This is a genomic window from Dysosmobacter segnis (genome assembly GCF_014297285.1).
GTDB lineage: Bacteria > Bacillota > Clostridia > Oscillospirales > Oscillospiraceae > Oscillibacter > Oscillibacter segnis.
The window spans coordinates 1-114,028 of record NZ_JACOQI010000003.1 but is presented as its reverse complement, the minus strand read 5'-3'; the positions used below and the strand labels follow the sequence as shown (position 1 = coordinate 114,028).

Here is a 114,028-nt window from a genome sequence, read left to right as displayed (position 1 = left end):
TGTCCCTCGGTGCTTTGCGGGACATGGAGGAGGAACCATCTATGTGGATCGCGGATCAATGGCAGGATTATGAGCTGCTGGACTGCGGCGGCGGTGAAAAGCTGGAACGCTGGGACAAGCAGTATCTGGTGCGTCCTGACCCACAGGCCATCTGGGAAACGCCCCGGCGTCTGCCGGAGTGGAAACGGGCCAACGCACGGTATCTCCGCAGTCAGACCGGCGGCGGACACTGGGAGAAAAAGGCTCTGCCGGAAAGCTGGCAGGTGCATTATAAGGATCTGACCTTCCAGATCAAGCCCATGAACTTCAAGCATACGGGCCTGTTCCCGGAGCAGGCGGTGAACTGGGATTTTGTCATGGACAAGATCCGCAAGGCCGACCGTCCTATTCGGGTGTTGAACCTGTTCGCCTATACCGGCGGCGCTACGGTGGCCTGTGCCAAGGCCGGCGCTGCCGTCTGCCATGTGGATGCGGCCAAGGGCATGGTGGCCTGGGCCAAGGACAACGCCCGGCTCTCCGGTCTCTCCGACGCGCCCATCCGTTGGATCGTGGATGACTGCGCCAAGTTCGTGGAGCGGGAGATCCGCCGGGGCAAGACCTATGACGCGATCATCATGGACCCGCCCAGCTACGGCCGGGGTCCCGGCGGCGAGGTCTGGAAGCTGGAGGAGAGCCTGTACCCCTTTGTGAAGCTCTGCGCCGGGGTTCTGTCGGACAAGCCGTTGTTCGTGCTCATCAACTCCTACACCACAGGTCTGGCCCCCAGTGTGCTGGGGTATCTGCTGCATTTGCTGGTGGCGGAGAAGTACGGCGGCACCGTCAGTTGGGACGAGCTGGGTCTGCCGGTGACGGCTACCGGCATGGCGCTGCCCTGCGGCGCCACCGGACGATGGTTTTCTGAGTAATAAACAGATAAACAAGGAGCGGCTATGTTAAAAACGAAGAATAAGCATCTGCGGTATGTGATCACATTTTTTGCGGTCTTGTGTTCTTCGCTGCTGCAGACGTTTGTGATCGAAAGCTTTGTCCATTCCGCCGGACTGCTTTCCGGCGGCTTTACGGGCGTTGCCATTTTGATCGACCGGGCGGCATCGCTTTACGGCGGGTCCATCTCCACTTCTCTCGCACTGGTGGCGCTGAATCTGCCGGTGGCGGTCCTCTGCTACCGCAGCATCAGCCCGAGATTCACGCTTTTTTCCCTTCTGCAAGTAGGCATGACCAGCTTATTCCTGAAATACTTCTCTCTGCCGCCGATTTTTGACGATATTCTGCTCAGCGCGGTGTTCGGCGGCTTCCTTATGGGCATCAGCATCGTGCTGGCCCTGAAGGGAAACGCCTCCACCGGCGGCACGGACTTTATCGCGCTGTATGTCTCCAATAAGACCGGAAAATCCATCTGGTCCTATGTTTTCGTGTTTAACGCCTGTATTTTGTGCATCTTTGGCTATCTGTTCGGCTGGCTGTACGCAGGCTACTCCATCCTGTTTCAGTTTATCTCCACAAAGACAGTGGAAACCTTCCACCACCGCTACGAGCGGCTGACGCTTCAGATCACCACCCAAAAGGCAGAGGAGATCATGGCGGCCTATGTGAGCGGGTGCCGGCACGGGATGTCCTGCGTGAAGGCGGTGGGCGGATACAGCCACAAGGATATGAGCGTCCTGCACACCGTGATCTCCAGCTATGAGGAGAGTGACATCGTGCACCTGATCTTGCAGGTGGACCCCCATGCGATCATCAACGTGCTCCGCACGGAAAACTTCTACGGCGGCTTTTACCGGGCCCCGTTGGATTGAATATCAAGTTAAATGAGGGAACCGATCCATGGATATGATCGAAACAAAGGCTCTGGAATTCGCCTATCCGGCGGAGGAAGGGGAGAAGCCGGTCCTGGCCCTGCGGGGCGTGGACACGGCCATTGAAAAGGGCAGCTTTGTGGTGGTGCTGGGGCATAACGGCTCCGGCAAATCCACCTTTGCCAAAAGCCTGAACGCCATTTTGCTGCCCTGCGGCGGCAAGGTGTATGTGGAGGGCATGGATACGCAGGACGAGGCGTGTCTGCTGGAGATCCGCCGCCGGGTGGGCATGGTGTTCCAGAATCCGGACAACCAGATCGTCGCCAACGTGGTGGAGGAGGATGTGGCCTTTGCCCCGGAGAATTTAGGCGTGGCCTCAGAGGAGATCCGCCGCCGGGTGGATGACGCCCTGGCCGCCGTGGATATGACCGCCTTTATGACCCATGCGCCCCATCTGCTGTCCGGCGGCCAGAAGCAGCGGGTCGCCATCGCCGGCGTCATCGCCATGGAGCCGGAGTGCATCGTACTGGACGAGGCCACCGCCATGCTGGACCCCATCGGGCGGCAGGAGGTGCTTTCCGCCGTTCATAAGCTGAACCGGGAGAAGGACATCACCGTGGTGCTCATCACCCACCACATGAACGAGGCGGAGGAGGCGGACCGGGTTATCGTCATGGATGACGGCCGCATCGCGCTGGACGGCACCCCCAAGGAGGTTTTTACCCAGGTGGAGCCGCTGCGGACCATGGGCCTGACGGTGCCGGACACGGTGGACCTGCTGGACCGTCTGCGGAAGGACGGGCTGGACGTACCCCTGGACGCTTTAACGGTGGACGAATGTGCGGCTGCCATTACCGCGGCTCTGGCGAAGAATTGACGGAGGACAGAAGGATTGGAACCGATTCTACAGGTAAAAGACCTGACACATACCTATGGCGCCGGAACGCCGTTCCAGCGCAGTGCCGTGGAGCACATGAGCTTTGATGTGAACGAGGGAGAATTCTTAGGGATCATCGGTCATACCGGCTCCGGCAAATCCACCCTGATCCAGCATCTGAACGGTCTGCTCCAGCCAACGGCAGGAGAGATCCTGCTGCGGGGGAAGAATATCTGGGCGGAGCCGAAAAAGATCCGGGAGGTTCGCTTCAAGGTGGGTCTGGTGTTCCAGTACCCGGAATATCAGCTGTTTGAGGAAACGGTGTATAAGGACATCGCCTTCGGCCCCGCTAATCAGGGAAAAACCGGGGACGAGTTGGATCACGCCGTCCGGGAGGCCGCCAAGTTAGTGGGTATCCGGGACGATCAGCTGGAAAAATCCCCCTTTGAGCTGTCCGGCGGACAAAAGCGCCGGGTGGCGCTGGCGGGCGTACTGGCCATGGAGCCGGAGGTGCTGGTGCTGGACGAGCCCACGGCGGGCCTTGACCCGGCGGGCCGGGAAAACCTCATGGCCAACATCCGGGACTACCACCGCAACAAAGGAAAAACCATTATTTTGGTGAGCCACAGCATGGACGAGATCGCCCGGAACGTGGATCGCATTCTGGTGCTGAAAAACGCCCATGTGCTGATGCAGGGAACACCCGCGGAGGTGTTCGCCCGGGGCGAGGAACTGCTCTCCGCCGGTCTGGACGTGCCGCAGATCACCCGGATCGCTATGGAATTGAAGCGTCGGGGCGTGGACATCGACCCGGCTGTTTATACGGTGGAGGCGCTGGAGCGTCAGCTCCTTGCCCTGCGGAAGGGGGGAGCGGGATGCTGAAGGACATTACCTTAGGCCAGTATTTCCCGGGAAATTCCATCGCCCATCGGCTGGACCCCCGGACGAAAATCTTGTTGGTGACGCTGTACATCATCGCGCTGTTCAGCGCCAAGGGCTGGATGGGCTACGCCGTTATGGCGGTAACGCTGGCCGCGTGCGTGAAGGTGTCCCATGTGGGCCTGCGGGCGCTGGTGCGTGGCCTGAAGCCGCTGGTGTTCATCATCGCGTTCACCGGCATCCTCAATATGTTCTTCACCCCGGACACCCACTACCTCTGGGAGTGGGGCATCCTCCGGGTCTCCGTGAAGGGCATTGAAAACGCGCTGTTCATGGTCATCCGCATCATGCTGCTGGTGATGGGGACGTTCCTGATGACCTACACCACCAGCCCCATCCGCCTGACGGACGGACTGGAATCCCTGCTGAACCCCCTGAAAAAGATCCATGTCCCCGTTCACGAGCTGGCCATGATGATGGCCATTGCCCTGCGGTTCATCCCCACGCTGATCGAGGAAACGGACAAGATCATGTCCGCGCAGAAGGCCCGTGGCGCGGATTTCGACAGCGGGAACATCTTCCAGAAGGCCAAGGCGCTGGTGCCCATTTTGGTGCCTCTGTTTATCAGCGCCTTCCGCCGGGCGGACGAACTGGCAACGGCGATGGAGTGCCGCTGCTACCACGGCGGCGAGGGCCGCACCAAGCTCCACGTTCTGAAATACCAGCGGCGGGACTACGTCGCGCTGGCGGGCGGCGCGGTCATTCTGGCGCTGGTGGTCGTCCTGCGGAGGCTGGGCGCCTAAAAACAGAAAAACTCTGTAAACACAAATGCTGTAAAGGAAAAATACTTTGCGTGAAAGGAGCGGTCTTATGAAGAAAAACTGGTTTCAGATCCTCTCTCTGGCACTGAATGTAGTGCTGCTGATTGCTCTGCTTATGACCCGGACGGAGCTGGCGGATACGCAGAACAACCTGAAAAACCAGCTGGACAGCGTTGCCTGTTGGCTGATGGATGTGCAGGATCAGATTACGGATCTGTCTGTCAGGCAGCGGGAGCAGACGGAGGATCTGTCGGATTTTTCCTTTGAACCCACCGGCCTGGACCCGGAAAGCCATACGCTGCAAGCCGACATGAGCATCACCCTCCGCCGCTGGACGGCGGACACGGAGGTGACGCTGCTGGTGACCCAGAGTGGCCGGATAACGGAGCAGCCTATGTCCGGGAGTGGCGGCGTGTTCACCACACCGGTGAGCCTGCCGGTGGAGGATACCGGCGAAGTGTCCTTCGCGGCGAATATCACCGCCGGCGGTCAGACCAGCCGGGAGGAGGTCACCAGTTACAGTGACCTTGCCATGCTGCTGCCCCTGACGAATGACGGCAGCGGTTATGGCGATCCCACTTATCGGGGAGGAAGCTTGCAGCTTCAATACGATCTGGGCGTCAGAAAGCAGTACGGTACGGAAGTGATCGCCCCTGTTTTTCAGGTGCTGAAAAACGGAGAGACCGTCCAGACCCTTCCGGTAAAGATTTCGGAGTCTACCGTCAGCAGCGATCCCGATGTGGTCTACTATACCCCGGCTTCGGAGAATGGCGGCATCGCGGTCTCCTGTCAGCCGAAGGACACGATTGAACTGCACCTGCTCTGCCGGGACAGCTTTGGACTTTCCTACGATTTCACCGCCTGCACCTATGAGATCGATCAGGATGGGACGATGGCGGAAGAGGTCTGGCCGGTCACAGATCACAACGTGCGCGTTTCCTGGGAAAAATAACACGGCTGATGCCGTTAAAGGAGCCAATATGCGTAATATCGCACTGAAACTGATGTATAATGGAACGGCCTACCACGGCTGGCAGGTGCAGAAAAACGCCGTCACCGTCTGCGAGACGCTGCAAAAGGCGTTGGAGAAGATCACCGGCACGCCGGTGCACCTCACCGGCTGCGGCCGCACGGACGCCGGCGTTCACGCGGAGCGGTACATCGCCAATTTCCGCACGGAGAGCCGCATCCCCCTGGAGCGGCTGCCCTTTGCCATCAACACCCACACGCCGGAGGACATTGCCGTCAGCGAGGCGCTGGAGGTGGCGGAGGATTTCAACGCCATCGGTTCCTGTCTGAAAAAGGAGTATACTTACCGCATTTACAATTCCCGGGTGAAGAATCCGTTTTATGTCAACCGGGCATATTTCTACCCCAAGCGTCTGGACGAGGAATTTCTGAACCGGGCGGCCCATCAGTTTGTGGGCACCCACGATTTCGCGGCGGTCCGCAGCGTGGGCACGGAGACAAAGACCACTGTCCGCACAATCTACTGGTGCGACGTGACCCGCAGCGGGGAACTGCTGGAACTGAAGGTCTGCGCCGACGGCTTCCTCTATAACATGGTGCGGGCCATCACCGGCACGGTGCTCTACGCCGCCGAAGGGAAGTTCCTGCCGGAGGATATTCCGGCCATTCTGGAAAGCCGGGACCGGACGCTGGCGGGACCCACGGTGCCGCCGGGGGGACTGTACCTGACAAGACTTTGGTATGAGGATGAACGGCTCAATGGCTGAAAATACGACAAAAGACATTTGGAATGACGATGACGGAGCCAAGGAACCGCCGAAAAAGCGGCGTATGCTGCGGAAGTTCCTGATTTTCCTGCTGGTGCTCATCGCGGTGCTGGGCCTCGTGCTTGTGGCGGCGTGGCGGGACGGCACCGGGTTCGACGCTCTCCGCCGGTATTTTGCCTACGGTACGGAGGCGGTGGGCGGGGAAAAGACCGTCTACCGCTACGATACAGACAATACCAACCGCTTCGCCCGGGTGGGGACCGGCTCACTGGTCATCCTGTCGGATACGTCCCTGCGGCTGCTGGGACCGGACGGCAGCGAGGTGTGGAGCGCCAACGTGAAGATGAACGCTCCGTCGCTTGGACAGGGGGGCGGTCTGGCCGTAGCCTATGACATCGGCGGCACGGCCCTCTATGTGCTGGACGAGGAAGGCCCCCGGTTGGAGCTGACCGCCGACGGGCCGCTGGTCTCCGCCAACCTCAACGGCTCCGGGATGCTGGCCGTAACCACCCAGATCAGCGGCACCAAGGGCCATGTGGACGTGTACGGTGCCGATATGCAGGTGCTGTTTGCTTTCAACGCCCACCGCCGCTTTGTGGCGGATGCCTGCGTGACGGAGGACGGCGGCTATTTGGCCGCCGTGACCATGGGGCAGGCGGACAGCGTGTTTATCAGCGATCTGGTGATCTACGATCTGACGCAGGAGGACCCCGTGGCGGACTACGCCGTGCCGGACGGGCTGGTGACGGCCATGACAGGCCGGGGGGATCGGATCCTCACCGTCACCGATACCTGTCTGGCGGTGGGAAATACCGCCGGAAAGCTTCTGGGCACCTATTCCTACAATGGTGAGTACCTCCGGGAATATGACCTCGGAGGCGAGGACTACACGGTGCTGCAACTGAACCGGTATCAGTCCGGCAGTGTGGGACGGCTGGTGACGGTGGATGACGATGGCGAGGAGATCGCCAGTTTGGATGTTGCGGAGGAAGTCCGGGACGTTTCCGCCTGCGGGCGGTATCTCTCCGTGCTGTACGCGGACCGTCTGGTGGTCTACAACCGTCAGTTACAGGCCTATGCCACCCTCCACGGCCCGGAGCACACCCGCGAGGTGCTGACCCGGGCGGATGGCTCCGTTCTGATGATCGGTGCGGATTCCGCAGAGCTGTTTCTGCCATAAAAGGCAGGATTTACAGCGATGTTTACAAATTGTTTTCACGGTGAAAGGTAGGCAAGTCCCATGACACCTGCTATAATATTAGACGTTCTGATCGCGGCACTTTTGATCGCCGCAGCTTTGCGTGGCTGCTGGCGGGGGCTGTTCCTGTCCCTATCTGGCATCCTTGTTCTGATCGTGGCCATGATCGGCGCGAATCTGGGGGCGAAGGCCCTGACCCAGCCGGTCTCCGATTGGGTGACGCCAAAAATCGAGGAGCGGATCGCCGGAACGGTGGAAAAGACCTTGGAAAAGAAGGGGCAGGAGAGCGGTCAAACGCTGGAAGAACTGCTGCCGGACAGTCTGAAGGGCCTTTTGGACCGGACGGGACTCTTAGATCCGCTGCGGGGGACGCTGGAGCGCCGCGCGGAGGACAGCGTTGCCGCCACAGCCAAGGCCATTGCGGCGGCTGTGGCCCGGGAGCTGGTAGAGACCTTTGCCTATGCCATTTTGTACATTCTGATCTTTGTGGCGCTGGTGATCCTGCTGCGGCTGGCGGCGCTGGCCATCAACCTGGTCCTGCGCCTGCCGGTGCTCTCCGGGGTCAACACGCTGGGCGGCGCTTTGCTGGGCTTGTTAGAGGGCATGATGGTGGTGTGGCTGCTGATCTGGCTGGCCCCCCGCCTTGGCATCGCCCTTCCCGCGGAGAACACCTATCTGCTTCACTTTTTCATGACGGTCGGACCAATGGGCCTGCTGTCATCCCTATCATAATTTCCCTATGGAGCGCCGCGCGCTCCGTGGGGTACGGAGGTAACTATGCAGCCAACACTTTGTTCCAGATGTAAAAAGAATATTGCCACGGTGTTCATCACCCGGATGGAGGGGGACAAGACCGTTAACGAGGGTCTGTGCCTGAAGTGCGCCAAGAGCCTGGGACTGCCGCAGGTGAACGAGATGATGCAGCGCATGGGCATCACAGATGAAGACCTGGATAATTTGAATAATGAAATGATGCAGGCGATGGACTCCATCGAGAATGTGGAGGATCTGCCCGGCGGAGAGGATGACGAGGAAGCCGGCAAGACCGCTACCTTCCCGTTTCTGAACCGCCTGTTCAACAACGGCGGCGAGCTTGCTCCCAAGGAGGACGTCCCCACAGAGGACGGCAGCCGCCGAGAGAAAAAAGAGGGGAAGCCCAACGGAAAACGTAAATTTTTGGAGGGCTATTGCATCTCCCTGAACCGCAAGGCCAAGGAGGGCAAGCTGGACCCGGTGATCGGCCGTGCAGAGGAGATCGAGCGGGTCATTCAGATCCTAAACCGCCGCCAGAAGAACAACCCCTGTCTCATCGGTGAGCCCGGCGTGGGCAAGACCGCCATCGCGGAGGGCCTTGCCCAGCGGATCGTTGCGGGGGATGTGCCCTTCAAGCTGCGGGATAAAGAGGTCTATCTCCTCGACCTGACGGCGCTGGTGGCCGGGACTCAGTTCCGGGGCCAGTTTGAGCAGCGGATGAAGGGCCTCATCGACGAGGTCAAAAAGCTGGGTAACATCATCCTGATGATCGACGAGATCCACAACATCGTGGGTGCGGGAGATGCCGAGGGCAGCATGAACGCTGCCAACATCCTGAAGCCCGCTCTTTCCCGGGGCGAGATCCAGGTCATCGGCGCCACCACCTTTAATGAATACCGCAAGTCCATCGAGAAGGACAGCGCCTTGGAGCGCCGGTTCCAGCCGGTGACGGTGAACGAGCCTTCCATCGAGGACTCCATCAAGATCCTCAAGGGTCTGGCCCCCAACTACGAGGCGTATCACGGCGTCAAGATCTCTGACGGTATCCTGCGTCAGGCGGTGCTGCTGAGCGAGCGGTACATCACGGACCGTTTTCTGCCGGATAAGGCCATCGACCTGATCGATGAGGCCTGCTCCGACCTGAACCTGAAGGACCCGGACATCTCCCGGCGGATGCAGCTTCAGCGGGAGATCGACGACTTTGAAAAAGAACGGGCCATGCTGGAGGAGCAGGGGGCGCAGGAGGGCGCGGAGCCGGATTACGAGCAGATCGCCACGCTGAAAAGCAAGATCCTCCAGCGTCAGACGGAGCTGAACACCCTGCTTTTGAAGGGTGATCCCCAGCTGACCATGGAGAACATCGCCCACGTTATCGAGCTGTGGACCAAGATCCCGGCCTCCAAGATCCGGGAGGAGGAATTCCAGCGGCTCAGCCAGCTGGAGGAGCGGCTCAAGAGCCACATCGTGGGACAGGACGAGGCTATCGCGGCGGTGTCCGCCGCCGTGCGGCGGAACCGGGTGGGTATCTCTCCCAAGCACAAGCCCGTCAGCTTTATTTTCGTCGGCTCCACCGGCGTGGGCAAGACGGAGTTGGTGAAGCAGCTGGCTGTGGACCTGTTCAACACCCCGGACGCGCTGATCCGTCTGGATATGTCGGAATTTATGGAAAAGCACTCCGTTTCCCGGATCGTCGGCTCCCCGCCGGGCTATGTGGGCTATGACGAGGCGGGCCAGCTGACGGAGAAGATCCGCCGGAAGCCCTACGCCGTCATTTTGTTCGACGAGATTGAAAAGGCCCATCCCGACGTGCTGAACGTGCTGCTGCAAATTCTGGATGACGGTGAGATCACCGATTCCCATGGCCGCCGGGTCAATTTTGAAAACACCATCATCGTCATGACCTCCAACGCCGGCAGCGGCAATCAGGACGGCGGCACCGTTGGCTTTGACCGCAGTCAGACCCAGCAGGACGCCGACAAGGCCATGAAGGCGCTGCAGCAGTTCCTGCGGCCGGAGTTTATCAACCGCGTGGACGCCGTTATCACCTTCAACCGCCTGTCCAAGGAGAACTTCAAGGAGATCGCCAAGATCATGCTGGGCGAGCTGGTCACCTCCTTGGGCGACAAGGGCATCACCTTTACCTATGATGACAGCCTGGTAGAGTTCCTGGTGGAAAAGTCCTTCTCCCGGACCTATGGCGCCCGGAACCTGCGGCGCACCATCCAGAAGGAGCTGGAGGACCCCATGGCCACCAAGATCATCGACAGCTACGAGCATCCGGTATCCCGGATCCACGCTGCCGCGGAGAACGAAGCTATCCGTCTGGACGCGCTGTAAGAAAGGGGAGAGGTACGGTGAAGCTGTTTCGGAAGAATATCGATCCCCGCTGCGCCTACTGCCAGCGCGGGCAGCAGATCAGCGAAACGGATGTCATGTGCGTGAAGCACGGCATCGTTCCGGTGGAGCACCATTGCAGAGGGTTTCATTATGATCCCTTGAAGCGGGTACCGCCCCGTCCGGCTTCTCTGGACACCGCCAAGCTGAAAGAGGAAGATTTTTCCCTGTGAATTTCAAACAGGCACCCGCAAGGGTGCCTGTTTTGGCAAAAGGAGGAGACTATGGAGATCAAACGTGTATGCGCCCTGTATTTCAGCGCCACCGGAAATACGGAAAAAACCGTTGCCACCTTTGCGGAGACGCTGGCGGAGCAGTTGGGCGTCCCATGGGAGCGGCTGCCGTTCACCAAGCCTGCGGAGCGGGAACGGGACTATGTGTTTGCCGACACGGATCTGGTGGTGGTGGGTACACCCACCTACGCGGGAAAGCTTCCTAACAAGATCCTGCCGGACCTCAAGGCCCGCCTTCATGGTAACGGCGCGCTGGCGGCGGCCATTGTGACCTTCGGAAATCGGTCCTATGACAACGCTTTGGCGGAGCTGTGTGCGGTTTTGGAGGGTGACGGGTTCTATACGGTGGCCGGGGGCGCTTTTGTGGGCCGTCACGCCTTTACGGACAAACTGGCGGAGGACCGGCCTGACTGGGATGACCGAAAGGAACTCAAAAAATTTGCGACTGCAATCGCTGACAAGGTAAAAAACTTGACAGAAAATCCCGCACCTGTCACCGTTCCCGGAGACCCGGATGCCCCGTATTACATCCCCAAGGGCACTGACGGCGAGCCTGCCAAGTTCCTGAAGGCCAAGCCCCGGACCGATCCGGCCAAGTGTACCAACTGCGGCGCCTGCGCCCGGCTGTGCCCCATGGGGGCCATTGACCCGGAGGACGTGTACAGCGTCCCTGGTACCTGCATCAAGTGTCAAGCCTGTGTGCGGAAATGCACGAAACATGCCAAGTACTTTGACGATCCGGCGTTTTTATCCCATGTAGCCATGCTGGAGCAGACCTTCACCGAGCCGAAAAAGAACGAGGTGTTCCTGTAAGGAAAGACCATTGGAATATAGCAAAACAGCGTCCCGTCACGGGACGCTGTTCCTTTTTTAGGGAAAACCGGACCGGTCAAGCCGCTGCTGCATAGCTTGGGAATGAAATCAAATGGGGAGGGGCGGCTATGGCACAGATCACCAATTTCTTCTTAGGGGCCAACAGCGGCAGCGGCTTTCAGAATTTATTTTCCGAGATCATGGACCCGGAAACGGCCTTTGACATCATGATCCTCAAGGGCGGGCCGGGGGTGGGGAAGAACACCTTCATGCGGGAGATCGGCAGGACCATGGAGCAGGCGGGAGCGGACGTGGAGTATCTCTGGTGCTCAGGGGACCCGGATTCTCTGGACGGCGTGGTGATCCCGGCACTGCGGTGCGCCGTCTGCGATGGGACATCGCCCCACGCCGTAGAGCCGAAGTACCCGGCGGCTGTGGATCGCTATGTGGATCTGGGGCGGTTTTATGACCTGCCCGCCGCCAAGGCACAGGCCGGGGAGGTGAAGCGCCATACCCATGACTATCAGGACGCCTATGGCCGGGCATACCGCTGTCTGAAGGCGGCCCGACAGGTGGAGTTGGATACGGTTGTCGAGGTCAGCCGCAGCTTTGACCGCCAGCGGGCAGCCCGGCGGTTCTCCGGGATCATAGCCAGGGAGCTGCGGGGCCGGGGGAGCGGCACGGGGAAGATCACCCGCCGCTTTTTGGGGAGCCTGACCTACCGGGGGCCGGTTTGGCGGTTTGACAGCGTGGAGGCCCTGTGCCCCAAGGTCTATGAGCTGGAAGACAGCTATGAGCAGGCGGGGTCACTGCTGGCGGCGCTGTGTGAGGAGGCCGTCCGCCGGGACTATGACGTGGCCGCCTGCCCGTCCCCGGAGGAACCGGGGCGGCTGGAACACCTGCTGATCCCGGAGCTGGGCGTGGCCTTCGTCACCTCCAAGCCAGGGATGGTGTATCCGGGAAAGCCCTACCGCCGGGTGCGGCTGGACGCCCTGAGCCACCCGGAGAACAAGGCCCGTCTGCGGTTCCGCGCCCGGATGACTGGGGTGCTCCGGGAGGAGGCGATCGCCGCACTGCAAGAGGCCAAGGCAGCCCACGATCTGCTGGAGGGCGTCTACAACCCCTATGTGGATTTTGAGGGCGTCCGGGCACAGGCGGCATTGGAGGCAGGCCGCTTACTGAGTTGGATGAAGTGAAAAAACCGTGCTGTTTTATAAACAGCACGGTTTTTTACTTAATATTGTTCGGTTTTCAGTTCAGGAAGTCCTTCAACTTTTTGCTGCGGGAGGGATGGCGCGTCGTCGGGGCATGCTGCGTATCACTCGTTTTCACCTGCGGTGAAAATTCGTTCGCTTCGCTGCCCCTCCTCTTCCCACGCAACCCGTTTCACTGGGCTTGCGCGGGAGCCCTAAAGCTGCGCCAACGGTATCGGCAGCCCAGCGGGACTGTTAGTTCAGGAAGTCCTTCAGCTTTTTGCTGCGGGAGGGATGGCGCAGCTTTCTCAGGGCCTTGGCCTCGATCTGGCGGATACGCTCGCGGGTCACGTTGAACTCCTTGCCGACTTCCTCCAGCGTCCGGGTGCGGCCGTCCTCAATGCCAAAGCGCAGCTTCAACACCTTTTCCTCACGGGGAGTCAGAGTGGACAGCACATCCATCAGCTGCTCCTTCAGCAGGGTAAAGGACGCGGCCTCGCTGGGCTCGCTGGCGCCCTCGTCGGGGATGAAGTCGCCCAAGTGGGAATCCTCCTCCTCACCGATGGGGGTCTCCAGAGACACAGGCTCCTGAGCGATCTTCAGGATCTCCCGGACCTTGTCCACAGGCATGCTCATCTCCTTGGCGATCTCGTTGGGGCTGGGATCGTGGCCCAGCTCCTGCAAGAGCTGACGGGAGACGCGGATGACCTTGTTGATGGTCTCCACCATGTGAACGGGGATCCGGATGGTACGGGCCTGATCCGCGATGGCGCGGGTGATGGCCTGCCGGATCCACCAGGTTGCGTAGGTGGAGAACTTGTAGCCCTTGGTATAATCGAACTTTTCAACGGCCTTGATGAGGCCCAGATTGCCCTCCTGAATCAGGTCCAGAAACAGCATACCGCGGCCCACATACCGCTTGGCAATGGACACCACCAGACGGAGGTTCGCCTCTGCCAGCTTCTGCTTGGCGCTTTCGCCCTTCTTAAAGGCCTTGCGGAGCTCAGCTTCTTCCTCCGGAGTGACGGCGGGTGTTTCACCGGCCTCACGCTGCTCCTGCAGCTCGTCCAGACGGGCCTTGGCCTCCGCGCCTGCGGCCATGGCCTGTGCCAGCACGATTTCTTCATCGGGGTTCAGCAGGGGGACCTTACCGATCTCCTTGAGGTACATACGGACAGGATCGTCGATGGAGAAGTTGCTGACCAAAGAGTTGGGGTCCACCAGCTCCTCTTCCTCCACGTCGGCGATCTCCTCGGCGGCAGGCTCATCGTCGGGCAGCTCGGGGAGGAGGTCCTCCTCCGTGCCGATGTCGATGTTCAGCGCTTCCAGAGAATCGTAAAGCTGATCCATCTGATCGCTTTCCAGATTCAGATCGTCCACGGCTTCCATCAGCTCGCCGGAGTCCAGCTTGCCTTTCTTCTTGCCGCGGGCCAGCAGCTCCCGCAGCTTTTCCTGCCCCATCAGCCAGCTGGCGGCGGGGAGGGCAGCGACCTGCTTATCGTCCAGACGGACGATGCCGGCCTTTTTGGCCTCTTCATCCGTCATGATATGGTCTGCTTCAGGACGGGCGGCCTTTGCGGCCTTACCGGAACGGCTGCTCTTTCCCGGCATCGGGATTTCATCCGGAATATCCATGCTGTCGGCAGCGGCCAGCAGAGCGTCGGCCTGCGCCTCCAGACTATCAGGGCTCAAATCACGTTTAGACATGTTGCTTTCCTCTCTTTTTGTTCTTGAATTTTTCCACAGCGGCCAGCAGAGGATCATCCTGTGCCGTTCGCTTATCCGCTTCGCTGTTGATCACATCTATGTAATCCGTCAGAGCCTGCTGCGCATGCTGCGTGGATACAGGCTCCTGACAGACGGCGGTGAGACAATCGATCTCCTCCCGGGAAAATTCCTCTCCCAGAGATGAGATCATGGGCCGGCTTCCGGCGGCATGAACCTCCCACAGCCGTTGGTAAGCCCGGCTCAATAGGGGGGAGGAGAACCGCTCCGGCGGGATGGGGATAGTGTCGGAAAACAGGGTGTCATCCGTCAGCAAAAGACGGAGAATGCCTTTTTCCGCTTCTGCGGAACGCATATTTTCAAAGCGCAGGGATCGCTCCTTGGGCTGCAAGGCCATTGCCGGATTCAGATCCTTCCGCAGCTCCGCCCGCTTTTCCCGGGCGATCCGGCGCTTGAAGGACCGTTGGACCTCCAGCTTCATGGCCTCCGCAGTGATCCCGGCGGCCTCGGCAGCCCGCCCGGTATATATCTCCCGCTCCACGGCACCGGGGAGGGAGGCCAGCAGCTCACTGACCTCTCCGCAGTAGGCGATGCGGGCTTCGTCATCCTTGAGATCGTATTTTCCGGCGATCTGAGCCATGCGGAATTCCACGCCGTTCTCGCTGCCGTTGAGCAGACGCTCAAAGGCGTCCGGTCCTTGAAGCTTGATGAAATCGTCGGCGTCCTGCTTGATGTATTCACCGTCCACCAGACGGCGGGGAAGCTGAAGCACCTTGACGCTGAACTCGGAGCCGTTCAGGATCTGCAAGGCCCGCTCCGTGGCAATCTTGCCGGCGTTATCGTTGTCATAGCAGAGGATCAATTCCTTGGTGAAACGGCTGAGAAGCCGGGTCTGCTCCACCGTCAGCGCCGTTCCCATGGAGGCCACGGCATTGTCGAAGCCCGCCTGATGCAGCGTGACGATGTCCAGGTTGCCCTCGCAGAGAATGATGTTGGGGCGCTTGGACTTCTTTGCCAGATTCAAACCGTACAGCACCCGGCGCTTGGAGTATACCGGCGTTTCTGAAGAGTTCATGTATTTTGGCTCGGACTTGTCCAGTACCCGGCTGCCAAAGGCCACCACATCGCCCCGGGTGTCGATCACCGGCAGCATGAGCCGGTTGCGGAATTTATCATAAAGGCCGCCATTTTTGTTCTGGACCACCAACCCGGCGTCCAGCAGTTCGGACTTGGTGTAGCCCTTTTTGGTCATGGCGGTGAGCAGTACGTCCCAGGCGTCCAGCGAGGCGCCCATGCCGAATTTGACCGCCGTGGATTTCCGGATCTGCCGTTTGTCCAGATACTCCTGAACGGCCCGGCCCTCCGGCTGCTGAAGAAGCTGGTAGTAAAATCTGGCGGCATCCCGGTTCAGATCCAGCAGACGCTGCCGCCTGCGTCCGGCTTCCCGGTCGCCTTCCTCCTCCGGGACCTCCATCCCGGCCCGCTTGGCCAGAAACCGGACAGCATCCGGGAAGGGGAGGTTTTCAATGTCCATGATGAAGTTGACAACGCCGCCGCCCTTTTTGCAGCCGAAGCAGTAATAGATCTGCTTGTCCGGCGAGACGGAGAAGGAGCCGGTCTTTTCACTGTGGAAGGGGCACAGGCCGAACAGGTTGCTGCCCTTGCGGGTCAGCTGTACGTAACTGCCTACCACGTCCACAATATCACTGCGGGCGGTCAGCTCGTCCATAAAGCTCTGGGGAAATGCCACGGCCGGTCCTCCTTTCACGAATTAAATAGTCACGTTAAGTTATACCCCGCAAAAGGCGAATTTCCTCTTTTTTTAAAATAAAAATTTAATTTTTTATCCGTGTGCCTTTACATGGGGAAAATCCGGCTGTAAAATAAAGAAAAATGGAAAAACAGACGAATATGGAGGGGAAATATGCCGATCCAGGTATGGCTGGCCAGAATGGAACGGCCGCTGACGGAACAGGAATACGGAGATATGATGGCCATTCTGCCGGACGCGCGGCGGGAGCGGCTGGAAAAATTGCCGAAGGAAAAGCACCAGGAGGTGCTGTGCGCCTATCTTCTGCTGCGGATGGCATTGTGGGAGCAGCGCGGCTGGCGGGATCTTCCCCGGATCGAGGTCGATGAACTGGGAAAACCCTTTTTCCCGGACTATCCGGATACCCATTTCAGCCTCAGCCACACGGCTGGGGCCGCAGCCGCCGTTTTAGCGGACACGCCGGTTGGGGTGGACATCGAGCGCGTCCGCCCCGTGAGCGTCCGGGCCATGGAGCGGATCGCCGGCGTTCGGACAGAGGCGGCCTTCTTTCGGAGCTGGGTCCGGCGGGAGGCCCGTGTCAAGCGCACCGGCAGCGGGATCGTGACCATGATGCGGACGGAAGCGCCGCTGAACCGGGGGGAGTTCTATTACGAGGTGGATGCCTTTCATGGCTACGCGGCGGGTGTTGCTGCCGGACAGCCGGAGCCGCCGCAGCCGGTGCACCGTCTGATGCTGGACCAGCTCCTTTGACAGCTTGACTTTTGATGTGTATTCGATATAATAAATAAGGTTAAATACAATCAAACGCGGGATCGTTTCAGACAGGAAAATGAGGAGGCAATCACGATGACATATCCCATCGAAGTGGCAGGCTTGAAGAGAGAACTGCCTATCTGCAAGGTAACGGATGACCTGTATATCGGCGCATTTATCTGCTTTGGTGACGCAGAGCTGACTGTGGCCTGCGCACGGGAGCTTTTGAAGCTGGTGCCCGCCGACAGCTATGATTATATCTTTACTGCTGAGGCCAAGAGCATCCCGCTGATCCATGAGATGGCCCGCCAGTCCGGCGCTGCCAAGTATTTTATCGCCCGCAAGGGAGCCAAGGCCTATATGCCGGACCCCATCCATGTGGAGGACCACTCCATCACCACCGCCGGTACGCAGAAGCTGTTTCTGGGGCGGGACGATGCGGACCTGATCCGGGGCAAGCGCATCCTGATCATGGATGACGTGATTTCCACCGGCGGCTCTCTGAAGGCTATGGAGGCCCTGGTGCAGGAGGCCGGCGGCGTTGTCACCGGCAAGGTTGCCGTACTGGCCGAGGGTGACGCGGCGGACCGCACGGACATCAAGTTCCTGAAAAAGCTGCCGCTGTTCAATGCGGACGGCACCGTGAAGGACTGATACAGATTGAAAAGAACCAGCATGGAGCGCTGCTCCATGCTGGTTCTTTGTGCGTCAACGGGTCAGGAACAGTCCCAAAACGGCGGAGAGCAGGATCACCTTGGGGATGCTGACCTTAAATTTCAGCAGCAGGACCGTGGCGGCCACGCCAATCAGAGCCGCACCGTAACTGATGCTGCCTGCGGCGTTCGTGTAGTTGGTCGCGGTCAATGAGCAGACCACCGCTATGATCAGGCCCAAACAGGCGGGGCGAATACCGTACATCACTTTCTTCATGAAATCGGATTCCCGGAATTTTTCAAACATGACGGCGGCAGCCGCGCAGATCAGCAGGGTGGGGGACAGGACCCCCAGACTGGCGGAGACAGCCCCGGCCAGTCCCGCCACACGGGTCCCGGCAAAGGTGGCGCAGTTCAGCCCCAGCGGGCCGGGCGTCATTTCCGCAATGGCAACAATGTCACTGACCTCGGAAAGGGTCATCCAGCCGTGGGACAGCATTTCACTGTTGATGAGGGGGACCATACTCAGTCCGCCGAAGCTGGTAAAGCCGATCTTGCAGAAGGACCAGAACAGTTCAAGGAGGATCATGAGCGGCCTCCCTTCCGGCAATGCCAGACGGACAGCAGCCAGCCTAAAAATCCGCTGATGAGTACGATGAGGATGCAGCTCAGTCCGCCGAACAGGTACAGGGCGAAGGCCAGCAGAAGAAAGACATACCCTGCCCGATCTGCCAACGCGGCCTTCCGCAGCTTCAAGGCCGCAGAAGCCACAACAGGCGCTACGGCGGCCCGGACGCCGGTCATGGCCCGGCTGACGTACAGGTTATCCTTTACCTGGGCATAGCACCAGGTCACGACCGTCAGAACAATGAGCGAGGGCAGGGAGATCCCCAGCAGACAGGCGAGGGCGCCGGGAAAGCCCGCCACATGGTAGCCGAACAGATAGGACACATTGCCGATCATCAGCCCCGGCAGGCTGCGGCCCACGCTGGTGATGTCCAGCAGGTCCTCGTCGGTGATCCAGCCTTTGCTCTGCACATATTCCTGCTGGATCTGGGCTACGATGGACCAGCCGCCGCCAAAGGTGTAAAAGCCAATTTTAAAAAAATACAAAAACAGTTCCAATGCCCGGCTGCATTGGGAAGGGGACCGCTGCGCCTCAGATTCCACGGGTATGCCTCCTCAATGGCTTTTCTTAAAGGTGAGATACCCCTCCAAGATCAGAGAGGCCGCCACAGCGTCCACTACCTTCTTCCGCTGTTTGGCGTTCTTGCCGCTGTTGAAGAGGATGTTGTGGGCGTCGATGGTGGTGCGGCGCTCATCCCAGAGAACCACCGGCAGGGCCGTGGCCTCCTCCAGCAGCACCTTCATGGCTTTTGCCTTCTCGGAGCGAGGCCCAAGAGTGCCGTCCATATTCACGGGATGGCCCAGCACCAGTTCCTCCGCGCCGTGTTCCTTGGCTAAAAGTGTTACCTGTTCCACCACGACCTCCTGCCGACGGCTGTTGATCACGGTGGTGAACCCGGCCAGCAGGCCGGTGGGGTCGGAAATGGCGATGCCGGTATGGGCGTCACCGTAGTCGATTGCCATAATGCGCATAGTGTAACTCCTTATGATAGGGGGATGAATTGTTCATCCACAGGATAGGACTGAGTGTCCGAATAGTGCCACCACTCGGCGGAATAGGGGCGGAAGCCCGCAGCCGTCATGGCGCTTTCCAACAGGCGGGCGTTTGCGGCGGCAGTATCTCCGACATCGCTGTAATCCCGGTCTGCCAGAGCGGTGAAATCGTCAAAGTCTGTGGGCATGTCCACGGGCTGACCGTCGGTGGTGACCAGCGTCACGTCAACGGTGTTTCCCCGACTGTGCGAGGAAAAGCCCTTTTCCGGGTTTGCCACATAAGCGGGGTCCGGACAGATCTCCCAGAGCCGGAACTGCGCGGAAGCAGGGCGGAAGGCGTCCCAGATCAGCAGGGAACAGCCGCTTTCCGCAACGGTTTCCTGCACCGCCGCCAGCTTCTGCACCGTACCGTACCGCAGGTAGGCGTCTGAAAAATCATAGATGGCCTGTCCGGTGAAGTTGTTGTCGGCGGCGTAGCGCAGGTCTGTGTATATATCAGGGATCCAGTCCGCCACACGGACAAAGTCCTCCGGTGCGGGGATCGACTCTGTTACCTCGGCAGGCTCGGAGCCCTCGTCCGGCTCCGCCTCGGCGCCGTCTCCTGACGCGGCGGGCGCGGGGAGCGGGTCGGCCGGCGCTTCCAGAGACGGTTCCGGCGTTGACGGCATGGGAGATTCCTGAAAAGCGCCGCAGCCAACAAGCCAGCATAGGAGGGACAAACTGAGGGGCAACCAATGCCGATGCACCTGCTTCACCGCCCTTTCACACATTTTTTATATGGTATCATACCGCCCCTGCGGATGCAAGCCGGAATCTTACAGAAATTATCGAACATCTGTTTTTCTTGTTGCGGTTTGGCGGCAAGTTTGCTATACTATTTTTAATTGAGAAGAAAAGAGGGACACTGTGCGGATCTTAGGCATCGACCCCGGCTACGCCACCATCGGCTTTGGGCTGATCGAAGGGGAGCGGGCACAATACAGAATGGTGACCTATGGGGCCATCACCACCCCGGCGGGGCTGCCTCTGTCCAAACGGCTCTACCAGATCGACCGGGACATGGAGGAGCTTATCGGCCAGCTGAAGCCGGATGTGATCTCCGTGGAGGAGCTGTTCTTCAACACGAATATCACCACCGGCATCGCCGTGGCCCATGGCCGTGGGGTGCTGCTGTGCGCCGCGGAGCGGTGCGGCATCCCGCTGTTTGAGTACACGCCGGGGCAGGTGAAGATGGCCGTCACCGGCTACGGCAAGGCGGAGAAGCGGCAGGTCATGGATATGACCAAGCGGCTGCTGAAATTGGCGAAAACACCCCGGCCCGATGACGCCGCCGATGCGCTGGCGCTGGCGTTATGCCACGCAAGGAGTTCTACTTCACGGCTCCCGCAGATCAAGCCGGAGAAGGAAACTGTATAAGGAGAAAACCGTATGTTTTACTATCTGGACGGCACCGTGGCGGAGATCCTGCCGGGGCTGGCCGTCATCGACTGCGGCGGCGTGGGATACGCCTGCATGACCACCAATAACACCCTCTCCCAGCTGAAAAAGGGGGAAAAGAAGAAGCTCTACACCTACCTGAACGTGGGAGAGAGCATCTTTGATCTCTACGGCTTTGCCACCCAGAACGAGCTGAACAGCTTCAAGCTGCTGCTGGGGGTGTCCGGTGTGGGACCCAAGGCGGCGCTGGCCATCCTTTCCGCCAACACGCCGGAGGGTCTGGCCATGGCCATCGTCACGGAGGACGCCAAGTCCCTGACGGCGGCCCAAGGCATCGGCAAAAAGATCGCCCAGCGGATCATTTTGGAATTGAAGGACAAAATGGCGAAGGAGACCGCCTCCGGACTGGACTTCTCCGGCGGAAAGGGCGCGGCGGTCCCCGCTGTGTTTACCAGCAAGGCCACCGAGGCTGCTGCGGCGCTGGCGGTGCTGGGCTATTCCACGCAAGAGGTGCAGATGGCCCTCAAGGGCGTGGATGTGGAGAATCTGCCGTTGGAGGAGATCATCCGCCAGAGCCTGAAAAAAATGGTGAAGTGATGGAAAATCTGCGCGGACTGCCGGCAGGCTTGACTGTGACGGCGGCCTGTATATTGGGCATGAATTTGACGGCATAGGGAAGTGACATTTTGAGCATCGACTTTGGAAATGATATTTACGAGGAGCCTATCGTGGCCAAGACCTTTCTGGCAGAGGACGCTCAGGAATCCTCTCTGCGGCCCAAGACCCTGGCGGAGTACATCGGTCAGGAAAAGGCCAAGGAGAATCTGAGCATCTTCATTCAGGCCGCCCGGAAGCGGCAGGAATCTTTGGACCATGTTCTGCTCCACGGCCCGCCGGGACTGGGCAAGACGACCCTGGCAGGCATCATCGCTCAGGAGATGGGGGTCAACATCCGTATCACCTCCGGCCCGGCCATTGAAAAGCCAGGCGATCTGGCGGCGCTGCTGACAAACCTCAACGAGGGAGACATCCTGTTTGTGGACGAGATCCACCGGCTGAACCGCTCCGTGGAGGAAATTCTGTATCCCGCGATGGAGGACTACGCTCTGGATATTATCGTAGGCAAGGGGCCGTCGGCCAACTCCATCCGGCTGGATCTGCCCCACTTCACCCTGATCGGCGCTACCACCCGGGCCGGACAGCTCTCGGCCCCCCTGCGGGACCGCTTTGGCGTGACGCTGCGGCTGGAGCTGTATACCCCGGAGGAACTGTCGAAGATCGTCACCCGCTCCGCCGGAATTTTGAACTGTGATATTGTACCGGAGGGCGCCTACGAGATCGCCCGCCGCAGCCGGGGGACGCCCCGGATCGCCAACCGGATGCTCCGCCGGGTGCGGGACTTCGCGGACGTGAAGGCCGACGGCGTCATCACCAAGCAGGTGGCGGACGAGGCCCTCTGCGCGCTGGAGATCGACTATCTGGGGCTGGACCCGGTGGACCGGCGGATGATGGCGGCCATCATCGAAAACTACAACGGCGGCCCCGTGGGGCTGGAGACTCTGGCGGCCACCATCGGAGAGGAGTCCGTGACTCTGGAGGACGTTTACGAGCCGTACCTCATGCAGTTGGGGTTCCTGACCCGCACTCCCCGGGGGCGGTGTGTGACGCAAAAGGCGTATCAGCACCTCCATAAGCCCATTCCCGGCGGCGCTGCAGAGGGTCCGCTGATGGATCAATTGACCTTTTAAAAGCGTCGTTGTGGGAAAGAAAACCTGAAGCAAACGATTTTCTCCATAATTTCACTAAAAATTTTCTGGTTTATTCACGAGAATTTTATATTTTGCTTGACATTTCAGCAACAAGATAGGTATAATACATTATGTGCAAAGTTCCAAATGAAAAATTGAATTTCCCGGAAGCATTGACCGATGAGGAGCTGTGCCGTCTGGTTGCCGAAGGCAATCGTCAGGCGGAGGAGATTTTAGCCGCCCGGTATATCCGGTTGGTTCGCACCTGTGCCCGCCCGTATTTTCTGGCAGGCGGTGACAGTGAGGACCTGACGCAGGAGGGAATGCTGGGGCTCATCAAGGCTGTGCGGGAATTCAATGGCAACAAGGATGCCTCATTCCGGACCTTTGCCGAGATTTGCATACGAAGCCGACTGTATTCCGCTCTGCGTTCCGCGGGACGGGAGAAGCATCAGGTGCTGAACCAGTCGGTCTCATTGGATACTCCCGACTTTGACAGCAATTCCTACACCTCTGGCACCAATCATCTGGCGCAGCGCGACCCTGAAGATGACCTTATTGACAGGGAACATACGGCAGCCCTCTTATCCGGTGTCCGGAAACAGTTGTCCGAATTTGAAGCGAAGATCCTGGGGTACTATTTAGACGGGCTTTCCTGCAGAGAAATCGCCCTGGAAGTGGGCAAAAGCGCGAAGTCCGTGGACAACGCTGTGCAGCGTATCCGGCGCAAGGTGGCACAGCAAATTCTTTCCGGCGAATTCAGCTCACGCTGAACGCAATATATTTTTCTTTTCAAAGAGAGGGTAAAATCATGTACGAAGACAAGACCTTAGTGTGCAAAGAGTGTGGCCAGGAGTTCGTGTTCACCGCCGGTGAGCAGGAGTTCTATGCTGAGCGCGGCTTCCAGAACGAGCCCCAGCGCTGCAAGGCCTGCCGTGACGCTCGCAAGAACGCTGCCCGCGGTCCCCGCGAGTACTTCACCGCTGTTTGCGCTGCCTGCGGCGGCGAGGCCAAGGTTCCCTTTGAGCCCAAGTCCGACCGTCCGGTCTATTGCAGCGAGTGCTTCGCCAAGATGCGTGAGCAGGGCTAATTGAACGAACGATTCGTTTTGTTTCTTGCTGAAAAACAGCGCCTGTCGAAAGACGGGCGCTGTTTTCGCTTCCATCTCTGATGAGACGGATCCAAAGTGTCACGATCCGGGTCCATATCTCTTCCGTGCCTGAAAATACAAGATTACATGGAACAGGGGGGAGCGGGGCACTGGTGACGGATGAAATTTAAAGAAAAAGCAGACTCTGCGCCGGATCTCACTTGCGGAATAACGAGATCTGCTTCTGATGATGCACGCGGAGTACGTATTGTCCATAAAAAACGCCCTGAAAATGGCTGAAATCGGCAAATATTATTTTTTTCAAAAAACCCCTTGACAAATTCTTGTTTTCCGGTATAATAATACCTGTTCGTGCGACACGAGCGAACGAATATAGCGGGTTTGTGTAAAGGTAGCACAGCAGACTCTGACTCTGTATGTGAGGGTTCGAATCCTTCACCCGCTGCCACAAAAGTCCTGAAACCACAAGGTTTCAGGACTTTTCTTTACTTTACGGAATTGATTTCTTCCGGATCGTTCTCTGCGTGTTTTGCGCAATTTTCCGCACTGACTGCTCGATCAAAAGTCTGGACACACCCGGACTGCTTGAATGGCGAGTTGCTGTGTTTTCTGCGTATGTGTGAACCGTTTGCCTGACGTTTTTTCAACGGTGATTCAGAGAAGATGGAAGGGCATCACGGATCTGTGCCACAGGTGTTCAGTTTTTCCTATATGGTTATTTGTCCGCGGCTGTGGTATAGTCAGAGTAGAGCAACATCGATCCCGAAAATGAGATCATTTTTATGAATTTTATGAAAGAGAGGACTGTGACCATGAATCGCGAATGCATTTTAGAGCAGGCCAAGCAGCATGACAGCTTTTATCTTTATGAGGAGGCCATCATCCGGAAGAATACGGAACAGCTGAAGACGGATTTCCCCGGTGTGACTTTCCTGTATTCCGTGAAATGCAACCCCTATCCGGAGGTCCTGCGCTGCGTACTGAATCAGGGCTTCGGCGTGGACGCCGCCAGCCTGGCTGAGTGCGTTATGGGCCAGAAGGCCGGTCTGGGCAAGGACATGGTGATTTTCTCCGCCCCCGGTAAGACCATGGCGGACATCCGGGGCGGCTTGGGCATCTCCACGCTGGTGGCTGACAGTGCCGCAGAGGTGGAGCGCATTCAGGAGGCTGCTGCGGAGCAGGGCATTGTGGCGGAGATCGGCCTGCGGGTCAACCCTGACTTCACCTATACCGCCGATACCGGTGTCGCTTCCAAGTTCGGCATTGACGAGCAGCTCATCTATGATTCTATGAAGTCTTGGAAGAAGCTGCCCAACATCCGCATCGTGGGCCTCCATGCCCATCTGAAGAGCCAGGAGCTCAGCGCTGAGACTCTGAAGGGCTATTATCGGAATATGTTCCGGCTGTCTGTTTCCATGCGGGAGGCTTTCGGTACCCTGAAGTTTGTGAACCTGGGTTCCGGCATGGGTATTCCCTTCTGCGAGACGGATAAGCCCTTTGATACGACGGCTCTGGGTGCTGAGACCCAGCGGCTCATGGCAGAGTTCCAGGAAAAGCTGCCGGAGACCCGCTTCTACATCGAGACCGGCCGTTACGCCGTTGGTACCGCCGGTACCTACGTCGCCAAGGTGGTGGACAAGAAGGTCACCCATGGCAAGAACTTCGTGCTGCTCAGCGCCACGCTGAACGGCTTTGCCCGTCCCTCCATGGTGGCCATGCTGGAGCACTTCATGGGCAATGGCCCCATCGCCGCATGGGAGCCGATCTACACCGGTGACCACTCCTTCCAGATGATCCCCCTGGTGGAGACTGCGGAGCGGGAGACCGTCACCGTGACGGGCAACCTCTGCACCGGCACGGATCTGGTCCTTTCCGATGCGGACATGCCCAAGATGGAAGTGGGCGACACCGTGGTGTTCCCCAACGCCGGCTCTTACGCCGCCGTTATCAGCCCCATGCAATTTGCCTCTCAGCCCAAGCCTGCCCAGCTGTTCCTGCGGGCTGACGGCACTGTGGTGAACACGGATTTCTAAGTCTGTAAGCTCGAAAGGGCACGGCCCTGTTAAATAGCGTGCAATTCAATGACCGGCGGAGCCAGCTATGCTGGCTCCGCCGAGTTTTTTATCAGTCAGTTCTTGAGGACTGCCGCCATGAGCCGCTCTGGAACATTTTCGGAACAAGACTTGCATTTTTCCGGGATTTGTGGTAGTGTAAGCACAGAATTTGAAAGATTTGCCCGGGCAAATCTTTTTTTCATGTGAGGAGAAATCATGGAAAATCACTTTGAGATCTGTATGACGGAGGACCAGCTTCGGGGCATCAGTTCCATCGGTCTGGCCCACATGGGGGATGCGGTGTTTGAACTGCTGGTGCGGGGATGGCTGTGTCAGCACGGCAAAGCCACCGGCAAAGGACTCCATCAGGCCACCATCCAGCTGGTACGGGCGGAGCATCAGGCCGCCTGCGCGGAAAAGATTCTCCCCATGCTGACGGAGGAGGAACTGGCTGTGTTCCGCCGGGGCCGCAACGCCCAGGTCCATTCGATACCCAGCCACGCCAGCCGTGCCCAGTACAGCACCGCCACGGCGCTGGAGGCCCTGTTCGGCTGGCTGTATCTGGGCGGACAGCGTCAGCGGGCCAGCGATCTCTTTGACGTGATGATGGAGGAATAAGAAATGCCCTTGGACGCAATTTCCCTCCGGGCCGTGGTGGAGGAGCTGCGGCCCCAGCTTTTGAATCTGCGCATCGATAAGGTGCAGCAGCCCGCCCGCGATCAGGTGATCCTACTGCTGCGGGGCAACAAGCGGCTTCTGCTGAACGCCGGGGCTAATGCCCCCCGTCTCCAGCTGACGGAGCTGCTGCGGGACAATCCGGCAGAGCCGCCCATGTTCTGTATGCTGCTGCGCAAGCATCTGGTGGGGGCACGGGTGGCAGAGATCACCCAGCCGGGTTTGGAACGGCTGGTGCGAATTGAACTGGACGTGACCGATGATTTCGGTCAGCCGGGCCACCGGACGCTGGTGCTGGAGGCCATGGGCCGCCGCTCCAACCTGATTCTGCTGGACGGCGAGAACCGGGTCATCGACTGTATGCGCCGGGTGGACGCAGAGATGTCCGCAGCCCGGCAGGTTTTGCCGGGGCTTTTTTACGAGCCTCCCGCCTCCACAGGACGGCTGCCCTTTTTAGAGGAAACAGAGGAGGGCCTTGCCGAAAAGCTGGCCCAAGTCAATCCGGAGATCCAGCTGGATCGCTTCCTGCTGGACGCCTATTTCGGAATTTCGCCCCTGATGGCCCGGGAACTCAGCTTCCGGGCCTGCGGGGAAACGGACGGGCGGCTCTGCAATCTGGACGAGGCCGGAAGAAGCCGTTTTCAGGACGCTTTCTTTGCGTTTGCAAATTGTGTAAAGGAAAACAGCTTTACGCCGATCGTTCTGAAACGGGAGGGGGTTCCCTTTGAATTTTCCGCCTTGCCGGTGCACCAATACGGCCTTGCGGCGGAAACGGAGACCTTTGAGAGCTTTTCCGCTCTGCTGGACAGCTTTTATGAAGCCAAGGAGCGGCAGGAGCGGGTGCGGCAGCGGGGAGCGGACCTGATCCGCACCGCCACCACCGCCCGGGGCCGGGTGCGGCGCAAACTGGCCTTGCAGGAGAAAGACTACGCTGCCACCCAGGAGCGGGACGCTCTGCGGCTGTCCGGGGACCTCATCACCGCCAATCTCTACCGCATGGAGCGTGGGGAGAGCAAGCTGGTCTGCCAGAATTACTACGATGAAGATCTGGCGGAGGTCACCATTCCGCTGGACCCGCTGCTGACGCCCCAGCAGAACGCCGCCAAGTATTATAAACGCTACACCAAGGCTAAGACAGCGGAGAAGTACCTCCGGGAGCAGATGGCTCTGGCTCGTCGAGACCTTGCTTATTTGGAGAGCGTTTTGCAGGAGATCCAGCAGGCGGAAACAGAGCAGGACTTTCTGGACATCCGGGGGGAAATGAGCGATGCCGGCTTCATCCGTAAGCAGGGGAAGAAGGTGCTCCAGCGGCCCTCCAAGCCACGGGAATTCAAAACCTCCGGCGGCTTCCGGGTACTGGTGGGGCGGAACAACCGCCAGAACGACAAACTGACCCTGAAGGACGCCGACTACCGGGATCTGTGGTTCCATGTGCAAAAGCTCCACGGCTCCCATGTGATCCTCTGTACCAACGGCGGGGAGCCGGGGGATCAGGATATTACAGAGGCCGCAAGTCTGGCAGCCTACTACTCCCAGGCCAAGGACAGCGCCAATGTGCCGGTGGACTGCACACAGGTGAAGTATGTCAAAAAACCGGCAGGCGCCCGCCCCGGCATGGTGATCTACACCACCTACCGCACCGTCAACGTCACCCCGGCAGAGGACTTGGTGAGGCGTCTGCAAAACGGAAAATAACAGGAAAAAAGAGCACCGTAAGGTGCTCTTTTTTGTTGAATGGCTCAGGCTGTGTGAGGCGCATGGCCGGTATTGTCCTCCGTGTCGCGGAACAGCAGTGTGACGCACCAGAGACCTGCCAGCCCGACCAGCGCGTAGACGATCCGGGAGAGGACGGCGGCCTGTCCGCCGAACAGGAATGCGACGGTGTCAAAGCCGAACAGCCCCACGCCGCCCCAGTTCAGCGCGCCGACGATCACAAGAATCAGCGCAATTTTGTCAACGATCATATTGTACCTCCTGTGTGACAAGTGAACTGTCCGTAGTGTTTTCGTAAAAGACGGATTTTATTCATACCTTGCAAGGCAGATGCGTCTGCATTATAATGAAAAACGAAATCAAAAACAGCGAGGGATACCTATGGATCAACGATTTGAACAGACCGCCTTTTACCCGGCGGATATCTTACTGCCGCAGACGGCTGACATGAAAAAATGGCCGGTGGTCGCCTGTGACCAGTTCACCTCCCAGCCGGACTACTGGCAGGCGGCGGAAGCAGCCGTAGGGGAGGCTCCGTCAGCCCTGCGGCTGGTGCTGCCGGAGGTCTATCTGAACGGCCCGGATGTGGACAAGCGAATTGAGACCATCAACGCTTCTATGGACCGCTACTTGGCGGATGGCCTGTTCCGGACGCTTCCGGACAGCCTGATCTATCTGGAGCGCACGCAGTCTGACGGCCGGGTGCGGCATGGTTTGATCGGCTGTGTTGATCTGGAGCAATATGACTTCACCCCCGGCTCCGGGGCGCTGATCCGGGCCACGGAGGGGACGGTGCTGGAGCGCATCCCGCCCCGGGTACGGGTGCGGGAGCACGCGGCTCTGGAGCTGCCCCATGCGATGCTGCTGATCGACGATCCGCGGAGAAGCGTGATCGAACCGCTGACAGTGGAGACCGGCGTCATGGAAGCCCTCTATGACACGGACCTCATGCTGGGCGGCGGCCATGTGAAGGGCTGGCGGCTGACTGATAGTCAGATGAGCCGGGTGGCCAACACCCTGAGCGCCTTGAAAAGTCCGGAGGCCATGGCGGATAAGTACAGCATGGCGGACGCGGCCCCGCTGCTGTTCGCCGTGGGAGACGGCAATCATTCTCTGGCCACCGCCAAAGCCTGCTACGAAAATCTGAAAAAGGTGACGCCGCCGGAGCGGTGGGCGTCCTTGCCCGCCCGGTACGCCTTGGTGGAGGTGGTGAATCTTCACGATGACGCGTTGACCTTTGAACCCATCCACCGGGTACTGTTCCATGTGGACGGCCGGGATCTGTGGGACGCCTTTCAGGCGTTCTATCCCGGCGCGCATACTGGCGGGGGAGAGGGGCATACGGCAGAGGTCTGCGGTCAGGGAATGGACGGCCTGTGGACGGTTCCGCACCCCAAAGCGCAGTTGACGGTGGGAACGCTGCAAGCCTTTCTGGACGCATATTGCAGGGACCATCCGGAGGTGCAGGTGGATTACATCCACGGGGATGACGTGGCCCGAAAGCTGGGCAGTCGGCCGGGGAATCTGGGATTCCTGCTGCCGCTCATGGGGAAGGAGCAGCTGTTCCCCACCGTGATGGCCGACGGCGTGCTGCCCCGCAAGACCTTCTCCATGGGAGAGGCGCGGGATAAGCGCTACTATCTGGAAGCCAGGAGGATTCGATGAAGATACAGGAACAGGCCCCGGCGAAAATCAATCTGGCCCTGAACATTTTAGGCCGCCGGACGGACGGCTACCACGAGCTGCGGATGGTGATGCAGTCCGTTTCCCTTTGCGACACAGTAACGGTGGAGGAGACTGGCATCGGCTTCGCGCTGCTGGCGGACGGCTTCACGGTCCCGGCGGGGAAGTCCTCCTTGGAGCAGCAGGCGGCGGAAGCCTTTTTTGCCGCCGTCGGACGGCCCATGCCGCCCCTGACCGTGCATCTGGAAAAAACCACCCCGGCCTACGCAGGCTTGGGGGGCGGCAGCGCGGATGTGGCGGCGCTGCTGCGGTGCCTGCGCCGGCAGTATGCGCCTGAAATGCCCGTGGAGCAGCTGCGGGCCATCGGACTGACGGTGGGCAGTGATATGCCCTTCTGCGTTTCCGGCGGCACGGCTCTGGCGGAGGGCCGGGGGGAACGGCTGACGGCGCTGCCTGCCCTGCCGGATTGTTGGATCGTTCTGTGCAAGCCGGAATTCGGCATCCCCACGCCTGCGCTGTTCACGTTGGCGGATGCCGGGACACCGAAAAACCGCCCGGATATCGACGGCATGATCCGCGCACTGTCTGCGGGGGATCTGGACGGCGTGGCGGCACGGCTGTGCAACGTGTTCGAGGAATTTCTGCCAGAGGAATACCATGAGGTGTTCCACATCAAAAACCGGCTTTTGGAGCTGGGGGCGCTGAACGCCGCCATGAGCGGCTCCGGGCCGACGGTGTTCGGCATTTTCCGGGAGAAAACGGCGGCGAAGGCAGCGGAGACCGCCTTGAAGCAGCGCTATCCGCAGACCTATTTGGCAAAACCTGTTGGCGAGTTGGTATAAAACATAAAATTTCCGTCCAGAATCCAGATACATGAGAATCGTATCCGGAAAGGACGGAAATTTTTTATGAAACAGCGGTTACATCCCATCGAGCTTACGTTGATGATCGTGGCGGCGCTGGCGCTGACCTCCGGGGCGGTGGCCCTTCACACCCAGAGCCAGTTAGCGGAGAAGGTGGTGCGGCTTCACGTACTGGCCAACTCCGATTCCGAGGAGGATCAGGCGCTGAAGCTGAAGGTGCGGGACGCCGTGCTGGAACAGGCCACAGAGACCCTCCGGGGAGCGGACAGTCAGGCGGAGGCCAGCCGCCGCTTGACGGATATCCTCCCGGAGTTGGAGGAAACGGCCCGTGCCGTCATCACGGCCAACGGCTATGATTACGGCGTCCGGGCGGAGCTGGCGGAAACGTCCTTTCCCACAAAGGAATATGACGGCTTTGCCCTGCCCGCCGGGGAATATCTGGCTCTGCGGGTCCTGATCGGAGAGGCGGCGGGGCAGAACTGGTGGTGCGTGGTGTTTCCGCCCCTGTGTACGGCGGCGGCCAGCGATGTTCCCACCGTCGCGCTGGATGCGGGACTGACGGATCAGGAGGTGGCCCTCATCACGGAGGCGGACGAGGGCTATATCCTGAAATTCAAATCAGTGGAGCTGTGGCAGACCTTAAAAGCAAAGCTGACCAAATGACAACAGCCCGTGCGGATCAATTCCGCACGGGCTGTTACAGGTTTTACAGAACTTTATTCAGGAAGGTGACGAGCCGGGGGCTTTCCGGATGGGAGAACAGCTCGTGGGAGGGCTTATCCTCGCCGATGACGCCGCCGTCCAGGAAAATGGTACGGCTGCTGACCTCCCGGGCGAAGCGCATCTCGTGAGTCACCACGATCATGGTCATGCCGCTCTCTGCCAGATCCTTCATCACGTCCAGCACCTCACCGATCATCTCCGGGTCCAGAGCACTGGTAGGCTCGTCGAACAGCATGACCTCCGGGTCCATCATCAGGGACCGCACAATGGCGATCCGCTGCTTCTGGCCGCCGGAAAGCTGGCTGGGATAGGCGTCGGCCCGGTCGGCCAGACCCACCTTTGCCAAAAGCTCCAAGGCCTTCTCCTGTGCGTCGGACTGGGACATCCCCTTAATGCGCACCGGGGCAGCGGTGAGGTTGTGCATCACGTCCATGTTGCTGAACAGGTTGAACTGCTGGAACACCATGCCCATCCGCTGACGGCAGTGGTCGATGGCCTTGCCCTTGATGGTGCAGATATCCGTGCCGTCAAAGAGGATCTGGCCGGAGGTAGGCTGCTCCAGCAGATTCAGGCAGCGGAGGAAGGTGGACTTGCCGCCGCCGCTGGGACCGATGATGGAGACCACCTCATTTTCGTGGAAGGTGGTACTGATCCCCTTGAGGACCTCCAGCTTGTGGAATTTTTTTTGCAGGTCCACAACTTTCAGAATTTCACGCTTATTTTCCATGGGACAGCTTCCTTTCCGCCAGAGACACCGCCCGGCCGCTGACGAAGGTCAGCACGAAGTAGCACAGCGCCGCCACAGCCAGACATTCCAGATTCTTGTAGGTCACGGCGATCACGTCATTGGTGCGGAACATCAGGTCGGCAATGCCAATCACGGAGACAATGGAGGATTCCTTGATGACGGTGACGAACTCGTTGCCCAGCGCCGGGAGAATATTGCGGATGGCCTGGGGGAGGACCACCAGCCGCATGGCCTCACCGCTGCTGAAGCCAACGCTCCGGGCGGCCTCCATCTGTCCGCCGTCCACAGCCTGAATACCGGAACGGATGATCTCCGCTACATAGGCGCAGCTATTCATGCTCATAGCCACGATACCGGCGGCGAACCGGGAGAAGTTGGGAATCCAGGGAATGTTAGGAATGGTAATGCCGATCATAGGCAGACCGTAGAAGATAAACATGAGCTGCACCATCAGCGGCGTTCCGCGGACAAACTCGATGTACGCCACTGCGATCCACCGCAGGGGAGGGATGCGGCACATCCGCAGAGAGGCCATCAGGGTGCCCAGTATCGCGCCAAACAGAACGGAGAAGGCGGCGATGATGAGCGTGTTGACGATGCCTTCGGTGAAAAAGCTGTTGTAGCGTTCTATCAGCTTTGCCATGGTTTCCAAAAAGGCCATGGGAGAATTCCTCCTTGTTTGTGTGCCGGTATCCGGCAAATATCAGGCGGGCACGCGAGGAACCAGAGTTGGTTCCCCGCGCGTCCGTGCTTGGTTCTAATCAGAATCGGTATTTATTTTACAGACCCATGCTGGCAGCCAGCTCCACAGCCTCGTCATAAGCCTTCAGGTAGCTGCCGTCGTTGACCACCTGATTGATGACGGTGTTGACTTCTGCCAGCAGATCCTCGCTGCCCTTGGCGGCCACAACGGCCTTGCCGAAGGAGGCTTCCTCAGAAGTGAAGGCGAAGTTGGAGACTTCCAGACCGCCGTTGCTGGTGGCAATCAAAGATTCGCCCACAGCCTGATCCACCACCAGGCCGGCGATGTTGCCGTTCTGGACTTCCAGCGCCAGAGCGGGATACTTTTCCAGCTCGAACAGTTCGCTGTCAGGCAGAGCGGTCTGGATCAGCTGAGACTGGATGGTGCCCTTCTGCGCGCCGACCTTCTGGCCTGCCAGAGATTCCTTGGTGGAATACAGATCTGCGTTGCCTGCCTTTACAATGAGAAGCTGAGCGCTTTTCTCATACAGGTCGCTGAAGTCGATCTCCTCGGCTCTCTCAGGGGTCTTGGTGAAGGCGGCGATGCCCAGATCCACCTGACCGGACTTCACGGCGGGGATGATGCCGTCAAAGGACATATCCACCACTTCCAGCTCCACGCCCAGGTGATCGGCGATCTGCTGGGCCAGCCACATATCGCAGCCTGCGAAGTTAGCATTCAGATCCTTGAACTCGTAGGGAGCGTACTGGGCTTCCGTACCGACTACCAGCTTGCCGCTGGTCTTGACCTTTTCCAGCAGACTTGCCGCTACGGCCGGTTCTGCCGGGGTTTCCTCAGCCGGGGTGCTGTCCGCCGGAGCGGAATCTTCAGTTTTGCTGCCGCAGCCGGTCAGCAGAGACAGCATCATCATGGCGCCCAGCGCCAGAGACATGAGCTTTTTCCATGTATTCTTTTTCATATGATCCTCCAAATCCTGAGTGATTATTGAATCAACTCTGTTTATACGTATGATTATACACAATATTCAGTTAAAATCAATAGGCAAACTGTATATAATCGAAAACTTGCTGAATGAATATTTATAAATATTCACAACATGCGAATAAATTACCGTCAGAAGGACAGGCCCTCCATCCGGTCAAAGGCTTCCTTCAGGCGGTCCAGCCCCACCGTACACGCAATGCGGAAATGTCCGGCGCCGGTGCTGCCGAACAGCGTGCCGGGTGTGACCAGAACGTGTGCCCGTTCCAGAAGCGCCTGACAGAAGTCCTCGGCGCTGAGGCCGGTTTTCTCAATGCCGGGGAAGAGGTAGAAGGTGCCCTTGGGCCGTACCAGACTGAGGTAGGGGATCTGCTCCATCCGGTCCGCCGCGTAGAAAATGCGGTCCCGGTAGGCCAGAACGTATTTCTCACGAATGGTCTGCCGGATCGCCAGCGCCTGTATGGCGGCCCGCTGGGAGATGGAGGGGGCCGTATAGATCAGGGAGTTGTTGATGTTGCTCATGACCTCCAGTATCTCCGGCTCCGCGATGGCTACGCCCACCCGCCAGCCGGTCATGAGAAAATTCTTGGAAAAGCTGTTCAGGGTGATGACCCGGTGAGCGAGCCCCGGGATCGTGCGGAGGGGGATGAAGTCCCCCTCATAGAGGTAGGTGGTATAGATCTCATCCGCCGCGATCAGCAGGTCATGCTCCTCCGCCACCCGGCCCAGCAGCTCCAGCGTGGAGCGGTCATAGCCCATGCCGGTGGGGTTGCAGGGATTGTTGAACACAATGAGCTTGGTGCGGGGGGTAATGGCCGCCCGGAGACGGGCTTCGTCAATGGCCCATCCCTCGCTTGCATAGGTGGGGACCTCTACGCACACTCCTCCGGCCAGCTCCGCCTGGGTGCGGTAGAGGGAGAAGTAGGGGGAAAAGACGATGACCTCGTCACCGGGGTCCAGAACGGACAGCATCACCAGCGCCATTCCCATGCTGCTGGAAGCGGTGACCAGAACGTGATCCGGAGAGAGGGGCTGCTTGAAATCCGTCTGCCATGCATCACAGACGGAGCGGATCAGCTCCGGATCACCCTTCGGATCTCCATAGTGGGTGTACCCGGCCTTGGCTTCCCGGAAGGCGGTGTCGATGATGGCGTCATCGGTGATAAAGTCCGTGTCGCCGATGCTGAGATCAATGATATCCGAATACCGGGCCAGCGCGTCGGTGTCCAGACTCAGTCCGGCGTCGGAATTCTGAAATCGCTTGGCGATATATGATTTTACAGGTCTCATAGCGTTTCTCCTTTCACCCGGGGGATCACGGTGGACCCGTTGGGAATGATATAGGTGGATTTTCCGTCCAGTTCCGCGGCTTTCAGTAAGGCATCCATATCGGAAAAGGCGTGGATCCCCATGGGTGCAACGGTCTGGGGATCAATGGAGGAATACATGAAAATGCGGTACCGCTGGGCCTGCTCACAGTTCAGGAAGAAGATGTAGCCTGCCACGGTGAAGGCCTCCCGCAGACGCTGCTCAATGGTGCCGTCCTGTAAATTCTTGCTCCAGTCGAAGTACTCGGCGGGGCCGCCGCCCTCCGGCGCTTCGATCATCAGAACCAGCGTACCGCCGGGCTTCAACGCGGATTCCACATTGTCAATGGTCTTGGTGCCCTGATAGAGGGAGATGTCCTTGGGAAAGCCGCCGCAGCTGGTGACCACGGCGTCTGCCCGGCAGGGAATATCCACCCGGTAAATGTCATCCACGGCAGTACAGGCCCGCTCCCAGGAGGTCAGGTAGTGGCCGGAGAAGATATACGAGAGCTTCATGTCGGCGTTCATCACCAGATTCACCATGAAGAGGTTGTTCACCAGTGACGCCGCCTCGCACATATCCTCGTGCAGCGGGTTTCCCGCCAACACGCCGTTTCCGATGGCGGGGTTGGTGCGGAGCTTGGTGCTGTCCAGAGAATAGGCGTGGTTGTGGCGAATGGTCTCCAAGCCGCTGATGCCGGGGAGGATGCTCTTCCGTCCGCCGCCGAAGCCGGCCATCACATGATGGGTGGCGGCGCCTAAGCAGACCACCAGATCCGCTTCCGCGGCGGTGCGGTCGATCCACACTGGTGTCTCATGGGGCGTAGTGCCCAGATAGGCAAGATCCTTGGCCTCGCAGTCATGATTCTTCACACGGACCCGGTTATAGACCCCGTCGGTGACCAGTGTCCGCAGTTCCTGCTCATCGCCGCCGATGTGAGTGCCGTTGGCCACCACGATGGTCAGATGCTCCGGTTGTACGCCGCATTCGTCGATGAGATAGTCAACGAGATGGGGAATCACCAGATCCTGCCGCATCCAGAATCGGGTCATGTCACTGATCACCAGCGCCACCCGATCTCCGGGGCGGACCCGCTGGCGCAGAGGCGCGCTGTCGATGGGCTGCTCCAGCGAGGCGAACAGGGCAGAACGGATGTCGCTGATGGGCGGCGTCTCTGTTCCATGCAGTTCCGCCAGAATATCCGCTTCGTTCAGGGAAAGGGACACAGACCCATGTCCATATTTAAAGTTGTAGGTTTTCATAAGCAGCCTCCTATGAAGACACATGAATAATAATTCATTATACACGTCAAAATTGAATGTTCAATAAGAAATCTGCCGCCGCTTCACCAAAATTCGGCGTTGTTCAGCGGAGGGCTTTTGTGTTTTTTTGACAAGGGAGGGCAAAGATAAAAACCGCCCGCCCGGAAATCCAGACGGGCGGCTGGATCAGCGGCGCAGATAAGCGTCAATATCAAAGGGCTGCAATGCAGTAGTGGATTTCAGATATAAGGGATGGTGGGGATGGCCGGATTTCAGAAGCGGCCCGGCGGTGAACCATTGAGCGTTTGCGGCCTGACCGTCAGCGGCGAAATCCCGCATACAGTCCATGAGGTAATCCCGCTTTTCGATGATGTTCCCCCAGGCGGCCCAGATAGCAGGGGTCTCCGAAAGGGAGAGCAGATAGCGGAAGGCTTTTCGGTTTTCCTCGTGGAGAGCGCTGTTGCACACCCGCTCCATATCGTCCGGCCGGGTGGCACGCTGGGCGTAGACATTGAACATGAGAAAGCTGTCATAGCCGTTGTTCAGGGCGATGCGCTGGGCGGACTGCAGGGTGGGGTCCAGCGCGTCCGGCGCGGCGGTGGAGGGGTTGATCCCCACGCAGATCAGAGACTTTTGGCCCCGGGTGCCTAAAATGTAACGGTATTCGGAATAGGTGTTGGGCACATAGAGCCAGCGGCTTACATCGTAATCCGGGGAGGGGCGCAGGGCGGCGTCCAGCGCCGGATCAAACAGCTCGAGGGCCACGGTATCCGTGGTGCCCTGTGGAATATGGGGCATGACGATCACTCCTGTATGTCAGAATTCATAGCGAAGCCATTGTAGCATGGCGGCGAAAAAAAGGCAATCGGGTCTGTTTTTGGCGGCGGTGTTGTGATAGAATGGGAAAAAACAAACTGCGGGAGGTCACTATGCTGACGATCTTGATTGGCCGTGCCAAAACGGGAAAATCGGATACCATGCTGCGGCGGATGGCGGAACTGGGGGAGAGCAGCCAGCAGATCCTGCTGGTGCCGGAGCACGCCTCCCACCAGGCGGAGGTGGACGTGTGCCGCGCCTGCGGCGATACCGCCAGCCGTCATGCCGAGGTGCTGAGTTTTCGGCGGCTGAGCGAGCGGGTGCTGAGCATCACCGGCGGCATCGCGGACGTGACGCTGGATAACGGCGGCAAGCTGCTGACCCTCCAGCGGGCGCTGCTGGAAACGGCCCCCCAGATGACCGTATACCGGAAGCCCTCGCAGAAGGTGGGCTTTCTGGAACAGATGCTGGCGCTGTTCGACGAACTGCGAAGCTACGAGGTGACCCCGGAGATCCTGTACCAGCAGGCGCAGGACATAGACGGCGCCACCCACGACAAGCTGACGGATCTGAGCCTGCTCTACGCCGCCTATGAGGCCCGGCTCCGCCGTCCCGGCCTGGACGCACGGGACCGGATGACCAAGCTCTGCGACCATTTGGAGGAGTCCGGCTATGTGCGGGGCAAGGACATTTTCATCGATGGTTTTACCTATTTCAACGCCCAGGAGCGGCGGGCGCTGGCGATTTTTCTGCGGCAGGCCCGGTCTGTTACGATCACGTTGCTTGGAGAAGTCAACAGCCGGGAGGAGATCTTTGAACCCACGCTGAAAACCATGTCCATGCTGGAGTGGTTGGCCGCTTCTGAGGGGAAACCTGTAAAGCTACTATCCTTAACAAATGAGGACCCGTCAGCACTTGGACATTTGGAGCGCCATTTCTTTGGGGAGAATCTGCCCTATGAGGGCGACAGCGCCGCCATCCGGCTCCGGGAGGCCGCCACTGTCTATTCCGAGGTGGAGCAGACCGCCGCCGACATCCGCCGTCTGCTGGCGGCGGGGAAGTGCCGCTGTCGGGACATCACCGTGGCGGCCCGGAATATGACGGAGTACGCCGGGACCATCGAAACGGTGTTCGAGCGGTACGGGATCCCGGTGTATCTCAGCCGCCGCAGCGACATTCTGGAAAAGCCGGTGCTGAGCCTGCTGACCGGCGTGCTGTCCTCCATCTCCAACGGCTATGAGTACGAGGATATGTTCCGCTGGCTGAAAACCGGTTTGGCGGGCCTGACGGCAGAAGAATGTGACCTGCTGGAAAACTATGTTCTGAAATGGGACATCCACGGCCAGACATGGCTCCGGGACGAGGACTGGACGGAAAACCCGGACGGCTACGGCGCGCCGTGGAACGACCGGCGGCAGGCCGTGCTGACGCAGGTAAATCAACTGCGCCGCCGGGTGCGGGAACCGCTGGAGCGTCTGGCGGCGGGCTTGAAGGCTGGGGAGACGGCCCGGGATTATGTGGAGGCCCTGTACAGCTTCATGGAAGAGCTGAAACTGGAAACGGCCCTGACGGAGCGGATGCACGCCCAGGCGGAGGCGGGCCGGATGCAGGAGGCGGAGGAGACCGCTCAGCTTTGGGAGATCCTCTGCGGTGTGCTGGATCAGTTTGTGGAAATTTTAGGGGAAGAACACTTGGAACAGAGCGAGTTTGAGCGGCTGTTCCGACTGGTGCTGACCCAGTACAGCGTGGGTACCATCCCCGTGGCTTTGGATCAGGTGTCCGTCAGCGAGATCACCCGAAATGACCGGCACACAACCAGCTACCTCTTTTTGCTGGGAGCCAATGACCACGTGCTGCCGGACCCCGGTCAGAGCGGCGGCCTGCTGAACGAGGATGACCGTCAGGCGCTGGCCCTCCGGGGCGTCGAGCTGGCCCCCACCGGCATGGAACGGATGGGCATTGAACTGCAAAACCTCTACGCCGCGCTTGCCCAGCCCACGGCGGGCCTGACGGTGAGCTATCCGGTGACGGATGTTTCCGGCAGCGAGCTGCGCCCCGCGTTTGTGGTGGAGCGGCTGCGGAAACTATTCCCGAAGCTGTGTGTGGAACACGAGCGAGCTGACAAGGCATATCGCCTGTCAGCCGTTGAACCTGCGCTGGAAATGGCGGGACAGGACCCCGACGGCCCCCTGTGGCGATATTTTCAGCAGGAGCCGGACTGTGCCCGGCATTTAAGCGCCATGGAGCGGGCCGCCGCGGCCCGACGGGGCAGTCTGTCTCCCGCCGCAGTCCGGGCCATTTACGGAGAGCGGGTTTCCATGACCGCCTCCCGGCTGGAACGGATGCGCTCCTGCCACTTCGCCTACTTCATGGAGTACGGTCTGCGGGCCAAACCCCGGGAACCGGCCTCCTTCGACGCGCCCCAGATCGGCACGTTTCTCCACTATCTGCTGGAAAACGTCACCCGGGACGTGCTGGGACAGGGCGGCTTTGCCGCGGTGGACAACGAGGAACTTCACCGCCTGACCCGACAATATATCGACCAATATGCGGAACAGGAGCTGCACAATTTCCAGAACCGTACCCCCCGGTTCCGGTATCTGTTCAACCGTCTGCGGACCAACGCCTACGCTATCATTGACCAGGTGGCGGAGGAACTGCGCCACTCGGATTTTGTCCCCATGGCCTTCGAACTGGGGTTCGGAGGGAAGGACGGAACACTGCCCGCCGTCACCATTTCCCGTCCGGACGGGGAACTGCGGGTAGGCGGCAAGGTGGACCGGGTGGACGGCTGGATCAAGGACGATAAGCTGTACCTCCGGGTGGTGGACTACAAATCCGGCAAGAAGAAATTCGATCTGGCCAACGTCCGCATGGGACTGGATATTCAGATGCTGCTGTACCTCTTTGCCCTGCAAAAGGAGGGGGCGGAATTTTTCGGAAAAGAGATCGAACCGGCGGGCGTGCTGTATCTCCCCGCACGGGACGAGATTTTGCCGGCGGAGCGGGGCATCTCTCAGGAAGCTCTGCAAAAGGAGCGGGAAAAGACACTGAAGCGCTCCGGACTTCTCTTGGAGGACCCGGCGGTGTTACAGGCCATGGAGCATGAGGCCCTGACGGAGCCCCATTATCTGCCGCTGCGGGTCGGCAAGGACGGAAATCTCTCCGGGAGCCTCGCCTCCGCCGCCCGGCTGGGGAAGCTGGGCACGTATGTGGACAAATTGCTGGGCCAGATCTCCGACGAGCTGCGCAGCGGCAACATCGACGCGGATCCCTGCTGCCACAGCGAGGAGGACAGCCAGTGCCGTTTCTGCGACTGGGTCTCCGCCTGTCAGTTCCGCGATGGACGGGACCGGGACCGTCTGCGGTACATCCTGCCGGTAAAACCGGAGGAATTTTGGAAAGAACTTGAGGAAGGAGGCGGTGACTCATGGCAAAGCTGAAACTGACGGAGCAGCAGCAAGCGGCGGTGGAGAACCGGGGCGGCAGCCTGCTGGTGTCTGCCGCCGCCGGGTCCGGCAAGACGAAGGTGCTGGTGGAGCGGCTGTTCCGATACGTGACGGAGGACCACTGCCATATCGATGATTTTCTCATCATCACCTACACGAAGGCTGCCGCCGCCGAGCTGCGGAGCAAGATCGCCGCCGAACTGTCCAAACGGATGGCGGAGACCCCGGAGGACCGACACCTCCGCAGCCAGCTTTTGCGGGCGTATCAGGCGGACATCAAGACCGTGGACGCCTTCTGCACGGCACTGCTGCGGGAGAACACCCATCTTCTGGCACAGGAGGGAGAGCGCTATACCCTGACGCCGGATTTCCGGGTGCTGGACGAAAATGACGCAAAGCTCCTGCGCCAGCGGGTGCTGACCCGGGTACTGGAGCGGTTTTACGAGGAACTGGACGAGGGCGGCGCCCTGCTGGCGGATACGCTGGGCGCGGGCCGGGATGACAGCGCCCTGGAGGATCTGGTGCTGGAAACCTACGAAAAGCTGCAAAGTCACGCCGATCCTGAACACTGGCTCGCGGAAAATCGGACGATCTGGGAAAATCGGAGCGGGGACTTCGACGAAACGCCCTACGCCGCCGAGCTGCTGGCGGTCATCCGCCGAAAGGGCTTTCACCACATGGAAGCGCTGCGGCGAGCGGGACAGTCCACCGTGGGCGGGGATCTCTATAAGGGATACGGCGAAAAATTTCTGCGGGCCAGCCGCAGCTTCGCACCCTTGGCGGCAGCACAGAACTGGGAAGCCGCCCGCATTTCTCTGGATGGACTGGAATTTCCCCGGCTCACCACGCCGAAGGGAATGACCGAGGACCCGGAGGTCGTGAGACTGAAGGGGCTGTGGGAGAACGCCAAAACTGCCGCCAAAAAGCTGGCTCCCATGCTGGCGGTCAGCGATACGGAGGCCATGGAGGACCTTCAGACCATGGCCCCTGCCATGACAGCCCTTTTGAAGCTGACGGCGGACTTTTCCGACGCTTACCGGACGGAAAAGCTGCGGATGAACTGCGCCGACTTCTCCGATCAGGAGCATCTGGCCCTTCGCCTGCTGGTGGAGCGGAACGGCGCGCCTACGGAACTGGGCCGTCAGGTGGCGGGCCGCTACCGGGAGATCCTGGTGGACGAATATCAGGATACCAACGAGGTGCAGAACGCCATTTTCCGGGCAGTGTCCCGTGAAGGCAAAAACCTCTTTACTGTAGGGGACGTAAAGCAGAGTATTTACCGGTTCCGGTTGGCGGACCCTACGATTTTTCTTGACAAGTACCGCCGCTTCACACCTGCTGAAAATGCGGCGGATGGGGAGAACCGCAAAATTTTGCTGTCCAAAAACTTCCGCTCTCGGGGAGAGATTTTGGACGCGGCCAATTTCGTCTTCTCCAACATCCTGTCGGCGGACATGGGAGAGATGGAATACGGCGAGGACGAGTCCCTCCACTTCGGCGCGGAGTACTACCCGCCCCGGAAGGACTGCGAGACGGAATTCCACCTCATCTCCGCCCATCAGAAGTCGGCGGCAAATGACCGCCCGGTGAAACGGCTGCTGGCGGAGGCCCGGTTCACGGCGCAGCGTATCCGTCAGCTTCTGGATGAGGGCTATCCCGTCACCGGGGAGGACGGCACGCTGCGGCCCTGCCGCCCGGAGGACATCGTGATCCTGATGCGCTCTCCGGGGAGCCGGTCCGCCGCCTTCGCCCAAGCGCTGGCGGAGCGGGATGTGCCCTGCTCCTTTGAGGAAAGCGGCGATTTCTACCAGACCCCGGAGATCTCTGTCACGCTGGCCCTGTTGGAGATCGTCGACAATCCCCGGCAGGATGTGCCGCTGATCGCCGTGCTCCGCTCCCCGGTGTTCGGCTTTACGCCGGACCGTCTGGCGGAGATCCGCAGCCGTGACCGGGAGGGAGACTTCTATGACGCTCTGCTGGCGGACGGCGGCGAGGACGTACAAGCGTTCCTGACAACGCTGACCGGACTGCGGGACGCGGCGGCAGACATGAACGTGTGCCGCCTGCTGTGGCATATCTACAATACGCTGCATCTGCCGGGTATCTTCGGCGCTATGGACGAGGGCGGCGTCCGGCAGGAAAATCTGGTGGCCCTGACCCGCCACGCCGAGCGCTTTGAGAGCAGCGGCTACCGGGGGCTGTTCGCCTTCATCACACAGCTCCGGCGGCTCATTGACGCCGGGCAGGCTCCCGCCGTGAAAACCGCTGGGGGGAGCGGCGGCGTTCAGATGATGAGTATTCACAAATCCAAGGGCCTGGAATTTCCCATCGTGTTCCTCTGCGATTTGGAGCACGCCTTTTCCCGGCAGGATTTCGATACGCCGGTGCTGGTGCACCCGGCACTGGGCCTTGGCCCTCTGTGCATCGACCTGAAGCGGAAGATCCGCTATCCCACCATGGCCCGGCTGGCGCTGGAAGAAAAGCTTCGCCGTGAAAATCTTGCGGAGGAACAGCGGATCCTGTATGTGGCCATGACCCGGCCAAAGGAAAAGCTGATTTTGGTAGACGCGCTGTACGGCGCGGAAAAGCGCCTTCAAAAGCTGACCGCCGCTGCGGCCTGTCCCGTGATGCCGGAGGTGGTGGCGGAGGGGAAGTGCTTCGGAGATTGGATCTTACTGCCGCTGCTGTGCCGCCCGGAGGCCGCGCCTTTGCGGGATATGGCCGGGGTGATGGCGGGCGGTCTGTATACCGGTGATACCGCCCCATGGCAGGTGTTCATCCATGACGGCGATGACTTCGGATGGGCGCCGGGAGCGGCCGTGTCCGACACGGAGAAAGATGCAGGAGAAACGCTCTTTGACCCGGCGCTGTTGACCTTCCGGTATCCCTATCAGCGGGAAACAACTCTCCCCGCCAAGCTCACCGCCACGCAGCTAAAGGGCCGGGCGCTGGATCAGGAGATCGCGGAAGATGCCTACCACACGCCCTATATCCGGCCCCTTGTCCAGCCCAAATTCCGCCGGGAGAAAAAGGGACTGACACCGGCGGAGCGGGGCACCGCCACCCATCTTGTCTTGCAGTATCTGGATCTGCAAAATTCGGATGTGCCCGGACAGGTGGAAAAGCTGCGGCTGGAGGCCAAGCTGACGGCGGAGCAGGCGGCGGCTGTGGACGTTCCCGCTCTGCGGCGCTTTCTGGAATCCCCGCTGGCTGAGGAAATGCGGCAGGCGGAAACGGCGGCGCGGGAGTATCGGTTCACGGTGCTGATGCCGGCCCGGGATTATGACCCGGCAGCCGCGGAGGAGGACAGCATCCTGCTGCAAGGTGTGGTGGATTGCTGGTTTGAAACGCCGGAGGGCATCACGGTGGTGGACTTTAAGACCGACTTCGTACAGACGGAGGAAGATGTGGCACAGCACGCGGAGCTGTACCGGGGCCAGCTGGCGGCGTACTCTCTGGCGCTGGAACGGGTGCTGGAAAAGGCGGTGACACGGAAGGCGCTGTACTTCCTGCAAGCCGGGAAAACCGTGGAAATCTCGTGATTTCAAGCTTTTTCGCAAAAACCGGAAAAAATGCTTGCAATCTGTGTTCCGATGTGATATGCTTATTTAGCTTTTGTGGGGTGAAAGCTCCATAGAGGTAGTTTTGTACCAGAAAGAGGTGAACGAGAGCAATGAAGGAAGGAATCCATCCCAATTATCAGCAGACTACGATTACTTGCGCCTGCGGTAATGTGATTGAGACAGGTTCTACCAAGAGTGATATCAAGGTGGAAGTCTGCTCGAAGTGTCACCCCTTCTTCACTGGCAAGCAGAAGCTGGTTGATACCGGCGGACGCGTGGCCAAGTTCAACAAGAAGTTCGGCCTGAACAAGTAAGCCTGTACACTTCGTCACATCCAGCAGTGGTCTGCATCCGCAGACCACTGCTTTTTTATTGCATTTTTTCAAAATTCGGATATACTGGACACATCAATGAAATGGGAAACCCATTTGACACGGGGCCTCCCAAACGCAAGGAGAGACACATTTGTTACCGAAAAAGGAAGAAATTCGAGATAAAGTTGTATTGGTGGGCCTGAACTCCCCGGTTTTGCGGGAGGACAGTGCCACCGAGGAAAGTATGGACGAGCTGTCCGCTCTGGTGGAGACCGCCGGCGGCGAGACTGCCGGCATCGTTCTCCAGAACCGGCCCACGCCGGATCCTCGCACCTTCATCGGGGAGGGCAAGGTGGCGGAGGTGCAGCTTTACGTTGAAAATGTAGGTGCTACCATGGTCATTTTCGACAATAACCTTTCCCCCTCCCAGCAGCGGGTGCTGACGGAGCTGCTGGGCGTTCAGGTATTGGACCGCTGCGGCCTGATCCTGGATATTTTCGCTCAGCGGGCAAAAACCAAGGAGGGCCGCTTGCAGGTGGAGCTGGCCCAGTACCGCTATCTGCTGCCCCGGCTGATCGGTATGTGGAGCCATCTGGAGCGTCAGGGCGGCACCAGCGGCAAGGGACCCATCGGCTCTAAAGGCCCCGGCGAAACGCAGTTGGAAACAGACCGCCGTCTGATCAACAAGAAGATCGACAAGATCCGGGCAGATCTGGAAGAGGTACGTCGTGTCCGGGCCACCCAGCGACAGCAGCGGCAGAAGAACGAGATCCCGGTGGTGGCCATCGTTGGCTATACCAATGCGGGCAAATCTACCTTGCTGAACCAGCTTACCGGCGCTGCGATCCCGGCCAATAACCGGCTGTTCGACACGCTGGACACCACCAGCCGCCTGCTGACGGTCAGCGATACCATGGATGTGGTGGTGTCCGATACCGTTGGCTTCATCCGCAAGCTGCCCCATCAGCTGGTGGAGGCGTTCAAGGCCACACTGGAGGAATTGGAGTACGCAGATCTGCTGCTCCATGTTATCGACGTGTCCAACACGGAATGGCAGCATCAGGCGGAGGTCGTGGAGAAGCTGATCGTGGAACTGGGAGCCAATGAGATCCCCCGCATCGACGTATTCAATAAGTGCGACCGTGTGGAGGCCGGTGACCTGCGGCCCCACGGCGCTGACATCTGCTCCATCTCCGCCCGGACCGGTGAGGGCGTGGACCGTCTGCTGGAAATGATCGACCGGCGGCTGGACAAGGGCACCCGCCGGGTGACCATCCACCTGCCGTATGACAAGGGCAGCCTGCTGGATATGCTGTACCGGGAGGCCAAGGTGGAATCCGTGGAATACAGCGAGACCATTGACATTGTGGCGGTGTGCCCGCCCAAGGTGCTGGGCCAGATCGGAGACTATACCCAGGACTGGACGCCGCCGAAAGAGGACTGGGAATGATCACGCTGAAAACGCGGCGGCTGCTCCTCGCCCCCTGGCGGGAGGAGGATGCCGAGGCATTGTACGCTCTGGCGTCGGACCCGGAGATCGGACCCATGTGCGGCTGGGAACCCCATGGAAGCGTGGAGGAAAGCCGGGAGGTCATCCGGGATGTGTTCAGCGCGCCGGAGGTCTGCGCGATTCTCAGCAGAGAGAGCGGCGCACTGCTGGGAGCGGTGGGCCTTCAGCCGTCATCGGAGATTTTTCCGGAGCTTTCTGCCACAGAGCAGCGGGAGATGGGCTATTGGCTGGGACGGCCGTATTGGGGCCATGGCGTTATGACGGAGGCTGCAACAGAACTGCTGCGCTTCGGCTTTGAGACGCTGGGGCTGGAAGCCGTCTGGTGCTCGCATTATGACTGGAACAGCCGGTCTCGTCGGGTCATTGAGAAGTGCGGCTTCCGCTATCAGTTCACGAAAGAGACAACGAATGTCATCGGAATGACCAACAAAACGGTGTTTTACGCCTTGAAAAAGGAAGAATGGCTGGCTTTTTCCGGTGAAAAGGAGTTTGCATGACGGAGTACATCGTCCCCTATCAGGACGCCGAGAGCGAGTTTACGGAAAAGCGCTCCCGCTTCATCACCCACCTCTACAAGGTGGGGACGGAGGCGGAGGCCCGGGCCCGCATCGAGGAAATGAAAAAGAAATACTATGACGCCCGGCACAACTGCTGGTGCTACCTCCTGCAAGAGGGCGGCGTGGTCCGCTATTCCGATGACGGCGAGCCGCAGGGCACGGCGGGCCAGCCTATGCTGAACGTGTTCCAGCGGCAGGAGGTCTGGAATGTGTGCTGCGTTGTGACCCGGTACTTCGGCGGCGTACTGCTGGGAGCCGGGGGGCTGACCAGAGCCTACACCAAGGGAGCCGCTGATGCGCTGACCGCCGCCGGGATCGCCCGGATGGGGCTTTGGACGCTATGGGACGTGCCCTGCACTTATCCGCTGCTGGAGCGGATGAAGCTGGAGGTGGCCGCCACCGGCGGCGTGGTCCGGGATGCGGAATACGGCGCGGACATCACCCTCCGGACGGCATTTCCCGCCGGGGCTGCGGAAACGTTCCAGCTCCGGCTGACGGAGCTTTCCGCCGGGAGTCTGACCATGACGGTGGCAGGGGAGGAGTTTTTGCCGGGACCCCGGGAGGAAGCAAACTGACAACCGTTCCTTGACTTTTCGACGTTTCGGCTGAAAACGCCGGATTTTCCTTGCATTTTCTCCATAGCTTCTGTATAATGCCAATTTGTGATAGATTTTTTCAGGAAGGACTGACAGCAATGGCTGACGAGATCAAGACCACGGCGGCGGAGGCCCCCGAAAGCCGCAATTTCATCCACACGTTTATTGAGGAGGATATTGCCCAGGGCGGACAGTTTGAAGGCATGACCGTCCACACCCGGTTTCCGCCGGAGCCCAACGGCTATCTGCATATCGGCCACTGCAAGGCCCTGACCATCGACTTCGGTACCGCTGAGAAGTTTGGCGGATTGTGCAACCTGCGGATGGATGACACCAACCCCACCAAAGAGGACGAGGAGTTCGTGGAGGCCATCAAGGAGGACATCCACTGGCTTGGCTTCGACTGGGGTGACCGCTTCTTCTACGGCTCCGACTATTTTGAGGAGGATTACCGTCAGGCGGTGGGCCTCATCAAAAAGGGCCTTGCCTATGTGTGCCAGCTGTCTCCCGAGGAGTTCCGCGCCCACCGGGGTGACATCGGCGTTCCTGCCACGTCTCCCTACCGGGACCGTCCCGTGGAGGAGAGTCTGGACCTGTTTGCCCGGATGCGGGCAGGGGAGTTCCCCAACGGCTCCATGACCCTGCGGGCCAAGATCGACCTGGCCAGCGGCAACTTCAATATGCGTGACCCCGTTATCTACCGGATCAACCACATGCACCATCACCGTCAGGGGGACAAGTGGTGCATCTATCCCATGTATGACTTCGCCCATCCCATTCAGGACGCACTGGAGGGCATTACCCACAGCCTGTGCTCTCTGGAATTTGAGGCCCACCGTCCCCTGTACAACTGGGTCATCGAGCATTGCGACCTGCCTGCCCATCCCCGTCAGATCGAGTTCGCCCGTCTTGGCATCGACCACACGGTCATGAGCAAGCGCAAGCTCCGCAAACTGGTGGAGGAAGGCCGGGTCTCCGGCTGGGACGATCCCCGGATGCCCACCCTCTGCGGCCTGCGCCGCCGGGGCTACACCGCCCGGTCCATCCGTAATTTCTGTGACCGCATCGGCGTGGCCAAGTCTGCCAACGTGGTGGAATACGGCTTCCTGGAGCACTGCCTCCGGGAGGATCTGAACGAGACCGCCCAGCGGGTGATGGCTGTTCTGCGGCCCATCAAGCTGACCATCACCAACTATCCCGCCGGTAAGACGGAGACCGTCACCGTGGAGAACAATCCGCTGGACCCCTCTGCCGGGACCCGGGAAGTACCTTTCTCCGGCAGCCTGTGGATCGAGGCCGATGACTTTATGGCTGAGCCGATCCCCAAGTACAAGCGTCTGACTCCCAACGGCCCGGAGTGCCGTTTGAAGGGTGCGTATCTCATCAAGTGCGTCGGCTATGAGACGGATGAAAACGGTAATGTGACCGAGATCGCTGCCGAGTATGACCCCGACAGCCGGGGCGGTGACCCCGCCGACGGCCGGAAGGTGAAGGGCGCGACCATTCATTGGGTGGACGCCGCCACCGCCGTGGACGCCGAGGTGCGGCTCTATGACAACCTGTTCACCGACGCCAATCCCGACGCCGCCGACAAGGACTTCATCGAGTGCCTGAACCCCGGCTCTCTGGAGGTCCTGACGGACTGCAAGGTGGAAGCTGGCCTGGCCGCCGCCGCGGACCGCTACGCTGAAAACCACGAGGGCGGAAAGACGGCTCCCGCCTACCAGTTCATGCGTCTGGGCTACTTCTGCCTGGATAACAAGGATACCAAGACGGGCCATCCGGTGTTCAACCGCAGCGTCAGCCTGAAGGATAGCTTCAAAAAGTAAGCCAAATAAAAGGTCTGTCCCGATTTCGGGGCAGACCTTTTTTGCTCAGTCGATCTTCAGGGGCTTTTTCAGGTTGTAGAAGGTGAAGGTACCGGTGCCATCCAGATTTCCGTCCTGATCCGTGATCCGGATGTCGAATACGCAGACGGTGCCGCCGTGCTTGGCCTCCCGGGCCTCAGCGGTCAGAACATCGCCTGCCTTGGCTGCACGCATGAAATTGTACTGGGCGTTCAGCGTCACCGCCTGTCCGCCGTAAGCCGCCATGGCGGAGCCGGCGGCATTGTCCGCCATGGAGAAGAACAGGCCGCCATGGGCTACGTCCACGGGGTTCAGATCGTCCTCCGTTACGGTCTTGACCACCTTGGCATAGCCGGGGGACAGCTCCGTTACCGTGATGCCGATACGCTGGCAGAAGCGGTTGCGGGCGTTGCGGTATTCCAGAATTTTTTGCATATCCATTTGCAGGAACTCCTCAACATGATTTTGCCCCATTTTACACGCTTTGACAGAAAAGGTCAAACGAAAACAGAAGAAAATGCTCAAAAACCGTTTCGTTTCGCTTGCAACCGCGCGGTGGAATACAGAATTGACCGCCGGAGCAGCGCTCCGGCGGTTTTTCTCCTATAAGTGCTTGCGGATGGTGTTGATAGCCCCTTTTTCCAACCGGCTCACCTGCGCCTGAGAGATGCCCACCTCGGCGGAGACCTCCATCTGGGTCTTGCCCTCGTAGAACCGCAGGGACAGGATGCGCCGCTCCCGTGGGTCCAGCAGCTTCATGGCATCCTTCAAGGCGATGCGCTCCGTCCAGCGCTCATCTGTGTTTTTCGTGTCGCTGACCTGATCCATGACGCAGATGGCGTCGCCGCCGCTGTCATAGATCGGCTCGTACAGAGAGACCGGGTCCACGATGGCGTCCATGGCAAAGACAACCTCCTCCCGAGGAATATCCAGCACCTTGGCGATCTCCTCCACCGTCGGCTCTTTCTGGTTTTCCGCCATGAGGTGTTCCCGGGCCTGCAAGACCCGGTAGGCGGTGTCCCGCATGGAGCGGGAAACCCGGATGGCGCTGTTGTCCCGGAGGTAGCGGCGAATCTCGCCTACGATCATGGGCACACCGTAGGTAGAAAACTTTACCGGCTGAGAAATATCGAAATTGTCAATGGCCTTGATGAGCCCTACGCAGCCAACCTGAAACAGATCGTCCACGCTTTCACCTCGCCCCGCGAACCGCTGGATCACCGACAGCACCAGCCGCAGATTCCCCTCGATCAGCTCTTCACGGGCCTGCCGGTCCCCGGCCTTGCTGCGGCGGAGCAGCTCCATGGTCTCACTGCTTTTCAGGACCTTCAGCTTTGCCGTGTTGACCCCCGCAATCTCCACTTTCCCCTGCATATATCCGCCTCCTGCCGTTAAGCTCGACGGAGTCAGTATGCCCCTGCCGCGTTTTTCCTATACGGGAGGTTTTTGCCGATTCCGGCGGCATAGGACAGTCCCAGATCGGCATACCATTTTTTGAAAGGGGGCGGCGTAGATGCGAATACGGGAACTGCGGCGAAAAGAGGTCATCAACATTACGGACGGCGGACGGCTGGGCTTTGTGGGGGACGTGGACCTCCGGATGCCGGACGGCCAGACGGCAGCCCTGATCGTCTACGGTCCCGCCCGTTTTTTCGGGCTGTTCGGCAGGGGAGAGGAGTACTACGTCCCGTGGGACAGCATCCAGCGGATCGGGGATGACATCATCCTCATCGACAAGCCCGCCCAGCACCGAGACCCGGCGCTGGAACGCCGCCGGCGGAAAAAATTCTGATAAAAAACAGCTCAACGTGGAATTTTCGGAGAAACGCCGAAAATTTCACGTATTTTTTGGAAATAATTCTTGCAATCCGTTTCACATTGTGCTATGATAATTCAGCATTCCGCATGGCTGCGGACTCTTTGTTTGTGCCCATTTGTAAAAAAACGGGTTAGCAGAGGGGAGGAAACAGCCAGAGGTACAAACTAAATTTTTGGAGGAAATCAAACTATGGCAAGTGTCGTATCCATGAAGTCCCTGCTGGAGGCAGGCGTCCATTTCGGTCACCAGACCCGTCGCTGGAACCCCAAGATGGCTCCCTATATCTACACCGAGCGCAACGGTATCTATATCGTTGACCTGCAGAAGACCGTGAAGAAGCTGGAGGAGGCTTACGCTTTCGTCCGTCAGCTGTCTGAGAACGGCCAGTCCCTGCTGTTCGTCGGCACCAAGAAGCAGGCTCAGGAGGCCATCAAGGAAGAGGCCACCCGCTGCGGTCAGTACTATGTCAACGCTCGTTGGCTGGGCGGCATGATGACCAACTTCAAGACCATGCGTACCCGCGTGGACCGTCTGAACCAGCTGAAGGCCATGCAGACTGACGGCACCTTCGATATGCTGCCCAAGAAGGAAGTCATGAAGCACCTGGGCGAGATTGAGAAGCTGGAGAAGTATCTCGGCGGCGTGAAGGACATGAAGAAGCTGCCCGGCGCTCTGTTCATCGTGGATACCCGCAAGGAGCGCAACGCCATTGCTGAGGCTCACAAGCTGGGCATCCCCGTGGTGGCTATCGCCGATACCAACTGCGATCCCGACGAGATCGACTATGTGATCCCCGGCAACGATGACGCCATCCGCGCCATCAAGCTGATCGCTTCCGTCATGGCCAACGCCATGCTGGAGGGCAAGCAGGGCGAGCAGATGGACGAGGCCGCTGAGGCCCCCGCTGCCGAATAAACCAAGACTCTGCGGGAGCGCAAGCTCCGATACTATATAAATTGGAGGAAAAAGATTATGGCTTTTACCGCTGCTGATGTTAAGAACCTGCGCGAAATGACCGGCGTAGGCATGATGGACTGCAAGAAGGCTTTGACCGCTTCCGACGGCGACATGGACAAGGCCGTTGAGTTCCTGCGTGAAAAGGGCCTGGCCGCCTCCGCCAAGAAGGCTGGCCGTGTTGCCGCCGAGGGCATGGCTTACGCCGCTGTCATCGACGGCGTGGGCGTGGTCGTTGAGGTCAACGCCGAGACCGACTTCGTGGGCAAGAATGAGAAGTTCGTGGACTTTGTCAAGGGTGTTGCCGCTACCGTGGCCGCCAACAAGCCCGCCGACCTGGAGGCCCTGATGGCCTGCAAGTACAACGGCACCGACCTGACTGTTGAGCAGCAGCAGCAGGAGATGGTCCTCGTCATCGGCGAGAACATCAAGGTACGCCGCTTCGCCATTTTCACTGAGGGCGTGTCCGTTCCCTATATCCATGCCGGCGGCAAGATCGGCGTGCTGGTGAACCTGAAGGTGGAGGGCGATATTGACGCCACCGCCGTGGGCAAGGACGTTGCCATGCAGATCGCCGCTCTGAATCCCCGTTTCTGGGACAAGTCCCAGGTTTCTCAGGACGTGCTGGACGAGGAAAAGAAGATCATGATGGTCCAGATGGAGAATGATCCCAAGATGGCCAACAAGCCCGAGCAGGTCCGCGAGAAGATCGTCATGGGCAAGATGAACAAGTTCTACTCCGAGAACTGCCTGCTGCAGCAGGAGTTTGTCCGCGGCGATGTGTTCACCGGCTCCGTGGAGCAGTATATCGCTGACGCTGCCAAGAAGCTGGGCGGCAAGATCACCTTCGTGGATGCCATCCGCTTTGAGAAGGGCGAAGGCATCGAGAAGAAGCAGGAGAACTTCGCTGAGGAGATCGCCAAGATGGTCAAGGGCTAAGCCCAACACCGAATATCGTCTGAAAAAGGACAGCCGCAATGCGGCTGTCCTTTTTGCTTCAATCACGATGACGGCAGAAATCAAGATCCGTCAGAGAAACCGCCTCCGTGTTTGGCAGAGCCAAACATGGGGACGGTTTCGTAGTTTTGCCCGTGTTGGATCGGTCTTTTGAGCGGGGAGCGGCAAGCATGGTCAGTTTTCCAGCTCTGCCGGCGTTTTGGGATAGTCGGCGTAATAGCCATCATTGGGATTTGCCAGGTAGTACCGCAGCAGCTTGGCCCAACCGGTTTCTTCTGCCGTCAAGGCATTGGCATTGATGGCGGCGTCCAGAGCGGAGACTGCTGTCTCGCAGTCGGCGGGGTAGTAGTCTGCACCGTAGGCGGTGCCTCCCATAATCAGAGTCTGCACCGCCTCATCATCGGCAGTGCTGCGGGCCAGCGCCTTGGCATAAGCCACCGGATCAGAAAAGAGAGCCCGGGAGAGGAGATAGCAGTAATCCTCCGCGTAAGCGCCGTCGATGCCGCGCGCAGCATAACCGCGCTGAATGAAATAAATATCACCACTGGAGTAGTGTTCCTGTTGGGAGAGCCAATCCAGCAAGGCAAATATGGTACCACTGCTGTCGATACCGCCCAACGCTCCGAATTCCTGCCAATCCATATCCGGCAGGTTGGTGAAAACATCCCGGCGGTAGGCGTACCGTTCCTCTGCGGAGAGGTTTTCGTTGGTCACAAGCTGGTTCCATGCAATATAGACCTGCCGGGTGGCATCTATCGGCTCCTGTGGAAGGTCCTGCCGGTGGGAGAAGTCCGGGTCGCCGTTTTCATCCACCGGGAAGGTGGAGGTATTGTTGGCGGCAGCGTAGAAGTCTCCCATATCCTGCATCAGCTCCATGGAGATGCCCGCCACCAGGCCATCCTTTATGAAGAAATAGATCGTCTGATAGCCGCGGCCCTCCTCAAAGGCGCTCCAGATATACAGATAGTCATGGGGAACCAGCGAATACCCATCCGCCTCCTTGAGACCGTACAGCAGCGTTCCTTCCGCCTGATCCTCCTTGCCAGAGTGATAGGCGTCCACCACAAAGGATTTTTCGTTACCGACGCTGATACCACGGGGCGTCCAGAAGCCGGGGGCCATGGTGGAAATGCGGCAGATGGTATCCCCGGCGGCCTGCCCCTGCTCCGGGTCGGCCTGAAAGCGAATGTAATCCACATACAGTCCGCCGCAGACCGCGTGGTGGACGGCGGCTAAATGGAGGTCGGTGCCCTCCGTGACGATCTTCTCCGGAGCCGTCAGATGGAGGGAGGTGTGAAAGGGGAAGGGCACATCCTGATTTCCCAAAGTCAGGAACTCATACCATTCCCGGCCGTCCGTCCGGGGAACCTGCCATTGCAGGTAAAAGTCCGACGCGGGCTCAGCATAATCGCTTACCTGCCCCGCAGGCGGCTGGTTGATCCGGTAGAGAAGGAACCCGGCAATCAGAACCGGCAGCAGAACGCATACGCTCAGGAGGAACCACCACTTTTTGCTGGTGTTTTTCGGCGGCACCGGTTCCTCCGGCGTTTCCGTCAGCTCCGCCACGGAAACGCCCAGTTCCCGGGCCAGTCCGATCAGGTTGTTCAGATCCGGGGCAGAGAGGTCGGTCTCCCATTTGCTGACGGCCTGCCGGCTGACGCCCAATCGGGCACCCAGCTCCTCCTGAGAAATATTCAGCTTTTTTCGATACAGGCTGATGCGCTGTCCAAGTGTCATATCGCGTTCTCCTTCCATAGGGGGTATCGGTGGAATTTCGACTTCAGTATACCATACGGGGCCGCTATTGGCTACCACCCGGCTGTCAACTATCGGTTGCGGGCGGAAAAAAGACCGGAATTCCAACAAAAACCGGTCATGGAATTTTCCTGTGAAAATCTTCGGATACCCCCTTTCCAAACGACGGAAAATAAGGTAAAATAGACACTGATAACATATGCCACAGGAGGTCATTATGGAAAAACCGGTATATCATCGTGTCCTATTGAAGATCAGCGGCGAGGCCCTTGCGGGAGACAAGCATTCCGGTCTGGATTTTGAGGTCATTGGTCAGGTGTGCGACGTCATCAAGAAGTGTCTGGACATGGGCGTTCAGGTGGGTCTGGTCGTCGGCGGCGGCAACTTCTGGCGGGGCGCCAAGAACAGCGGCGGCGGCAAAATGGAGCGGACCCGCGCCGATCACATCGGTATGCTGGCTACGGTTATGAACTGTCTGGCAGTGGCGGACGTCTGCGAGCAGAAGGGGATCCCCGTCCGGGTGCAGACCGCCCTTGAGATGCGGGCCATTGCGGAGCCGTACATCCGTTCCCGGGCGATCCGGCATTTGGAAAAAGGCCGCGTGGTCATCTTCGGCGCCGGTACCGGCAACCCCTATTTCTCCACGGATACGGCAGCAGTACTGCGGGCGGCTGAGATCGACGCGGACGTGATCCTGCTGGCCAAGAACGTGGACGGCGTGTACAGCGCCGACCCAGTGAAGGACCCCACCGCCGTCAAGTATGACAGCATTTCCTATGATGAAGTGCTGGCCCAGCATCTGATGGTGATGGACACCACCGCAACCTCTCTTTCTATGGATAACCACATTCCCGTGCTGCTCTTTGCCCTGAAGGACCCGGAGAATATCATCCGGGCCCTCTGCGGCGAAAACGTGGGCACGATCGTAAAAGAATAAAGGTGCGAAAGGAAGGAACCAAGCTATGTTGAAAGACGATTACAAGATCTACGAGGAAAAAATGAATAAGAGCATCGACTCTGCCGCCGCGGACTTTGCTTCCGTCCGGGCAGGCCGTGCCAATGCCGCCGTGCTGGACCGCATTATGGTGGATTACTACGGCACCCCCACCCCTATTCAGCAGATCGCGGCGATCTCCACCCCGGACCCCCGGATTTTGCAGATCTCTCCGTGGGACGGTTCTGCGCTGAAATCCATCGAAAAGGCCATTCTGAACTCCGATCTGGGCATCAATCCCCAGAATGACGGCCGGAATATCCGTCTGAACTTCCCTCAGCTGACGGAGGAGCGCCGTAAGGAGTTGGTCAAGCAGATCCGCAAGTACGCGGAAAACGGCAAGGTGGCCATCCGCAACATCCGCCGGGATGCCATGGAGTCCTTCAAGAAGAAGGAAAAGGCTTCCGAGATCACCGAGGATGATCTGAAGCAGGCAGAAAAGGATCTTCAGAAGCTGACGGATGACAGCAGCAAGAAGATCGACGAGCTGCTGGCCCGCAAGGAAAAGGAACTGATGGAGATTTGATGAGCGAGACACGAAACACGCTGCATACGGCGGGGTGGGCTGCCAGCCCACCTCGCCATATTGCGATTATTATGGACGGCAATGGCCGCTGGGCCACCCAGCGGGGGCTGCCCCGCACCGCGGGACATAAGGCGGGGGCGGAGACCTTCCGCCGGATCGCCACCTACTGCAAGAACATCGGCGTCAAGTACCTGACGGTCTACGCCTTTTCCACGGAAAACTGGAAGCGCTCGGAGACAGAGGTCTCCGCCATTATGGCGCTTTTGAAGAAGTATCTGCTGGAAGCCGTGGACACTATGGAGCGGGACCATATCCGACTCCACTTCTTTGGAGACATGACGCCCATCGCACCGGAGCTGCGGGCGTTGGCCCACGAGACAGACGAGATCACGGAGCATTTGTCCAAGGACGATTTTCAGGCCAATGTCTGTCTGAACTACGGCGGCCGGGATGAGATCCTCCGGGCTGTCCGCCGGTTTGCGGCAGAGTGTGCGGAAGGGAAGCGGAAGCCGGAGGACCTGGACGAAACGCTGTTTTCCACCTATCTGGACTCTGCCGGCATCCCGGACCCGGAGCTGATCATCCGCCCCAGCGGGGAGCAGCGGCTGAGCAACTTCCTCCTGTGGCAGTGTGCGTATTCCGAGTTTTATTACACGGATGCCCTCTGGCCGGACTTCGATGAGGAGGAGCTGGACAAGGCGATCGCCGCCTACCAGAGCCGGGATCGCCGGTTCGGCGGTGTGAAGAAATAAGCCCTTACAGGTGTTGAAAGGACTGAAATTCTATGTTGCAAAGATGGTTGGTGGTCATCATTGGCCTGCCGCTGCTGCTGGCGGCGCTGCTGCTGTGTCCGGACTGGGTGACGGTGATCGTGGTATGCGGCATTGCCGCTGCTGCGGCCTATGAGCTGCTGCACACGGCGGGAAAGAAAGTGCCCAAGTGTGTCTACGCGTTTACCATTCTGGCTGCCGTGGCGCAGGAATGGGTCATCTATGACGCGCATACCTGGCAGTTTTATGACAGTTATCAGTCCGTGGGCATGGTCCGGATCCTGTGCGTCCCGCTGGTACTGCTGACAGTCCTGTTTTTCGTTGCCGTCAAAAGCTACGGAACGCCGAACGCCATGCCCTTTGCCGATGTTGCCACAGCGATGATGGGCGGCACAGTGTTTCCCATGATGTACAGCGCCATTTTCCTGCTGCGGATGGACGGGCTGTACGGCAAGATGTATGTACTGCTGCCATTCTGCGTGGCTTTTCTGGGAGACAGCTTTGCCATGTACGGCGGGATGCTGTTCGGAAAACGGAAAATGGCCCCGGCGGTCAGCCCCCACAAGACGTGGGCGGGTTCTGTCGCCGGATTGATCGGCAGCGCCTTGGGACTGGTGCTCTGGGGTGTGGTGGCCCGGATGTGGCTGGGTTACGAGCCGAACTATCTGAATCTGATCCTGGCCGGTCTGGTGACCAACGCCATCGGCCAGCTGGGCGATCTCGCCATGTCCCTCATCAAGCGGGAGGCGGGCGTGAAGGATTACAGTCACATTTTCCTGACCCACGGCGGAATGTTGGACCGATTCGATTCCACCCTGTTTATCACCCCGTGGATCTATTTGCTCGTGTGCGCGGGTATGCTTTAAGAGACATAGAGGACATACTATGATGAATACGATCTCAATATTGGGCTCCACCGGCTCCATCGGCCGTCAGACCTTGGATGTGGCGGAACAGCTGGGCCTGCAGGTGGCGGCACTGACCGCCAACTCCAATGTGGAGCGAATGGAGGAACAGTGCCGAAAGTTCCGTCCCCGCCTGGCGGTGATGACGGAGGAAGCAGCTGCAAAGGAACTGGCAGTTCGCTTGCAGGACACGTCTGTAAAGGTGTTGGCCGGTACAGATGCTCTGGTGGACGCCGCCGTGATCCCGGAGGCGGAAACGGTGGTCACTGCCGTGGTTGGTATGGTGGGATTGAAGGCCACGTTGGCTGCCATCCGAGAGAAAAAGCGTATCGCCTTAGCCAATAAGGAGACTCTGGTCTGCGCCGGTGAACTGGTGATGAGTGAGGCGGACCGCTGCGGTGCGGAGATCGTGCCGGTGGACAGCGAGCATTCCGCCATCTTCCAGTGCTTGCAGGGCTGCGCCGACCGTCGGGAGATCCGGCGGCTGATCCTGACCTGCTCCGGCGGGCCCTTCCGGGGGATGGGCCGGGACGAGGTGGGGCGCATGACCAGGGCCGATGCCCTGCGGCACCCCAACTGGACTATGGGCCCCAAGATCACCGTGGACTGCTCCACACTGATGAACAAGGGGCTGGAGGTCATCGAGGCCATGCGGCTGTACCGTCTGCCGCTGGCGCAGGTGTCCGTCATGGTGCATCCGCAGAGCATCGTTCACTCCATGGTGGAATTTAAGGACGGAGCCGTTCTCGCCCAGTTGGGTACGCCGGATATGCGACTGCCCATCCGCTACGCCATGACCTACCCGGAGCGGGGGGAGAACCCGGCACCGCCGCTGGACCTTTTGAACAGCCCGTCCCTGACCTTTCTGGAGCCGGACCGGGAGACTTTCCCCTGCCTCCGTTTGGCGGAGGAGGCGGCCGAGGCAGGCGGCACGGCCTGCGCCATTCTGAACGGCGCCAACGAGGAAGCCGTCCGTCTGTTTTTGGCGGAAAAAATTGGTTTTTATGACATTTCCGACCTGGTTGCGGCGGCGCGGGCGACCGTCCCGGTGACGCAAACACCCTCGTTGGAGGAAATTTTATCAGCGGACCACGCCGCCCGAGAGGCCGTGAAGTCCGCATTTGCAAGGAGACATTCATGAGCTTTGTCTACATCCTGGCGGCGATCTTGATTTTCGGCGTGCTCATCGCCGTGCATGAGCTGGGTCACTTTCTGGCGGCGAAGCTCTGCGGCGTACAGGTCAACGAGTTTTCCATCGGCATGGGCCCTGCCGTCTGGCACCGGAAGAAGGGGGAGACAGCCTATTCCTTCCGGGTCCTGCCCATCGGCGGCTACTGCGCCATGGAGGGGGAGGACGGAGACACGGGCAGCGCCCGGGCCTTCACCCGTCAGGGCTTCTGGAAAAAATTCGTGATCTTAGCCGCCGGTGCTTTCATGAATTTCCTGACGGGACTGCTGATCGTGGCGATCCTGTTCAGCAGTGCCGGGACCTTCTTTGTGGACGGGATCACAGGCCTTGCCCCGGAGGTGTCCCGGACCGGGGAAAACGGTTTACAGGCCGGGGACCAGATCTATAAGATCAACGGCTGGCGCACCTATTTCAGCGGCGACGCCCAGATGTTTCTGAGCTATTCCGGCGACACGGCGGATATTGAGGTCGTCCGGAACGGGCGGCATATTCTGGTGGAAAACGTCGCCCGACAGACCTGCACTGACCAGCAGGGGGAGCCTTATCAGGGCTTCGGCCTGTATGTGGGACGGCTGTCTGTCCCGGCCACCGTATCCAACCGCATCCGCTACATCTGGTATCAGACCATGGACTTCGTGCAGCTTGTGTGGTTCAGTCTGGGCCAGCTTGTTACCGGCGGGGCCGGACTCAATGACCTCAGCGGGCCGGTGGGCATTGTGACCACCATCAAGGATGTAGGCACCGAGGCTCAGGAAACGGCGGAACAGAATGACCAGAACGGCCTGCTGGCTGCGGCGGAGAGCATCGCCTATTTCGCGGCGCTGATCGCTGTGAATCTGGCGGTGATGAACCTGCTGCCCCTGCCGGCGCTGGATGGCGGACGGATCTTTTTCCTGCTGGTGGACGCAGTTTCCATGGCACTGTTCAAGCGGAAGGTGCCGGAGAAGTATCAGGCGGCCATCAACACGGCGGGCTTTGTCCTGCTGATGGGCTTTATGCTGCTGGTAACATTCCAGGATGTATTCAAATTGGTAAAGTAGGCGATCAATATGACAAAGAAATTGATGGTTGGCAAGGTGGCTGTGGGCGGCGGTGCCCCCGTGTCCATCCAGTCCATGTGCAATACGAAAACCGACGATGTGGCCGCTACTGTGGCCCAGATTCACGCATTAGAGGATGCCGGATGCGAGATCATCCGGGTGGCGGTGCCGGACGAGGACGCTGCCAAGGCGGTAGACAAGATCAAGGAGCAGATCGCTATTCCCCTGATCGCAGACATCCACTTCAACTACAAGCTGGCGCTGATGTGCGCCGAGCGGGGGATCGACGCCCTGCGGATCAACCCCGGCAACATCGGCGGGGAGGAGAAGGTCAAGGCCGTGGCGGACATTTGCCGCCAAAAGAACATCCCCATCCGCATCGGCGTCAACGGCGGCTCTTTGGAAAAGGAGCTGCGGGCCAAGTACGGCGGCGTGACCGCCGAGGCGCTGGTAGAGAGCGCCATGGGCCATGTCCGGCTGCTGAACCGGTTCGATTTTGACGATATCTGCATTTCCGTGAAATGCTCCGACGTGCCGCTGACCATGCGGGCCTACACGCTGCTGAGCCAGCAGACGGACTACCCGCTGCATCTGGGCGTCACCGAGGCCGGAACGCCCTCTATGGGTATGGTGAAGTCTGCCATGGGCATCGGTGGATTGCTGTGCATGGGCATCGGCGATACCATTCGGGTGACCCTGACGGCGGACCCGGTGGAGGAGATCTACGCTGCCAAAAAGATCCTGCGGGCGGCAGGTCTGCGGAAAGAGGGCGTGAATCTCATCGCCTGTCCCACCTGCGGCCGCACCCGGATCGACCTGATCCCTATGGCGGAGGAAGTGGAGCGTCGTCTGATGAACTGTACGAAAAACATCACCGTGGCGGTGATGGGCTGCGCCGTCAACGGGCCCGGAGAAGCTGCCGCCGCGGATGTTGGCATCGCCGGCGGCAAGGGCGAGGGCCTGATTTTCCGCAAAGGAGAGATCCTTTACAAGGTGCCTCAGGAGCGGCTTGTAGACGCATTGATGGAGGAAATCGAAAAGCTGTAAGCGGCTTTTACATAAGATAGGGGAAAGAAGGACGCATGTCGAGAGAGATACCGTTTTTTGAATTATTTGCGCAGCTGCAGCTCTCCCCGGAGCTGCGGCTAAAGCTGTTGGGGGCGGTGATCGCCAGCGCCTGCATCCATCAGGACACCCTCTCTATGGAGCTGGCGATGATCGTGAAGCACCCTCTGGAGCCGTCGGATCTGGACGAGCTGAACAGCGCCATCCGTAACGGCTACGGACTGAACGAGGTGCGATTCCGGGTCACGCTGAAGGAGGAACAGCTGCCCTCGCAGCGGAAGGCAGCGGCCGCGCCGTCCGCCCCGTCCGGGGGAGGTCCATCAGGGCCGGTCCTGATGGGCAACCCCATCAAGGTCAAGCCCGTGGAAATGAAGACGCTGGATCTGAAAATGGGCAATGCCACGGTAAGCGGCAAGGTGTTCTCCGTGGAATGTGTGGAGACCCGGCGGCCCGGTATGTGGCGGCTCCATGTGGAGATGACGGACTACACCAGCTCCGTGGCCGTCCATAAAAACCTGACGGAAAAGGAAGCCAAGGGCCTGGATGGGAAGATCAATCCCGGTATGTGGCTGTGCGTTCAGGGCAAGATGGAGCCCACCTGGGACGGCAAGGACATCCAGCTCAATCCCTACCACATCAACGTCATCCAGCACGAGGAACGGCAGGATACCGCCCCGGTGAAGCGTGTGGAGCTGCATCTCCACACAAAAATGAGCAATATGGACGCCCTGACGGACACGAAGGAGGTCATCAAGGAGGCCATCCGCTGGGGCCATCCCGCCATTGCCATCACGGATCACGGTGTGGCCCAGTCCTTCCCGGACGCGTGGCACGCCGCCGGGGACAAGATCAAGATCCTCTATGGCGTGGAGGGGTATTTTATCAACAACGTGGACGACCGCATTGCCGTCCACGGCCGGGGGGACTGCGGGCTGGACGACGAATTCGTCTGCTTCGATATTGAGACCACCGGCTTGAAGGTGGATCGGGAGGCCATTACGGAAATCGGCGCGGTGGTGCTGAAAAACGGCGAGATCGCCGAGCGGTTCCAGACTTTTGTGAACCCCAACCGCCGCCTGACACCGGAGATCATCGGCCTCACCGGCATCACCGACGAAATGCTGAAGGACGCCCCCCAGCTGAAGGACGCCCTGACGGATTTTCTGAAATTTGTGAACGGGCGGCCGCTGGCGGCCCATAACGCGGAGTTTGACATCGGCTTTATCCGGGCGGGGTGCAAGAAGGTGGGGCTGGAATTTGACCCCACCTATGTGGACTCCCTGATCTTAGCCCAGAACCTGCTGCCGGGTCTCGGCAAGTACAAGTTAGACATTGTGGCGGACCATCTGGACCTGCCCGCCTTCAATCACCACCGGGCCAGCGACGATGCCGCCACGGTGGGCTACATGCTGATCCCGTTCTGGAAAATGCTCCATGAGCGGGGGATCCACACCCTCCAGGCCGTCAATAAGGAGATGGAAAAGCTGCGGCCTCTGGGCAGCAAGTCCAATCGTTTTCCCAAGCACATCATTATTCTGGCCCGGAACAAGGTGGGCCTGAAAAATCTCTATCAGCTGATCTCCGCTTCCAACCTGAAATATTTCAAGCGGGTGCCTACCATTCCCAAAAGTGAGCTGATCGCCCATCGGGAGGGCCTGATCATCGGCTCCGCCTGCGAAGCCGGCGAGCTGTTCAAGGCTGTGGTGGATCACAAGGATTGGGACGAACTGAAGCGCATCGCGTCCTTTTACGATTATCTGGAAATTCAGCCCCTGTGCAACAACGCCTTCATGCTCCGCAACGGCGAGGCACGGAGCGAGGAAGACCTGCGGGAATTCAACCGTATCATCGTCCGCCTCGGCGAGGAGCTGGGGAAACCCGTCTGCGCCACCGGCGACGTCCATTTCCGGGAGCCGGAGGACGAAGTGTACCGGCATATCCTGCTGGCATCCAAGAAGTTCCCGGACGCCAACGAGCCTTTGCCGATCTACTTCAAGACCACTCAGGAAATGCTGGAGGAATTTCAGTATCTGGGGGAGGAAAAGGCCTACGAGGTGGTGGTCACCAACACCCGTCTGGTGGCGGATCAGATCGAGACCTTCGAGCTGCTGCCGGCGGAGCTATTCCCGCCCCGGCTGGAAAATTCCGAAGAGGACCTGAACCGTCTGGTCTGGGAAAAGGTCCATCGGCTCTATGGCGAGGACCCGCCCCAGCTGATCGTGGACCGTCTGAACGTAGAGCTGGGCGGTATCTTAGGCAAGTACGACGTGGTGTACATGTCCGCCCAGAAGCTGGTGCAGCGCAGCAACGAGTGCGGCTATCTGGTTGGCTCACGAGGTTCCGTCGGCTCGTCACTGGTGGCTTATATGTCCGGCATTACGGAGGTCAACTCCCTGCCGCCCCACTACCGCTGTCCTAAGTGCAAAAACAGCGAATTCATTCTGGACGGCAGCTACGGCTGCGGCGCGGATATGCCGGATAAGGTTTGTCCCGTCTGCGGCACCAAATACGTGAAGGACGGATTTGACATTCCCTTTGAGACCTTCCTGGGCTTCGGCGGCGGCAAGGTGCCGGACATCGACTTGAACTTCTCCGGCGAATACCAGGCCCGGGCCCACCGCCACGCCATTGAGATGTTCGGTGAGACCCAGGTGTTCCGGGCGGGTACCATCGGTACCCTGGCGGAGAAAACCGCCTACGGCTTCGTGAAGAAGTACCTGGAGGAAAACGGCATCGTGGCCTGCCGGGCGGAGGAAAACCGGCTGACCCTGGGCTGCGTTGGCGTCCGCCGCACCACCGGCCAGCACCCCGGCGGCCTGGTGGTGGTCCCGGACGACAAGGATATGGAGGATTTCTGCCCGGTGCAGCACCCGGCGGACGCCGATGATTCCGATACCATCACCACCCATTTTGAATATCACTCCATGGAGGCCAACATCCTGAAGCTGGATATGCTGGGACACGATGACCCCACCATGGTGCGTATGATGCAGGATCTCACCGGCGTGGACCCCCATGAGATCCCGCTGGACGATCCGGAGACCATGTCCATTTTCATTTCCAGCAAGGTGCTGGGCTATGAGAATGACCCTATTCTGGGGCCAACCGGCGCTGTGGCCATCCCGGAGTTCAACACCCGGTTCACCCGCCAGATGCTCATTGACACCCAGCCCAAGGATTTCAATACGCTGGTACGGCTCTCCGGCTTCTCCCACGGTACGGACGTGTGGATGGGCAACGCCCGGGAGCTGATCCTCAGCGGCACCGCCAGCGTTCTGGAAACTGTGGGCTGCCGTGACGATATTATGCTGTACCTGATCTCCAAGGGCCTTGACCCCAAAATGAGCTTCAAGATCATGGAGAAGGTGCGAAAGGGCAAGGTGAAGAAGGGCGGCTTCGACGAGGGCTGGGAGGAGGCCATGATGGAGCACGATGTACCGGACTGGTACATTGAGTCTCTGGCCAAGATCGGCTATCTGTTCCCCAAGGCCCACGCCGTGGCCTACGTCATGATGGCCTTCCGCATCGCCTGGTTCAAGGTCCATGAGCCACTGGCGTTCTATGCGACCTTTTTTTCCGTCCGGGCCAAGGCATTTGACGCGGAATACTGCTGTGCCGGCATGGACGCGGTGAAGCGGAAGATCAAGGAGATCGAAAACAACAAGGACGCCACCGCCGTGGAGCAGAACCTGCTGACCACGCTGGAGGTGTGCTATGAGTTCTATCTCCGGGGCTTCCATTTCGACACCATCAACATCTACAAGTCGGACGCCACCAAGTTTATCGTCACAGAAAAGGGCCTTCTGCCGCCCTTTGTGACGGTCCACGGCTTAGGCGAGGCGGCGGCTTTGGACACGGTGGAAAAGCGAAAGGGGAAGGAGTTCATCTCCGTTGAGGAGTTTGCCATGTGCTGCAATAAGCTGTCCAAGACCCATATCGAGCAGTTGAAGGCGCTGGGCGCTTTCGCGGGCATGGCGGACACCAGCCAGATCACCCTGTTTTAAAGCTTTTCCGTGCAAAACAAGCACGGCCCCACGCGGCTAATACCGCATGGAGCCGTGTTTTTTAAAAGCCCAGGCAGACGGGAAACTCGAGGAAGATAAACGACCTGATTTCAACCCGCGTAAAGTAAATACAGCTTGCAGAAACAGCCCCCGTATCCAACGAATACGGGGGCTGTTTTGCTTTCAAAAGATTTACTGATCCAGCTTGCTGTTGCACTTGCTGAGGAAGCGGTCATTGGTGATGATCGCCCGGGTGTGGGTGCCTGCGCCGATGGGGCCCTTCTCGTCCCACGCCTTTACGGCGAAGTCGATCATCTTGCCGTTTTCGGAAACGGCGGTGATCTCAGCCTCCGCCCAGACCTTCATACCCACGGGGGTAGGGGCGTCATGGGAGACATTCAGATGGGTGCCCACGCTGCCCTTGCCTTCCTCCAGATACTGCTGAAGGACGCTGGCTGCGGCATTTTCCATCATAGCCGTCATAAAGGGGGTGCCGAACACCGGCAGCATACCGGAACCGGCCATCTGTGCGGTGAGCTCCGGGGTGACCGTTTTTTCAACAGTCAATTTTGCGCCAATTTCAATCATACTCAGTTCCTTTCCGTCCCGCGTCGGCGGGACTGTGGTTTCTGTTAAATACCCAGCTCCGTCCAGAGATCGTTGTACAGCGTCAGCGTGTCGGCGGGAAGGTTGGTATACAGCTCGCAGCGGGCCAGCACCTCGTCGGGAGCGGCCATGATCTCATAGCGCTCCTCGTCCAGAGGCTCGCCGTAGGTCTCCTCGTAGTAAGCGGGATAACCCTCCAGTGCCTCCAGATTGGGGGAAGCGTAGCCAATGTAGTCCATGTTGGCCAGATTGGATTCCGTGGAGGCGATGAAGTTGATCCACGCCTCGGCCTCCTCCTTGTGCTGAGCGGTTTTCAGAACGCACATGGCGTCCACGAACCAGTTGCTGCCCTCCTTGGGTACCACGAACTTCAGATCGGGGTTGTTGTCCAGCATGGTCAGGTAGTCACCGGCGTAGTACATGGCAATGGCGGCGTTGCTGCCCTCCATCTTGCCGAAGACCTCGTCCATCACGAAGGACTGGTACACACCCTTGCTCTTGGCGTCTGCCAGCAGCTCGTAGGCTTCCCGGATCTGAGCCTCGTCGGTGGTGTTGATGTCATAGCCCAGATCCAGCAGGGCGGCGGCCAGAGCGTCCCGGGAGTTGCGGATCATCAGGACGTTGCCGGCGTACTTCTCGTCGAACATGGCGTCCCAGCTGTCGATGTCGCCGTCCACCATGGTGGAATTGTAGATGATGCCCAGGGTGCCCCAGGTGTAGGGAACGGTGTACTTGTTCTCGGGATCGAAGCTCAGGCTCTTGTACTGCTCGCCGATCTTCTCATAGTTGGGGATGTTGTCGTAGTTCAGCTCTGCCAGCATACCCTCGTCGATGAGACGGGCGATCATATAGTCAGAAGGGACGATGACGTCATAGTCACCAGCGCCGGTTTTCAGCAGGGAGTACAGGGCTTCATTGCTCTCGGCGGTCTGGTAGTTGACCTTGATGCCGGTCTCGTCCTCGAATTTGTAGATCAAGTCCTCGTCAATGTATTCACCCCAGCTGCAAACATTCACAACACGTTTGCCGCTGCCGTTACTGCTGCCGGAATTGTTGTCGGAGCCGTTGCCGCTCATGGTTGTATAGTCGCTGCCGCCGCATCCGGTGAGAAACAGGCTTGCCGCCATGGTCATGGCACAAGTCAAGGCTAATGCTTTTTTCAATTGATCATTCCTCCAGTGTTTTTTTGATTTTTCTATTTCAGGCTTACGCCGTGAAACCGTTCTTATCGCCGCTGCTCCGCGGCCAGCTTGCGCTCCTGTCGGGCCTCCCGGACGTTGATGACCGCCAGCAGGACCAGCACTGTCACAAACAGCAGGGTGGAGATGGCGTTGATCTCCGGGGTCACCTTCTTCTTGGTCATGCCGTAGATGGTCATGGCCAGAGTAGAGGAAGAGGACCCGGCGGTGAAGTAGCTGATAACGAAATCGTCAATGCTCATGGTGAAGGCCGTCAGCGCGCCGGAGACAATGCCGGGCTTGATCTCCGGGATGATGACCTTCCAGAAGGCCTGCATCCAGGTGCAGCCCAGATCCATAGCCGCGTCCACCAGATTGCGGTCCATCTGCCGCAGCTTGGGGCCGACGGAGAGGATCACATAGGGAATGTTGAACGTGATATGGGCGATGAGCAGCGTCCCGAAGCCCATGGTCAGGTGGGTGGGGAGCCGGAACAGCCCCAACGTGTTGAACCAGGAGGCGAAGCTGCCCCAACCGCTGAAAAACGCTACGAACAGCAGGCACATGGAAACACCGGTGACGATATCCGCGTTCATCATGGGGATGTTGTTGACGGTCATCAGCGGATTCCGGACCCGGCGGCGCATGGCGTAAAAGCCGATGGCGGCGAAGGTCCCGGCCACAGTGGCGATGATGGTGGCCAGCAGGGACACCAGCAGGGTGGTGTACACACTCTGCATGATGATCCGGTTGCGGAAGAGCTTCGTGTACCAATGGAGGGAGAAGCCCTTCCAGACCATGTTGCTGTTGCCGGAGTTAAAGGAAAAGACGATCAGCAGCACGATGGGCGCATAGAGGAACACGAACACCAGCGCCATAAACAGGCGGTCCAGAAACGAATTGTTCTTCTTCACATCATCACCGCCTGTTCTTCGCCCTCGCCGAAGCGGTTCATGACCACCATGCAGATGACCACGATCACCATCATCACAAGGGAGATGGCCGCGCCCAGATAGGGATTGTACGCGCCGCCCATATACTGCTGTTCGATGAGGTCGCCCAGCAGCATTTCCGTACCGCCGCCCAGCATTTTGCTGATGGCAAAGGTGGACACGGAGGGGACGAATACCATGGTGATGCCGGAGAGCACACCGGGGAGGGACAGGGGCAGGATCACCCGCCGGAACACCTGAACGGAGTTGGCACCCAGATCCCGGGCCGCCTCGATGAGACTGTGGTCCAGCTTGACGATCACGGAATAGATAGGCAGGATCATGAAGGGCAGGTAGTTATACACCATGCCCAGCACCACGGCCCCTTGGGTATTGATCATCCGGAAAAAGCTGATGTCCGTTCCGAAGATGTTGTTGTAAAGGGCGATCAGCCCGATCTTCCGGAACAGCTGATTCAAAAGACCGTTGTTTTCCAGAATCGCCATCCAGGAATAGGTCCGCAGCAGGAAGTTCATCCACATGGGCAGCATAATGAGCACCATGGCCAGCCGCTGGAACCGGGGGCCCTCCTTGCTCATTTTGTAGGACACGGGGTAGCCGATGAGCACGCAGATGGCGGTGGCGATGAGGGCCAGCTTGAAGGAGCGGGTGAACACCACGGTGTAGGTGCCCATTTTGGCGAAGTTATCCAGCGTAAAGCCGCCGACAGAGGCGGAAAACGCGTAAATGACCACCATGATGATAGGGGCCACCACGAACAGCGCCATCCAGATCACATAGGGGATGGCGAAGCGGGAAAGACGGTTATTCTTCATCCCCGCTCTCCTCCTCATCCGACGAAAGGGTGGCGTCGTCCAGCTCATCGTATTCCTCAGAGAAGGAGGAATAATCGCCGAACATACCGGAGTAGGCGCTCTTTTTCATGACGTGGATGCCGTCTGGATCGATCTTGATGCCGATGCGGGCGCCCTCAGGGCAGTGGTCCGTGGTCTGGATCAGCCACTTGAAGCCCCGGAAATCCACGATGATGTCATACTGCATTCCCTTGAAGGTCACGGAGGTGACGGTGCCGGTAAGCTGGCCCTGCTCCACGGGGACGATGTCGATGTCCTCCGGCCGGATGACCACGTCCACCGCCTCGTTGGGAGCGAAGCCACCGTCCAGACAGGGGAAGCGCCGACCGTACATCTGCACCACGTTATCCTCGGGCATAATGCCGTCGATGATGTTGGACTCGCCGATGAAGTCCGCTACGAAGGCGTTCTTCGGCTCATTATAAATATCCTCTGGCGTTCCGATCTGCTGAATGGAGCCCTTATCCATGACCACGATGGTGTCGGACATGGTGAGAGCTTCCTCCTGATCGTGGGTCACATATATAAAGGTAATGCCCACCTGCTGCTGAATCCGCTTTAGCTCGATCTGCATATCCTTCCGCAGCTTCAGGTCCAGCGCCGCCAGAGGCTCGTCCAGCAACAGTACCTTGGGACGGTTCACCAGCGCACGGGCAATGGCTACCCGCTGCTGCTGACCGCCGGAAAGGGCCTCCGGACGCCGGTGCTCAAAGCCCTTGAGGCTGACGGTCTCCAGCATCTCCATGACCCGCTCCTTGATCTCAGCCTCCGGCAGCTTCTGCATCCGCAGACCGAAGGCGATGTTCTCATACACGTTCAGGTGAGGGAACAGGGCGTACTTCTGGAAAACGGTGTTGATCTGCCGCTGATAGGGCGGGACGTCATTAATCCTCACACCATCGAACAGGACATCTCCCGACGTAGGCGTCGCGAAACCTCCGATAATACGCAGCGTGGTGGTTTTGCCGCACCCGCTGGGTCCGAGAAGTGTGAGGAACTCTTTGTCATTGATATAAAGGTTAATGTGATCGAGAACCGGCTCGTCGTCGAATGCCATGCAGAGATCCCGCAGGCGAATCAACTCTTTGGACATGTATCCTCCCCCATTTCATAAGGCCGTTTCCCACCCGTTTTCCGGTGGGGGCCTGAAAAATGCCGCCTCTTCTCTCTGTTAAGGGGGGACCCTGTTTCTTTGAAATTCGGCAATTCAGAATCATAGCGGAAAACCCTTGAAATGTCAAGGAAAACGCCCAATTTTGTCGGGCGTTTTTCAAAAAAGATATTAAGAAGGTATTTCTGGGAAATATTTCTCCCGGAAGGGGACGTTTTCCACTGTAAATTCCTGCCCCTTCAGGTAGTTCAAAAGACCGGCGTCGGTGGGAAAATCAAACCGCAGCTTGTAGGAGTACAACGCCTGCCGGGTCTCATGATAGCGGCGGTTCACATCGCCCTTGCCGTACTTGCCGTCCCCCAGCAGGGGGCAGCCAATCTCCGCCATGGAAACGCGGATCTGGTGGGTACGGCCCGTCAGCAGACGGCATTCCACCAGAGACAGCCCGCCCCGGCTTTCGAGAGTCCGGTAAAGGGTGACGGCGGTCTTGCCGCCGGGCACCGGCTTGTGGAAGAACCGGACCTCCTTTTTGGCCTCGTTTTTCAGCAGAAAGCCCTCGATTTTTCCCTCCGGCTGCTTGGGCCGTCCCACGGTGATGCACAGGTAGGACTTTTCCAGCTCGTGAGCACGGATCTTCTCGTTGATGATCCGCAGGGTCTCCGCGTTCTTTGCGGCGATAACGATGCCGCCGGTGTTCCGGTCGATCCGGTTGCACAGCGCCGGGGCAAAGGCATTTTCCCACTTGGGATTCCATTCCCGTTTCTGGTAAAGATATGCCTGAATGTGATTGATGAGGGTGTTGACCTTTTCTGTTTCGTCAGCGTGGACGGACATACCGGGGCGCTTGTCCACCAGCAGCAGATTTTCATCCTCGTAGACAATATTCAACTGTGGCTTGAACACCGTGAGAAAGAGATTTTCCTCATTGGGCTTGTCAAAGAACTCATCATTGATGTATAATTGAAGAATATCGCCGGTCTCCAGACGGACATCCCGCTTAGACCCCTTGCCGTTGACCTTGATCCGCTTCAGGCGGATGTACTTTTGCAGCAGGGCAGGGGGGAGCAGGGGCAGGTTCTTGGCTACAAAGCGGTCCAGCCGCTGTCCGGCGTCATTTTTTCCAATGGTAAATTCCCGCATGAGCATCCTCCGTTTTCGTTGTGGACTGCTCTCATCATACCCGCTTTTTCTCGTGTTGTAAAGCGCGGAACGAAAATCAAAGAGGCGAAGCTATGAAGAAACAAAAGCAAGAGCAGACCGGTCAGGTCAATTTTGTCTGGGCCTTGGCCGGCGGTTATCTGATCTATTTAGGCGGCAAGCTGCTGTACAGCCTGTACAGGGACGGAGCCGGCAGTTCTCCAATCCTGGTGGTCATTCCCGCTGCGGCGGTGTTCATCGGCGTGGGCTTCTGGCTGCTGCGCCGGGAATGGAAGGCGTATCAGTTCGGCGCTGCCCACAAGGACGATCCCTCCACTTGGAACGATGATCCGGTGGAAGAGGAGCTTCCCGCGGACAACGGCGACGAGGAGGATCCCCTATGACGGAACGGCTGCTGGCGGCGCTGACGGACAACGGCAAATGGCTGGAGGGCTTTACCCGCCTGGGATATGAGTCCACGTTCCGGGAATACTGCGGTCGCTTCACGCCGGACTATCTGGCGGCGGTGCGGGAAGCGGGGGAGTCCGGGCTTCCTGCTTTGGCGGACAGCCTGCTGGACGCCTTGGAGGCCCAGTGGAAGCAGGCACGCTTCTGGAACCGCACAACGGTCCGGGGCGAAACCAAGCAGGTGGTAGTAGGGTATCTGACGCCTATGCTCATGGCGGATCAGGAACTGCGGCCCTTTGCGGGCGTTCTGCGGGACTGTTGGAACCTGCGCTGGCCCAAGGATGTTTATCATGCCGCCGGGTATGAGCGGATCTGTAAGGGCTTCAAGCTGAGAATTTTGGGTTTTGAGGTCCCGGAGAAGAAAAAAGAGGCGCCGTTGGACGATGAAATTTGATCCCACCGCCGTTTTTGAAAAAACTGACGGAAAATCAAAAAAACTGTTTGACATTGCGGATGCAATCCTATATAATACTAAACGTGTCATTGCGAGGTAGCTTATGCTCATTGACGTTAGACCTATTCTGCATATCCCCGGCAAGGAACTGAATTTTCAGTTTGAGCTGGATCTGTCCGATATGGAATTCGGCGGAAGAAATCCCATCAGCCGGCCCGTCATTGTGGAAGGCGCGGTTCGGAACCGGGCGGAAGTCCTTTATCTGGAGCTGACGGCTCACACCACGTTGGACGCTGTGTGTGACCGCTGCGGAAAGGAATTCCTTCAGGAGAAGGCGGTTTCTTACGGCTGTATTCTGGCGGAAGAGTTGCAGAACGAGGAGGATGACGAGATCCTCCTGCTGGAAGACGGCAAGGTGGACGTAGGTGAGTTGGCTCGCGAAGCCTTTATTCTCGACATGGACACGAAAACTCTGTGTTCTGAAGATTGCAAGGGACTTTGTCCCCACTGCGGTGCCGACCTGAATCTGGGACCCTGCTCCTGCAAAAAGGATGTAGACCCCCGTCTGGCGGTCCTTGCAAAGCTTTTGGAGAACAAATAAAGTATAAATAAGGCCGCCTGGCCTTTGTAGATCAAGGAGGTGTCACAATGGCAGTACCTAAGGGAAAAGTATCCAAAGCAAGACGCGATAAGAGACGCAGCTCCACCTGGAAGCTGGCTGTCCCCGGTCTCGTTGCATGCCCCAAGTGCGGTGCTCTGCACCTGCCTCACAGAATGTGCCAGGAGTGCGGCAGCTACAATGGCCGTGAGGTCAAAGTTGTCAAGTCCGTGGCGGCGAAGTAAGAGACAATTGCTTGCTTTAGGAGGGAAGAGAATTCTTCCCTCCTTTACTTTTGCGCGGAACCGTAAGGGTACCGGGTCAGCGCGCCGTGAAAAGTCTCTGTTTTCCCTTGCCATACAGGGGAATTACGGATATAATAGATTCAATCATTCAACTTCTTGCGGCGGCAGCGAAACACACCAACGCCGCTCAGGAAAGGAGTCATCTTATGTCGAAACCTATCATCGCCATCGTGGGCCGCCCCAATGTGGGCAAGTCCATGCTGTTCAATAAGATCATCGGTCGGCGGCTGTCCATTGTGGAGGACACCCCCGGTGTGACCCGTGACCGGATCTACGGGGAGAGTGACTGGCAGGGCCGGAAGTTCACCCTCATCGACACCGGCGGCATCGAGCCCCGGACGGACAATCAGATCCTGGCCTTCATGCGTTCTCAGGCCCAGATCGCCATTGACAACGCCACGGTCATCGTGTTCCTCTGCGACATCAAGACCGGCATGACCGCCTCCGATCAGGAGGTGGCTTCCATGCTCCAGCGCTGCGGCAAGCCGGTGATCCTGGCTGTCAACAAGGTGGACCAGGGCCGCAGCCCGGACATCTATGAATTCTACAATCTGGGTCTGGGCGATCCCATCGCCGTCTCCGCCGTCCACGGCCACGGTACCGGCGACCTGCTGGATGCTTGCGTGCAGTACTTCCCGCCGGAGGACGAGGAGGAAGAGGAAGATGACGCCATCAAGGTGGCGGTCATCGGCAAGCCCAACGCCGGCAAGTCCTCTCTGGTGAACAAGATCTTAGGGGAGGAGCGGGTCATCGTGTCCAACGTGGCGGGCACCACCCGTGACGCCATCGACTCCCGTTTCACCAACGATAAAGGCAGTTTCGTCTTTATCGACACCGCCGGTATGCGGAAAAAGTCCAAAATTGAAGAGGATATTGAGAAATACAGCGTCCTCCGGGCAACTATGGCCATCGACCGGGCGGACGTGTGCCTGATCATGATCGACGCCACCGAGGGCGTCACCGAGCAGGATACCAAAGTGGCCGGTATGGCCCACGAGGCGGGCAAGGCCAGCATCATCGTGGTGAACAAATGGGATCTGGTGGAAAAGGATGACAAGACCATGACCCGCATGACGGAGGAGATCCGCCGGGATCTGGCCTACATGACCTACGCCCCCATCCTGTTTATCTCCGCCAAGACCGGTCAGCGGGTGGACAAGCTGTTCGACATGATCGACTATGTGGCGAATCAGGCCGCTTTCCGGGTCACCACCGGTATGCTGAATACCGTTCTGGCGGATGCCCAGACCCGCGTCCAGCCTCCCACGGACAAGGGCCGCCGCCTGAAGATCTACTATATGACGCAGGTGGGCGTGAAGCCGCCTCACTTCGTGGTATTCTGCAACGACCGGCGGCTGTTCCACTTCTCCTATCAGCGGTATCTGGAAAACTGCATCCGCTCCACCTTCCGTCTGGAGGGTACCCCCATCATCCTGTCCATCCGGGAAAAGGGCGATAAGGAGGATTGACCGTGCAGAGCATCTTTCCAAACGGTGCGCCGCTGCCGCTGCTGCTGGGCGTCGCGGCGGTATTCGCCTACTTTTGCGGCTGCTTCAACGGGGCGGTCATCGTCTCCAAGTATATTCTGCGGAATGACGTGCGGAACCACGGCAGCGGCAACGCCGGCCTGACCAATTTCTTCCGCACCTTCGGCGGGCCGCTGACCTTTGTGGTGATTCTGTGCGACGTACTGAAGGCGGTCGTGGCGCTGCTGGTCAGCCAATGGCTGATGTTCAGCGGCTATACGATCTTCATTTCTGCGGCCTCTACCACTGCGTTTTGGGACACCTTCGCCAAATACTGGGCGGGTCTGTTCTGTCTGCTGGGCCACATGTTCCCCTGTATGTTCCAGTTCAAGGGCGGCAAGGGCATCCTTTCCGGCGGCACCATCGCCATCATGATCGACTGGCGCATCGCCGTTGTGGTCTGGGGCGGCTTCCTGATCTTAACGGCTCTGACCCGGTACGTTTCCCTTGGCTCTCTGTGGGCCGGGGCCAGCTTTCCCTTTATCAGCTGGTACTGCTACCCCCAGACGCCGATCATTGTACTGGCCTTTTGCCTGGGAGGATTGATCGTCTGGAAGCACCGGGCCAATATCCAGCGCTTGCTGGCGGGAAATGAAAACAAACTCAGCTTCCATCGGAAGAAGACTTAGGAGGATAACATGAAAGCAGTTGTAGTTGGCAGCGGCGGCTGGGGCACGGCCCTGAGCATGGTGCTCTGCGACAACGGACATGATGTGACCTTGTGGTCCCATGACCCGGCGAAGGCTGCGGAGATGGCAAAGACCCGGGAGAATTCCAAGCTGAAGGGTGTCCAGCTGCCGGACAGCCTGAAGATCAGCGGAGATTTGGACTGTCTGAAGGGGGCAGAACTGGTGATCTCCGCCACGCCGTCCTTCGCCGTGCGGGAGACGGGAAAGAAGATCGCCCCATACCTGACGCCGGAGACCGTTCTGGTCAGTGTTTCCAAGGGCATCGAGCGGGATACGAACCTCCGCATGAGCCAGATTTTGACGGAAGTCACCGGAAATATCTGTAAAGTAGCTGCCCTTTCCGGTCCCTCTCACGCAGAGGAAGTAAGCATTCGAATGCCCACCGGCTGCGTGTCCGCCTGTCCGGATCTGAAAGTGGCCCGGCTGGTACAGGACGCTTTCATGAATGACTATTTCCGGGTCTATACCAGTGAGGATATCGTGGGCGTGGAGCTGTCCGCCGCCATGAAAAACGTAGTGGCTCTGGCCTGCGGCGTATGTGACGGCATGGGCTATCAGGATAATACAAAGGCTTTGCTGATGACCCGCGCCATGGCGGAACTGACGCGCCTTGGCGAAAAGCTGGGCGGCACCCGGCAGACCTTCGGCGGTCTGGCAGGTATGGGCGATCTGATCGTCACCTGCACCTCCATGCACTCCCGGAACCGCCGGGCGGGCATTCTGATCGGACAGGGAAAGTCCGCACAGGAGGCCATGGCGGAGGTGGGCGCCGTGGTGGAGGGCTATTACGCCGCGGAAAGCATCTACCAGCTCTCTCAGCGGGAGGGTGTGGAAATGCCCCTTTGCCGCAGCGTCTACGAGGTCCTTTATCATGGCGTGGCCGTGCAGGATGTGGTGAGCAGCCTCATGCGCCGGGCCAAAAAGGACGAACTGACAGAGACCACCTGGCTGTAATGCATAACAAAACCACCGGAATGTGTTGCTCCGGTGGTTTTTTCTGAGTTTTATTTAATTCCGCATTTCCAGCTGATCCCAAGGTCACGAAGATTGCGGAGGAACCGCAAAAGGAAGTAAGACTCATCAAAAACGAGCTTCGCCGGGAAACCGGCAGAGCTCATTTCAATGGGATCAGAGGGAATGAAACAGCAAACGGAAGCGGGGGAGTGGTGCAAGTGAAAACTGCCCCGCAGCATACCAATAGAAAAAGCACTCAGACCAAAGTCTGAGTGCTTTACCTGTTTATCTGTACAATTAGACCGCTCTGGTGACCTTACCGGAACGCATACACCGGGTACAAACATAAACATGGCGGGGGGAACCGTTAACGATCGCCTTCACACGTTTCACATTGGGTTTCCAAGTCCGATTGGAACGCCGATGAGAGTGAGAGACCTGAATGCCGAACGTAACGCCCTTATCGCAGAACTCGCACTTTGCCATCCGTTGCACCTCCTTGCTGTTGCGTAATTACATGCTTACATACAAGCACAAGTAGTATCATAGCAGATTCAAACACAAAATGCAAGAAAAATTTAAAAAAATTTGAAAAGTTTTTTTGAGGGGCCGTTCAGCCTGAAAACGGTGAAAGTCTTGCGCCTATGTGGAAAATCATATATAATGAGAAAGAACGAATAAATTGATTTTCTGGCCGCTGGACCGTGTGTGCATTTGGACGCCGGAACAGCGGTGGGCACATTATGAAAGGGTGGAATACGATGAGTGAAAAAGGCACCAGCCTGGCACAATATGTGGAGCATTTCGGACTGGAAATTCTGAACCATGGAGATACCTATGAAACGGACAAGGTAGAATCTACCAACGTCAACCGGCCGGATCTGCAGATTCTGGGCCTGTTCGACTATTTCGACGCCCGCCGGATTCAGGTCATGGGCAAGGCGGAGCTGACCTATATCATGAAAATGAGCGAGAATCGGCGGACCAAGGTTTTTGATGACCTGTTTTCCTACACCATTCCGGCGCTGGTCCTGGCCCGGAATATGGAATGTCCCGCAGAGTGCCTGCAATGCGCCCGGAACCACGGACGGACGCTGCTGCGGACAACCGAGCGGACTGCGGACTTCACCAGTCATACCATGGAATATCTCAGCAAGCAGCTGGCTCCCTGCATCACCCGGCACGGCGTTTTGCTGGACATTTACGGCGAAGGCGTTATGATCACCGGTGATTCCGGCGTCGGCAAGAGCGAATCCGCCATCGAACTGATCATGCGCGGTCACCGTCTGGTGGCGGATGACGCCGTTGAGATCCGCCTTGTGGCCGACCAGTTGATCGGCACGGCGCCGGAGGTCATCCGCAACTACATCGAACTGCGCGGCATCGGCGTCATCGACGTTCAGCAGCTGTTCGGTATGCGGGCGGTCATGCCGGAGTCTCAGATCGACCTGGTGGTGGAATTTGAGCCTTGGGACAGCTCCAAGGCCTATGACCGTCTGGGGATCGAGGATCGGTTTATCGACATTCTGGGCAAACAGGTGCCCTGCGTGACGCTGCCCATCCGGCCCGGCCGAAATCTGGCCAGCATCGTAGAGGTGGCGGCCATGAACAACCGTCACCGCCGGTATGGATACAATGCCGCGGAGGAGTTGGCCAGAAAAGTGGATCTGCATGCAGATCTGGGCAGCAAATCGGCCAATCAGGGAACATAACGGCGATTGGATGTAAGGAGGTCCACTATGGACTGGACGATTGAATTTGATAAGGCTATCGAACAGTATCTGCCGGATCTGGAAGTGCTCCAAGACGAGCCTATGAGCCGGCACACCACCTTCCGCATCGGCGGTCCGGCAAAGCGGATGGCATTTCCTTCCAGCCGGGAGCAGCTGGTGCTGCTGATGAGCTTTGCAAAGGATTACGGCGCAAATCCGCTGGTCATTGGCAACGGCTCCAATCTTCTGGTCCCGGATGAGGGACTGGACCGGCTGGTGATCGACACCTCTGCCAACCTGAACCGGGTGGAGCGGGGAAGCGGGAACACCGTCCTGGCGGACGCCGGTGCTACGCTGGCCCGGACGGCGGATCTCGCCTGCAAATCGGGGCTGACGGGGCTGGAATTTGCCCACGGCATCCCCGGCACGGTGGGCGGCGGCGTTTGCATGAACGCCGGGGCCTACGGCGGCGAGATGAAGCAGGTGCTTCGATCCGCGGCGGTGCTGTTCCCAGAGGAGGGCATCCGGGCGCTTTCCTGCGAGGAACTGAGTTTGAGTTACCGGCACAGTCTGCTGACGGAGCATCCGGAGGCGGTGGTGCTGTACGCGGAATTTGAACTGACGCCCGGCGATCCGGAGACCATCCGGGCAGCCATGCGGGAGCTGATGGCGAAGCGCAAGGCCAGCCAGCCCTTGGAATGGCCCAGCGCGGGCAGTACCTTCAAGCGGCCGGAGGGCCACTTTGCCGGGACGCTCATCGACCAATGCGGTCTGAAAGGACTGACGGTGGGGGGCGCGCAGGTTTCGGAAAAACACGCGGGCTTCCTCATCAACCGGGGCGGCGCAACCTTCGCAGACATGGCGGAACTGATCCGTCAGGTGCAGCAGCGGGTACTGGAGGAAACCGGCGTCACGCTGGAGCCGGAGGTCAAAATCGTTAAATAAGCGGGTGAATACATGGAGATTCTGATCATTTCCGGCCTTTCCGGTGCAGGAAAGAGCCGGGCCGCCTCTTTTTTAGAGGATATGGGCTTTTACATTGTGGATAATATGCCGGCGGCCATGATCCTGAAATTTGCGGAGTTCTGCGCCGGTGGCAGCCAGCGCTATGACAAGGTGGCGCTGGTGTATGATGTCCGCACCGCCAACAGCCCCACAGAGCTGTTCGATGTGCTGGACGTGCTGAAGCACAGCAGCGGCGCATGCAGCCTGCTGTTTTTGGAGGCGGAGCCGGAGACCATCATCAAGCGCTACAAGGAGACCCGCCGCCGTCATCCTCTGATGCAGCAGGCGGATTCTCTGGAAAAGGCGGTGCGGACCGAGCAGGAGATGATGGAACCTCTACGCCAGCGTGCGGATGTGGTCATCGACACCACCCATCTTTCCACAGCCCAGCTCCGAGGTGAGCTGCTGCGGCATTTCGGCAGCGATACTACGGAAAAGGGCGGTATGAGCGTCACCATCACCTCCTTTGGCTTCAAATACGGCCTGCCGATGGAGGCTGATCTGGTGTTCGACGTGCGCTGTATGCCGAACCCTTTTTACATCCCGGAGCTGCGGGAAAAGACTGGTTTGGATCAGCCAGTGGCGGATTATGTGTTTTCTTTCCGCCAGACCCATGATTTTATGGAAAAGCTCCGGGACCTGCTGACATTTTCCCTCCCGCTGTACGCCGAGGAGGGCAAAACGGAGCTGGTCATCGCGGTGGGCTGCACCGGCGGCCGCCACCGCTCCGTAGCCATGACCCACGCCCTGGCGGAGGACATTCGGAACCTTGGGTACCGGGTCCGGGAAAATCACCGGGATATGAACCGGTGACCGCCTGAGAAAGGAGGACGCATGTCCTTTTCCTACGATACGAAAAACGAACTGTGCCGTCTGCCGGTACAGAAGCTGTGCTGTGCCCGGGCGGAGGCCTACGGAATTTTGCTGTTCTGCAATACCTTCAGTGCCACGGAGGTCCGCATCATCACGGAGAACCCCCATTTTGCCGCCCGGCTCCCCAAACTGTTCCGCCGGGCCTTCAACCTGCAATTCGACCGCCAGCCGGAGCCGGAGCAGGAGGAGGGCAAGCGGATCTTCCAGATCACGGATCAAAAAAAGCTGGACCATATCATCAATCTGCTGGGGTTTGATCCCCAGCAAAATCTGGTGCTCCACATCAATTTCGGTATGGTGGAGGAGACCTGCGACCGGGCGGCGTTCCTGCGGGGAGCCTTTTTTGCCGGGGGCAGCATCACGGACCCCCAAAAGCGCTACCATCTGGAACTGACCACCTCCCATTTGCAGGTGAGCCGGGAGTTAGATTCGTTGCTTCAGGAGTGCGGCTATCCGCCCAAAAGTCTCAGCCGGGGCGGCAGCCTCATTACCTATTTCAAGCAGAGCGACCAGATCGAGGACTTTCTGACGCTGATCGGCGCACCCGTGGCGGCCATGAACGTGATGTCTGCCAAGCTGGAAAAGGACCTGCGGAATAGCGTGAACCGCCGCCTGAACTGCGACAGCGCCAATCTGGATAAGGCGGTGGAGGCGGCACAGGAGCAGATGGAGGCCATCCGCCGCCTGCAAGCGGCGGAGCTGCTGGAGCAGCTGCCGGACAAGCTCCAGGAAACGGCGGCGCTGCGGCTGGAATATCCGGAACTGAGCCTTTCAGAGCTGGCGGCGGAATTCGACCCGCCGGTGAGCAAATCCTGTCTGAGTCACCGGCTGCGGAAGCTGCTGGAGCTATCCAGAGACCTGTCTGAATAATACGATTTTAAAAAAGAAAGAGAGAGCAAACTATGGATCGGTGTGAACAAGCGGTTGATTACCACAAGAAAGGCTTCAACTGCTGCCAGAGCGTTCTGGCGGCTTTTCAGGATGTGATCGGACTGACGGAGACGCAATGCCTGACCTTGGGCGGCGGCTTCGGTGCGGGCGCGGGCACCGGCGAGCTATGCGGCGCTGTGACCGGCGCCGTCATGGTGCTGGATCTGCTGACCCCAGCTGACCCGGCGGATGTGATCGGCTCCAAAAAGCGGTCTGTGGGACAGGCCAAGGAGCTGCAAAAGCGGTTCGCGGAGCGGTTTGACGCCCTGCGGTGCGCGGATCTTCTGCAAAAGAAGTTTGTCCCGGACGATACCACCCCCGCAGCCAAGGCTCTGGGGCTTACTGGCCACTGTGACATTATGATCGCCACGGCGGTCGAGATTGTGGAGCAGATGCTGGCGGAGCGGTGATCCACGAAAAGGAAAGCGCTTTTCAGAAAGGACGCTGACTCTATGAAGGAGAAAAAGCCTGTTGGTCCTCACAAGCTGTTGAAGATATGCAGACGGCTTTTCTTTTCCGGCGCGCTGACCATGCTGACTGCGGCATATCTGATCGGCCACTTCTATACATGGCGGGGAAACGATGTGTCGGTATTCCTTTGGATCGCGGCAGGTGTTGGAATCCTGATCATGGCAGGAAGCCTTCTGACCGCCTTTTCGAAGCTACGCTGTCCCTACTGCGGAGCCTCCCTGATGGCCGGCGGCCGGATGCCGTCCAGCCTGCCTCATTTCTGCCCGGACTGCGGAAAAACGCTGGATGACTGCGATTAAATCCACGCAAAAGATATATAGTAAATCAACTTTACACAAGTTGAAATAGAAACAAATTTGGCAAATACATAAGAGAGAAAACAGGAGGTGGCCTATGGCCTTCACCCATCTGCACGTGCATACGGAGTTCAGCCTGCTGGACGGCTTCTGCAAGATCAAGGAGCTGCCGGGGGTGGTGAAGTCTATGGGCCAGACCGCCTGTGCCATCACGGACCACGGTGTTATGTACGGCGTCATCGACTTCTATCGGGCCTGCAAGGCGGAGGGCGTGAAGCCCATCATCGGCTGCGAGGTCTATGTGGCCCCTCAGGGCCGCACCCGGTTCGATAAGGTCCACGAATTCGACAGCGAGAGCCGCCATCTGGTGCTGCTGTGCGAAAACGAGGAGGGCTATCGCAACCTCTCCTACATGGTGTCTCTTGCCTGGACGGAGGGCTTCTATGTGAAACCCCGTATCGATCAGGCCCTTTTGCGGGAGCACTCCAAGGGCCTGATCGCACTTTCGGCGTGTCTGGCAGGGGAGATCCCCCGCCGCCTGCGGAACGGGGAGTATGACAACGCCAAGGCCTACGCGCTGGAAATGGCGGAGTTGTTCGGCCCGGATCGGTTTTATTTAGAATTGCAGGATCACGGCATCCGGGATCAGAAGATCGTGAACCAGTCTATCCTGAAGATCCATCAGGAGACCGGTATCCCCATGGTCTGCACCAATGACGCCCACTATCTCCGGAAGGAGGACGCCGAGGCCCATGACATCCTGCTGTGCATCCAGACCGGCAAAACGGTGGACGATGAAAACCGGATGCGCTACGAGCCTCAGAACTTCTACCTCCGCAGCGAAGCAGAGATGGCGGCGCTGTTCGAGGGCTACGAGGGCGCACTGGAAAACACCCAGAAGATCACGGAGATGTGCAACCTTGAATTTACCTTCGGTAAGTACCACCTGCCGGAATTCAAGCTGCCGGAGGGGTATGATAGCTTTTCCTATCTGAAAGAGCTGTGCGACGAGGGCTACAAGGCCCGGTACGGCGATGATGACAAATACCGGGGCCAGCTGAAATACGAGCAGGACATGATCGAGAAAATGGGCTTTACCGACTATTTCCTCATCGTATCCGACTTCGTGCGCTACGCCAAAAGCGTGGGTATCCCGGTGGGACCGGGCCGCGGCAGCGCGGCGGGGTCCATGGTCAGCTACTGCCTCAGCATCACCGATATCGACCCCATGAAGTACAGTTTGTACTTTGAGCGGTTCCTGAACCCGGAGCGGGTGAGCATGCCGGATATCGATATGGACTTCGGCGATACCCGCCGGGGAGAGGTGGTGGACTACGTCCGCCGCAAGTACGGCGATGACCATGTGGCTCAGATCGTCACCTTCGGCACCATGGCCGCCCGGGGCGTGATCCGGGATGTGGGCCGGGTGCTGAATATGCCCTACGCCGATGTGGACGTCATCGCCAAGCTGGTGCCCAACACCCTGCACATCACCCTGAATGACGCGCTGCGGCTCAGCAAGCAGCTCAGCGACCTCTATGAGGCCGACGAGCAGGTAAAAAAGCTCATCGACACCGCCAGGGCACTGGAGGGAATGCCCCGCCACGCCTCCACCCACGCCGCCGGCGTGGTCATCACCCGGAAGCCGGTGTACGAATATGTACCCCTGGCGAAAAATGACGAATCCGTGGTCTGCCAGTATATCATGACCACGCTGGAAGAGCTGGGCCTGCTGAAAATGGACTTCTTGGGCCTGCGGAACCTGACGGTGTTGGACGATGCCGTGAAAATGGTGCAGACCCGGCAGCCGGACTTCACCTTGGATGACATCCCGGAGGGGGACCCGGAGACCTACAAAATGCTCTCCGACGGCAAAACCAACGGTGTGTTCCAGATGGAATCCACCGGCATGACCGGCGTCTGCGTAGGTCTGAAGCCCCAGAGCATTGAGGACATCACCGCCATCATCGCCCTGTACCGTCCCGGCCCCATGGATTCTATTCCCAAGTTCATCGCCTGCAAGCATGACCCCAGCAAGGTCAGCTACATCATCCCGGAGCTGGAGCCGATCTTGTCCATCACCTATGGCTGTATCGTCTATCAGGAGCAGGTCATCCAGATCTTCCAGCAGCTTGCCGGGTACACGCTGGGACAGGCGGATATGCTCCGCCGTGCCATGAGCAAGAAGAAGGCCAAGGACGTGGCCAAGGAGCGGGAGGCGTTCCTCCACGGCGACCCCGCCCGCAACATTAAGGGCTGCGTGGCCAACGGCATCGATCCCGCCGCGGCCGAAAAAATCTACGATGAGATCTTCGCCTTCGCCAATTACGCATTCAATAAGGCCCACGCCGTTTCCTATGCGGTGGTGGCCTATCAGACAGCGTACTTCAAATGCCATTTCCCACGGGAGTACATGGCAGCGCTGCTGACCAGCGTGCTGGATAACTCCGACAAGGTTTCCGGCTACATCGGTGAGTGCCGGGAATGCGGCATCGCCCTGCTGCCGCCGGACATCAACCGCTCCGCCGACCGGTTCACGGTGGAGGAGGGAGGCATCCGGTTCGGACTGGTGGCCATCAAGAACATCGGCCGGGGCTTCATTCAGGCAGTGATGCGGGAGCGGGAGACCGGTGGCGACTTTACATCCCTGTACGATTTTTGCAGCCGCATGAACGGCAGCGAAATGAACAAGCGGGCGGTGGAAAATCTGATCCGTTCCGGTGCCTTTGACTCCATGGGTGCCAGACGTTCCCAGCTTATCAAGGTTTATGAGTCGGTGATGGACTCCGTGGCGGCCCAGCAGCGGGATAACGTGGAGGGACAGATGGACTTCTTCTCCATGGCCGCCGACAATGATGAAAAATCAGACTCCGTAAAGGAAATTCCCTTGCCTGATATTCCGGAGTATACACCGGAGGAACTGATGACCATGGAGAAGGCCACCACTGGACTGTACCTCTCCGGTCACCCTATGGACCATTATCGGGACGCTGTGCGGAAGCTCCACGCTCCCACCATCGTTTCAATTATCGAGGACTTTTCCCGGGAAAACGGTCCGGAGCGCTTTGCCGACGGCCAGCGGGTCACCATCGCCGGGGTCATTACCTCCAGCAAGACGAAAACCACCAAGAACAACAGCCTCATGGCCTATGTCATGGTGGAGGACGACACCGCCTCCATGGAACTGCTGTGCTTCAGCCGGGTGCTTGAGACCTGCGGTGCTTACATGAAGGAAAATCAGGCAGTGGTGGTAAAGGGGCGGCTGTCCGTCCGGGACGAAAAGGCCCCCCAGATCATGTGCGACTCCATTTACCCTCTGTCCACGGTGGAGGGCGGCATTCCGGAACCCCAGCCCAAGCAGAAAACGGCAGCGGGGGAGACCCTGTTCCTGAAATTCCCCAGCATCGACGATCCCGCCATCCGCCACATGAAGCTGGTGTTCCAGATGTTCCCCGGCAAAAGCGTGGTGAAAATGGTCATGGCGGACACCCGAAAGGTCTACGCCACTCAGGCGCTGCTGCATCCGGCGCTGGTGCAGGAAGCTCAGGAGACGCTGGGTCACGAAAATGTGGTTGTCAAATAATAGCCAAAGATCCCAAAAGCCCGGCTTTCGGAATATTCCGGAGGCCGGGCTTGGTTTATCTGTTCGGCTGCCAACGAAAAAACCGGCCCTCCGAAAGCGGAGAGCCGGTGTAGGTTTGGTCAGCGTTCTTCCCGGAAGAAGCTGAGACCCAGAGAGGCGGGGGGCTGATCCTCCCGCTTTTTCCGCAGGGAAACGATGATGAGCACCGCCAGCGTTACCACATAGGGGAGCATCTTGTAAAGCTCCTTGATGGCCAGGTTGGTGCCGGTGGGAATGTAGAGATACAGGATGTAAAACCCGCCGAACAGGATGGAAGCCAGCACGCTGACGTTGGGCCGCCAGATGGTGAAGATCACCAGTGCGATGGCCAGCCAGCCGCGGTCACCGAAGGCATTGTTGGACCAGACGCCGGAGGCGTAGTCCATCACATAGTACAGTCCGCCGAGACCCGCGATCATACTGCCGATGCAGGTAGCCAGATACTTGTACTTGGTGACGTTGATGCCGGCGGCGTCCGCCGTGGATGCGCTCTCACCCACGGCCCGGAGATGCAGTCCGGGACGGGTGTGCTTGAGGAAGTAGGAGGCCAGCAGCGCCAGCAGAATAGCCAGATACGCCAGGAATCCATAGGACAGGAATATCTGACCAAACCAGCCGCATTTGGCGGCGAAGGGGAGGGATTTGCTGAAATAGGCGCTGGTGGTGGAAAGGGCGATGGAGGGGACCTCGCTGCCCGTCAGCTTGATGAGAGAGCCACCGAAGAAGTTGCCGATGCCCACGCCGAAGGTGGTCATGGCAAGGCCGGTCACGTTCTGGTTGGCCCGGAGGGTCACCGTCAGAAGGCAGTACAGCAGACCCATCAGCAGAGAGCCCAGCAGGGAGCACACCATAGGGATGCCGATGGCCAGAATACCGTTCATCTCCGCCGCCGGGACCGCCTGTTCATAGAAAAACGCGCCCACAACGCCGCAGATGCCGCCCACATACATGATGCCGGGGATGCCCAGATTCAGGTTGCCGGATTTCTCCGTCAGGATCTCGCCGGTGCTGCCGTACAGCAGGGGGATGCCCTGCATCACGGCCCGGGGAAGGAACGATGCAAAATCAAAAAACATAGCTTATGCCTCCTTCTTTCCGCTCTTGCGCAGGCTGACCTGATAGGTGATGAAAAACTCGCTGCCGATGATGAAAAACAGGATAATGCCGGTGAGAATGTCCGAGAAGGACTGATTCAGGCCGAAGGTACTGGAGATCTCGCTGGCGCCCCGGCCCAGCACCACCAGCAGCAGGCTGGTGAAGATCATGATGATGGGGTTGAATTTCGCCATCCACGATACCATGACGGCGGTGAAGCCACGGCCGCCCACGATGGTGGTAGTGAGGGTGTGGTCCGTACCGGCAGTGAGCAGCAGACCCATGAGGCCGCATACCGCGCCGGAGAGCACCATGGTGCGGACGATGACCCGTTCCACTTTGATGCCTGCATAGCTGGCAGTTCGCTGGCTTTCACCCACCACGGCGATCTCATAGCCATGCTTGCTGTAATTAAGATAGATGTACATGAACACGGTGAGCACCGCCACCACAAGGATCACCAGCAGGTATTTCTGACCGCCGACCACCGGCAGCCAGCCAGCCTCCGTGCCCTGGTTGATGATGCCGATCTTACCGGCGCCCTTGGGGACCTCCCACACGATGATGAAGAAGGCCGCAAGCTGGGTGGCGATGTAGTTCATCATCAGGGTGAACAGCGTTTCATTGGTGTTCCACTTGGCCTTGAAGAAGGCGGGGAGGAAGCCCCAGAGAGCGCCCGCAGCCAGTGCCGCGGCCAGAGAGACCAGGATCAGCACTGCGTTGGGGAGCTTGTCAGCCAGACAGATCATGCAGGCAGCCGTGGCCAGACAGCCAATGAGCACCTGACCCTCGGCGCCGATGTTCCAAAAGCGCATTTTGAAGGCGGGCGTCACCGCCAGAGAAATACCCAGCAGGACCGCCAGGTTCTGGAAGGTGACCCAGGACTTTCGGGCGGAGCCGAAGGCACCTTTGAAGATCGTGGCAAAAATATTGACAGGGTTTTCGCCGGTCAGCAGCATAGTGACCACCGCGCAGACCACCAGAGCCAGCAGAATGGCACAGCCCCGGATGGCGAAGCTCTTGTACCAGGGCAGGGTGTCCCGCTTGGCGATGTGGAACAGAGATTGCTTTTTATTCATCTGTCTTGCCTCCCTCCATGCGGGTCATCAGCGCACCGATCTGCCGCTTGTCGGCAGTGCGGGCGTCCACCACGCCGGACACCTGACCGCCGCAGAGGACCACGATCCGGTCGCACAGCTCCAGCAGCACGTCCAGATCCTCGCCCACATACATCACGGCGATGCCCTTCATTTTCTGCTCCGTCAGCAGGTTGTAAATGGTGTAGGATGTGTTGATATCCAGACCGCGGACGGCGTAGGCCGTCATCAGAACGGCGGGGGCCTGCGCGATCTCACGGCCCACCAGCACCTTCTGAACGTTGCCGCCGGACATCCGGCGCACCGGGAAGCTGGTGCTGGGGGTCACGACCTCCAGCTCCTGCCAGATGCGCTGGGCCAGATCCTCCGGGTCCTTCCGGTTCAGGAAAACACCGTGACCCTTCCGCCAGGAGCGGAGCATCATGTTGCCGGTCATACCCATGGAGCCGACCAGACCCATGCCCAGCCGGTCCTCCGGGACGAAGGACATGGCAATGCCGCTCTTGCGGATGTCCATGGGGTCCATGCCCACCAGATTTTTCGTCTTGCCGTCGGCGGGATCGTAATAGGTCACGCTGCCGGAGGCGATGGGGTAGAGGCCCGCAATGGATTCCAGCAGCTCCCGCTGGCCGCTGCCGGCCACGCCGGCCACGCCCAGCACCTCGCCGGCGTTGACGGTAAAGCTCACATTGTCCAGACGCTTGACGCCCAGCTCGTCGAACACCGTCAAGCCGTCCAGCACCAGACGAGGCGTTACGTTCACCGGGTCAGGCCGGTCGATATTCAGGCTGACACTGTGGCCCACCATCATATCCGTCAGGGACTGCTGGTCAGCGTCCTTGGTGGCCACATCGCCGATATACTCGCCCTTGCGGAGCACCGCCACCCGGTCGGAGACATCCAGCACCTCGTGGAGCTTGTGGGTGATAATGATGAGGGACTTGCCGTCCGCCTTCATGTTCCGCATGATCTGGAACAGCTTGTCCGTCTCCTGCGGCGTCAGGACGGCGGTAGGCTCGTCCAGGATCAGAATATCCGCGCCCCGGAACAGCACCTTGACGATCTCCACCGTCTGCTTCTGGGAAACGGACATATCGTAGATCTTCTGGTTGGGGTCGATGTCAAAGCCGTACTTATCGCAGATCTCCTTGACTTTCTTGCCGGCCTCGGTCAAGTCCAGCTTGCCCTCCAGACCCAGAACGATGTTCTCCGTGGCAGTGAACACATCCACCAGCTTGAAATGCTGATGGATCATGCCGATGCCGTAGTTGAACGCGTCTTTGGGGGAGGCGATGGTCACAGGCTTGCCGTGAATATAGATCTGTCCCTCATCGGGAAAGTAGATGCCGGAAAGCATATTCATCAGCGTGGTCTTGCCGCTGCCGTTTTCACCCAGCAGAGACAGGATCTCGCCTTCGCGCAGTTCCAGATTGATGGCGTTGTTCGCCACGACCTTGCCGAACCGCTTCGTTACGTTTTCCATTTTTACCGCACACGCAGGAGCCAAGGCAGTCACCCTTTCTTCAGCGGCGGGGGAGTAAGCACAGTCCCGCGCCGGATCGTTCGATATGGATAATTATAGCATACACCCGGCGGCTTGTAAATTCAAAGTACAGGCCTGACGGGAAAAAATCCGGGAAAACCGGAGCGGTGGAAAAGGAAAGCCGGACTGCCTCAGGCAGTCCGGCTGTTTGGGATCGAGAAGCGATTAGCCGCCGAAGTTGGTATCCAGCAGGTTGATGCCGTCGATCTGCAGATCGAAATAGGGAGCGGAACGGAAGGTGGACTCAGCGAAGTAGCCGTCCACGATGGCCTCGGTGTCGGGGGTGTAGTTGGGATCGGTGTCCACGTCAGCCTTGGAGGAGGTCAGAGTCTCACCCTTCACGGTGAAGGTGGAGCAGTCAAAGACGTGACGGGTGCCGTTCTCCAGCTCGGCCTTCACAGCGTCGATGGCCTCCTGAGTGCCCTCAGCGGCAGCGGTGGTGTTGACATCGGTGAGCACCACGGAGCCGGTAGCCAGGGTGCCGGTCCAGTCGGCGTCGATGGCCTCGCCGTTCATAGCAGCGGTGATGGCATACTCATAGTAGGGAGCCCAGTCGATCCGGGAGGAAACGATGAAAGTGTTGGGGCAGGCAGCCTGGGTGGAGCCGTTGTAGGAGACATTGGGAACGCCGGCGGTCTCGCAGGCAGTGGGAGCGCCCATGGAGTCAGCGTGCTGGCTGATGAGGACGCAGCCGTTGGCGATCAGCTTATTGGCGCCTTCCTTCTCAGCGGTCTCGTCATACCAGGAACCGGTGAAGGTCACGTCCATGGTGACAGAGGGGCACACGGACTTGGCACCCAGATAGAAGGAGGTATAGCCGGAGATAACCTCGGCATAGGTGAAAGCGCCTACATAGCCCATCTTGGCCTGATCCTCGGTGATGTAACCGTTGGCGATCATGTCATTGAGCTTCATACCGGCGGCAACGCCAGCCAGGTAACGGCCCTCATAGATGGAGGCGAAGGCGTTGTGGTAATTGCTCAGGCCCTCGGTGTGAGCCTTGGTGCCGGTGGAGTGGCAGAACTGCACATTGGGGAACTCCTTGGCAGCCTGGATCATGTAGTCCTCGTGACCGAAGGAGTCGGCGAAGATGATGTTGCAGCCGTCATCGGCCAGCTCAGCAGCCTTGTCGTAGCACTCCTGACCCTCGGGAACGTTGGTGATGATCTTGTACTCCACGCCCAGCTTTTCGCAGGCTTCCTTAGCAGCGTTGATGAAGTTCAGGTCATAGGTGGAGTTCTCATCATGGAGCATGATGAAGCCGACCTTAAAGTCGGTAGCGGTCTCGGCGGGAGCATCGGTCTTGGTCTCGTCAGCTTTGGTAGTATCATCGCTCTTAGTGCCGCCGCAGGCGGAAAGGGCGAGGACCATAGAGAGACTCAGGAGCAGCGCAAGAAACTTCTTCATTTCAATAAATCCTCCTCAAATTAAATCCTTTTTTTCGGCGGATTTCCACATAGGACAAAGAAACCCGTCACCCATATCATACCGAAAAAACCGAAAAATGGCAACGCCAAATAGTCATCAAATTCATCTTGAAAAGTAATACCTTTTTGGTTAAAGAGCAGACATTATAAGCGTGGGTAATGCCTTGCAAAAGCTGTGCAGAAGACAGGCGGTCGCTTTTTCATGACCGGCGTCATAAAAAACAAGACTGGCGATAGAACGGTAAATTCTCCGCGACGGTAAGGAAGGGTGTGTGCGGGAAAACCAAGAAGGGTGTCCTGCGCCATTGAAATCCTAAGTTTTCAGAACTTTTATAAGGTTCTGAAAACTTGTTCAGCGGGGCGAAAAGACTTTTTCGACACGCTGAAACGCCGCGCAAAATACGCGGCGTCTTTCGCTATGGATATTCTTCGTTAAGACTCCTCTTCGTCCTCCGGCGTGGGGGTGTTGAGCAGGAGGTCGATGATCTCACTGTACAGCTTCTCCGGGGCCTGCCGGAACCGGGCAGCCAGGATCTTTCCCATGTCCTCTCTCGGCACCATGAGCTTCAGGTCCATCACGCTGCCCATATCGTCATCCAGAGACAGGGAAACGGTGAAGGTTCCGTTGGGGCGCGGCTCCGTGGAGCTTTTCACCTGATTCTTCCGTCGCAGAGCCCGGTTGCAGGCATTCAGATTTTTGTCGCACCGCAGTCGGACGGAGTAGGGGAGGCTGGTCTCACAGATCTCACTGTTGCGCCGGCCCTTTTCCGTAATGGCATAGAGGCCGCTCTCCTCGTCCAGAGTCAGGTGTTCTGTTTTTACCAGATCCGCCAGACACTCGGAAAAATCGAAGTAGTCAACGGCATCGTCGCAGAGGGTCAGATCCAGCAGCGTGTCGAAGGGCACCGGTTCAATGACCCGGGCGGCCAGATATAAAATAAGGAACTTGATCTCCAGCTTGTCCTGGATAAATCCGCGTGCGGTCATGGAAGCTCTCCTTTGTATGTGAATCGTTCTTTTATTTCAGTATACCCCAGACGGGCATGATTGTACAGCCGGAAATTTGTCGAAGCCCGGCGAAATTTCCCTTGACGGTTCTACCACGCCTTGGTATGATGAAGTTAACATAACATGAAAGGGCGGGATACCTTGAAAAAGAGAGCATGGGCGCTGGCGCTGGCGTTTCTTCTGGTCCTGACAGGCTGCGGCAAAAAGGAGGAACCGGTCCCTGATCCGGAGCCTCCTGCGGCAGAGGAACCCATTGTGACGCCGGAACCGGAAGCGGAACCGGAGCCTGCCGTACCAGCGGGAATGAATCCGCTGACAGGACTCCCCATGGAACCGGAATATGAACGGAACCGTCCCGTGGCGGTGATGCTGAACAACCTGAAAAAGGCCCAGCCGCAGCTTGGCAATTCTCAGGCCGACATCATCTATGAGGTCCCCGCCGAGGGCGGCATTACCCGGATGCTGGCAGTCTACCAGACCTTGGACGGAGTCGGTACCCTTGGCAGCATCCGCTCCTCCCGCCCCTATTACATCGAACTGGCGCTGGGCCATGACGCCCTGTACGTTCATGCCGGGGGCAGCCCGGAGGCGTATCAGGATCTGAAAAGCTGGAAAGTGAACAACGTCGACGGCGTCAACGGCAGTGCCAGCCAGAGCGCCGTGTTCTGGCGGGATCAGGAGCGCAGAAAGACCATGGACTACGAGCACACGCTGGTGACCTCCGGCGAGAAGATTCAGAGCTTCTGGGACAGCAGCAAGTACGCCAAGACCCATGGGGACGGATATACCTATTCCCAGACCTTTACTGACGAGCCGCTGACCGGCGGCGCAACGGCGGAGCACGTCAAGCTGGCCTACACCAGCTATAAGACCGGCCTGTTCGACTACGATGCCGCCACCGGCAAGTATCTGGTGAGCCAGTATCAGGCCCCCTATGTGGATGGCAACACCGGCGAGCAAGTGAGCGCCGTGAATCTGCTGCTTTTGGAGACGAACATCTCCGTGATCTCCGGGGATAAGGAGGGCCGTCTGAAGGTCCGCACCACCGGAGAGGGAGACGGCCTCCTTTGCCGGAACGGGCAGAGTGTTCCCATCCATTGGAGCCGCGCGGACCGGAACAGCCCCTTTGTATACACCACGGCGGACGGCCAGCCGCTGGCTCTGGGCCGGGGAAACAGCTATGTCTGCATCATGGACCCCAAAACCAGTAAAGTGGAATGCTCCTGATACATAGGATCTGAACTCAAACAAGCCCGGAGACACGAATGTGTCTCCGGGCTTTTCCTTATTTATGACAGCAGGCGCAGAAGTTCTTGGCCTCCTCGTAATCCTCCGGGAGGGCCACGGTGTTGGGCGGGAAAAATTCGCCCACAGGGAAATTGATGTTGCGGAACAGGCTGCAAGGATCGTCGGTGCTGCCGCAGGAGCACTCCTTCTCCGGCATACAGTAATCGTACACCGGCACCAGGAGCTGGGAATCCCGCTCCAGACGGACGATGGAGAACTGCCCCAGAGTAATGTAGATCCGGCGGCCTTCGTCTCCGCCGCAAAGCTCCCCGCCGAAGCACTGGCTGATGGCCGGGGGCACCTCGCACAGATCGCAGTCGCAGTCCCGGCGGCTGCAGCCGCTCTCCACGAGCCGGGCGTCCAGAACGATGGGGTCCACGGCCTCCACAACCGCCTCGGGTAAATTGGACCGGCGCAGCATGGGGATATCCGGCTCCCCGGAGCGGAACTTGGAGGAGAAGATCTTGGCGCTGCCCTCGCTGCCGAACAGGATGGCCCGCTTGTCAAAGACGCACAGGCCCTCCACCGTCACCGGTGCGGGGCAGCTGGTATAGGCTTGCAGGGTCACGTTGTAGAAAAACCGCATATCCACCGTGTAGAAACCCCGATTGAAATTGACCGGCTCCACATCCACATAGACATACAGTAGGTCCGCAGACCCGCCCTTGACGGAGAGAGCGTGATTGATGACGTCCACATACTGGAGCTTCGGATAGAACCGCAGGTCCTCGATGCAGTCCTTATCCCGGCAGGAGTCATAGATCTTACGTGTATGGACGCAAACCGCCTCACGGATGCCGCCGGTACCCTCCACGGGGCCGGGCATGACTTTCTCAGGCATTGTGTTACCTCCTAAACGATGTAGCGAAGGAAATTTCCTTCAATCCAGTCTATGCGGAGGCTTCCATAAGGTGAAAAGCGGGGGAGCCCCCGCTTTTGAGACTGTCGATAAAGTGGCAAATCCTCCGCGACGGTAAGGAAGGGTGTGCGCGGGAAACCCAAGAAGGGTGTCCTGCGCCATTGAAATCCTTAGTTTTCAGAACTTTTATGAAGTTCTGAAAACTTGTTCAGCGGGGCGAAAAGACTTTTTCGACACGCTGAAAAGCGAGGGACCCCCACTTTTTTCATCTGGCATATCCGGGCGGGGGCCGTCATACACTGGAGCAACAACAAAAGGAGGGACGACCCTTGGAACGAAGAGAATGTGAGACGCGCTATGAACTGGCGGCGGCCATCCTGCCCAGCCGCCTGCGGCGGATCGCCATGGAGCTGCCGGAGACGGACAAGAGACGGGCGGAGGAATTCCGCCTGCGGGCGGGGCACTGTCTGTCGGTGCTGCTGCCGGAGGGGGAGCGGTCGCTGGAGGCCATCGTCACCACGGAGGAATTGGAGACCTTGTGCGACATCGCCGCTGAATTTTCCCGCTACGCCTCCATCGAAACACTACGGCAGGGGTTTCTTCCGGTGCGGGGTGGCTTCCGAGTGGGGCTTTGCGGCTCCGCTGTGGTGAAGGACGGGGAGGTCACCAATCTGAAACAGATCTCCTCCGCTGTGATCCGCATTTCCAGAGAGCAGAAGGGCATCGCGCAGGCCGTGGCCCCACGGCTGTTCCGGGACGGGCGGTTCGTCAGCACCTTGCTGCTGTCCCCACCGGGAGGCGGCAAGACCACGCTGCTGCGGGATCTGGTGCGGCAACTTTCCCAAGGGGAGGGCGTCCCGCCCCAGCGGATCACCCTCATCGACGAGCGGGAGGAGATCGCCGTCATGTATCGGGGACAGCCTCAGATGGATGTAGGTCCCCGGACGGACGTTCTCAGCGGCTGTCCCAAGGCGCTGGCGATCCCCATGGCGCTGCGGGCTATGAATCCGCAGATCATCGCCGTGGACGAGATCACCGTCCGGGAGGATCTGCGAGCCATCTCGCAGGCGGCAGGCTGCGGCGTGGCGCTGCTGGCCACTATCCACGCCGCCAATGTAGAGGAGCTGCAAGCAAAGCCGCTTTATCAGGAGCTGATGGCCGGGCGGGTGTTCCGTCAGGCGGTGCTGATCCGAACAGGTCCGGAGGGGCGGCTGTACGCCGTGGAGAATCTGCCGTGATAAAACTGGTGGGCAGTCTGTGCGTGTTGTTCGCGGGAGGGAGCGTCTGGTGGCTTCAGCATCAGGAGCAACGGCGCCGGCGGCAGGTCTTGGCGGAATTGGCGTCGACATTGGAGCGCATGGAAACGGCCATCCGACTGAACCGGACGCCGCTGCTGCCGCTGTTCCGACAGGCGGCGCGGGGCCGCTGCCATGAGGTTTCCCAGCTGTTCGAGAGAAGTGCGGCGGCGTTGGCAGCGGGGAGGTCCCCGGAAATCGTCTGGTGTCAGACAGTCTCCTGCCTTCCGGTGTCGGAAACGGACAAGCGGGCCTTGTCCGAGCTGGTCAATGCCTTGCAAGGCGATGAAACGAGCGCCTGTAAAGGTATATCGCTTGCAAGAAAAGAGCTGCAAAACAGCCTGTCACAACTGGAAGAGCAGCGCCCCGATGAGGAAAAACGCACGGCGGCCCTTTGTTTTTCCGCCGTAGCGCTGCTGGTGATCTTACTGATTTGAGGAATGAACAATGGATGTAGATCTGATTTTCAAAATTGCTGCTGTGGGGATCTTGGTCGCGGTGCTGAACCAGCTTCTGGTTCGCTCAGGCCGGGAGGAGCAGGCCATGATGACCACCTTGGCGGGTCTTGTGGTGGTCATGATGATCTTGGTGCAGGAGATCAGCGGACTGTTCCAGCTCATCAAGACCCTGTTTGATCTCTGAGATGGCGCTGGTGACCCAGGCGGCGGCGCTCTGCGTGATCGCGGCCCTGCTGGGACTTGTCCTCCGCCGGAGCAACCCGGAGATCACGCTTTTGCTGGCATTGGCAGCGGCAGCGGCGGTTTTGCTGGCCTTAGCGGAGCCACTGACGGAATTACTGCGGTTTCTGGAACGGCTGGCAGAGCAGAGCGGTGTCTCCCGGACGCTGCTGACGCCCCTCTATAAGACGGTGGGCATCGCCCTTGTGGTGAAAGTGGGCGGCGGGCTGTGCCGGGATGCCGGGGAAAGCGCGCTGGCCGCCGCACTGGAATTTGCCGGGACGGTCTGTGCCCTTTTGACGGCGCTGCCCCTGCTGCGGGCGGTGCTGGAACTGATAACGGAGCTGAGATGATGAAACGCTTGAAAATCTGCTGCTTTTTGGGACTGGCCCTCCTGTTGCTGACGCTCCCGGTCCGGGGCGCGGAGCTGCCGCCGGAGGTGGAACGGGCGCTGCCACGAGAGGCCGGTCAGCTTTTGAAGGATGTAGACCACTGGGACGTGAACAGCTTTCCGGAGGGGCTTTGCGCCATCTGGAACCACCTCCGAAAAGACGTGAACACCGTTTTGCGGCGTCAGACCCGTGGGGCGGTATCAGTGCTGCTGGTGGCGGTGCTATGCGGATTGGTCAGCGGTTTTCAAAAGGGTGTGGGAGACGAGAGCCGGTTTCTGCCTATGGCGGGCGGGCTGGCCGTCACTGCTCTGACGGCAGGCAGTCTGGACAGTCTGATGGGGGCGGGGACTGCGGTCATGGAGCAGATGAACACCTTTTCCAAGGCGCTCCTTCCCACGCTGGCCGCCGTTTCCGCCATCTCCGGCGGGGCCGTGGGCGCGACACTGCGGCAGATCGCCACGGTGTTTTTCGCGGACCTGCTGCTGGGGCTGATTCACGGACTGCTGATGCCCATGGTCTATCTCTACGCCGGGGCGCTGGCGGCTGGCTGCTGCCTTGCGGACAAGCGGCTGACGGCGGTGGCGGAGCTGCTGAAAACCGTCTGCACCAAGCTGCTGACCGCCGCACTGCTGGCCTTTACCCTCTACCTCACTGTAGGCGGCATTTTCGCTGGAACGGTGGACAGCGCCAGAGTGCGGGTGACGAAAACCGCCATTTCCGGCATGATCCCCGTGGTGGGGGGCATCATCGCAGAGGCATCGGAAACCGTGCTGGCCGGGGCGGGGCTTTTGAAGGGGGCTATCGGCGTGTTTGGCCTGCTGGGGGTGCTGGCCCTGTGTGCCTATCCCTTTTTGCAGCTGGGGATCCAGTACCTTCTCTACAAGCTGACGGCTTTTTTGGCCTCCGTCATCGGAGATACGGAGCTGTGCGGACTGATCGGCGGCCTTGGCGGCGCCTTCGGTCTGATCCTGGGCATGGTGGGAAGCTGCGCGCTGGTACTGCTGGTGTCCATTCTGGCCTCCGCAGCTGTGGTGACATCATGATGGCGGCGGCCCGGGCATGGCTGACGGCGGTGGTGTCCGTGACGCTGCTGCTATCCGTGATACAAATGCTGACGCCCAAGGGCAGTCTCCGGGAGATCACCTCCTTTGTGGGGGGACTGCTCCTGCTGGCTGTGCTTTTGCGGCCCCTTGGGAATGTGGACCTGTCTGCCGTCTCGCTGGATCTGTCCGCCTACCGGCAGACGGTGGAGCGGCGGCAGGCGGAATTGGAGCAAGAGGGGCAGAAAGAGCTGGTGGGACTCATAGAAGCCGAACTGGAATCATATATATGGGACAAGGCGGCTGATATGGGCCTGACGCTCCGGGTGCAAGTCACCGTGGAGCCGGACGGCAGCGGCGTTCCCGTCCCCGTTTCTGTGGAACTGACGGGGCCGAGGTCCGAAGTGCTGTCCCGGTGGCTGGAAACGGAGCTGGGCGTCCCGGCGGAAAGACAGGTGTGGAATGAAAACTGAAGGAGTGCGGAAGCTATGGGACCGATACAAATACGCGGCACTGATCTTGCTGATCGGCGCTGGGCTGCTGTTATGGCCCGGTGGGAGCGGGCACACGGCACAGACTGGTCAGAGCGAAGCGCCACCGGCCTATACAGCCGCGGAGACGCTGCGAAAGGACTTGGAGGAAATTTTGGGGCAGATCCAGGGCGTAGGGACCGTGCGGGTGCTGCTGACGGTGGATACCGATGGAGAACGGCAGCTGGCCCAGAATACGGAGCTGCGGTACAGCGGCAGCGCGACGGCACCGGAGGACTATTCCCGAACCTCGGAGCCGGTCCTGCTGGACGGCGGGGACCGGGAGGAGACCGTTGTGACCCGGACGGCGTATCCCACCTATCGGGGGGCGCTGGTGGTATGTCAGGGGGGCGACCGGGCCGACGTGAAGCTGGCAGTCACCGAGGCGGTGTCCGCCTTGACCGGACTGTCCAGCGACCGCGTCACCGTGGCAAAGTGTCAGTGATCATTTGGAGGAGGAACAAAGCTATGAGCGGAAACGCAAAGCGAAACCTTGTGGTAGGCACCATGGCGGTGCTGGTGTGCGCAGCGGTGGGGCTGAACTGGAAATACTCCACGCAGGAGGCCCTCCAGCAGGCAGAGGAGACAGGAACGAAAATTCTGGGAGAGGCCACGCTGGTCTCCGGTCAGGAGGGAACAGAGCTGGCGGAGGACACCGTCTACGAGGGGGACGATTACTTCGCCTCCGCCCGGCTTACCCGGCAGCAGGCGCGGGACAGCGCCATTTCTCTCCTTGAGGATGCCGCCAAGCAGGAGGATGCGGACAAAGAGGTGGCAAACCAGGCGTCGGAGAGTATTCAGGTGCTGGCGTCCTACACGCTGAAGGAAGCCCAAATCGAAAATCTGGTGACGGCCAAGGGGTACACCGACTGCGTGGCCTTTATGGGGGATGATTCCCTGAGCATCGTTGTATCCACGGCGGACGGAACGCTGAATTCCACGGATGTAGCCAAGATCACGGACATCGCCATGACTGAGACCGGCTATGCCGCCAGCGCCATTCGGATCATGGCATCAAATTAGCTGTTGTAATTTTCGGAATTGCATGGTAGAATAACACATTAGAAATGAAGTTCGCCGCCAAGATACAAAAAGGAGAATCACAATGGCTGAAAATAAGGGTTATATGACGCTTTCCGACGAGCAGGGAAGCATCCACATTTCCGAGGAGGTCATCGCCGCCATCGCGGTGGGCGCCGTCCGGGAGGTGGAAGGCGTTTCCGGCATGATGGGAAATCTGGGTACCAGCGTTGCGGATCTGGTGACCAACAAGAAGGGTGCTCAGAAGACCGCCAAGGGCGTAAAGATCGAAATGACCGAGACCGGTCTGGTGCTGGATATCTACCTGACGGTGGCATACGGCCACGCTATCCCTGAGGTGGCAGAGAATGCCCAGAAGGCTGTGGCCTCTGCGGTCAGCGATATGACCGGCTGCACCGTGGAAACGGTGAACATCCATGTGGGCGGCGTGACCCTGGCCTGATTGCCAGACTGAACAAGAGAGAAAAGGACGAGAGAATCTATGACACGGAATACCGCACGGGAAATTGCCGCGCATCTTTCCTACGAATTGAGCTTCACGGATAAAACCGTGGAAGAGCTGCTGCAGGAGCGGCTGACCAGCGAGGCGTTTGCCGAGCTGGCGGAGGAGGACTCCCTGTACACAGAAGCGCCCAACGCCAAGCAGGTGGCGTATATCACCCGCCTGGTGACCGGTGTGAATGAACACGCCGCCGAGCTGGACGGCTATATCGCCAAGTATGCTAAGAACTGGAAGTTCTCCCGCATTCCTCTGGTGGCCTCCGCCATCATGCGGGTAGCCATGTACGAGATCCTCTACATGCAGGACATTCCCAATGGCGCCGCCATCAACGAAGCGGTGGAGATCGCCAAAAAATACGAGACGCCGGAAACCGTGAAATTTATCAACGGAATTCTGGGCAGCTTCGCGCGGGAAGAGATCTCCCAGTAAGCATCTCAACAAACCGGCAGAGCGGATGCGGCACAGACCGCCTCCGTTCTGCTTTTTTACACAAGGAGACGCCATGGAACAGCGCAACCGGGGGATCGACCTGCTGCGGATGACCGCCATGTGGATGGTGGTCATTCTCCATATTCTGAATAAGGGCGGCGTTCTGGCTGCCGCGGCGCCCCTGTCTGCGGGGCAGGGGACCGCACGGCTGCTGGAGACTGCCGCCTACTGCGCCGTCAACTGTTACGGACTGATCTCCGGATATGTAGGCGTTCAGCGGCGCTTCCGGTACAGCGGTGCGCTGGCCCTGTGGCTGCGGGTGGCGTTCTACACGCTGGGCATCACGGCGGTATTTGCATGTCTGATGCCCGGCAGCGTCAACGGTGACCGGGTGCTGCGGGCCTTTTTCCCGGTGCTGTTCCGGCAGTACTGGTATGTGACGGCCTACTTCGGTATGTGCCTGTTCATCCCGTTTTTCAATCTGCTGCTGAACCGCCTTTCCAAGGGACAGCTGCGGCTGCTGGCGCTGTCCATCGTGCTGGTGTTTTCCGTTCTGCCCACCCTGCGGCAAAAGGACGTCTTCCTGACGGACAACGGTTACAGCGTCCTGTGGCTGTCCTGTCTCTACCTGCTGGGCGGCGTCCTGCGGCTGTGCGGGAGGCAGACGTCCCGCCGTCCCGCCAGCCGGGGGGCGATTTATGCAGGCTGCGTACTGGCAACGTGGCTGGTGCGTCTGGCAGGGGACCGGCTGTGGATGGCCCGGACGGGACACCTCTGCGACAAGGTGCTGCTGACAGCGTACACCTCGCCCACCGTTCTGCTGGCGGCGGTGGCGCTGGTACTGTGCTTCGCGGAGCTGAATATCGGCCCCCGTTTTGGGCGTTTTATCGAAAGCGTCTCGCCGCTGGCCTTCAGCGTGTACCTGATCCACGCCCATCCGCTGATCTGGGAGCACTGGCTGGCAGGCCGGTTTGCGTTTCTGGCGGACAAGCCACCGATTCTACTGGCATCGGGCGTTCTGGGCGGCGCGTTTGCCATCTACCTCGTCTGCTCTCTGGCGGACGTCCTGCGGGCAGGCTTATTCCGCTTGTTCCGTGTCAAAGCGTTTTCCCGGTGGGCGGAGGAAGCCGTATCGGCCCGGCTCCGCCCCTGGCTGGATAAGGAGTAACTATGGAGCGGCATATTTTCAGCGTCACGGAGGTCAACGAACTGGTGAAGCTCCTGCTGGACAACGAACCCATGCTGTCCGGCATCTGCGTCCGGGGTGAGATCTCCAACTATAAAATGTACCCCTCGGGGCACCACTATTTTTCCCTGAAGGACCCCACCGGAGCCATCCGGTGCGTCATGTTCAAGGGGCAGGCTCTGCGTCTGCGGTTTCGTCCGGAAAACGGCATGAAGGTGCTGGTGACGGGCCGGGTCAGCGTCTTTCCCCGGGACGGCGCATATCAGCTTTACTGCGACACCATGACCCCGGAGGGGGCGGGAGATCTGGCGCTGGCCTTCGAGCAGCTGAAGGAGCAGCTTTATAAAGAGGGGCTTTTCGATGAGGCCCACAAGAAGCCGCTGCCCCGATTCCCGGAGCGCATCGCCATTGTGACCTCCTCAGCGGGGGCGGCGGTCCACGATATGATCCGTATTCTGCGGCGGCGGTATCCCTTGGCAAAGGTGATCTTGCTGCCGGTGCGGGTACAGGGGGCGGAGGCCCCGCCAGAGATCGCGGGGGCCATCCGGTACGCCGACAAGTGGAAGATCGGCGATGTCATCATCACCGGCCGGGGCGGCGGCTCTATGGAGGACCTGTGGGCCTTCAACGATGAGCGGGTGGCCCGTGCCATCTACGCCTGCGAGACCCCGGTGATTTCCGCCGTAGGCCATGAGCCGGACGTCACCATTTCCGACTTTGTGGCGGACGCCCGGGCCTCCACGCCCTCCAACGCCGCGGAGATCGCGGTGCCGGATCAGGTGGAGCTGCGGCGGCAGCTCAACGACCTGGCGGAGCGGATGACCGGCAGCCAAGCGTCCCGCCTGCAAGCCCTGCGGGAGCGGGTGGATGCGCTGGGCCGCAAACGGGTCCTGACGGACCAACTGGCCTACGTACAGGACAAGCGCATGGAGCTTTTGCACTTGCAGCAGCGCCTTGGAGATCTGGCAAATGCCGAGATCGCGCGAAAGCAAAAAACCTTTACAGCTCTTGCGGCGTCACTGGATGCTATGAGCCCCTTGAAGGTTCTGGGCCGGGGCTACGCCGTGGCCCGGAACGAGGCAGGGCAGGTGCTGAAAAGCAGCGGGGAGACCCATATAGGCGAGCGGATACATGTGACATTGGGCAGCGGCGGCCTGACCGCCGTGGTGGATCATATCGAGGAGGCGCGAAATGGCGGCTAAAAAACTGAGCTTTGAGGAAAAGCTGTCCCGGTTGGAGGAGATCGTGGCAGCGCTGGAAAAAGGGGATGCCCCCTTGGCGGATTCCCTGCGGTTATTTGAGGAGGGGACCAAGTTGGTCAACGCCTGTTCCACGGAGCTGGACAAGGCGGAGCAGCAGGTGGTCAAGCTGATGAAGGGACCCGACGGCGCACCTGTGGAGCTGCCCTTTGAAAGTACGGAGGATTGACATGGAAAAGACTGCGTTTGACGCCCGGTATCAGGAATATCTGGCGGCCATCGAGGACTATTTGAACAGCTTGTTTGCGGAAAAGCCACACTGGGCGGACCTCTATGAGGCCATGCGGTACAGCGTTCTCTCCGGCGGCAAGCGGCTGCGTCCGGTGATGACGCTGGAGTTTGCCCGGCTGTGCGGTCTGGACTGGCACAAGGCCGTGCCGGTTGGCTGCGCGCTGGAACTGGTCCACACGTATTCTCTGATCCATGATGACCTGCCCTGCATGGATGACGACGATCTCCGCCGGGGTAAACCCACCAACCACAAGGTCTATGGCGAGACCTTGGCAGTACTGGCGGGAGACGCCCTCCAGCCTGCGGCCTACCGCCTGATCCTGACGGCTCCCGGCCTGACCGATGCCCAGCGGGCGGACTGCGCCCTGATTCTGGCGAACGCGTCCGGCCCGGACGGCATGGTAGCGGGGCAGGTGCTGGACACGCTGCACCATCCCTCTGCCCAAGATGAGTTAACGGAGGTCCACCACCTGAAAACCGGCGCTATGATCGCCGGGGCCTGTATGCTGGGCGTCGGCGCAGCCGGCGGCAGCGAGGCGGCCCGGAAGGCCGCGGAGGACTACGGTTATCAGCTGGGCCTTGCCTTCCAGATCCGGGACGATATGCTGGACGTCATCGGAAACGCCGACGAATTCGGCAAGCCCATCGGCTCCGACAAGGACGAGGGCAAGGTCACCTATGTGGACCTGCTGGGTCTGGATGATTGCGGCAAGCTGGTCCATGAGCTGACGGAACAGGCGGTCTCCGCCGTGTCCGACTTGGATCGGGACGGCTTTTTGACCGCTTTGGCGGAAAGCCTCACTGAGCGCACAAAATAAGGCAACAAACACCGGGAGGGATGACCCTTCCGGTTGTTTTCTTTGCAGAAATCCGCAGGCACGCATACAGCGAAGGTCCGCAAAAGGAAGCAAGAACGGACCGAAACCCGGAAAGCTGTTAAGATGCCGCCAGAAATCGCTCGTCGGGTCTATGAAGCACACCGTCAGCCGCTCTGTATATATACGGAAGCTGTTGCATATTTTCGCAAGCCATGCTATACTGATATGAGCTAAGCGGCGGCGCAGTATTCTAGTCAGATCTGCCGTTTCCGAGGGAGGACCTAAAAAGCCTCCAAAGGGCACACCTGTGAAACTTCTGGTGTCTGCTTGAGACGCCCAGTCTTGGGTGGATGCTGGGAGGAAGCGCGCTTTTCGCGCTTGCGGACTCAGGGCGATTTCCAATGGCATGGATACCCCGACCCTGTTTCCGTGGAGACCTGTTCTTGTGCGTGGACGTACTCCCATTGTGGTAAGCGGATCCATGTACGAAGCAGATGATGAACCTGCAATGCGGTGCATCGTGCCTTCGGGTGCGTAACGCTGTGTGCAGCCGTAGCCTGCCTTGCGTGAAGCTGGTGAATGTGGGATCAACACGGCGCTGTCCTGGCCGGGACGGCGATCGTGATCGCCCGCTGAAACCTGTTTTGCAAAAGAGGCTAAAGAAACGGACAGACTGTGGTGGAAAACACCTAGGCTGTTCATGGGAAGCGAATCAGGGATTGCAGTGCGGACTCAGTGGCAATCGGGTAGTGCGATCGGCGACGGCGCGCCTCGGAACTGAAAGGGGAACCGCCTCCATCGGCAACGAGAGGTGTTCCGTGGGGAAAACAAACCCGCACCTAAGCCGCAAGATTTACCTGGTTTGCTGCCGCTGACTTAGCATATCTGAATGATAACGGAGGCGTTTTTTTGAAAAAACCTTCCAATCCGAAAACCGGCAAGAAGGAACATAACCACTACCGCTGGGCGCTGACGGCCTTTGTCATGGCCGTGGCCCTGTCCGGGCTGCTGAGCCTGAGCTCCGAGGCCATTTTGGAGAACGCCGGTCTGCTGCTGGCGCTGCTGATCCTGGCGCTGTTCATTGGACTTGGCATCCTGTTTGACATCATCGGCGTGGCGGTGACCGCGGCGGATCCCCGCCCCTTTCACTCCATGGCCGCCCACAAGGAAAAGGGCGCAAAAGAGGCGCTGAAGCTCCTGCGGAACGCGGACCGGGTATCCAGCGTCTGCAACGATGTGGTGGGCGATATCTGCGGCATCGTCTCCGGCGCTACCGGCGCGGTGATCGTGGCCCGTCTGCAAAAGGGACTGGACCTGGAAAACGTGCTGATCTCCGTGGGTGTCACGGCGCTGATCTCCGGCGCTACCATCGGCGGAAAAGCGCTGGGAAAGCCCTTTGCCATGAATCAGAGCAAGCGGGTGGTCCATCTGGCAGGCCGGTTTCTGCATTTGTTTCATCGCGGCTGAGTCTTTGCTGATCCATACAGCCGCAGGAGGTCATTGTGATTCTGGATTCCATTCATTCCCCTGAGGATATCAGGGCACTCGATCAAAATCAACTGCCGCAGCTTTGTAAGGAGTTGCGGCAGTTTCTGCTGGAAAACGTGTCGAAAACAGGCGGACACTTTTCCTCCAATCTGGGCGTTGTGGAGCTGACGGTGGCGATCCACCGGGTCTTTGACACCGCCCATGACCGCCTTGTGTTCGACGTGGGGCATCAAGCCTACGTCCACAAGGCCCTCACCGGCCGTCAGGCGCTGTTTTCCACACTGCGGCAGCTGGACGGCCTCTCCGGGTTCCCCAAGCCCCACGAAAGCGTCCATGACGCCTTCATCGCGGGCCACGCCTCCAACTCCGTTTCCGTGGCGTTGGGCATGGCGAGGGCAAGGACCTTGCAGCACCAGGATTATCAGGTCATGGCGCTGATCGGTGACGGCGCCCTCACCGGCGGACTGGCCTACGAGGGTCTGAACAACGTTGGGGCCTCCGGTGAGCATATGATCGTTCTTCTGAACGACAACGGCATGTCCATCGACCCCAACGTGGGGGCTTTGCCGAACCATCTTTCCAAGCTGCGCAGCAAACCTGCCTACTACCACTTTAAGAAATGGTATCGGGGCCTCTTTGGAGAGTCTCCCTCCCAGTCCGCCATCTATCGCTTTAACCATCGGCTGAAAACCAGCCTAAAAAAGACACTGTGGCCGGGAAGCACTCTCTTTGAGGATATGGGCTTCACCTATCTTGGTCCCATCGACGGCCATGATCTGCCCCGCCTGTGCGATATGCTGACATGGGCCAAGGAGCTCACCGGCCCGGTGGTGGTCCATGTCCACACCCAGAAGGGTAAGGGCTACGCCTTCGCAGAGCGGGACCCCGGCAAGTTCCACGGGATCGCGCCCTTTGATCCGGAAACCGGACTTTTGAAAAAAGCACCCGGAGAGACCTTTTCCTCCGTATTCGGCAAGACCCTCAGCGATTGCGCCGGGGAGGACAGCCGCATCTGTGCTATCACCGCCGCCATGGAGGAAGGCACCGGCCTGACAGTATTCGAGCAGGCCCACCCGGAGCGATTCTTCGATGTGGGCATTGCGGAGGGGCACGGTGTTTCCATGGCTGCCGGTATGGCCAAGCAGGGGATGATCCCTGTTTTCGCCGTGTACTCCACCTTTTTGCAGCGGAGCTACGATATGCTGGTCCACGATGTGGCTCTGCAAAAGCTTCATGTTGTCCTTGGCGTGGACCGGGCCGGTCTGGTGGGTGCTGACGGCGAGACCCACCACGGCTGTCTGGATGTTTCCTATCTCACCAGTATTCCGGGGTTCACGGTCCTGTGCCCCGCCAGCTTTGCGGAACTGCGGACCATGCTTCATCAGGCGCTGTTTGAGATCGACGGCCCGGTGGCGATCCGGTATCCCAGAGGGGGAGAGGGCGTTTTTAACGCGGACACCAGCACTCAGGCCGCAGTTCGCTTGAAGGATGGCCGTCAGGCAGTCCTGATCACTTACGGAACGCTGGTGGAGCAGGCCCTGTCCGCCGCGGAGGAGCTGGAACGATCCGGGATCTCCACCCGCGTGGTGAAACTCAACCGCATCGCCCCTCTGGACACGGCGGCGATCCTCCGGGAGACAGAGAGAGCCAAGACAGTCCTGATTTTGGAGGACTGTTTTGAAAACGGCAGCGTGGGCCAGCAGCTGGCTGCGGCCATGGAAGAGGCCGGGCAGTGCTGTCCCCACATGATTTTGCAAAATCTGAAGGATCACTTTGCCCCGGAGGGCACGGTGGATCAACTGCGGCATCGGTTCGGCCTTGACGCTGACGGTGTGGTAAAAACGGTAAAGGAGGCCATGTCCTGTGAGCAATAAAACGAGGCTGGATGTGCTGCTGACGGAGCAGGGGCTTCAGGAAAGCCGCCAGAAGGCACAGGCCACCATTATGAGCGGTCTGGTGTTCGTCAACGGTCAGCGGGTGGACAAGCCCGGAACAGCGGTCCCCAATGACGCAAAAATCGAAATTCGTGGGAATACTTTGAAGTATGTAAGCCGGGGCGGTCTGAAGCTGGAAAAAGCCATGGCGGAATTTCCCATTGAGTTGAATGGCTGCATCTGCGGAGACATCGGTGCCTCCACCGGCGGCTTTTCGGACTGTATGCTGCAAAATGGAGCCAGCAAGGTCTACTCGGTGGATGTAGGCTACGGCCAGCTTGCCTGGAAGCTCCGTGAGGACCCCCGTGTGGTGTGCATGGAGCGCACCAATGCCCGGTACCTGACCCATGAGCAGATCCCGGACGAGCTGGATTTTGCCTCCATCGACGTGAGCTTTATTTCCCTGAAGCTGATCCTGCCGGCGGTGGCCAACGTTTTGAAGGACGGCGGCTATGTGGCCAGTCTGGTAAAGCCCCAGTTTGAGGCCGGCAGGGAGAAGGTAGGCAAGAAGGGCGTTGTCCGGGACCCGGCAGTGCACAAGGAGGTGCTGGAGCACTATCTGGAGCACGCAAGGGAAGCGGGCTTCGGTGTTCTGGGACTGACCTATTCTCCTATCCGTGGACCGGAGGGGAACATCGAGTATCTGGGCTTCCTGCAAAAGGGCGCGGAAACCACCGCAGCCTTTGACTTGGACGCTCTGGTGGAGGAATCCCATCAAACCCTGAAGGAGCACGGAGAGGGGACGGTATAATGGAACCGAAAAAAATCATTCTCTGTCCGAATCCGGACCGGGACACCGGAATGAAGGCCACAAAGTCCGCCATTGCCATTTTGCGGGACATGGGCTTTCAGACGGTGGTCTGTTCGCCCTTCCGGGACCCGAAAACCGACGCCTTCGGAGATCTGCCCTCCAAGCCGCTGCTGCCGGAATTGAAGGGTGCGGATCTGGTCATCACCCTTGGCGGCGACGGAACGATCCTGCATCTGGCCAAGCTGGCGGCGCTGCACAAGATCCCCATGCTGGGTATCAACATGGGGGGACTGGGCTTTCTGGCGGAGCTGGAGGTCGGCTCTCTGAATGCTTTGCGCGGCCTGAAAAACTGGGATTTTCCCATTGAAGAACGAATGATGCTGGACGTTTCCGTTCTGCGGGACGGCAAGCAGATCTATACGAATATGGGCCTGAATGATGCAGTGATCCGAGAGGGCCCCATCTCCCATGTGATCCATCTGAAGGTATTTTCCGACGGAAAGCACCTTGCGGACATCGCGGGAGACGGCGCCATCATTGCCACCCCCACAGGCTCCACAGCTTATTCACTCTCCGCCGGCGGCCCGGTGGTGGAGCCGGTGGCCCAGATCCTGACTCTGACACCCATCTGCACCCACAATATGCGCTTTTCCTCTTACGTTCTCTCGCCGGACCACACCCTGACGGTCTCCTTTGAGCGCAATGGCCGCAAGCCGATATTCCTGTTTGTGGATGAGAGTCGGGCGTTCCCTCTGCATTCCAACGATATTGTCCAGATCCGCCGAAGCCGGTATCTGACCCGGCTGGCGCATCTGTCTGAAAAGAGCTTCTGCGAAGTATTCGCGCAAAAAATGCTGCCGGGAGGTTTCCAGTCATGAAAAACAATCGCCAATCCATGATCCTTGACATCATCGCAAAGGAACACATCGAGACCCAGGAGCAGCTCCTGGAGCAGCTGCGGCAGCGGGGCGTGGCCAGTACCCAGGCCACCATCTCCCGGGACATCAAGCAGCTTCATCTGGTGAAGGAGCCTACGGGCCACGGCACCTACAAATACGCGGTTTCCAGCAGCCGTGCCCGTCTGAACATTGCGGACAAGCTGCGCACCATCTTCCATGAGAGCATCACCAGCGTGGACTGCGCCCAGAACATCGTGGTATTCAAGACGCTGGCCGGTCTGGCCGGCGGCGCCTGCGAGGCCCTGGATCACATGGATGTCAACGGCATGGTGGGTACGCTGGCAGGGGAGAACACGGTCTTCGTGGTCATGAAGGACAACGCCTGTGCGGAGACCTTCTGCCAGGAGATCCGGGAAATGCTGTAAACCACCGGCAGAAACCCATTCCGAAGGGAGACGCGGAACATGCTGGAATTGCTTCACATTGAAAATATCGCGGTGATCGAGTCGGCGGATATATCCTTCCGCCCCGGCTTCAACGCCCTGACCGGCGAGACCGGCGCCGGCAAGTCCATTGTGATTGACGCCATGAGCGCGGTTTTGGGCGGGCGGGCCTCCCGGGAGCTGATCCGGACCGGCGCGGACAAGGCCTTTGTCAGCGCCGTTTTTTCTCAGGTCCCGTCCACACTGCCGGGACTGGCTGACAACGGCGTCACACCTGACGAGGACGGCAATCTGCTGTTGCAGCGGGAGATCTGTGGGGACGGCAAGAACGTCTGCCGCGCCAATGGCCGCCCTCTGACTGTTACCCAACTGCGCCAGATCGGCGGAGAGCTTTTGAACATCCATGGCCAGCACGACGGCCAGCAGCTTTTGGATGAGGAACAGCATGGCGCGTATCTGGACCGCTTCGGGCGGATGGAGGCCCCCTTGGCTGCCTACCGCAGCGCCTACAACGCCATGGCGGCTATCCGGGATCAAATTCGATCCTTGCAAATGAATGAGGCGGAGAAAGCCCGGCGCATGGATTCCCTCCGGTTCCAGATCGACGAGCTGGAGCGGGCGGAGCTGGTCCCCGGCGAGGAGGAGGAACTGAACGCCCGGCGGGAGCTGCTGCGCAACGGCGAGAAGTATATTGCCGCCCTGTCCGGGGCCGATTACTGTCTCAGCGGCGATGACAACGGTGCAGGCGCGGTCTCAGCCATCCGGGAGGCAGAGGAGGCCCTTCGGGGCATCCGCACCCTCAGTGATGAGTTGGGTGAGCTATACAAACGGTTGGAATCCATTCGCTGTGAAGTATATGACCTTGCCGAGACGATTCGGGATAAACGGGCAGAATTTGCCTTTTCTCCCGCGGAGTTGGACGCCGCGGAGGCCCGGACCGACCAGCTTTACCGCCTGAAAAAGAAATATGGCGCCACTGTGGAGGACATGATCGCCTATCTGGAACAGTGCCGCAGTGAACTGGACGCCATGGAGACGGCGGACGATACCCTGATCCTGCTGAACGGTAAATTGAAGAAGGCGGAGGCTGTTGTCCGTGCCGCCAGCGCGGAACTGACCCAAAAACGGAAAGCGGCTGCCCAAGCGCTGGAGCAGCGAATTCAGTCGGAACTACGGGATCTGGACATGAACAAAGTTCGCTTTGCTATCGAATTCACGGAAAAAGAGCCTGCCGCCGACGGCTGCGACGTGATCCGGTTCCTGATGTCCGCCAACGCGGGAGAGGACCTGCGGCCCATCGCTAAGATCGCCTCCGGCGGCGAGTTAGCCCGGATCATGCTGGCCTTGAAAAACGTGCTGGCGGAGCAGGAGTCCATTGCCACGCTGGTATTCGACGAGGTGGATACCGGCGTTTCCGGCCGCGCGGCCCAAAAGGTGGCGGAAAAGCTGACTCAGGTGGCCCGGCACAAGCAGGTACTCTGCGTGACCCATCTGCCACAGCTGGCCGCAATGGCAGACACCCATTTTTCCGTGGAAAAAGGGGAGAGCGGGGGACGGACGTTCACAAGAGTCATCCAATTGGACCGGGAGGCCCGCAAAGCGGAGTTGGCTCGGATTACCGGCGGCAGTCAGGTAACGCCCGCGCTGCTGGAAAGTGCCGGCGAACTGCTGGATCAGGCGGACGCCTATCGAAAGCAGCATTTTGTGTAAGCCTGTCTTTGTATTGCCTCCTTGTTGCAAAGCTTCACAAGGAATTTGTGTACTTTTGCTGTCGCCCCCTCGTGGGGTATGCGGGTTGAAATGTATGGGCGCAGAGCGTATGAAGCAGATGACGGACGCCATCACACTATTCAATCTTGTTTTTGAAAAAGAAATGGAGACACAGGTGAATGAACACCGCACTGAACAAGAAATTCTTTTCCTATGTCATTCCGTCCATCCTCGCATTCGCATTGTCGGGGGTTTACACCATTGTCGATGGGTTCTTTATCGGGCAAAGCCTCGGTGATACAGGATTGACCGCCATCACATTGGGCTATCCGATTTCCGCACTGATCGGAGCGGTCGGTACGGGCCTTGGCCTGTCGGGAGCGATTCGCTTTACGATCCTGAACGCGCAGGGGGAAACCCAAAAGCGTCAGGAGTGCTTTTCCGGAACAACGCTGCTGATGCTGCTGACTGCCGGTTTATTGACGGCGATCCTATTTGCTTTTGCCCAGCCGATTCTTCATCTGCTGGGTGCAAGAGGCAATATGCTCACGCTCTGTGTCATGTATGCCCAGGTAATCGCGCTGGGCGCTGTTTTTCAGCTTTTGGCAACCGGCTTCGTCCCATTTATCCGCAATATGGGCGGGGCAACGGTTGCCATGATAGCCATGGCTTTCGGCTTTGCAACGAATATTGCTTTGGACTATGTTTTCGTGTGGGCCCTGAACTGGGGAATGGCCGGCGCTGCATGGGCGACCATTATCGGACAGGCCGTGACTATGATCGTGGCAGTCATTTTCTTCCTTGTAAAAAAGAGCGGATTTTGCCTGCCGGAACTGCGGGAGCTATGCAGGCTTTGGAAAAATGTCCTGATCGTCTCGATCTCGCCCTTTGGTTTGACCTTTTCTTCCATCATCACGATGCTCCTCATAAATCGCTTTCTGCTTCTGTACGGGGATGAGCAGGCAGTTGCGGTTTACGGCTGTATCGGCTATATTACCGCGATCCTCTATCTGCTGCTGCAAGGAGTAGGCGACGGCAGTCAGCCGCTGATCAGCCAGTATTACGGAAAGGATGACCGATCTTCCGTTCAGGCTGTCCGAAAGCTGGCCTACCTGACCGCTGCTGCGATCACGGCAGTCTGCACGATCGGTGTCTATCTCGCGAGAGCAAAGGTCGGCACGCTGTTTGGCGCTTCGGCAGAGGCAAACGCCGGGGTCATCCGGTATCTCCCACTTTTTCTCGCAACGCTGCTGTTTCTGGCGTTTGTCCGTATTACAACATCTTACTTCTACGCAACGGAAAAGAATGGACTTTCCTACCTTCTCGTATATGCTGAGCCGGTCTGCACGCTGCTGATGCTTCTGATCCTGCCGCCAATGCTGAAGCTGACCGGTGTCTGGCTTGCCACGCCGGTCGCGCAGGTCATCACCTTTGTGATCGCATGGGCCGCCAAGCAGCGTGTAGATGTAAACATTTAGAGTGACACCATGATGCACCGTTTGCAGAGGTACGGAACCGTGAATAGCAAAAGACATCCAAGAAATTTGATCCTTGGATGTCTTTTTGTCAGTAGTTCTTTTCATTCGGTTCCATCCAGTGCGCTTTGCTTTGCCAAATCTCAGGAAGTGGATCCCTCCCGTTCCCGGAGGAACTAAATAGTGTCATTAACGTTGGGATCGTTGGGGCAGATCGACCTGATCGTGATCAAAGGAGGTCAGCCGTTTCACCCGCGACCTGCGGCAGGGCGGGATGATTCGATTTGAGCCGCAAGGCAAAAAAATAAGCACATCCGGGCGGATGAGCTTAGTAAATTAAGCGGTTAGAATAAAAGATTGATATAAAATAAACCAGCCAAAAATAATGCAATAAGAAAGACGATCATTGTATTTTGAACCCGTCTGTCATGGTGATCGCTCCTTGGTTTTAATTTCTTATGGCCATTGGAAAAGCCAGATGAAAGTGATTACTTCAATTCCGAAAAGAAAAAGAAGGAGCTTTCCCGGCACAGAAGTCAGAAAGTCTTTCATTTCATCCTTGAAACGCATAACAATCCCCCCAAATTTATTGTAGCAAAGATCGCAAAAATGTCAAGAAGGGGAGATGGCGCATACGCGAGGAATCCACCATTGTCATCAAGGCGACAGGCCGATACTCGGAAAAGGTCAAGTGGATGGGAATTGATAAGGGGCATGATCCTCAAGATGGTGAACAAATTGATCGGCAGTGCAAAAAGACGGTCAATTATCTCAAAAATTTGCCAAGACCTTTCTGCGCGGAAGATTCCGTATTTCTGAAAGCATGAACAGACCGCCGCTCTCAGAGCGGCGGTCTGTTTTATTATTTGGACGGTGTATCAAAGCTGGGGTTCAGATAATAGACGTTTTTGCTGTTCATCCGCTCCTTGGCCAGACGCAGCGCCTCGCCGAAACGTACAAGATGGAAATCATAAACCTTCAAATGCGCCATTCGATCTTGATGGAATCGCTGGTCGCATAGATGACACGGATAAGCTGATCTACCGTCTGTCGCTTATCGTCGAAGCTCAGTTCATCCCACATGGTCAGATGATTGCTGATCTCCGTGTAGTCGGCCTCCTTGTGCAGCTTCAGCTCAGATATGCGTTTCATCAGCTCTTGCTTTTTGCCGTCCAGTTCCTTGATGCGTCCGCTGATATAACGGAACATGGTATCGTCTGCAACCGACAAGCGCTCCATTAAGGCGGCAATCTCACTTTCGACTTGCGTGAGCTGGACGCTCAACGCAGTCAATTCAGGGTTAATGCGATTTCCTTTACACTGTCTGAGTTTTCTGAATTGTGCCAACTTTTTTCGCATCTCATCATAGATGAGTTGCTCAAACTCGTCCGTGTAGATCGTTCCGGGACCCGCACAGGCTTTGGCGTTCATTTTGTTGGAGCAGAGGAGGTATCTGGAGCGGGTGGTCGAATAGTGCTTATCCACCAGCGCGTATCCGCAGACGCCGCATTTGATCTTTCCCGCCAGCCATGTGTTCTTGGCCTTCTGATACGGCTTGATCTGCTGTGCTTCCAGACACTTGGCACGGCATTTCAGCCACAGGTCGGCGGGAATGATCCCCTCGTGCGGCGCCAGCACCAGATAATTGCCCTCCAGATTCATCTGCTTGCGGCCGGTGGAATCCTTTCCTTTATAGTAGTAGCACCCGTTTGTGCCAATAAAATCGCCTGGGTCGTTTGCCATGATGGCGCCTTGGTCCCGATAGAACTCATAGACGGATAGATCCGAGCGAACGTAAATGGGATTTCGCAGAACGTCTGCAAGGCGCGTGCGTCCCCATGGCTTTCCATTTTTGAGAATGCCGTGGCTCTGGAAGTAGCGGATGATGTCGCCGTAAGAGCATTCCGGCTTGGAATAAAGCTCATAGATCAAACGCACCTGCTCTGCTTCTTCCGTGTTGATCTCATACATGGACGTCTTGACACCATCAATGGTTGTCGGGATCAGCCGGAATCCATACGGAACTCTGCCGCCCATATAGAAGCTCTTTTGGCTGCGGGAGTAGTAGGCGTCAGCCACGCGCTTTTGAATGGTTTCTCGTTCCAGCTGCGCGAATACAATGCAGATGTTGAGCATGGCGCGTCCCATGGGGGAAGATGTATCGAATTTCTCTGTTGTGGACACAAACTCGACCTTGTGTGTTCCGAACTGCTCCATCATATTGGAGAAGTCGAGGATGGAACGACTGATGCGGTCCAGCTTGTAAACAACGACCTTGCTGATCACTCCGTTTTCGATGTCGTTCATCATTTCCGCAAAGGCTGGGCGGTCTGTATTCTTCCCGCTGTAACCCCTGTCGGCATAAACCTTGTACTGTTCACCTCTCATTTCATATTGGCAGAACTCAATCTGGCTTTCGATGGAAATACTATCGGCTCTGTCAACAGATTGTCTTGCGTATATTGCATTCATTTTGTAGCTCCTTTCTCATAGAAAAGAGCTGCTGACAGGTACATCATACCGCAGCAGCTCCTAAATAGCTATCATTTTCCTGTTGTTTTTCGTATTTGATAAAAATCTCGAAAAGACCTTCCTCGATACATCGCCGCTGCTCCATGCACTCTTCAGCGGTAAGTTGAGGGGAGAGGTTTTCGATTCGAATCATGGCTTTTCTGCCGGAAACGATATGCGCATCACTGTCGTAAGTGAAGGGGCGGACAATAATAATGATCACCTCCCATGGGTGCTATCACTCTATTTATAAAAAACTTGTCCTATGCAAAAGAGACAGACCCAGTCGGTCTGTCTCTTTCACCGGTATAATTCATGGCAGGGAAGTACGGATCACCTACATGCCTCCCATCGTTTGCTCATGCTGTTGCTTTTTCTGCTCTTCCCGCGCGGCGTGTTCATCCAATTTTTCTTTCACAGCCAGAGCCGCGCCTGCGGCGAAGCCAATCGCCGCACCGAAGTTTTCGGCGGCGATTTTCGCCTCTATGCGCCGCCGCTTTTCCTCGGCATCCTCATCCAATAGCGATCCCGCGGCAGCCAGCCCGGCCACGGCGGGGATCAGAGA

General features: G+C 58.8%; 113 protein-coding genes and 1 tRNA gene. 81 read left to right on the top strand and 33 right to left on the bottom strand.

The window, feature by feature from the left end; translation table 11 throughout:
- The first annotated feature begins 41 nt into the window (after positions 1-41).
- The 13 genes from H8Z83_RS04990 to H8Z83_RS04930 all read left to right on the top strand — a co-directional run bounded on the left by H8Z83_RS04990 (position 42) and on the right by H8Z83_RS04930 (position 12,696).
- Complete coding sequence (locus H8Z83_RS04990; RefSeq protein ID WP_187014032.1) at positions 42-905, top strand: class I SAM-dependent methyltransferase; 864 nt, start codon at positions 42-44, stop codon at positions 903-905.
- 24 nt (positions 906-929) lie between these two features.
- Positions 930-1,796 carry a YitT family protein gene (locus H8Z83_RS04985; RefSeq protein ID WP_187014031.1) on the top strand — a complete coding sequence of 289 codons (867 nt, stop codon included), beginning with the start codon at positions 930-932 and terminating at the stop codon, positions 1,794-1,796.
- A gap of 28 nt (positions 1,797-1,824) precedes the next feature.
- Positions 1,825-2,673, top strand: coding sequence for an energy-coupling factor transporter ATPase (locus tag H8Z83_RS04980; protein ID WP_187014030.1), 849 nt, complete (start codon positions 1,825-1,827; stop codon positions 2,671-2,673).
- Between the two features lie 15 nt (positions 2,674-2,688).
- Entirely contained in the window at positions 2,689-3,555 is an 867-nt protein-coding gene (locus H8Z83_RS04975) for an energy-coupling factor transporter ATPase (protein ID WP_187014029.1), read from the top strand.
- Complete coding sequence (locus H8Z83_RS04970; RefSeq protein ID WP_187014028.1) at positions 3,549-4,355, top strand: energy-coupling factor transporter transmembrane component T family protein; 807 nt, start codon at positions 3,549-3,551, stop codon at positions 4,353-4,355. The genes H8Z83_RS04975 and H8Z83_RS04970 overlap by 7 nt, the downstream gene beginning before the upstream one ends.
- Positions 4,356-4,422: 67 nt before the next feature.
- Positions 4,423-5,325 carry a hypothetical protein gene (locus H8Z83_RS04965; RefSeq protein ID WP_187014027.1) on the top strand — a complete coding sequence of 301 codons (903 nt, stop codon included), beginning with the start codon at positions 4,423-4,425 and terminating at the stop codon, positions 5,323-5,325.
- A gap of 28 nt (positions 5,326-5,353) precedes the next feature.
- Positions 5,354-6,109, top strand: a complete 756-nt coding sequence (truA, locus tag H8Z83_RS04960) for a tRNA pseudouridine(38-40) synthase TruA (RefSeq protein ID WP_187014026.1) — start codon at positions 5,354-5,356, stop codon at positions 6,107-6,109.
- Complete coding sequence (locus H8Z83_RS04955; protein WP_187014025.1) at positions 6,102-7,289, top strand: DUF5711 family protein; 1,188 nt, start codon at positions 6,102-6,104, stop codon at positions 7,287-7,289. Before truA ends, H8Z83_RS04955 begins: the two co-directional genes overlap by 8 nt.
- A 60-nt stretch (positions 7,290-7,349) precedes the next feature.
- On the top strand, positions 7,350-8,039 hold the full coding sequence (locus H8Z83_RS04950) for a CvpA family protein (RefSeq protein ID WP_187014024.1): 690 nt from the start codon (positions 7,350-7,352) through the stop codon (positions 8,037-8,039).
- Positions 8,040-8,084: 45 nt separating this feature from the next.
- Positions 8,085-10,397: an ATP-dependent Clp protease ATP-binding subunit gene (locus H8Z83_RS04945; RefSeq protein ID WP_187014023.1), complete on the top strand. Its 2,313-nt coding sequence runs from the start codon at positions 8,085-8,087 to the stop codon at positions 10,395-10,397.
- A gap of 17 nt (positions 10,398-10,414) precedes the next feature.
- Positions 10,415-10,627 carry a hypothetical protein gene (locus H8Z83_RS04940; protein WP_187014022.1) on the top strand — a complete coding sequence of 71 codons (213 nt, stop codon included), beginning with the start codon at positions 10,415-10,417 and terminating at the stop codon, positions 10,625-10,627.
- 51 nt (positions 10,628-10,678) lie between these two features.
- Positions 10,679-11,500, top strand: a complete 822-nt coding sequence (locus H8Z83_RS04935) for an EFR1 family ferrodoxin (protein WP_187014021.1) — start codon at positions 10,679-10,681, stop codon at positions 11,498-11,500.
- Between the two features lie 128 nt (positions 11,501-11,628).
- Positions 11,629-12,696 (top strand): hypothetical protein, encoded by a 1,068-nt coding sequence (locus H8Z83_RS04930; protein ID WP_187014020.1) that lies wholly within the window; start codon positions 11,629-11,631, stop codon positions 12,694-12,696.
- Positions 12,697-12,948: 252 nt separating this feature from the next.
- Here H8Z83_RS04930 and rpoD read toward each other — a convergent pair whose 3' ends face one another.
- The gene (gene rpoD / locus H8Z83_RS04925; protein ID WP_243184763.1) at positions 12,949-14,154 is read right to left on the bottom strand and encodes an RNA polymerase sigma factor RpoD; all 1,206 of its coding nucleotides are present in this window, start codon (positions 14,152-14,154) and stop codon (positions 12,949-12,951) included.
- Positions 14,155-14,392: 238 nt separating this feature from the next.
- The gene (gene dnaG / locus H8Z83_RS04920; protein ID WP_187014019.1) at positions 14,393-16,168 is read right to left on the bottom strand and encodes a DNA primase; all 1,776 of its coding nucleotides are present in this window, start codon (positions 16,166-16,168) and stop codon (positions 14,393-14,395) included.
- A gap of 174 nt (positions 16,169-16,342) precedes the next feature.
- Between dnaG and H8Z83_RS04915 the strand changes: the two genes are divergently transcribed.
- Both H8Z83_RS04915 and H8Z83_RS04910 read left to right on the top strand, forming a co-directional pair.
- Positions 16,343-16,939, top strand: coding sequence for a 4'-phosphopantetheinyl transferase family protein (locus H8Z83_RS04915; RefSeq protein ID WP_187014018.1), 597 nt, complete (start codon positions 16,343-16,345; stop codon positions 16,937-16,939).
- A 96-nt stretch (positions 16,940-17,035) separates the two neighbouring features.
- Complete coding sequence (locus tag H8Z83_RS04910) at positions 17,036-17,596, top strand: phosphoribosyltransferase family protein (protein ID WP_187014017.1); 561 nt, start codon at positions 17,036-17,038, stop codon at positions 17,594-17,596.
- Positions 17,597-17,650: 54 nt separating this feature from the next.
- On the opposite strand, the gene H8Z83_RS04905 is transcribed toward H8Z83_RS04910, so the two are convergent.
- From H8Z83_RS04905 to H8Z83_RS04890, 4 genes are read right to left on the bottom strand one after another with little or no spacing between them, the layout of a single operon-like run.
- Positions 17,651-18,184: a chromate transporter gene (locus H8Z83_RS04905; RefSeq protein WP_187014016.1), complete on the bottom strand. Its 534-nt coding sequence runs from the start codon at positions 18,182-18,184 to the stop codon at positions 17,651-17,653.
- Positions 18,181-18,765 (bottom strand): chromate transporter, encoded by a 585-nt coding sequence (locus H8Z83_RS04900; protein WP_187014015.1) that lies wholly within the window; start codon positions 18,763-18,765, stop codon positions 18,181-18,183. Before H8Z83_RS04900 ends, H8Z83_RS04905 begins: the two co-directional genes overlap by 4 nt.
- A 12-nt stretch (positions 18,766-18,777) precedes the next feature.
- Positions 18,778-19,194, bottom strand: a complete 417-nt coding sequence (ruvX, locus tag H8Z83_RS04895) for a Holliday junction resolvase RuvX (protein ID WP_187014014.1) — start codon at positions 19,192-19,194, stop codon at positions 18,778-18,780.
- Positions 19,195-19,205: 11 nt separating this feature from the next.
- Complete coding sequence (locus H8Z83_RS04890; RefSeq protein WP_187014013.1) at positions 19,206-19,883, bottom strand: M15 family metallopeptidase; 678 nt, start codon at positions 19,881-19,883, stop codon at positions 19,206-19,208.
- A gap of 238 nt (positions 19,884-20,121) precedes the next feature.
- Between H8Z83_RS04890 and ruvC the strand changes: the two genes are divergently transcribed.
- The 9 genes from ruvC to H8Z83_RS04845 all read left to right on the top strand — a co-directional run bounded on the left by ruvC (position 20,122) and on the right by H8Z83_RS04845 (position 27,935).
- Complete coding sequence (gene ruvC / locus H8Z83_RS04885) at positions 20,122-20,631, top strand: crossover junction endodeoxyribonuclease RuvC (RefSeq protein ID WP_187014012.1); 510 nt, start codon at positions 20,122-20,124, stop codon at positions 20,629-20,631.
- Between the two features lie 12 nt (positions 20,632-20,643).
- On the top strand, positions 20,644-21,249 hold the full coding sequence (gene ruvA / locus H8Z83_RS04880; RefSeq protein WP_187014011.1) for a Holliday junction branch migration protein RuvA: 606 nt from the start codon (positions 20,644-20,646) through the stop codon (positions 21,247-21,249).
- Positions 21,250-21,338: 89 nt separating this feature from the next.
- A complete protein-coding gene (ruvB, locus tag H8Z83_RS04875) occupies positions 21,339-22,400 on the top strand; it encodes a Holliday junction branch migration DNA helicase RuvB (RefSeq protein WP_187014010.1) in 1,062 nt (353 codons plus the stop codon).
- 131 nt (positions 22,401-22,531) lie between these two features.
- Positions 22,532-23,173: a sigma-70 family RNA polymerase sigma factor gene (locus tag H8Z83_RS04870; RefSeq protein ID WP_187014009.1), complete on the top strand. Its 642-nt coding sequence runs from the start codon at positions 22,532-22,534 to the stop codon at positions 23,171-23,173.
- 38 nt (positions 23,174-23,211) lie between these two features.
- A complete protein-coding gene (locus H8Z83_RS04865) occupies positions 23,212-23,490 on the top strand; it encodes a zinc-ribbon domain containing protein (RefSeq protein ID WP_187014008.1) in 279 nt (92 codons plus the stop codon).
- 395 nt (positions 23,491-23,885) lie between these two features.
- A tRNA-Gln gene (locus tag H8Z83_RS04860) sits at positions 23,886-23,959 on the top strand.
- Positions 23,960-24,293: 334 nt separating this feature from the next.
- Positions 24,294-25,544 carry an alanine racemase gene (locus H8Z83_RS04855; protein ID WP_187014007.1) on the top strand — a complete coding sequence of 417 codons (1,251 nt, stop codon included), beginning with the start codon at positions 24,294-24,296 and terminating at the stop codon, positions 25,542-25,544.
- Positions 25,545-25,781: 237 nt separating this feature from the next.
- Positions 25,782-26,183, top strand: a complete 402-nt coding sequence (locus tag H8Z83_RS04850; protein WP_187014006.1) for a Mini-ribonuclease 3 — start codon at positions 25,782-25,784, stop codon at positions 26,181-26,183.
- A gap of 3 nt (positions 26,184-26,186) precedes the next feature.
- Entirely contained in the window at positions 26,187-27,935 is a 1,749-nt protein-coding gene (locus H8Z83_RS04845; protein WP_187014005.1) for an Rqc2 family fibronectin-binding protein, read from the top strand.
- Between the two features lie 44 nt (positions 27,936-27,979).
- Here the strand turns inward: H8Z83_RS04845 and H8Z83_RS04840 are convergent, their stop codons facing one another.
- The gene (locus tag H8Z83_RS04840; protein WP_187014004.1) at positions 27,980-28,204 is read right to left on the bottom strand and encodes a DUF378 domain-containing protein; all 225 of its coding nucleotides are present in this window, start codon (positions 28,202-28,204) and stop codon (positions 27,980-27,982) included.
- A 130-nt stretch (positions 28,205-28,334) separates the two neighbouring features.
- Between H8Z83_RS04840 and H8Z83_RS04835 the strand changes: the two genes are divergently transcribed.
- The 3 genes from H8Z83_RS04835 (at position 28,335) to spoIIR (ending at position 31,162) form a co-directional block, all read left to right on the top strand.
- Positions 28,335-29,618, top strand: a complete 1,284-nt coding sequence (locus H8Z83_RS04835; protein ID WP_187014003.1) for a DUF1015 domain-containing protein — start codon at positions 28,335-28,337, stop codon at positions 29,616-29,618.
- Positions 29,615-30,478 (top strand): 4-(cytidine 5'-diphospho)-2-C-methyl-D-erythritol kinase, encoded by an 864-nt coding sequence (gene ispE / locus H8Z83_RS04830; RefSeq protein WP_187014002.1) that lies wholly within the window; start codon positions 29,615-29,617, stop codon positions 30,476-30,478. Before H8Z83_RS04835 ends, ispE begins: the two co-directional genes overlap by 4 nt.
- 66 nt (positions 30,479-30,544) lie before the next feature.
- On the top strand, positions 30,545-31,162 hold the full coding sequence (spoIIR, locus tag H8Z83_RS04825; protein WP_187014001.1) for a stage II sporulation protein R: 618 nt from the start codon (positions 30,545-30,547) through the stop codon (positions 31,160-31,162).
- 43 nt (positions 31,163-31,205) lie between these two features.
- Here the strand turns inward: spoIIR and H8Z83_RS04820 are convergent, their stop codons facing one another.
- The 6 genes from H8Z83_RS04820 to H8Z83_RS04795 all read right to left on the bottom strand — a co-directional run bounded on the left by H8Z83_RS04820 (position 31,206) and on the right by H8Z83_RS04795 (position 37,022).
- On the bottom strand, positions 31,206-31,931 hold the full coding sequence (locus H8Z83_RS04820; RefSeq protein WP_187014158.1) for an amino acid ABC transporter ATP-binding protein: 726 nt from the start codon (positions 31,929-31,931) through the stop codon (positions 31,206-31,208).
- A gap of 7 nt (positions 31,932-31,938) precedes the next feature.
- On the bottom strand, positions 31,939-32,631 hold the full coding sequence (locus H8Z83_RS04815) for an amino acid ABC transporter permease (protein WP_207731992.1): 693 nt from the start codon (positions 32,629-32,631) through the stop codon (positions 31,939-31,941).
- A 118-nt stretch (positions 32,632-32,749) separates the two neighbouring features.
- Positions 32,750-33,631 (bottom strand): transporter substrate-binding domain-containing protein, encoded by an 882-nt coding sequence (locus H8Z83_RS04810; protein ID WP_187014000.1) that lies wholly within the window; start codon positions 33,629-33,631, stop codon positions 32,750-32,752.
- A 155-nt stretch (positions 33,632-33,786) separates the two neighbouring features.
- On the bottom strand, positions 33,787-34,944 hold the full coding sequence (locus H8Z83_RS04805) for an aminotransferase class I/II-fold pyridoxal phosphate-dependent enzyme (RefSeq protein ID WP_187013999.1): 1,158 nt from the start codon (positions 34,942-34,944) through the stop codon (positions 33,787-33,789).
- Positions 34,941-36,224 (bottom strand): nickel-dependent lactate racemase family protein, encoded by a 1,284-nt coding sequence (locus H8Z83_RS04800; protein WP_187013998.1) that lies wholly within the window; start codon positions 36,222-36,224, stop codon positions 34,941-34,943. The genes H8Z83_RS04805 and H8Z83_RS04800 overlap by 4 nt, the downstream gene beginning before the upstream one ends.
- 186 nt (positions 36,225-36,410) lie before the next feature.
- Positions 36,411-37,022, bottom strand: coding sequence for a DUF1643 domain-containing protein (locus H8Z83_RS04795; RefSeq protein WP_187013997.1), 612 nt, complete (start codon positions 37,020-37,022; stop codon positions 36,411-36,413).
- 131 nt (positions 37,023-37,153) lie between these two features.
- On the opposite strand from H8Z83_RS04795, the gene H8Z83_RS04790 reads away from it, so the two are divergent.
- The 7 genes from H8Z83_RS04790 (at position 37,154) to H8Z83_RS04760 (ending at position 48,858) form a co-directional block, all read left to right on the top strand.
- Positions 37,154-40,483, top strand: a complete 3,330-nt coding sequence (locus tag H8Z83_RS04790) for a PD-(D/E)XK nuclease family protein (protein WP_187013996.1) — start codon at positions 37,154-37,156, stop codon at positions 40,481-40,483.
- Entirely contained in the window at positions 40,471-44,031 is a 3,561-nt protein-coding gene (gene addA, locus H8Z83_RS04785) for a helicase-exonuclease AddAB subunit AddA (RefSeq protein WP_187013995.1), read from the top strand. The genes H8Z83_RS04790 and addA overlap by 13 nt, the downstream gene beginning before the upstream one ends.
- 131 nt (positions 44,032-44,162) lie before the next feature.
- Positions 44,163-44,366, top strand: a complete 204-nt coding sequence (gene rpmE, locus H8Z83_RS04780; RefSeq protein ID WP_187013994.1) for a 50S ribosomal protein L31 — start codon at positions 44,163-44,165, stop codon at positions 44,364-44,366.
- A 151-nt stretch (positions 44,367-44,517) separates the two neighbouring features.
- On the top strand, positions 44,518-45,816 hold the full coding sequence (gene hflX, locus H8Z83_RS04775; protein ID WP_187013993.1) for a GTPase HflX: 1,299 nt from the start codon (positions 44,518-44,520) through the stop codon (positions 45,814-45,816).
- Entirely contained in the window at positions 45,813-46,373 is a 561-nt protein-coding gene (locus H8Z83_RS04770) for a GNAT family N-acetyltransferase (RefSeq protein WP_187013992.1), read from the top strand. The genes hflX and H8Z83_RS04770 overlap by 4 nt, the downstream gene beginning before the upstream one ends.
- Positions 46,370-47,008 carry a YigZ family protein gene (locus tag H8Z83_RS04765; RefSeq protein WP_187013991.1) on the top strand — a complete coding sequence of 213 codons (639 nt, stop codon included), beginning with the start codon at positions 46,370-46,372 and terminating at the stop codon, positions 47,006-47,008. The genes H8Z83_RS04770 and H8Z83_RS04765 overlap by 4 nt, the downstream gene beginning before the upstream one ends.
- 119 nt (positions 47,009-47,127) lie before the next feature.
- Positions 47,128-48,858, top strand: coding sequence for a glutamine--tRNA ligase/YqeY domain fusion protein (locus H8Z83_RS04760; protein WP_187013990.1), 1,731 nt, complete (start codon positions 47,128-47,130; stop codon positions 48,856-48,858).
- A gap of 45 nt (positions 48,859-48,903) precedes the next feature.
- On the opposite strand, the gene H8Z83_RS04755 is transcribed toward H8Z83_RS04760, so the two are convergent.
- Together H8Z83_RS04755 and sigG are read right to left on the bottom strand one after the other, a co-directional pair.
- On the bottom strand, positions 48,904-49,317 hold the full coding sequence (locus H8Z83_RS04755) for a PaaI family thioesterase (protein ID WP_187013989.1): 414 nt from the start codon (positions 49,315-49,317) through the stop codon (positions 48,904-48,906).
- A gap of 162 nt (positions 49,318-49,479) precedes the next feature.
- A complete protein-coding gene (gene sigG, locus H8Z83_RS04750; protein WP_187013988.1) occupies positions 49,480-50,250 on the bottom strand; it encodes an RNA polymerase sporulation sigma factor SigG in 771 nt (256 codons plus the stop codon).
- Between the two features lie 139 nt (positions 50,251-50,389).
- On the opposite strand from sigG, the gene H8Z83_RS04745 reads away from it, so the two are divergent.
- The 3 genes from H8Z83_RS04745 (at position 50,390) to tsf (ending at position 52,588) form a co-directional block, all read left to right on the top strand.
- Complete coding sequence (locus H8Z83_RS04745; RefSeq protein WP_187013987.1) at positions 50,390-50,668, top strand: YlmC/YmxH family sporulation protein; 279 nt, start codon at positions 50,390-50,392, stop codon at positions 50,666-50,668.
- A gap of 216 nt (positions 50,669-50,884) precedes the next feature.
- Positions 50,885-51,610 carry a 30S ribosomal protein S2 gene (gene rpsB, locus H8Z83_RS04740; protein WP_187013986.1) on the top strand — a complete coding sequence of 242 codons (726 nt, stop codon included), beginning with the start codon at positions 50,885-50,887 and terminating at the stop codon, positions 51,608-51,610.
- Between the two features lie 57 nt (positions 51,611-51,667).
- Complete coding sequence (gene tsf / locus H8Z83_RS04735; protein ID WP_187013985.1) at positions 51,668-52,588, top strand: translation elongation factor Ts; 921 nt, start codon at positions 51,668-51,670, stop codon at positions 52,586-52,588.
- 192 nt (positions 52,589-52,780) lie between these two features.
- On the opposite strand, the gene H8Z83_RS04730 is transcribed toward tsf, so the two are convergent.
- Entirely contained in the window at positions 52,781-54,343 is a 1,563-nt protein-coding gene (locus H8Z83_RS04730; RefSeq protein ID WP_187013984.1) for a helix-turn-helix domain-containing protein, read from the bottom strand.
- Between the two features lie 235 nt (positions 54,344-54,578).
- Here H8Z83_RS04730 and pyrH point away from each other — a divergent pair, with 235 nt between their 5' ends.
- From pyrH to H8Z83_RS04690, 8 genes are read left to right on the top strand one after another with little or no spacing between them, the layout of a single operon-like run.
- Entirely contained in the window at positions 54,579-55,298 is a 720-nt protein-coding gene (gene pyrH, locus H8Z83_RS04725) for a UMP kinase (RefSeq protein ID WP_187013983.1), read from the top strand.
- 25 nt (positions 55,299-55,323) lie between these two features.
- On the top strand, positions 55,324-55,881 hold the full coding sequence (gene frr / locus H8Z83_RS04720; RefSeq protein ID WP_207731991.1) for a ribosome recycling factor: 558 nt from the start codon (positions 55,324-55,326) through the stop codon (positions 55,879-55,881).
- Entirely contained in the window at positions 55,881-56,633 is a 753-nt protein-coding gene (gene uppS, locus H8Z83_RS04715; protein WP_187013982.1) for an undecaprenyl pyrophosphate synthase, read from the top strand. The genes frr and uppS overlap by 1 nt, the downstream gene beginning before the upstream one ends.
- A 32-nt stretch (positions 56,634-56,665) precedes the next feature.
- Positions 56,666-57,517 (top strand): phosphatidate cytidylyltransferase, encoded by an 852-nt coding sequence (locus tag H8Z83_RS04710; protein ID WP_187013981.1) that lies wholly within the window; start codon positions 56,666-56,668, stop codon positions 57,515-57,517.
- A 19-nt stretch (positions 57,518-57,536) separates the two neighbouring features.
- Positions 57,537-58,697 carry a 1-deoxy-D-xylulose-5-phosphate reductoisomerase gene (locus H8Z83_RS04705; protein ID WP_187013980.1) on the top strand — a complete coding sequence of 387 codons (1,161 nt, stop codon included), beginning with the start codon at positions 57,537-57,539 and terminating at the stop codon, positions 58,695-58,697.
- A complete protein-coding gene (locus tag H8Z83_RS04700) occupies positions 58,694-59,785 on the top strand; it encodes a M50 family metallopeptidase (RefSeq protein ID WP_187013979.1) in 1,092 nt (363 codons plus the stop codon). The genes H8Z83_RS04705 and H8Z83_RS04700 overlap by 4 nt, the downstream gene beginning before the upstream one ends.
- 9 nt (positions 59,786-59,794) lie before the next feature.
- Positions 59,795-60,832 carry a flavodoxin-dependent (E)-4-hydroxy-3-methylbut-2-enyl-diphosphate synthase gene (gene ispG / locus H8Z83_RS04695; RefSeq protein ID WP_187013978.1) on the top strand — a complete coding sequence of 346 codons (1,038 nt, stop codon included), beginning with the start codon at positions 59,795-59,797 and terminating at the stop codon, positions 60,830-60,832.
- Between the two features lie 35 nt (positions 60,833-60,867).
- On the top strand, positions 60,868-64,854 hold the full coding sequence (locus H8Z83_RS04690; RefSeq protein WP_187013977.1) for a PolC-type DNA polymerase III: 3,987 nt from the start codon (positions 60,868-60,870) through the stop codon (positions 64,852-64,854).
- Positions 64,855-65,046: 192 nt separating this feature from the next.
- Here H8Z83_RS04690 and H8Z83_RS04685 read toward each other — a convergent pair whose 3' ends face one another.
- The 6 genes from H8Z83_RS04685 to H8Z83_RS04660 form a co-directional block, all read right to left on the bottom strand.
- The gene (locus tag H8Z83_RS04685) at positions 65,047-65,442 is read right to left on the bottom strand and encodes a thioesterase family protein (protein ID WP_187013976.1); all 396 of its coding nucleotides are present in this window, start codon (positions 65,440-65,442) and stop codon (positions 65,047-65,049) included.
- 44 nt (positions 65,443-65,486) lie between these two features.
- Positions 65,487-66,623, bottom strand: a complete 1,137-nt coding sequence (locus H8Z83_RS04680) for an ABC transporter substrate-binding protein (protein ID WP_187013975.1) — start codon at positions 66,621-66,623, stop codon at positions 65,487-65,489.
- Positions 66,624-66,685: 62 nt separating this feature from the next.
- Positions 66,686-67,552 (bottom strand): ABC transporter permease, encoded by an 867-nt coding sequence (locus H8Z83_RS04675; RefSeq protein ID WP_320864687.1) that lies wholly within the window; start codon positions 67,550-67,552, stop codon positions 66,686-66,688.
- Positions 67,549-68,406 carry an ABC transporter permease gene (locus H8Z83_RS04670; RefSeq protein ID WP_187013974.1) on the bottom strand — a complete coding sequence of 286 codons (858 nt, stop codon included), beginning with the start codon at positions 68,404-68,406 and terminating at the stop codon, positions 67,549-67,551. The genes H8Z83_RS04675 and H8Z83_RS04670 overlap by 4 nt, the downstream gene beginning before the upstream one ends.
- The gene (gene potA / locus H8Z83_RS04665) at positions 68,396-69,538 is read right to left on the bottom strand and encodes a spermidine/putrescine ABC transporter ATP-binding protein (protein WP_187013973.1); all 1,143 of its coding nucleotides are present in this window, start codon (positions 69,536-69,538) and stop codon (positions 68,396-68,398) included. Before potA ends, H8Z83_RS04670 begins: the two co-directional genes overlap by 11 nt.
- A 189-nt stretch (positions 69,539-69,727) precedes the next feature.
- Positions 69,728-70,696: an RluA family pseudouridine synthase gene (locus H8Z83_RS04660; RefSeq protein ID WP_187013972.1), complete on the bottom strand. Its 969-nt coding sequence runs from the start codon at positions 70,694-70,696 to the stop codon at positions 69,728-69,730.
- A gap of 92 nt (positions 70,697-70,788) precedes the next feature.
- Here H8Z83_RS04660 and H8Z83_RS04655 point away from each other — a divergent pair, with 92 nt between their 5' ends.
- From H8Z83_RS04655 to H8Z83_RS04625, 7 genes are all read left to right on the top strand, one after another.
- A complete protein-coding gene (locus tag H8Z83_RS04655; RefSeq protein ID WP_187013971.1) occupies positions 70,789-71,097 on the top strand; it encodes a hypothetical protein in 309 nt (102 codons plus the stop codon).
- Positions 71,094-71,555: a hypothetical protein gene (locus tag H8Z83_RS04650; RefSeq protein ID WP_187013970.1), complete on the top strand. Its 462-nt coding sequence runs from the start codon at positions 71,094-71,096 to the stop codon at positions 71,553-71,555. The genes H8Z83_RS04655 and H8Z83_RS04650 overlap by 4 nt, the downstream gene beginning before the upstream one ends.
- A 103-nt stretch (positions 71,556-71,658) precedes the next feature.
- On the top strand, positions 71,659-72,156 hold the full coding sequence (locus H8Z83_RS04645) for a YceD family protein (protein ID WP_187013969.1): 498 nt from the start codon (positions 71,659-71,661) through the stop codon (positions 72,154-72,156).
- A 47-nt stretch (positions 72,157-72,203) separates the two neighbouring features.
- A complete protein-coding gene (gene rpmF / locus H8Z83_RS04640) occupies positions 72,204-72,398 on the top strand; it encodes a 50S ribosomal protein L32 (protein ID WP_187013968.1) in 195 nt (64 codons plus the stop codon).
- Between the two features lie 206 nt (positions 72,399-72,604).
- The gene (gene der / locus H8Z83_RS04635; protein ID WP_187013967.1) at positions 72,605-73,927 is read left to right on the top strand and encodes a ribosome biogenesis GTPase Der; all 1,323 of its coding nucleotides are present in this window, start codon (positions 72,605-72,607) and stop codon (positions 73,925-73,927) included.
- 2 nt (positions 73,928-73,929) lie between these two features.
- Positions 73,930-74,613 carry a glycerol-3-phosphate 1-O-acyltransferase PlsY gene (plsY, locus tag H8Z83_RS04630; protein WP_187013966.1) on the top strand — a complete coding sequence of 228 codons (684 nt, stop codon included), beginning with the start codon at positions 73,930-73,932 and terminating at the stop codon, positions 74,611-74,613.
- 9 nt (positions 74,614-74,622) lie between these two features.
- Positions 74,623-75,627 carry an NAD(P)H-dependent glycerol-3-phosphate dehydrogenase gene (locus H8Z83_RS04625; protein WP_187013965.1) on the top strand — a complete coding sequence of 335 codons (1,005 nt, stop codon included), beginning with the start codon at positions 74,623-74,625 and terminating at the stop codon, positions 75,625-75,627.
- Between the two features lie 297 nt (positions 75,628-75,924).
- On the opposite strand, the gene rpmB is transcribed toward H8Z83_RS04625, so the two are convergent.
- Entirely contained in the window at positions 75,925-76,113 is a 189-nt protein-coding gene (rpmB, locus tag H8Z83_RS04620) for a 50S ribosomal protein L28 (RefSeq protein WP_187013964.1), read from the bottom strand.
- A 275-nt stretch (positions 76,114-76,388) separates the two neighbouring features.
- Here rpmB and hprK point away from each other — a divergent pair, with 275 nt between their 5' ends.
- The 7 genes from hprK to H8Z83_RS04585 all read left to right on the top strand — a co-directional run bounded on the left by hprK (position 76,389) and on the right by H8Z83_RS04585 (position 84,497).
- A complete protein-coding gene (gene hprK, locus H8Z83_RS04615; RefSeq protein WP_187013963.1) occupies positions 76,389-77,339 on the top strand; it encodes an HPr(Ser) kinase/phosphatase in 951 nt (316 codons plus the stop codon).
- Positions 77,340-77,366: 27 nt separating this feature from the next.
- Entirely contained in the window at positions 77,367-78,284 is a 918-nt protein-coding gene (gene murB / locus H8Z83_RS04610; protein ID WP_187013962.1) for a UDP-N-acetylmuramate dehydrogenase, read from the top strand.
- A gap of 12 nt (positions 78,285-78,296) precedes the next feature.
- Positions 78,297-79,157 carry an RNase adapter RapZ gene (rapZ, locus tag H8Z83_RS04605; RefSeq protein ID WP_187013961.1) on the top strand — a complete coding sequence of 287 codons (861 nt, stop codon included), beginning with the start codon at positions 78,297-78,299 and terminating at the stop codon, positions 79,155-79,157.
- A gap of 21 nt (positions 79,158-79,178) precedes the next feature.
- Positions 79,179-80,087, top strand: coding sequence for a DNA-binding protein WhiA (whiA, locus tag H8Z83_RS04600; protein ID WP_187013960.1), 909 nt, complete (start codon positions 79,179-79,181; stop codon positions 80,085-80,087).
- A 32-nt stretch (positions 80,088-80,119) separates the two neighbouring features.
- Positions 80,120-80,557, top strand: a complete 438-nt coding sequence (locus tag H8Z83_RS04595) for a C-GCAxxG-C-C family protein (protein WP_187013959.1) — start codon at positions 80,120-80,122, stop codon at positions 80,555-80,557.
- Positions 80,558-80,599: 42 nt separating this feature from the next.
- On the top strand, positions 80,600-80,917 hold the full coding sequence (locus H8Z83_RS04590) for a hypothetical protein (protein ID WP_187013958.1): 318 nt from the start codon (positions 80,600-80,602) through the stop codon (positions 80,915-80,917).
- Between the two features lie 94 nt (positions 80,918-81,011).
- On the top strand, positions 81,012-84,497 hold the full coding sequence (locus H8Z83_RS04585; protein ID WP_187013957.1) for a DNA polymerase III subunit alpha: 3,486 nt from the start codon (positions 81,012-81,014) through the stop codon (positions 84,495-84,497).
- Between the two features lie 119 nt (positions 84,498-84,616).
- Here the strand turns inward: H8Z83_RS04585 and H8Z83_RS04580 are convergent, their stop codons facing one another.
- From H8Z83_RS04580 to H8Z83_RS04560, 5 genes are all read right to left on the bottom strand, one after another.
- Positions 84,617-85,612: an ABC transporter permease gene (locus tag H8Z83_RS04580; RefSeq protein ID WP_187013956.1), complete on the bottom strand. Its 996-nt coding sequence runs from the start codon at positions 85,610-85,612 to the stop codon at positions 84,617-84,619.
- A gap of 3 nt (positions 85,613-85,615) precedes the next feature.
- Positions 85,616-86,710, bottom strand: coding sequence for an ABC transporter permease (locus tag H8Z83_RS04575; protein ID WP_187013955.1), 1,095 nt, complete (start codon positions 86,708-86,710; stop codon positions 85,616-85,618).
- Positions 86,703-88,211: an ABC transporter ATP-binding protein gene (locus H8Z83_RS04570; protein ID WP_337551178.1), complete on the bottom strand. Its 1,509-nt coding sequence runs from the start codon at positions 88,209-88,211 to the stop codon at positions 86,703-86,705. The genes H8Z83_RS04575 and H8Z83_RS04570 overlap by 8 nt, the downstream gene beginning before the upstream one ends.
- Positions 88,212-88,436: 225 nt before the next feature.
- Positions 88,437-89,678, bottom strand: a complete 1,242-nt coding sequence (locus H8Z83_RS04565; RefSeq protein WP_187013953.1) for a BMP family ABC transporter substrate-binding protein — start codon at positions 89,676-89,678, stop codon at positions 88,437-88,439.
- Between the two features lie 452 nt (positions 89,679-90,130).
- Positions 90,131-90,685: a DUF4364 family protein gene (locus H8Z83_RS04560; protein ID WP_187013952.1), complete on the bottom strand. Its 555-nt coding sequence runs from the start codon at positions 90,683-90,685 to the stop codon at positions 90,131-90,133.
- A gap of 162 nt (positions 90,686-90,847) precedes the next feature.
- Between H8Z83_RS04560 and H8Z83_RS04555 the strand changes: the two genes are divergently transcribed.
- Positions 90,848-91,933, top strand: a complete 1,086-nt coding sequence (locus H8Z83_RS04555) for a DUF3048 domain-containing protein (protein WP_243184739.1) — start codon at positions 90,848-90,850, stop codon at positions 91,931-91,933.
- Between the two features lie 58 nt (positions 91,934-91,991).
- On the opposite strand, the gene H8Z83_RS04550 is transcribed toward H8Z83_RS04555, so the two are convergent.
- A complete protein-coding gene (locus tag H8Z83_RS04550) occupies positions 91,992-92,834 on the bottom strand; it encodes a hypothetical protein (protein ID WP_187013950.1) in 843 nt (280 codons plus the stop codon).
- Positions 92,835-93,181: 347 nt separating this feature from the next.
- On the opposite strand from H8Z83_RS04550, the gene H8Z83_RS04545 reads away from it, so the two are divergent.
- The 21 genes from H8Z83_RS04545 (at position 93,182) to H8Z83_RS04445 (ending at position 110,955) form a co-directional block, all read left to right on the top strand.
- Positions 93,182-94,090 carry an ATPase, T2SS/T4P/T4SS family gene (locus tag H8Z83_RS04545; RefSeq protein ID WP_243184737.1) on the top strand — a complete coding sequence of 303 codons (909 nt, stop codon included), beginning with the start codon at positions 93,182-93,184 and terminating at the stop codon, positions 94,088-94,090.
- Positions 94,087-94,584: a stage III sporulation protein SpoIIIAB gene (locus H8Z83_RS04540; protein ID WP_187013949.1), complete on the top strand. Its 498-nt coding sequence runs from the start codon at positions 94,087-94,089 to the stop codon at positions 94,582-94,584. Before H8Z83_RS04545 ends, H8Z83_RS04540 begins: the two co-directional genes overlap by 4 nt.
- Before the next feature lie 10 nt (positions 94,585-94,594).
- Positions 94,595-94,789, top strand: a complete 195-nt coding sequence (gene spoIIIAC / locus H8Z83_RS04535) for a stage III sporulation protein AC (RefSeq protein ID WP_187013948.1) — start codon at positions 94,595-94,597, stop codon at positions 94,787-94,789.
- A complete protein-coding gene (locus tag H8Z83_RS04530; protein ID WP_243184736.1) occupies positions 94,779-95,177 on the top strand; it encodes a stage III sporulation AC/AD family protein in 399 nt (132 codons plus the stop codon). The genes spoIIIAC and H8Z83_RS04530 overlap by 11 nt, the downstream gene beginning before the upstream one ends.
- Positions 95,177-96,259, top strand: coding sequence for a stage III sporulation protein AE (locus H8Z83_RS04525; protein ID WP_187013947.1), 1,083 nt, complete (start codon positions 95,177-95,179; stop codon positions 96,257-96,259). Before H8Z83_RS04530 ends, H8Z83_RS04525 begins: the two co-directional genes overlap by 1 nt.
- Entirely contained in the window at positions 96,256-96,729 is a 474-nt protein-coding gene (locus H8Z83_RS04520) for a stage III sporulation protein AF (protein ID WP_187013946.1), read from the top strand. Before H8Z83_RS04525 ends, H8Z83_RS04520 begins: the two co-directional genes overlap by 4 nt.
- A complete protein-coding gene (locus tag H8Z83_RS04515; RefSeq protein ID WP_187013945.1) occupies positions 96,719-97,231 on the top strand; it encodes a SpoIIIAG-related protein in 513 nt (170 codons plus the stop codon). Before H8Z83_RS04520 ends, H8Z83_RS04515 begins: the two co-directional genes overlap by 11 nt.
- A gap of 23 nt (positions 97,232-97,254) precedes the next feature.
- Positions 97,255-97,809 (top strand): SpoIIIAH-like family protein, encoded by a 555-nt coding sequence (locus H8Z83_RS04510; RefSeq protein ID WP_187013944.1) that lies wholly within the window; start codon positions 97,255-97,257, stop codon positions 97,807-97,809.
- An 82-nt stretch (positions 97,810-97,891) separates the two neighbouring features.
- Complete coding sequence (locus H8Z83_RS04505; RefSeq protein ID WP_187013943.1) at positions 97,892-98,269, top strand: Asp23/Gls24 family envelope stress response protein; 378 nt, start codon at positions 97,892-97,894, stop codon at positions 98,267-98,269.
- A gap of 39 nt (positions 98,270-98,308) precedes the next feature.
- Positions 98,309-98,758: a transcription antitermination factor NusB gene (gene nusB / locus H8Z83_RS04500; protein WP_187013942.1), complete on the top strand. Its 450-nt coding sequence runs from the start codon at positions 98,309-98,311 to the stop codon at positions 98,756-98,758.
- Between the two features lie 73 nt (positions 98,759-98,831).
- Positions 98,832-99,926 carry an acyltransferase family protein gene (locus H8Z83_RS04495; RefSeq protein WP_187013941.1) on the top strand — a complete coding sequence of 365 codons (1,095 nt, stop codon included), beginning with the start codon at positions 98,832-98,834 and terminating at the stop codon, positions 99,924-99,926.
- 2 nt (positions 99,927-99,928) lie between these two features.
- The gene (gene xseA, locus H8Z83_RS04490) at positions 99,929-101,146 is read left to right on the top strand and encodes an exodeoxyribonuclease VII large subunit (RefSeq protein ID WP_187013940.1); all 1,218 of its coding nucleotides are present in this window, start codon (positions 99,929-99,931) and stop codon (positions 101,144-101,146) included.
- On the top strand, positions 101,136-101,372 hold the full coding sequence (gene xseB / locus H8Z83_RS04485) for an exodeoxyribonuclease VII small subunit (protein WP_187013939.1): 237 nt from the start codon (positions 101,136-101,138) through the stop codon (positions 101,370-101,372). The genes xseA and xseB overlap by 11 nt, the downstream gene beginning before the upstream one ends.
- Before the next feature lies 1 nt (position 101,373).
- Complete coding sequence (locus H8Z83_RS04480; protein ID WP_187013938.1) at positions 101,374-102,252, top strand: polyprenyl synthetase family protein; 879 nt, start codon at positions 101,374-101,376, stop codon at positions 102,250-102,252.
- A 909-nt stretch (positions 102,253-103,161) separates the two neighbouring features.
- A complete protein-coding gene (locus H8Z83_RS04475) occupies positions 103,162-103,719 on the top strand; it encodes a hypothetical protein (RefSeq protein ID WP_187013937.1) in 558 nt (185 codons plus the stop codon).
- Between the two features lie 35 nt (positions 103,720-103,754).
- Positions 103,755-105,614 (top strand): 1-deoxy-D-xylulose-5-phosphate synthase, encoded by a 1,860-nt coding sequence (gene dxs / locus H8Z83_RS04470; protein WP_187013936.1) that lies wholly within the window; start codon positions 103,755-103,757, stop codon positions 105,612-105,614.
- Positions 105,604-106,425 carry a TlyA family RNA methyltransferase gene (locus tag H8Z83_RS04465; protein WP_187013935.1) on the top strand — a complete coding sequence of 274 codons (822 nt, stop codon included), beginning with the start codon at positions 105,604-105,606 and terminating at the stop codon, positions 106,423-106,425. The genes dxs and H8Z83_RS04465 overlap by 11 nt, the downstream gene beginning before the upstream one ends.
- Positions 106,425-107,303, top strand: coding sequence for an NAD(+)/NADH kinase (locus tag H8Z83_RS04460; protein WP_187013934.1), 879 nt, complete (start codon positions 106,425-106,427; stop codon positions 107,301-107,303). Before H8Z83_RS04465 ends, H8Z83_RS04460 begins: the two co-directional genes overlap by 1 nt.
- On the top strand, positions 107,300-107,749 hold the full coding sequence (locus tag H8Z83_RS04455; protein ID WP_187013933.1) for an arginine repressor: 450 nt from the start codon (positions 107,300-107,302) through the stop codon (positions 107,747-107,749). Before H8Z83_RS04460 ends, H8Z83_RS04455 begins: the two co-directional genes overlap by 4 nt.
- Before the next feature lie 39 nt (positions 107,750-107,788).
- Positions 107,789-109,477: a DNA repair protein RecN gene (recN, locus tag H8Z83_RS04450; protein ID WP_187013932.1), complete on the top strand. Its 1,689-nt coding sequence runs from the start codon at positions 107,789-107,791 to the stop codon at positions 109,475-109,477.
- Positions 109,478-109,656: 179 nt separating this feature from the next.
- On the top strand, positions 109,657-110,955 hold the full coding sequence (locus tag H8Z83_RS04445; protein ID WP_243184735.1) for an MATE family efflux transporter: 1,299 nt from the start codon (positions 109,657-109,659) through the stop codon (positions 110,953-110,955).
- A gap of 859 nt (positions 110,956-111,814) precedes the next feature.
- Here H8Z83_RS04445 and H8Z83_RS19855 read toward each other — a convergent pair.
- The 4 genes from H8Z83_RS19855 to H8Z83_RS04430 form a co-directional block, all read right to left on the bottom strand.
- Positions 111,815-111,943, bottom strand: coding sequence for a hypothetical protein (locus H8Z83_RS19855; protein WP_256435295.1), 129 nt, complete (start codon positions 111,941-111,943; stop codon positions 111,815-111,817).
- Positions 111,931-113,424: a recombinase family protein gene (locus tag H8Z83_RS04440; RefSeq protein ID WP_178540733.1), complete on the bottom strand. Its 1,494-nt coding sequence runs from the start codon at positions 113,422-113,424 to the stop codon at positions 111,931-111,933. The genes H8Z83_RS19855 and H8Z83_RS04440 overlap by 13 nt, the downstream gene beginning before the upstream one ends.
- Positions 113,425-113,467: 43 nt before the next feature.
- On the bottom strand, positions 113,468-113,686 hold the full coding sequence (locus tag H8Z83_RS04435; RefSeq protein ID WP_178540731.1) for a hypothetical protein: 219 nt from the start codon (positions 113,684-113,686) through the stop codon (positions 113,468-113,470).
- 114 nt (positions 113,687-113,800) lie between these two features.
- On the bottom strand, positions 113,801-114,028 hold a 228-nt coding region (locus H8Z83_RS04430; protein WP_436231643.1), incomplete at its 5' end, for a hypothetical protein.

Excerpts from the sequence above, each read along its gene's own strand:
- H8Z83_RS04520 (WP_187013946.1), top strand. The coding sequence starts at position 96,256 with ATGATGGCGGCGGCCCGGGCATGGCTGACGGCGGTGGTGTCCGTGACG.
- H8Z83_RS04570 (WP_337551178.1), bottom strand. The coding sequence starts at position 88,211 with ATGGAAAACGTAACGAAGCGGTTCGGCAAGGTCGTGGCGAACAACGCC.
- H8Z83_RS04445 (WP_243184735.1), top strand. The coding sequence starts at position 109,657 with ATGAACACCGCACTGAACAAGAAATTCTTTTCCTATGTCATTCCGTCC.
- H8Z83_RS04560 (WP_187013952.1), bottom strand. The coding sequence starts at position 90,685 with ATGACCGCACGCGGATTTATCCAGGACAAGCTGGAGATCAAGTTCCTT.
- H8Z83_RS04770 (WP_187013992.1), top strand. The coding sequence starts at position 45,813 with ATGATCACGCTGAAAACGCGGCGGCTGCTCCTCGCCCCCTGGCGGGAG.
- sigG (WP_187013988.1), bottom strand. The coding sequence starts at position 50,250 with ATGCAGGGGAAAGTGGAGATTGCGGGGGTCAACACGGCAAAGCTGAAG.
- H8Z83_RS04440 (WP_178540733.1), bottom strand. The coding sequence starts at position 113,424 with ATGAATGCAATATACGCAAGACAATCTGTTGACAGAGCCGATAGTATT.
- H8Z83_RS04980 (WP_187014030.1), top strand. The coding sequence starts at position 1,825 with ATGGATATGATCGAAACAAAGGCTCTGGAATTCGCCTATCCGGCGGAG.
- H8Z83_RS04455 (WP_187013933.1), top strand. The coding sequence starts at position 107,300 with ATGAAAAACAATCGCCAATCCATGATCCTTGACATCATCGCAAAGGAA.
- frr (WP_207731991.1), top strand. The coding sequence starts at position 55,324 with ATGTTGAAAGACGATTACAAGATCTACGAGGAAAAAATGAATAAGAGC.
- xseA (WP_187013940.1), top strand. The coding sequence starts at position 99,929 with ATGGAGCGGCATATTTTCAGCGTCACGGAGGTCAACGAACTGGTGAAG.
- H8Z83_RS04935 (WP_187014021.1), top strand. The coding sequence starts at position 10,679 with ATGGAGATCAAACGTGTATGCGCCCTGTATTTCAGCGCCACCGGAAAT.
- spoIIR (WP_187014001.1), top strand. The coding sequence starts at position 30,545 with ATGAAACAGCGGTTACATCCCATCGAGCTTACGTTGATGATCGTGGCG.
- H8Z83_RS04855 (WP_187014007.1), top strand. The coding sequence starts at position 24,294 with ATGAATTTTATGAAAGAGAGGACTGTGACCATGAATCGCGAATGCATT.
- H8Z83_RS04585 (WP_187013957.1), top strand. The coding sequence starts at position 81,012 with ATGGCCTTCACCCATCTGCACGTGCATACGGAGTTCAGCCTGCTGGAC.
- H8Z83_RS04845 (WP_187014005.1), top strand. The coding sequence starts at position 26,187 with ATGCCCTTGGACGCAATTTCCCTCCGGGCCGTGGTGGAGGAGCTGCGG.
- H8Z83_RS04655 (WP_187013971.1), top strand. The coding sequence starts at position 70,789 with ATGAAGAAACAAAAGCAAGAGCAGACCGGTCAGGTCAATTTTGTCTGG.
- der (WP_187013967.1), top strand. The coding sequence starts at position 72,605 with ATGTCGAAACCTATCATCGCCATCGTGGGCCGCCCCAATGTGGGCAAG.
- H8Z83_RS04965 (WP_187014027.1), top strand. The coding sequence starts at position 4,423 with ATGAAGAAAAACTGGTTTCAGATCCTCTCTCTGGCACTGAATGTAGTG.
- H8Z83_RS04700 (WP_187013979.1), top strand. The coding sequence starts at position 58,694 with ATGAGCTTTGTCTACATCCTGGCGGCGATCTTGATTTTCGGCGTGCTC.
- H8Z83_RS04730 (WP_187013984.1), bottom strand. The coding sequence starts at position 54,343 with ATGACACTTGGACAGCGCATCAGCCTGTATCGAAAAAAGCTGAATATT.
- H8Z83_RS04705 (WP_187013980.1), top strand. The coding sequence starts at position 57,537 with ATGATGAATACGATCTCAATATTGGGCTCCACCGGCTCCATCGGCCGT.
- H8Z83_RS04515 (WP_187013945.1), top strand. The coding sequence starts at position 96,719 with ATGAAAACTGAAGGAGTGCGGAAGCTATGGGACCGATACAAATACGCG.
- H8Z83_RS04670 (WP_187013974.1), bottom strand. The coding sequence starts at position 68,406 with ATGAAGAATAACCGTCTTTCCCGCTTCGCCATCCCCTATGTGATCTGG.
- H8Z83_RS04970 (WP_187014028.1), top strand. The coding sequence starts at position 3,549 with ATGCTGAAGGACATTACCTTAGGCCAGTATTTCCCGGGAAATTCCATC.
- pyrH (WP_187013983.1), top strand. The coding sequence starts at position 54,579 with ATGGAAAAACCGGTATATCATCGTGTCCTATTGAAGATCAGCGGCGAG.
- H8Z83_RS04755 (WP_187013989.1), bottom strand. The coding sequence starts at position 49,317 with ATGGATATGCAAAAAATTCTGGAATACCGCAACGCCCGCAACCGCTTC.
- rapZ (WP_187013961.1), top strand. The coding sequence starts at position 78,297 with ATGGAGATTCTGATCATTTCCGGCCTTTCCGGTGCAGGAAAGAGCCGG.
- H8Z83_RS04930 (WP_187014020.1), top strand. The coding sequence starts at position 11,629 with ATGGCACAGATCACCAATTTCTTCTTAGGGGCCAACAGCGGCAGCGGC.
- H8Z83_RS04870 (WP_187014009.1), top strand. The coding sequence starts at position 22,532 with ATGTGCAAAGTTCCAAATGAAAAATTGAATTTCCCGGAAGCATTGACC.
- H8Z83_RS04550 (WP_187013950.1), bottom strand. The coding sequence starts at position 92,834 with ATGCCTGAGAAAGTCATGCCCGGCCCCGTGGAGGGTACCGGCGGCATC.
- H8Z83_RS04575 (WP_187013955.1), bottom strand. The coding sequence starts at position 86,710 with ATGAATAAAAAGCAATCTCTGTTCCACATCGCCAAGCGGGACACCCTG.
- ispG (WP_187013978.1), top strand. The coding sequence starts at position 59,795 with ATGACAAAGAAATTGATGGTTGGCAAGGTGGCTGTGGGCGGCGGTGCC.
- ispE (WP_187014002.1), top strand. The coding sequence starts at position 29,615 with ATGAAGATACAGGAACAGGCCCCGGCGAAAATCAATCTGGCCCTGAAC.
- H8Z83_RS04565 (WP_187013953.1), bottom strand. The coding sequence starts at position 89,678 with ATGAAGAAGTTTCTTGCGCTGCTCCTGAGTCTCTCTATGGTCCTCGCC.
- H8Z83_RS04650 (WP_187013970.1), top strand. The coding sequence starts at position 71,094 with ATGACGGAACGGCTGCTGGCGGCGCTGACGGACAACGGCAAATGGCTG.
- rpoD (WP_243184763.1), bottom strand. The coding sequence starts at position 14,154 with ATGGGGCAGGAAAAGCTGCGGGAGCTGCTGGCCCGCGGCAAGAAGAAA.
- addA (WP_187013995.1), top strand. The coding sequence starts at position 40,471 with ATGGCAAAGCTGAAACTGACGGAGCAGCAGCAAGCGGCGGTGGAGAAC.
- hprK (WP_187013963.1), top strand. The coding sequence starts at position 76,389 with ATGAGTGAAAAAGGCACCAGCCTGGCACAATATGTGGAGCATTTCGGA.
- H8Z83_RS04760 (WP_187013990.1), top strand. The coding sequence starts at position 47,128 with ATGGCTGACGAGATCAAGACCACGGCGGCGGAGGCCCCCGAAAGCCGC.
- whiA (WP_187013960.1), top strand. The coding sequence starts at position 79,179 with ATGTCCTTTTCCTACGATACGAAAAACGAACTGTGCCGTCTGCCGGTA.
- H8Z83_RS04985 (WP_187014031.1), top strand. The coding sequence starts at position 930 with ATGTTAAAAACGAAGAATAAGCATCTGCGGTATGTGATCACATTTTTT.
- H8Z83_RS04745 (WP_187013987.1), top strand. The coding sequence starts at position 50,390 with ATGCGAATACGGGAACTGCGGCGAAAAGAGGTCATCAACATTACGGAC.
- murB (WP_187013962.1), top strand. The coding sequence starts at position 77,367 with ATGGACTGGACGATTGAATTTGATAAGGCTATCGAACAGTATCTGCCG.
- H8Z83_RS04810 (WP_187014000.1), bottom strand. The coding sequence starts at position 33,631 with ATGAAAAAGAATACATGGAAAAAGCTCATGTCTCTGGCGCTGGGCGCC.
- H8Z83_RS04590 (WP_187013958.1), top strand. The coding sequence starts at position 80,600 with ATGAAGGAGAAAAAGCCTGTTGGTCCTCACAAGCTGTTGAAGATATGC.
- recN (WP_187013932.1), top strand. The coding sequence starts at position 107,789 with ATGCTGGAATTGCTTCACATTGAAAATATCGCGGTGATCGAGTCGGCG.
- H8Z83_RS04840 (WP_187014004.1), bottom strand. The coding sequence starts at position 28,204 with ATGATCGTTGACAAAATTGCGCTGATTCTTGTGATCGTCGGCGCGCTG.
- H8Z83_RS04800 (WP_187013998.1), bottom strand. The coding sequence starts at position 36,224 with ATGAAAACCTACAACTTTAAATATGGACATGGGTCTGTGTCCCTTTCC.
- H8Z83_RS04765 (WP_187013991.1), top strand. The coding sequence starts at position 46,370 with ATGACGGAGTACATCGTCCCCTATCAGGACGCCGAGAGCGAGTTTACG.
- ruvX (WP_187014014.1), bottom strand. The coding sequence starts at position 19,194 with ATGCGCATTATGGCAATCGACTACGGTGACGCCCATACCGGCATCGCC.
- rpmE (WP_187013994.1), top strand. The coding sequence starts at position 44,163 with ATGAAGGAAGGAATCCATCCCAATTATCAGCAGACTACGATTACTTGC.
- H8Z83_RS04945 (WP_187014023.1), top strand. The coding sequence starts at position 8,085 with ATGCAGCCAACACTTTGTTCCAGATGTAAAAAGAATATTGCCACGGTG.
- H8Z83_RS04790 (WP_187013996.1), top strand. The coding sequence starts at position 37,154 with ATGCTGACGATCTTGATTGGCCGTGCCAAAACGGGAAAATCGGATACC.
- rpmB (WP_187013964.1), bottom strand. The coding sequence starts at position 76,113 with ATGGCAAAGTGCGAGTTCTGCGATAAGGGCGTTACGTTCGGCATTCAG.
- H8Z83_RS04685 (WP_187013976.1), bottom strand. The coding sequence starts at position 65,442 with ATGATTGAAATTGGCGCAAAATTGACTGTTGAAAAAACGGTCACCCCG.
- tsf (WP_187013985.1), top strand. The coding sequence starts at position 51,668 with ATGGCTTTTACCGCTGCTGATGTTAAGAACCTGCGCGAAATGACCGGC.
- H8Z83_RS04625 (WP_187013965.1), top strand. The coding sequence starts at position 74,623 with ATGAAAGCAGTTGTAGTTGGCAGCGGCGGCTGGGGCACGGCCCTGAGC.
- H8Z83_RS04710 (WP_187013981.1), top strand. The coding sequence starts at position 56,666 with ATGTTGCAAAGATGGTTGGTGGTCATCATTGGCCTGCCGCTGCTGCTG.
- H8Z83_RS04905 (WP_187014016.1), bottom strand. The coding sequence starts at position 18,184 with ATGATCCTCCTTGAACTGTTCTGGTCCTTCTGCAAGATCGGCTTTACC.
- H8Z83_RS04690 (WP_187013977.1), top strand. The coding sequence starts at position 60,868 with ATGTCGAGAGAGATACCGTTTTTTGAATTATTTGCGCAGCTGCAGCTC.
- xseB (WP_187013939.1), top strand. The coding sequence starts at position 101,136 with ATGGCGGCTAAAAAACTGAGCTTTGAGGAAAAGCTGTCCCGGTTGGAG.
- H8Z83_RS19855 (WP_256435295.1), bottom strand. The coding sequence starts at position 111,943 with ATGGCGCATTTGAAGGTTTATGATTTCCATCTTGTACGTTTCGGCGAG.
- H8Z83_RS04815 (WP_207731992.1), bottom strand. The coding sequence starts at position 32,631 with ATGGCCTTTTTGGAAACCATGGCAAAGCTGATAGAACGCTACAACAGC.
- H8Z83_RS04480 (WP_187013938.1), top strand. The coding sequence starts at position 101,374 with ATGGAAAAGACTGCGTTTGACGCCCGGTATCAGGAATATCTGGCGGCC.
- potA (WP_187013973.1), bottom strand. The coding sequence starts at position 69,538 with ATGTCCAAAGAGTTGATTCGCCTGCGGGATCTCTGCATGGCATTCGAC.
- H8Z83_RS04950 (WP_187014024.1), top strand. The coding sequence starts at position 7,350 with ATGACACCTGCTATAATATTAGACGTTCTGATCGCGGCACTTTTGATC.
- rpsB (WP_187013986.1), top strand. The coding sequence starts at position 50,885 with ATGGCAAGTGTCGTATCCATGAAGTCCCTGCTGGAGGCAGGCGTCCAT.
- H8Z83_RS04645 (WP_187013969.1), top strand. The coding sequence starts at position 71,659 with ATGCTCATTGACGTTAGACCTATTCTGCATATCCCCGGCAAGGAACTG.
- H8Z83_RS04495 (WP_187013941.1), top strand. The coding sequence starts at position 98,832 with ATGGAACAGCGCAACCGGGGGATCGACCTGCTGCGGATGACCGCCATG.
- H8Z83_RS04990 (WP_187014032.1), top strand. The coding sequence starts at position 42 with ATGTGGATCGCGGATCAATGGCAGGATTATGAGCTGCTGGACTGCGGC.
- H8Z83_RS04510 (WP_187013944.1), top strand. The coding sequence starts at position 97,255 with ATGAGCGGAAACGCAAAGCGAAACCTTGTGGTAGGCACCATGGCGGTG.
- H8Z83_RS04460 (WP_187013934.1), top strand. The coding sequence starts at position 106,425 with ATGGAACCGAAAAAAATCATTCTCTGTCCGAATCCGGACCGGGACACC.
- H8Z83_RS04865 (WP_187014008.1), top strand. The coding sequence starts at position 23,212 with ATGTACGAAGACAAGACCTTAGTGTGCAAAGAGTGTGGCCAGGAGTTC.
- H8Z83_RS04525 (WP_187013947.1), top strand. The coding sequence starts at position 95,177 with ATGAAACGCTTGAAAATCTGCTGCTTTTTGGGACTGGCCCTCCTGTTG.
- rpmF (WP_187013968.1), top strand. The coding sequence starts at position 72,204 with ATGGCAGTACCTAAGGGAAAAGTATCCAAAGCAAGACGCGATAAGAGA.
- H8Z83_RS04910 (WP_187014017.1), top strand. The coding sequence starts at position 17,036 with ATGACATATCCCATCGAAGTGGCAGGCTTGAAGAGAGAACTGCCTATC.
- H8Z83_RS04890 (WP_187014013.1), bottom strand. The coding sequence starts at position 19,883 with ATGCCGTCAACGCCGGAACCGTCTCTGGAAGCGCCGGCCGACCCGCTC.
- H8Z83_RS04805 (WP_187013999.1), bottom strand. The coding sequence starts at position 34,944 with ATGAGACCTGTAAAATCATATATCGCCAAGCGATTTCAGAATTCCGAC.
- truA (WP_187014026.1), top strand. The coding sequence starts at position 5,354 with ATGCGTAATATCGCACTGAAACTGATGTATAATGGAACGGCCTACCAC.
- uppS (WP_187013982.1), top strand. The coding sequence starts at position 55,881 with ATGAGCGAGACACGAAACACGCTGCATACGGCGGGGTGGGCTGCCAGC.
- spoIIIAC (WP_187013948.1), top strand. The coding sequence starts at position 94,595 with ATGGATGTAGATCTGATTTTCAAAATTGCTGCTGTGGGGATCTTGGTC.
- H8Z83_RS04595 (WP_187013959.1), top strand. The coding sequence starts at position 80,120 with ATGGATCGGTGTGAACAAGCGGTTGATTACCACAAGAAAGGCTTCAAC.
- ruvA (WP_187014011.1), top strand. The coding sequence starts at position 20,644 with ATGTTTTACTATCTGGACGGCACCGTGGCGGAGATCCTGCCGGGGCTG.
- H8Z83_RS04580 (WP_187013956.1), bottom strand. The coding sequence starts at position 85,612 with ATGTTTTTTGATTTTGCATCGTTCCTTCCCCGGGCCGTGATGCAGGGC.
- nusB (WP_187013942.1), top strand. The coding sequence starts at position 98,309 with ATGACACGGAATACCGCACGGGAAATTGCCGCGCATCTTTCCTACGAA.
- H8Z83_RS04915 (WP_187014018.1), top strand. The coding sequence starts at position 16,343 with ATGCCGATCCAGGTATGGCTGGCCAGAATGGAACGGCCGCTGACGGAA.
- H8Z83_RS04835 (WP_187014003.1), top strand. The coding sequence starts at position 28,335 with ATGGATCAACGATTTGAACAGACCGCCTTTTACCCGGCGGATATCTTA.
- H8Z83_RS04795 (WP_187013997.1), bottom strand. The coding sequence starts at position 37,022 with ATGCCCCATATTCCACAGGGCACCACGGATACCGTGGCCCTCGAGCTG.
- H8Z83_RS04660 (WP_187013972.1), bottom strand. The coding sequence starts at position 70,696 with ATGCGGGAATTTACCATTGGAAAAAATGACGCCGGACAGCGGCTGGAC.
- H8Z83_RS04955 (WP_187014025.1), top strand. The coding sequence starts at position 6,102 with ATGGCTGAAAATACGACAAAAGACATTTGGAATGACGATGACGGAGCC.
- H8Z83_RS04505 (WP_187013943.1), top strand. The coding sequence starts at position 97,892 with ATGGCTGAAAATAAGGGTTATATGACGCTTTCCGACGAGCAGGGAAGC.
- H8Z83_RS04850 (WP_187014006.1), top strand. The coding sequence starts at position 25,782 with ATGGAAAATCACTTTGAGATCTGTATGACGGAGGACCAGCTTCGGGGC.